This window comes from Streptomyces parvus, assembly GCF_014648875.1.
GTDB lineage: Bacteria > Actinomycetota > Actinomycetes > Streptomycetales > Streptomycetaceae > Streptomyces > Streptomyces parvus.
The window spans coordinates 1-115343 of record NZ_BMRY01000009.1; the positions used below are offsets into that span (position 1 = coordinate 1).

72 protein-coding genes and 8 pseudogenes are annotated in these 115343 nt (G+C 71.2%); 43 read left to right on the forward strand and 37 right to left on the reverse strand.

Translation table 11 applies throughout. The features are described from left to right. The 4 genes from IE140_RS25290 to IE140_RS25350 all read right to left on the reverse strand — a co-directional run. A partial coding sequence (locus tag IE140_RS25290; RefSeq protein ID WP_189460726.1) for a type I polyketide synthase occupies positions 1-1991 on the reverse strand: 1991 nt, incomplete at its 3' end. Between the two features lie 2 nt (positions 1992-1993). Next, the gene (locus IE140_RS25295) at positions 1994-6781 is read right to left on the reverse strand and encodes a type I polyketide synthase (protein WP_373296193.1); all 4788 of its coding nucleotides are present in this window, start codon (positions 6779-6781) and stop codon (positions 1994-1996) included. Further along, complete coding sequence (locus tag IE140_RS36170; protein ID WP_229826900.1) at positions 6778-23025, reverse strand: type I polyketide synthase; 16248 nt, start codon at positions 23023-23025, stop codon at positions 6778-6780. Before IE140_RS36170 ends, IE140_RS25295 begins: the two co-directional genes overlap by 4 nt. A 197-nt stretch (positions 23026-23222) precedes the next feature. Beyond that, positions 23223-24467: a cytochrome P450 gene (locus IE140_RS25350; RefSeq protein ID WP_167533591.1), complete on the reverse strand. Its 1245-nt coding sequence runs from the start codon at positions 24465-24467 to the stop codon at positions 23223-23225. 561 nt (positions 24468-25028) lie between these two features. On the opposite strand from IE140_RS25350, the gene IE140_RS25355 reads away from it, so the two are divergent. Further along, positions 25029-26225 (forward strand): cytochrome P450, encoded by a 1197-nt coding sequence (locus tag IE140_RS25355; protein WP_167533592.1) that lies wholly within the window; start codon positions 25029-25031, stop codon positions 26223-26225. 85 nt (positions 26226-26310) lie between these two features. Here the strand turns inward: IE140_RS25355 and IE140_RS25360 are convergent, their stop codons facing one another. Continuing rightward, entirely contained in the window at positions 26311-27420 is a 1110-nt protein-coding gene (locus IE140_RS25360) for a DegT/DnrJ/EryC1/StrS family aminotransferase (protein ID WP_150197941.1), read from the reverse strand. A gap of 104 nt (positions 27421-27524) precedes the next feature. Further along, positions 27525-28781, reverse strand: coding sequence for an activator-dependent family glycosyltransferase (locus IE140_RS25365; RefSeq protein ID WP_189460730.1), 1257 nt, complete (start codon positions 28779-28781; stop codon positions 27525-27527). A gap of 1231 nt (positions 28782-30012) precedes the next feature. Between IE140_RS25365 and IE140_RS25370 the strand changes: the two genes are divergently transcribed. The 6 genes from IE140_RS25370 (at position 30013) to IE140_RS25395 (ending at position 36813) form a co-directional block, all read left to right on the forward strand. After that, complete coding sequence (locus IE140_RS25370; RefSeq protein ID WP_150193610.1) at positions 30013-31800, forward strand: fatty acyl-AMP ligase; 1788 nt, start codon at positions 30013-30015, stop codon at positions 31798-31800. Between the two features lie 1253 nt (positions 31801-33053). Then, positions 33054-34151, forward strand: coding sequence for an NAD(P)/FAD-dependent oxidoreductase (locus tag IE140_RS25375; protein WP_150193611.1), 1098 nt, complete (start codon positions 33054-33056; stop codon positions 34149-34151). A gap of 134 nt (positions 34152-34285) precedes the next feature. Continuing rightward, a complete protein-coding gene (locus tag IE140_RS25380; RefSeq protein WP_150193612.1) occupies positions 34286-35119 on the forward strand; it encodes an aldo/keto reductase in 834 nt (277 codons plus the stop codon). A 347-nt stretch (positions 35120-35466) separates the two neighbouring features. After that, positions 35467-35877, forward strand: a complete 411-nt coding sequence (locus IE140_RS25385; protein WP_037766100.1) for a GlcG/HbpS family heme-binding protein — start codon at positions 35467-35469, stop codon at positions 35875-35877. Between the two features lie 307 nt (positions 35878-36184). Then, on the forward strand, positions 36185-36493 hold the full coding sequence (locus IE140_RS25390; RefSeq protein WP_007389165.1) for a putative quinol monooxygenase: 309 nt from the start codon (positions 36185-36187) through the stop codon (positions 36491-36493). 149 nt (positions 36494-36642) lie between these two features. After that, a complete protein-coding gene (locus tag IE140_RS25395) occupies positions 36643-36813 on the forward strand; it encodes a hypothetical protein (RefSeq protein WP_167533446.1) in 171 nt (56 codons plus the stop codon). A 4-nt stretch (positions 36814-36817) separates the two neighbouring features. Here the strand turns inward: IE140_RS25395 and IE140_RS25400 are convergent. Next, a pseudogene (locus IE140_RS25400) lies at positions 36818-36972 on the reverse strand (transposase); the annotation flags it as partial. A gap of 72 nt (positions 36973-37044) precedes the next feature. Then, positions 37045-37481 (reverse strand): annotated as a pseudogene (locus tag IE140_RS25405) (hypothetical protein); the annotation flags it as partial. A gap of 218 nt (positions 37482-37699) precedes the next feature. On the opposite strand from IE140_RS25405, the gene IE140_RS25410 reads away from it, so the two are divergent. Together IE140_RS25410 and IE140_RS25415 are read left to right on the forward strand one after the other, a co-directional pair. Next, positions 37700-38257 (forward strand): type 1 glutamine amidotransferase domain-containing protein, encoded by a 558-nt coding sequence (locus IE140_RS25410; RefSeq protein ID WP_150193613.1) that lies wholly within the window; start codon positions 37700-37702, stop codon positions 38255-38257. 190 nt (positions 38258-38447) lie between these two features. Continuing rightward, on the forward strand, positions 38448-39641 hold the full coding sequence (locus IE140_RS25415) for an alcohol dehydrogenase catalytic domain-containing protein (protein WP_150193614.1): 1194 nt from the start codon (positions 38448-38450) through the stop codon (positions 39639-39641). 706 nt (positions 39642-40347) lie between these two features. Here the strand turns inward: IE140_RS25415 and IE140_RS25420 are convergent. From IE140_RS25420 to IE140_RS25435, 4 genes and pseudogenes are all read right to left on the reverse strand, one after another. Next, positions 40348-41192 (reverse strand): annotated as a pseudogene (locus IE140_RS25420) (IS5 family transposase). Between the two features lie 64 nt (positions 41193-41256). Further along, a complete protein-coding gene (locus IE140_RS25425) occupies positions 41257-41676 on the reverse strand; it encodes a hypothetical protein (protein ID WP_019359427.1) in 420 nt (139 codons plus the stop codon). Positions 41677-41678: 2 nt separating this feature from the next. After that, the gene (locus IE140_RS25430) at positions 41679-42680 is read right to left on the reverse strand and encodes a DUF6192 family protein (RefSeq protein WP_117350832.1); all 1002 of its coding nucleotides are present in this window, start codon (positions 42678-42680) and stop codon (positions 41679-41681) included. A gap of 570 nt (positions 42681-43250) precedes the next feature. Continuing rightward, positions 43251-44849, reverse strand: a complete 1599-nt coding sequence (locus IE140_RS25435; RefSeq protein WP_109181291.1) for an acyl-CoA carboxylase subunit beta — start codon at positions 44847-44849, stop codon at positions 43251-43253. Between the two features lie 146 nt (positions 44850-44995). On the opposite strand from IE140_RS25435, the pseudogene IE140_RS36750 reads away from it, so the two are divergent. The 4 genes and pseudogenes from IE140_RS36750 to IE140_RS36180 form a co-directional block, all read left to right on the forward strand. Next, positions 44996-45703: pseudogene (locus tag IE140_RS36750) on the forward strand (IS701 family transposase); the annotation flags it as partial. Between the two features lie 756 nt (positions 45704-46459). After that, positions 46460-49321 (forward strand): helix-turn-helix transcriptional regulator, encoded by a 2862-nt coding sequence (locus tag IE140_RS25440; protein ID WP_167533450.1) that lies wholly within the window; start codon positions 46460-46462, stop codon positions 49319-49321. Between the two features lie 332 nt (positions 49322-49653). Continuing rightward, positions 49654-50364: pseudogene (locus tag IE140_RS36675) on the forward strand (transposase); the annotation flags it as partial. Positions 50365-50898: 534 nt separating this feature from the next. Next, entirely contained in the window at positions 50899-51663 is a 765-nt protein-coding gene (locus IE140_RS36180) for a thioesterase II family protein (RefSeq protein ID WP_093435755.1), read from the forward strand. Positions 51664-52210: 547 nt separating this feature from the next. Here IE140_RS36180 and rfbB read toward each other — a convergent pair. The 3 genes from rfbB to IE140_RS25460 form a co-directional block, all read right to left on the reverse strand. Continuing rightward, complete coding sequence (rfbB, locus tag IE140_RS25450; RefSeq protein WP_150193618.1) at positions 52211-53200, reverse strand: dTDP-glucose 4,6-dehydratase; 990 nt, start codon at positions 53198-53200, stop codon at positions 52211-52213. Positions 53201-53209: 9 nt separating this feature from the next. Then, positions 53210-54082, reverse strand: a complete 873-nt coding sequence (gene rfbA, locus IE140_RS25455; protein WP_150193619.1) for a glucose-1-phosphate thymidylyltransferase RfbA — start codon at positions 54080-54082, stop codon at positions 53210-53212. Positions 54083-54722: 640 nt separating this feature from the next. Further along, complete coding sequence (locus IE140_RS25460) at positions 54723-55283, reverse strand: TetR/AcrR family transcriptional regulator (RefSeq protein WP_093435763.1); 561 nt, start codon at positions 55281-55283, stop codon at positions 54723-54725. A 35-nt stretch (positions 55284-55318) separates the two neighbouring features. Between IE140_RS25460 and IE140_RS25465 the strand changes: the two genes are divergently transcribed. Continuing rightward, positions 55319-56224, forward strand: coding sequence for an SDR family oxidoreductase (locus IE140_RS25465; protein WP_150193620.1), 906 nt, complete (start codon positions 55319-55321; stop codon positions 56222-56224). 58 nt (positions 56225-56282) lie between these two features. On the opposite strand, the gene IE140_RS25470 is transcribed toward IE140_RS25465, so the two are convergent. From IE140_RS25470 to IE140_RS25485, 4 genes and pseudogenes are all read right to left on the reverse strand, one after another. After that, on the reverse strand, positions 56283-56471 hold the full coding sequence (locus IE140_RS25470) for a hypothetical protein (protein ID WP_373296194.1): 189 nt from the start codon (positions 56469-56471) through the stop codon (positions 56283-56285). 54 nt (positions 56472-56525) lie between these two features. Further along, a pseudogene (locus IE140_RS36540) lies at positions 56526-57330 on the reverse strand (glutaminase); the annotation flags it as partial. A gap of 89 nt (positions 57331-57419) precedes the next feature. Further along, complete coding sequence (locus IE140_RS25480; RefSeq protein ID WP_150193621.1) at positions 57420-58376, reverse strand: DUF5996 family protein; 957 nt, start codon at positions 58374-58376, stop codon at positions 57420-57422. Between the two features lie 35 nt (positions 58377-58411). Continuing rightward, positions 58412-59137 carry a flavodoxin family protein gene (locus IE140_RS25485; RefSeq protein ID WP_150193622.1) on the reverse strand — a complete coding sequence of 242 codons (726 nt, stop codon included), beginning with the start codon at positions 59135-59137 and terminating at the stop codon, positions 58412-58414. A gap of 1198 nt (positions 59138-60335) precedes the next feature. Between IE140_RS25485 and IE140_RS25490 the strand changes: the two genes are divergently transcribed. Continuing rightward, positions 60336-61175, forward strand: a complete 840-nt coding sequence (locus tag IE140_RS25490; RefSeq protein WP_150193623.1) for an alpha/beta fold hydrolase — start codon at positions 60336-60338, stop codon at positions 61173-61175. Positions 61176-61320: 145 nt separating this feature from the next. Here the strand turns inward: IE140_RS25490 and IE140_RS25495 are convergent. Then, positions 61321-62295: pseudogene (locus IE140_RS25495) on the reverse strand (pirin family protein); the annotation flags it as partial. Positions 62296-62356: 61 nt separating this feature from the next. Between IE140_RS25495 and IE140_RS25500 the strand changes: the two are divergent. The 3 genes and pseudogenes from IE140_RS25500 to IE140_RS25510 all read left to right on the forward strand — a co-directional run bounded on the left by IE140_RS25500 (position 62357) and on the right by IE140_RS25510 (position 63656). Then, positions 62357-62833 (forward strand): carboxymuconolactone decarboxylase family protein, encoded by a 477-nt coding sequence (locus IE140_RS25500; RefSeq protein WP_150193624.1) that lies wholly within the window; start codon positions 62357-62359, stop codon positions 62831-62833. Positions 62834-63114: 281 nt separating this feature from the next. Continuing rightward, a pseudogene (locus tag IE140_RS25505) lies at positions 63115-63445 on the forward strand (thiamine pyrophosphate-binding protein); the annotation flags it as partial. Between the two features lie 13 nt (positions 63446-63458). Further along, positions 63459-63656 carry a hypothetical protein gene (locus IE140_RS25510; RefSeq protein ID WP_167533448.1) on the forward strand — a complete coding sequence of 66 codons (198 nt, stop codon included), beginning with the start codon at positions 63459-63461 and terminating at the stop codon, positions 63654-63656. 75 nt (positions 63657-63731) lie between these two features. Here IE140_RS25510 and IE140_RS25515 read toward each other — a convergent pair whose 3' ends face one another. The 5 genes from IE140_RS25515 to IE140_RS25535 form a co-directional block, all read right to left on the reverse strand. Continuing rightward, on the reverse strand, positions 63732-64037 hold the full coding sequence (locus IE140_RS25515) for a GNAT family N-acetyltransferase (protein WP_150193625.1): 306 nt from the start codon (positions 64035-64037) through the stop codon (positions 63732-63734). A 148-nt stretch (positions 64038-64185) separates the two neighbouring features. Beyond that, the gene (locus tag IE140_RS25520) at positions 64186-64494 is read right to left on the reverse strand and encodes a GNAT family N-acetyltransferase (protein WP_150193626.1); all 309 of its coding nucleotides are present in this window, start codon (positions 64492-64494) and stop codon (positions 64186-64188) included. A 324-nt stretch (positions 64495-64818) separates the two neighbouring features. After that, complete coding sequence (locus IE140_RS25525) at positions 64819-66291, reverse strand: FGGY-family carbohydrate kinase (RefSeq protein WP_150193627.1); 1473 nt, start codon at positions 66289-66291, stop codon at positions 64819-64821. Positions 66292-66419: 128 nt separating this feature from the next. Next, entirely contained in the window at positions 66420-67196 is a 777-nt protein-coding gene (locus IE140_RS25530; protein WP_093435786.1) for a DeoR/GlpR family DNA-binding transcription regulator, read from the reverse strand. A gap of 5 nt (positions 67197-67201) precedes the next feature. Beyond that, positions 67202-67852: a histidine phosphatase family protein gene (locus IE140_RS25535; RefSeq protein WP_189460732.1), complete on the reverse strand. Its 651-nt coding sequence runs from the start codon at positions 67850-67852 to the stop codon at positions 67202-67204. Positions 67853-68121: 269 nt separating this feature from the next. Between IE140_RS25535 and IE140_RS25540 the strand changes: the two genes are divergently transcribed. From IE140_RS25540 to IE140_RS25575, 8 genes are all read left to right on the forward strand, one after another. After that, positions 68122-69177, forward strand: a complete 1056-nt coding sequence (locus IE140_RS25540; RefSeq protein WP_150193628.1) for a 2-hydroxyacid dehydrogenase — start codon at positions 68122-68124, stop codon at positions 69175-69177. Positions 69178-69235: 58 nt separating this feature from the next. After that, positions 69236-70717, forward strand: a complete 1482-nt coding sequence (locus IE140_RS25545; RefSeq protein ID WP_093435794.1) for an FGGY-family carbohydrate kinase — start codon at positions 69236-69238, stop codon at positions 70715-70717. 107 nt (positions 70718-70824) lie between these two features. Continuing rightward, the gene (locus IE140_RS25550; protein WP_093435797.1) at positions 70825-71904 is read left to right on the forward strand and encodes an ABC transporter substrate-binding protein; all 1080 of its coding nucleotides are present in this window, start codon (positions 70825-70827) and stop codon (positions 71902-71904) included. Positions 71905-71978: 74 nt separating this feature from the next. Beyond that, positions 71979-72875: an ATP-binding cassette domain-containing protein gene (locus IE140_RS25555; RefSeq protein WP_150193629.1), complete on the forward strand. Its 897-nt coding sequence runs from the start codon at positions 71979-71981 to the stop codon at positions 72873-72875. Further along, a complete protein-coding gene (locus tag IE140_RS25560) occupies positions 72872-74128 on the forward strand; it encodes a sugar ABC transporter permease (protein WP_150193630.1) in 1257 nt (418 codons plus the stop codon). The genes IE140_RS25555 and IE140_RS25560 overlap by 4 nt, the downstream gene beginning before the upstream one ends. Positions 74129-74186: 58 nt before the next feature. After that, positions 74187-75386, forward strand: coding sequence for a hypothetical protein (locus tag IE140_RS25565; protein ID WP_150193631.1), 1200 nt, complete (start codon positions 74187-74189; stop codon positions 75384-75386). 153 nt (positions 75387-75539) lie between these two features. Beyond that, positions 75540-76730, forward strand: coding sequence for an NAD(P)/FAD-dependent oxidoreductase (locus tag IE140_RS25570; protein ID WP_093435846.1), 1191 nt, complete (start codon positions 75540-75542; stop codon positions 76728-76730). Between the two features lie 10 nt (positions 76731-76740). After that, positions 76741-77682 (forward strand): sigma-70 family RNA polymerase sigma factor, encoded by a 942-nt coding sequence (locus tag IE140_RS25575; RefSeq protein WP_093435808.1) that lies wholly within the window; start codon positions 76741-76743, stop codon positions 77680-77682. 20 nt (positions 77683-77702) lie between these two features. Here the strand turns inward: IE140_RS25575 and IE140_RS36195 are convergent, their stop codons facing one another. Next, on the reverse strand, positions 77703-78374 hold the full coding sequence (locus IE140_RS36195; protein ID WP_229826902.1) for a hypothetical protein: 672 nt from the start codon (positions 78372-78374) through the stop codon (positions 77703-77705). 142 nt (positions 78375-78516) lie between these two features. On the opposite strand from IE140_RS36195, the gene IE140_RS25585 reads away from it, so the two are divergent. Continuing rightward, on the forward strand, positions 78517-79068 hold the full coding sequence (locus IE140_RS25585) for a GNAT family N-acetyltransferase (protein WP_093435811.1): 552 nt from the start codon (positions 78517-78519) through the stop codon (positions 79066-79068). A gap of 4 nt (positions 79069-79072) precedes the next feature. Here IE140_RS25585 and IE140_RS25590 read toward each other — a convergent pair whose 3' ends face one another. The 3 genes from IE140_RS25590 to IE140_RS25600 form a co-directional block, all read right to left on the reverse strand. Beyond that, positions 79073-79699 (reverse strand): class I SAM-dependent methyltransferase, encoded by a 627-nt coding sequence (locus IE140_RS25590; RefSeq protein WP_093435814.1) that lies wholly within the window; start codon positions 79697-79699, stop codon positions 79073-79075. A gap of 75 nt (positions 79700-79774) precedes the next feature. Next, positions 79775-80602 carry a class I SAM-dependent methyltransferase gene (locus IE140_RS25595; protein WP_150193632.1) on the reverse strand — a complete coding sequence of 276 codons (828 nt, stop codon included), beginning with the start codon at positions 80600-80602 and terminating at the stop codon, positions 79775-79777. Positions 80603-80863: 261 nt separating this feature from the next. Next, positions 80864-82270 (reverse strand): lipase family protein, encoded by a 1407-nt coding sequence (locus IE140_RS25600; protein WP_189460735.1) that lies wholly within the window; start codon positions 82268-82270, stop codon positions 80864-80866. A gap of 273 nt (positions 82271-82543) precedes the next feature. On the opposite strand from IE140_RS25600, the gene IE140_RS25605 reads away from it, so the two are divergent. From IE140_RS25605 to IE140_RS25625, 5 genes are all read left to right on the forward strand, one after another. Then, positions 82544-83197 carry a TetR/AcrR family transcriptional regulator gene (locus IE140_RS25605; RefSeq protein WP_150197715.1) on the forward strand — a complete coding sequence of 218 codons (654 nt, stop codon included), beginning with the start codon at positions 82544-82546 and terminating at the stop codon, positions 83195-83197. 138 nt (positions 83198-83335) lie between these two features. After that, positions 83336-83698 (forward strand): hypothetical protein, encoded by a 363-nt coding sequence (locus IE140_RS25610; RefSeq protein WP_093435816.1) that lies wholly within the window; start codon positions 83336-83338, stop codon positions 83696-83698. 225 nt (positions 83699-83923) lie between these two features. Then, entirely contained in the window at positions 83924-84580 is a 657-nt protein-coding gene (locus IE140_RS25615; RefSeq protein WP_088573333.1) for a DedA family protein, read from the forward strand. A gap of 75 nt (positions 84581-84655) precedes the next feature. Further along, positions 84656-85225 carry a tellurite resistance TerB family protein gene (locus IE140_RS25620; protein WP_093435819.1) on the forward strand — a complete coding sequence of 190 codons (570 nt, stop codon included), beginning with the start codon at positions 84656-84658 and terminating at the stop codon, positions 85223-85225. A gap of 437 nt (positions 85226-85662) precedes the next feature. Then, positions 85663-86151 carry a flavodoxin family protein gene (locus IE140_RS25625; protein ID WP_150197711.1) on the forward strand — a complete coding sequence of 163 codons (489 nt, stop codon included), beginning with the start codon at positions 85663-85665 and terminating at the stop codon, positions 86149-86151. Here IE140_RS25625 and IE140_RS25630 read toward each other — a convergent pair. Then, on the reverse strand, positions 86141-86632 hold the full coding sequence (locus IE140_RS25630) for an FBP domain-containing protein (RefSeq protein ID WP_093435857.1): 492 nt from the start codon (positions 86630-86632) through the stop codon (positions 86141-86143). The genes IE140_RS25625 and IE140_RS25630 overlap by 11 nt on opposite strands. Before the next feature lie 82 nt (positions 86633-86714). On the opposite strand from IE140_RS25630, the gene IE140_RS25635 reads away from it, so the two are divergent. Both IE140_RS25635 and IE140_RS25640 read left to right on the forward strand, forming a co-directional pair. Beyond that, positions 86715-87287: a TetR/AcrR family transcriptional regulator gene (locus IE140_RS25635; protein ID WP_109181264.1), complete on the forward strand. Its 573-nt coding sequence runs from the start codon at positions 86715-86717 to the stop codon at positions 87285-87287. A gap of 38 nt (positions 87288-87325) precedes the next feature. Further along, entirely contained in the window at positions 87326-88510 is a 1185-nt protein-coding gene (locus IE140_RS25640; RefSeq protein ID WP_150197712.1) for a GDSL-type esterase/lipase family protein, read from the forward strand. Between the two features lie 79 nt (positions 88511-88589). Here IE140_RS25640 and IE140_RS25645 read toward each other — a convergent pair whose 3' ends face one another. Continuing rightward, complete coding sequence (locus tag IE140_RS25645) at positions 88590-89168, reverse strand: snapalysin family zinc-dependent metalloprotease (protein ID WP_150197713.1); 579 nt, start codon at positions 89166-89168, stop codon at positions 88590-88592. A gap of 248 nt (positions 89169-89416) precedes the next feature. On the opposite strand from IE140_RS25645, the gene IE140_RS25650 reads away from it, so the two are divergent. Together IE140_RS25650 and IE140_RS25655 are read left to right on the forward strand one after the other, a co-directional pair. Continuing rightward, a complete protein-coding gene (locus IE140_RS25650) occupies positions 89417-90328 on the forward strand; it encodes an NAD-dependent protein deacetylase (protein ID WP_150197716.1) in 912 nt (303 codons plus the stop codon). A 131-nt stretch (positions 90329-90459) separates the two neighbouring features. Then, positions 90460-91290, forward strand: coding sequence for an aldo/keto reductase (locus IE140_RS25655; RefSeq protein ID WP_150197714.1), 831 nt, complete (start codon positions 90460-90462; stop codon positions 91288-91290). A 65-nt stretch (positions 91291-91355) separates the two neighbouring features. Here the strand turns inward: IE140_RS25655 and IE140_RS25660 are convergent, their stop codons facing one another. The 5 genes from IE140_RS25660 to IE140_RS25680 all read right to left on the reverse strand — a co-directional run bounded on the left by IE140_RS25660 (position 91356) and on the right by IE140_RS25680 (position 96389). Beyond that, entirely contained in the window at positions 91356-92378 is a 1023-nt protein-coding gene (locus IE140_RS25660) for an ABC transporter substrate-binding protein (protein ID WP_093435836.1), read from the reverse strand. Positions 92379-92392: 14 nt separating this feature from the next. Beyond that, positions 92393-93175: an ABC transporter ATP-binding protein gene (locus IE140_RS25665; protein ID WP_167533494.1), complete on the reverse strand. Its 783-nt coding sequence runs from the start codon at positions 93173-93175 to the stop codon at positions 92393-92395. Further along, complete coding sequence (locus tag IE140_RS25670; protein ID WP_093435840.1) at positions 93175-94284, reverse strand: FecCD family ABC transporter permease; 1110 nt, start codon at positions 94282-94284, stop codon at positions 93175-93177. Before IE140_RS25670 ends, IE140_RS25665 begins: the two co-directional genes overlap by 1 nt. A 282-nt stretch (positions 94285-94566) precedes the next feature. Beyond that, a complete protein-coding gene (locus tag IE140_RS25675; protein ID WP_150195196.1) occupies positions 94567-95652 on the reverse strand; it encodes an endonuclease/exonuclease/phosphatase family protein in 1086 nt (361 codons plus the stop codon). 35 nt (positions 95653-95687) lie between these two features. Next, positions 95688-96389 (reverse strand): M15 family metallopeptidase, encoded by a 702-nt coding sequence (locus IE140_RS25680; RefSeq protein WP_229826903.1) that lies wholly within the window; start codon positions 96387-96389, stop codon positions 95688-95690. Positions 96390-96476: 87 nt separating this feature from the next. On the opposite strand from IE140_RS25680, the gene IE140_RS25685 reads away from it, so the two are divergent. The 3 genes from IE140_RS25685 (at position 96477) to IE140_RS25695 (ending at position 98912) form a co-directional block, all read left to right on the forward strand. Continuing rightward, positions 96477-97175, forward strand: a complete 699-nt coding sequence (locus IE140_RS25685; RefSeq protein ID WP_150195191.1) for a response regulator transcription factor — start codon at positions 96477-96479, stop codon at positions 97173-97175. A gap of 265 nt (positions 97176-97440) precedes the next feature. Next, on the forward strand, positions 97441-98544 hold the full coding sequence (locus IE140_RS25690; protein ID WP_150195188.1) for a sensor histidine kinase: 1104 nt from the start codon (positions 97441-97443) through the stop codon (positions 98542-98544). A 38-nt stretch (positions 98545-98582) separates the two neighbouring features. Beyond that, positions 98583-98912, forward strand: a complete 330-nt coding sequence (locus IE140_RS25695; RefSeq protein WP_030717837.1) for an antibiotic biosynthesis monooxygenase family protein — start codon at positions 98583-98585, stop codon at positions 98910-98912. A 109-nt stretch (positions 98913-99021) separates the two neighbouring features. On the opposite strand, the gene IE140_RS25700 is transcribed toward IE140_RS25695, so the two are convergent. Continuing rightward, entirely contained in the window at positions 99022-99567 is a 546-nt protein-coding gene (locus tag IE140_RS25700; RefSeq protein WP_093445732.1) for an AAA family ATPase, read from the reverse strand. Positions 99568-99716: 149 nt separating this feature from the next. Here IE140_RS25700 and IE140_RS25705 point away from each other — a divergent pair, with 149 nt between their 5' ends. The 4 genes from IE140_RS25705 to IE140_RS25720 are packed head-to-tail and all read left to right on the forward strand — an operon-like array spanning position 99717 to position 115263. Further along, positions 99717-111890 (forward strand): non-ribosomal peptide synthetase/type I polyketide synthase, encoded by a 12174-nt coding sequence (locus IE140_RS25705; RefSeq protein ID WP_189460739.1) that lies wholly within the window; start codon positions 99717-99719, stop codon positions 111888-111890. A gap of 48 nt (positions 111891-111938) precedes the next feature. Beyond that, entirely contained in the window at positions 111939-112457 is a 519-nt protein-coding gene (locus IE140_RS25710) for a hypothetical protein (protein ID WP_150195184.1), read from the forward strand. Continuing rightward, positions 112427-113878 carry a hypothetical protein gene (locus tag IE140_RS25715; RefSeq protein WP_189460740.1) on the forward strand — a complete coding sequence of 484 codons (1452 nt, stop codon included), beginning with the start codon at positions 112427-112429 and terminating at the stop codon, positions 113876-113878. Before IE140_RS25710 ends, IE140_RS25715 begins: the two co-directional genes overlap by 31 nt. Further along, positions 113875-115263 (forward strand): VWA domain-containing protein, encoded by a 1389-nt coding sequence (locus IE140_RS25720; RefSeq protein ID WP_150195180.1) that lies wholly within the window; start codon positions 113875-113877, stop codon positions 115261-115263. Before IE140_RS25715 ends, IE140_RS25720 begins: the two co-directional genes overlap by 4 nt. The last annotated feature ends 80 nt before the right edge of the window (positions 115264-115343 follow it).

Below are 115343 nucleotides of genomic sequence, written 5' to 3' on the forward strand. Positions count from 1 at the left end.
GCAGCCAGCTCACCGACCGAGTGCCCCACCAGCATGTCCGGGACCACACCCCACGACTCCACCAGCCGGAACAGCGCCACCTCCACAGCGAACAGACCCGCCTGAGCGAACACCGTCCGCTCCAGCAACCCCGCATCCTCCCCGAACACCACCCCACGCAACGGCCGCCCCACATCCACCCGCGCACACACCGCATCAAAAGCATCCGCGAACACCCCAAACGCCTCATACAGTTCCCGGCCCATCCCGGGCCGCTGCGACCCCTGACCCGAGAACAACAGCGCCGACTTGCCCGAGCGAACCTCCCCGCTCACCACACCAGCAGCCGGCACACCCCCGGCCAGCGCACCCAACCCGGCCAGCAACTCCTCACGCCCACCACCCAGCACCACCGCACGATGCTCCAACGCCGACCGCGTCGTCGCCAGCGACCACCCCACATCCACCACCGCCAACTCCGGCCGCGCCACAACAAACCCACGCAACCGCTCAGCCTGAGCACGCAAAGAACGCTCGTCCCGCCCCGAAAGCACCCACAAACCCACAGACGACGCAGAACCCGAACCCCCAGCCCCGGGCCCGGCCGCCGACCCAGACTCGGGCTCCGCAGCCGCAACCCCCTCCACAATCACGTGCGCATTGGTACCGCTCACGCCGAACGAGGAGATTCCGACCCGGCGGGGTTCTTCGGAGTCGGGCCACGGCCGGTTCTCGGTGAGCAGTTCGACGCTGCCCGAGGTCCAGTCGACGTGCGGGCTGGGCGCGTCGATGTGGAGGGTCCTGGGGAGCACGCCGTGCCGCATCGCCTGAACCATCTTGATCACTCCGGCCACGCCGGAAGCGGCCTGGGTGTGGCCGATGTTGGACTTCAGTGAGCCCAGGTAGAGGGGCTCGGTGCGGTCCTGGCCGTAGGTGGCGAGCAACGCCTGCGCCTCGATCGGGTCGCCCAGCCTCGTGCCCGTACCGTGTGCTTCGACGGCGTCGACGTCAGCGGCGGAGAGCCGGGCAGCGGCCAGCGCGTCCAGGATGACGCGTCGTTGGGCGGGTCCGTTGGGGGCGGTGAGGCCGTTGGAGGCGCCGTCGGAGTTGACCGCGCTGCCGCGCACGACCGCCAGCACCCGGTGCCCGTTGCGGCGCGCGTCGGAGAGCCGCTCCACCAGGAGCACCCCGACGCCCTCGCTCCAGCCGGTGCCGTCGGCGGCGGCGGCGAACGCCTTGCAGCGGCCGTCACGTGCCAGACCGCGTTGCCTGCTGAATTCGACGAAGGCGGCCGGGGTGGCCATGACGGTGACTCCGCCCGCCAGGGCCATCGAGCACTCGCCGGCCTGCAGCGCGCGTACGGCCAGGTGCAGCGCCACCAGGGACGACGAGCAGGCCGTGTCCACGGTGACCGCCGGCCCCTCGAAGCCGAAGCTGTACGCCACCCGGCCGCAGAGCACGCTGGTTGCGGTACCGGTCAGCGCGTAGCCCGCCGCCTCCTCGGCGACGGGGACGCCGATGCCGTAGCCGGAGGTCCCGGCTCCGACGTACACGCCGACCGGACTGCCCTTGACCCTTCTCGGGTCGATCCCGGCTCGCTCGAACGCCTCCCAGGAGGCCTCCAGGAGCAGGCGCTGCTGCGGGTCCATCCCGGCGGCCTCGCGGGGCGAGATGCTGAAGAAGTCCGCGTCGAAGCGTCCCGCGTCGTGGACGAAGCCGCCCTGCCGGGAGTACGAGGTGCCCTCGACCCGGGAGTCCGGGTCGTACAGGGAGCCGAGGTCCCAGCCACGGTCGGCGGGGAACTCGCTGATGCCCTCTCCTCCGGCGGACACCAGGTCCCAGAGCGACTCGGGCGAGTCGATCCCGCCGGGCAGCCGGCAGGCCATCCCGACGATGGCGATCGGCTCGTGCGCGGCGACGACCAGCTCTTGGTTGCGGGTTTTGAGCCGTTCGTTCTCCTTGATCAGGGTGCGCAGGGCTTCGACGTAACGTTCGTCGGCGGACGCCGCCATGATCAGTGCTCCCCGTCGTTGGCTTCGACGAGCTTCAGCAGTGCCTCGCCGTCCAGTTCGTCCACCGCGTGCGCGGTCGGCTCTCCCACGTCGTCAGTCTTCTTTCCCGCCAGTCTCAGCAGGGGTTCGAGCAGTCCGGCCTCCCGGAGCCGGACCGTCGGTACGGTGGCCAGGGCGGCGCGAACGCGCTGTTCCTCGTCTGCCTCGCCCTCGTCGCTGTCCGGGGCGATGCCGCACTCTTCAAGAAGGTGCTCGGCGAGTTCGGCGGGCGTCGGGTAGTCGAAGACCACCGTGGCGGTCAGCGACAGGCCGCTGACCGCGGTGAGCCGGTTGCGCATCTCCACGGAGGTGAGCGAGTCGAAGCCGAGGTCCCGGAAAGCCAGGTCGGGTTTGATGTCACCGCCGTGCGGGTGCCCGAGCACCAGTGCGGTCTGTGCCCGCACCAGGTCCAGGACGGTGTCGGACCACTCGTACTGCGGCAGGGCGAGAAGGTCGGTGCGCAGGTCGCCGGGTGCTGCGGCCTCCTCCGCCCCGTGGGAGGCTGCGCCGCCCTCCAGCCGGGCCAGCAGGGAGCTGGGCCTGGAGGAGGTGAACGTCCGTGCGAACACCGGCCAGTCGATGTCGGCCACCGTGACCGTGGGGGCCGTGTCCGCGACCGCGTCGGCCATGGCGGCGAGCGCCTGGTCCGGTTCCATCATCAGAACTCCCCGGCGGGCGAGTTCGGTGTCCGCGCCCTCGGCCATGCCCTCGCCGCCCCAAGCGCCGAAAGCGACGCAGGTCGCGGGTGCCCCGCGGGCCGCCCGTCGCAGGGCCAGGTTCTCCAGCCGGGCGTTGGCGGCGGCGTACGCGCCCTGTCCGGCGCCGCCCCAGACGGCGGCGACCGACCCGAACAGCACGAAGGCATCGAGGTCGCCGCAGAGTTCGTCCAGGTTCTCGGCGCCGGCTGCCTTTCCCGCCTGGGCCGCCGCGAGGTCTTCCTCGGTGAGTTCGGACAGCCTTCCCAGGCCGCCGACGCCCGCGGCGTGCACCACGGCGTTCGGCGAGTGCTCGGCCAGCAACGCGGCGACGGCGTCCCGGTCGGCGAGGTCGCAGGAGACCACCGTGGTCTCCGCCCCCAGCTCCGTCAACTCCGTGACCAGTTCGCCGGCGCCCGGTGCGGCGGCACCTCGCCGGCCGGCCAGTACCAGTCGTGTGGCACCGCCGAGGGCGGCCCACCGGGCGATGCGGGAGCCGAGCGCACCCGTTCCGCCGGTGATCAGCAGCGTGCCCTGGGGGCGCCAGGGCGTGGTGGTGACCGGAGGCGCGGTGACCAGCCGTCGTGCGAGTGGTACGTCCCGGAGGGCGACCTGGTCCTCGGCGGTAACCCCGGAGAGGACCGCGACCAGCGAGGCGTCGCTGACCCCGGTCATGGGCAGGTCGATCAGTCCTCCCCACAGATGGGGGTGTTCCAGCGCCGCCACCCGGCCCAGCGCCCACAGGGCGTGGCCGCCCTTCCCGGGGGGCTCCTCGCCGGGTAGCCCCACGGCGCCACGGGTGGCGCACCACAGGCGGGTTTCGGTGTCGGCCAGCGTCTGGACGAGTGCGAGTCCGGTGGTTACGGCGGTGTCCTCGGCCAGTCCGAGCAGTGACAGCACTCCCGCCCAGAGGCGGCCGGAGGAGGAATTCTCCACCAGCTGCCGGAGTTCGGCCGCCGCGTCAGCCGGGTCGACCACCTGGACGAGTGGGGTTCCGCCGCTGCGGCGGATCACCTCGGCGCAGTCGGCGGCGGTCGCCTCGTGTTCGGGGTGTGCCAGCACCAGCCAGTTGCCCACGAGAACCGGGTCCACCGGGACGGAGACGGGCTGCCATTCCTCCCGGTATCGAAGGCTCTGGGAGGAGTAGAGGTCGTGCCAGCCCGCGAGTTTCGCCAGCGTGTCGTCGAGCTGTTCCCGGTCCTCGGTGTGGTCGATGCTGAGGAGTCCGGCAACGGCGTCCGCGTCGCCAACGCGCACTGCGGCCCAGAAGGCGTCATCGGCGCCCTGCCCGTCGGCCGCGCCTGCGGATGCGGGTAGCGGCCAGTACCTCTGGTGCTGGAAGGCGTAGGTGGGCAGGTCCACGACGTGACCGCCCAGGGAGCCGAGGACCTCGCCCCAGTCGAACCGCACCCCGGCGACGTGCGCTCCCGCGATCCCGGCGAACAGAGCCCCCACACCGTCGCTGCCCGAACGCTGCAACGGCACCACCGTCACCTCGGAGTGCCCAGCCAGACAGAGCCCCGCCTGCGCCGACAACACCCCGTCCGGGCCCAGCTCCAAGAACCGCGTGACCCCGGCGTCATGGGCCCGGCGGACCGCATCCGCGAAACGCACCGGCTCACGGATCTGCCCCACCCAGTAACCGGGGGTGTCGATCGCCCCCGGGGCCGTGGTGAGAACGGGAATCTGCGGGGGGTGGTACGTCAACGACTCGGCCACCGCGGTGAACTCGGCCAGCATCGGCTCCATCAAACGGGAGTGGAACGCGTGCGAGACCGCCAGCCGCTTCACCCGCACACCGTCGCCGCGCAACCGCTCCTCCAGGCCCGCAACGGCCTCCGCGTCACCCGACACCGTCACCGACACCGGCCCGTTCACCGCCGCCAGATCCACCCCGTCCGGCAGGACAAGCGCCTCCTCGGCCAGCCCCACGGCCAGCATCGCCCCACCGGCCGGCAACGCCTCCATCAACCGCCCGCGCGCCGACACCAAAGCGCACGCGTCGTCCAGAGACAGCACCCCCGCACAATGCGCCGCAGCCAGCTCACCGACCGAATGCCCCACCAGAACATCCGGGACCACCCCCCACGACTCCACCAACCGGAACAGCGCCACCTCCACAGCGAACAGACCCGCCTGAGCGAACACCGTCCGCTCCAGCAACCCCGCATCCTCCCCGAACACCACCCCACCCAACGGCCGCCCCACATCCACCCGCGCACACACCGCATCAAAAGCATCCGCGAACACCCCAAACGCCTCATACAGTTCCCGGCCCATCCCCGGCCGCTGCGACCCCTGACCCGAGAACAACAACGCCGACTTGCCCGAGCGAACCTCCCCGCTCACCACACCAGCAGCCGGCACACCCCCGGCCAGCGCACCCAACCCGGCCAGCAACTCCTCACGCCCACCACCCAGCACCACCGCACGATGCTCCAACGCCGCCCGCGTCGTCGCCAGCGACCACCCCACATCCACCACCGCCAACTCCGGCCGCGCCACAACAAACCCACGCAACCGCTCAGCCTGAGCACGCAAAGAACGCTCGTCCCGCCCCGAAAGCACCCACAAACCCACAGACGACGCAGAACCCGAACCCCCACCAACAACCCCAACCCCAACCCCAACCCCAGCCCCGGGCCCGGCCGCCGACCCGGACTCGGGCTCCTCAGCCGCAACCCCCTCCACAATCACGTGCGCATTGGTACCGCTCACACCGAACGAGGAGATTCCGACCCGGCGGGGTCGGCCGGTCTCCGGCCAGGGGCGTGCCTCGGTCAGCAGTTCCACCTCACCCGCCGACCAGTCCACCTGGGGGGTGGGCTCGTCGACGTGCAGCGTCTTCGGGAGTACGCCCCGGCGGATCGCCTCCACCATCTTGATCACTCCGGCCATCCCGGCGGCGGCCTGGGTGTGGCCGATGTTGGACTTGATGGAGCCCAGGTAGAGGGGCTCGGTGCGGTCCTGGCCGTAGGTGGCGAGCAACGCCTGCGCTTCGATCGGGTCGCCCAGCCTCGTGCCGGTGCCGTGTGCTTCGACGGCGTCGACCTCGGTGGGTGCGAGGGCCGCGCTTGCCAGGGCCTGGCGGATGACGCGTTGTTGGGCGGGTCCGTTGGGGGCGGTGAGGCCGCTGGAGGCGCCGTCGGAGTTGACCGCGCTGCCGCGCACGACCGCCAGCACCCGGTGCCCGTTGCGGCGCGCGTCGGAGAGCCGCTCCACCAGGAGCACCCCGACGCCCTCGCCCCAGCCGGTGCCGTCGGCGGCGGCGGCGAAGGACTTGCAGCGGCCGTCGGCGGCGCTGCCCTCTTCCAGGCCGAATCCCGCGAACATCATCGGCCCGGACATGACGGTGACCCCACTGGCCAGGGCGAGGTCGCACTCGCCGGCGCGCAGCGCCTGCGCGGCGAGGTGCAGCGCCACCAGGGACGAGGAGCAGGCCGTGTCCACGGTGACCGTCGGCCCCTGCAGTCCGAAGGTGTAGGCGATGCGGCCGGAGAGGACGCTGCCGGCGTTGGCGGTGCCCAGGTAGCCGTCGAGGGCTTCGGGGTCGACCACGGACGGGTAGTCGTGGTACATCACGCCGGCGAAGACGCCGGTGCGTCCGCCGCGCAGGGTGCGTACGTCGATGCCTGCCCGCTCGAACGCCTCCCAGGACGCCTCGAGGAGCTGGCGCTGCTGCGGATCGGTGGCGGCGGCTTCCCTCGGGCTGATGCCGAAGAGCCCGGCGTCGAAGTCGCCGATGTCGTGGACGAATCCGCCGCGTGGCGCGGCTGCCGTCCGTGCCGGGTCCCAGCCCCGGTCCGTGGGCAGCGGGCCCAGCGCGTCGGTGCCGGACTCGACCAGTGTCCACAGGTCTTCCGGGGAGCGGACGCCGCCGGGGAAGCGGCAGGCCATGCCGATCACCGCGATCGGTTCGCGTGGCTGGTCCTCCAGTTCGCGTACGCGGCGGTTGGCGTCCCGCAGTTGCGTCGTGGCTCGCTTCAGGTAGGCGAGGAGTTTTTCCTGCTGGTCCGGGTCCGTGTCGCTCATGGTCTGGTGTTCGTGTCCTCTCACGGCGTGTCGAACTCGGTGTCGAGGAGGTCGAAGACGTCCTCGATCGAGGCGGAGTCCAGGTTCTCTTCCGGCCTGGTCTGCTCGCCGTTGCATCGGTCGGCCAGGGCACGCAGTCGGGCCGCCACCCGGGCCCGGCCTTCCTTGTCGCCGTCCACCCGGGCCAGGTCGGTTTCCAGGCGGGCGAGTTCGGCCAGCAGTCTGTCGGCCTCCCGTACCGGTTCGGGTTTCAGTTCCCTGCGGAGGTAGCGGGCGAGTTCGGTGCAGTTCGGGTGGTCGAAGACGAGCGTGGCAGGCAGTCGCAGCCCGGTGCCGGCGGCAAGCCGGTTGCGTAGTTCGACGCCGGTCAGGGAGTCGAGGCCGAGTTCCAGGAAGCCCCGGTCGACGTCGATGTGCCCGGCGGTGGCGAAGCCGAGGGTGGTGGCCACCTGGCTGCGGACCAGGTCGAGCAGGATGCGCCGCTGGTCGGCCTCGGTCACTGCGGAGAGGGCGGCCCGCAGAGCCGCGGGGTCTGCCGGGCCGGCCTCCGTCCGCTGCTTCTGGCGGGGAACCAGTGTCCTGAACAGCGGGGGCACCTGGTCGCTCCCCCGCAAAGCCGCAGGCCGGAACGCCATCGGCACCACCAGGGGCCGGCCGGCGGCACAGGCTGCCGAGAAGGCGGCCATGCCGTCCTGTGTGGTGAGCGTGCTCATGCCGGAGCGCGTCACCCGGCGTACGTCGGCCTCGGTGAGTGTTCCGGTCAGTCCGGTGCGTTCGGCCCACGGCCCCCAGGCCAGCGACACCGCGGGCAGCCCCAGCCGGCGGCGGTGCGCGGCGAAGGCATCCAGGAACACGTTGGCAGCCGCGTAGTTGGCCTGTCCCGCTCCGCCGAGTACACCGGCCGCGGAGGAGAACAGGGCGAACGCTGTGAGGTCCGCGTCCTGGGTGAGTTCGTGCAGGTTGACCGCCCCTCGTACCTTGGGCCCGAGTACGCGCGCGAGGCTCTGATCCGTCATGTGGGTGAGTACGCCGTCGTCCAGGACGGCGGCGGTGTGCACCACCGCGGTCAGCGGGTGCCGTGCGGGGATCCGGGCCAGGGCGTCGGCCAGCGCTTCGCGGTCGGCGACGTCGCAGGCTGCCACGGTTGCCCGGGCTCCGAGATCCGCCAGTTCGGCGACCAGTTCGTCGGCGCCGGGAGCGGCCGGGCCGGTGCGGCTGATCAGCAGCAGGTGCCGCACCCCGTGGTGTCGCACCAGGTGCAGGGCGAGGGCGCTGCCGAGGGTGCCGGTGGCGCCGGTGACCAGTACGGTGCCGTCGGCTGTCTCCAGGCCGGTACGGGGCCCCGGTTCCGTCTCGTCGGCCGGTTCTTCGGGCGGAGGCATCCGGACCAGCCGGGGCGCGAGGAGCAGACCGCCGCGTACGGCGACCTCGGTCTCCTCCGCTTCCAGTGCGGCGACGACGGCCCGGTGCACCAGTGCGGGGTCGGGCTCGGTCGCCGGGTCGAGGTCGAGCAGCAGGAACCGGCCGGGGTGCTCGGCCTGTCCGGAGCGCACCAGGCCGCGTACGGGCGCGTTGACCAGGTCCATCAGGTCGTCGTCGCCGGTGGCGACCGCGCCTCGGGTGACCAGGACCAGGGGTTGTCCGGTGTGCTGTTCGTCGGCGATCCGGTCGCGGATCAGGCCGAGGGCCCGGGTGACGGCCTCTTCCACGGCGTCGGCCGTGTCGGGTCCGGTGGCGGGGGCGACGAAGGGCACGAGGACGATGTCGGCCTCGTCGGGCTTGGTGTCCCCGAACGCCCCGTCCAGCCAGGTGTCGCCGCCGAGCTGCGCGAGCCGGCCGGAGACGGCGGCGGGGAGCGGTATCTCGGTGTCCCAGTCGACGTGCAGGAGTGTGTCGGCCAGACCGTGGCGGGCAGCTGCCAGTTCGGCGCCCGCCGGCCGGGCCACCAGGGCTCCCACTCCGCCGACCGGGGTTCCGGTGTCGTCGAAGAGTTCGAGGCCGATGCCGTCGTCGGACTCGGTGAGCCTCACTCGGAGTGTCGCGGCGCCGGTGGCGGGCAGCGTCACTTCCCGCCACATGAAGGGGAGGTCTGCGGTGCGGCCGGCGTCGGCGTCGTCGCGCAGGCGGCGCAGCAGGCCGATGCCGTGCAGGGCCGCGTCGAACAGCGCCGGGTGGAGGAGGTAGCCCTTGTCGGACGCCTCCTCGGACAGCCGTATCTCGGCGAAGAGTTCGTCGCCGCGGTGCCAGGCTCCGGTGAGCGACCGGAAGGCGGGGCCGTAGTTGTAGCCGGCGTCGGCGATGCTCTCGTAGAAGCCGGTGAGTTCGACCGGTTCGGCGCCCGGTGGTGGCCAGGTGGTGAGCGAGTGCGCGGTGGACGCGGCGGCGGCGGGAGCCAGGGTGCCGGTGGCGTGCCGGACCCATGATGTGTCCTGGAGGTCGGCGTCGCGTGCGTGGACGGACACCTCTCGGCGGCCCGTCCCGTCGGGAGCGCCGGCCGTGAGCTGCACTTCCACGGTGTGGTTCTCGCCCAGCACCAGTGGGGCGCCCAGGGCGAGTTCCTCCAGTACCGGGGTCTGTACCCGGGTGCCGGCGTGCAGAGCCATCTCCACGAAGGCGGTGCCCGGCAGCAGGACGGCGCCGAGAACGGCGTGGTCGGCCAGCCAGGGGTGGGTGCGTGTGGACAGCCGCCCGGTGAACACGGTGCTCGCGCCGTCGGCGAGCGTCAGTGTGGCGGTGAGCAGCGGGTGTCCGGTGCTGCTCAGGCCTGCTGCGCCGAGGTCGCCGACGCCCGGGGACGCGGTGTCGAGCCAGTACCGTTCTCGTTGGAAGGGGTACACCGGCAGGGGAACGGTCCGCACCGGCAGCCCGGTGAGGGGTGTGGTGGGATCGGCCGTGCCTCCGTGGGTGTGGAGTTCGGCGACGGAGAGGAGGAAGCGTTCGATGCCGCCGTGGTCGCGGCGGAGCGTGCCGAGCACGGTGACGTCGCCGGGGGTGAGGTCGGGGATGTCGTCGAGGATTTCGCCGAGCGCGGGTACGAGGACGGGGTGCGGGCCGATCTCCACCAGGAACCGGGCGCCCTGTTCCACCAGCCCGCGTATGCCCCGGTCGAGGTCGACGGGTGTGGCGAGGTTCTGCTGCCAGTAGGCGGCGTCGAGCAGTTCGCCGTCGGTCCGCTCTCCGGTGACCGTGGAGTGGAACGGGATGCTGCTCGTGCTGGGGCTGAGGCCGGTGAGCAGTTCTCCCAGCTCCTGTGCCGCCGGCTCTACCTGGGCGCAGTGGGAGGAGAAGTCGATCTGGAGGCGTTTCGCGCGGACGCCGTCCTTCTTGCAGGCGGCGAGGAAGTCGTCCAGTGCCTCGTGTTCTCCGGCGACGATGCTCCACGCGGGACTGTTGATGCCGGCCAGCGAGAGCCGTGTGCCCCACGGCTCCAGCAGTGCGCGGGTCCTTGCCGACGGCAGGGCCACGGACGCCATGCCTCCCTTGCCGGACAGCGGGAGGAGGACCTTTCCGCGCAGGGCGACGACCCGGACCGCCTCGGCGCGTGTGAGCGCGCCGCAGGCGTAGGCGGCGGCGATCTCGCCGTGCGAGTGGCCCAGGACCATGTCGGGTTCGACGCCGTGGGCCCGCCAGAGCGCGACGAGCGCCGCGGTCACGCTGAACAGTGCGACCTGGGTCACATCGACCCGGTCCAGCGGCGGGGCGCCCTCGGCGCCGCGCAGCACGTCGATCAGTGACCAGTCCAGGTGATGGGCGAACTCCTCTGCGCACGCGTACAGTTCGGCGGCGAAGATTTCGGAGGTGTCCATCAGTTCGACGGCCATGCCTTCCCACTGGCCGCCCTGCCCGGGGAAGATGAAGGCGACCTTTCCGGGTCGTTCGACGCCCTGGACAAGGTGCGGTGCGGCGTCGCCGCGGGCGAGTGCCAGGAGCGCGGCCCGGCGGTCCGCGTCGTCGGCGGCGACCACGGCGGCGCGGTGTCCGAGCAGGGCACGGGTGGCGGTCAGTGAGTGGGCGAGGTCGGCGGGGTGGGCGGCGGGTGCGGAGTCCAGGTGTTCGAGGAGTCGCAGGGCCTGACCGCGCAGGGCTTCCGCGCTGCGGGCGGACAGCATCCAGGGGGCCACCACGCCATCGAGCTCGGGGGTGCCGGCGGGGTCGGGGGCGCGCTCCGGGTCCTGGGCGGTTGGCTCGGGCTGTTGCACGTACTGCTCCAGCACCAGGTGGGCGTTGGTGCCGCTGCCGCCGAAGGAGGAGACTCCGGCCCGCCGGGGGCGTCCGTCGGTGTCGGGCCAGGGGGTGGTCTGCGTCAGGAGTCTGACCGCGCCGGTCGACCAGTCGACGTGCGGGGTCGGTGCGTCGATGTGCAGGGTCTTGGGCAGGACTCCCTCGCGCAGCGCCATGACCGTCTTGATGACGCCACCGACGCCGGCCGCCGACTGGGTGTGACCGATGTTGGACTTCACCGAGCCGAGCCACAGCGGCCGGTCCTCGGCGCGGTTCTGGCCGTACGTCGCCAGAATCGACTGGGCCTCGATGGGGTCGCCGAGGGTGGTGCCCGTGCCGTGCGCCTCGACGGTGTCGATGTCGGTGGCGTCCAGTCGGGAGTTGGCGAGCGCCTGGCGGATGACCTTCTGCTGGGCACGGCCGCTGGGGGCGGTCAGTCCGTTGGAGGCGCCGTCCTGGTTGACGGCGGTGCCGCGGATGAGCGCGAGTACCGGGTGTCCCGCGCGCAGCGCGTCCGAGAGGCGCTCGAGGAGGATCACGCCGACTCCCTCGCCCCAGCCGGTGCCGTCGGCGGCCGCGGCGAAGGGCTTGCAGCGGCCGTCGGCGGCGAGGCCGCGCTGGCGGCTGAACTCGGTGAAAGAAGCGGGGGTGGCCAGGACGGCGGCGCCGCCGGCGACGGCCATGTCGCATTCGTTGTTCCGCAGCGCCTGGCAGGCGAGGTGGATGGCCACGGCGGAGGACGAGCAGGCGGTGTCGACGGTGGCGGCGGGTCCTTCGAGGCCGAAGGTGTAGGAGATGCGGCCGGACGCGGCGGCGGTTCCGGTGCCGGCGAGGAAGAAGCCCTCGGTCTCGTTGCCTGGCTGCTGGGCCCCGATGCCGTAGCCGACGAAGGAGGTGCCGACGAAGACGCCCGTCTGGCTGCCCCGCAGGGACGACGGGGCGATCGTGGCCCGTTCCATCGCCTCCCAGGTCGCTTCCAGCAGCAGCCGGTGCTGCGGGTCGGTGGCCGTTGCCTCGCGGGGGCTGATGCCGAAGAGGGAGGCGTCGAAGTGGGAGGCGTCCGTGAGGAATCCGCCCTCGTTGACGTAGGAGGTGCCGGGGTGGTCGGCGTCGGGGTGGTAGAGGTTGTCCACGTCCCAGCCGCGGTCCTGCGGGAAGGGCCCGATGGCGTCGGTGCCGTCCAGCACCAGGTGCCACAGGTCCTCGGGCGAGTTCACGCCGCCGGCGTAGCGGCAGCTCATGCCGATCACGGCCAGCGGCTCGTCCTCGGCGGCGCCGATGGTGCGGGCCGTGGTGTCCCCGGCCGGGTCCTGTTCGCCGAGCACCTCGGTGAGCAGGTGTTCGGCGAGGTCGGCGGGGGTGGGGTGGTCGAACACCAGCGTCGGCGGCAGTTTGCGGCCCGTGGCGGCCTGCAGGCGGTTGCGCACGTCGACGGCCATCAGTGAGTCGAAGCCCAGGTCCCGGAAGGCGCGGCCGGCCTCGATCGCGGCGGAGTCGGCGTAGCCGAGCGCGGCGGCGGCGTGCTCGGTCACGAGGGCGAGCAGGTGCTGGGTTCGCTGTGGTCCGGTCAACTCGACGAGCTGGGCGTGCAGTTCGTCGGTCTCGCCGGGGTGGTCGGCCGGGGTGTCGGGGGTCGTGAGTGCGGCCCGGGCCTCGGGGATGTCCATGATCAGGGGGCGGGCGCGGGCGGCGGTGTAGCCGGGTGCGAAGCGTGCCCAGTCGATGTCGGCGACGGTCAGGCAGGTGTCGTCGGCGTCCAGTGCCTGGTCGAGCGCTTCGAGGGCGAGGCGCGGATCCATCGTGTGCAGTCCGCGCCGGCCGAGTTCCGCGGTGGCCTGTTCGTCGTCGGCCATGCCGGCTCCGGCCCAGCCTCCCCAGGCGACGGCGGTGGCTGCCAGGCCCCGGGACCGGCGGTTCTGGGCGCGTGCGTCGAGTACGGCGTTGCCCGCCGCGTAGGCGGCCTGGCCCGCGCCGCCCCAGACGCCGGCGCCGGAGGAGAAGAGCACGAACGTGGTGGCGTCACCGGCCAGTTCGTCCAGGTGCCGGGCGCCTTCGGTCTTGGCGGCGGTCACCGCGGCGAGGTCGGTCTCCTCGCAGTCGGCGAGCGCGGTCGCCTGCGCCACACCGGCGGCGTGGATCACCGTGTCGGCGGGGTGCTCGGCGAGCAACGCGGCGATCTGGTTCCGGTCGGTGACGTCGCATGCGGTGATGATCGTCTCGACGCCTCGTGCGGTGAGTTCGGCGGCCAGCTCCGGGGCGCCGGGGGTGTCCGGGCCGCGGCGGCCGGTGAGGACGAGTTTGTGTGCGCCCCGGTCGGCCATGTGGTGGGCGAGGTGGCGTCCGATGCCGCCGGTGCCGCCGGTGATCAGCACGGTGGAACCGGGCTGCCAGGACCGGACCGGTGTGCTCTGCGGGGCGCGGACCATGCGGCGTACGAACACTCCGGCGGGGCGGAGCGCGAGCTGGTCCTCCGTAGCGGAGTCCGAGGAGTCCCCGGGCTGTTGTGCGAGGAGCCGCAGCAGCTTGTTCAGAACCCGGTCGTCCGGCTGCTCCGGCAGGTCGATGAGGCCGCCCCAGCAGTCGGGGCGTTCCAGTCCGGCCACCAGGCCCAGTCCCCAGGTGGCGGCCTGTGCGATGTCCCGTACCGGGTCCGTACGGCCGACGGAGACGGCGCCGCTGGTGACCAGGTGGATCGGGACCGGGGTCGGGCGGGCGGTGACGGTGCGCAGCAGGGTGAGGTTGCGTGCGGCTCCGACGCTGACGCCCGTGTGGAGAGGGTGCGGGCGGGAGTCGAGGGCGAGGAGCGAGATCACCCCGGACAGCGGCTGGTGCCCGGACGGTTCCTGGGGCGGTTCGGCGGTCACGTGGGCCGTGCCGCCGGCCTGGTCGACCAGTGCGGCGAGCCGGCCGGCCAGTTCCTGCTGTTCCTTGCCGGCGACGATGGCCCAGGTGCCGGTCAGTGCGGGCCGGCCGGGCCCGGTGAGGGGTGTGTGCTTCCACTCGACCCGGTAGCGCCAGCCGTCCACGGTGGACCGGTCGTGGGAGCGGCGCCGCCAGGCCGCGAGTGCGGGCAGTGCGGGGGCGAGGGCGTCGGTGCCCAGGGACGCGGCGACGCCTTCGGCGTCGCCGCCCTCCACCGCTGCCCAGAAGCGGTTCTCCTCGGCCGTGCCGCTCCGGGCGGGGCTGGCTGTGTCGTGCGAGGTGGGCTCCCACCAGTAGTGGTCCCGCTGGAAGGGGTAGGTGGGCAGGTCGACGGTGCTGCCGCGGGAGGCCCAGGAGGGGCCGACGCCCCGGGTGAACGCTTCGGCGAGCGAGACGGAGAACCGCTCCAGGCCGCCCTCCTCACGGCGCAGCGAGGCCAGCAGTACGGGGTCGGACGCTCCGGCGTCCTCCGCGGTCTCCTGTACGGCCCCGGCGAGCGCCGGGTGGGGGCTGCACTCGATGAAGACGCCGAACCCGTCGGCGAGCAGTGCGCGTGTGGCCGGGGCGAACTGGACGGTCTGGCGCATGTTGCGGTACCAGTACTCCGCGTCCAGCTCGGTGGTGTCGAGCAGTCCGCCGGTGACGGTGGAGTAGAAGGGGATGCGGGAGGCTCGTGGCCGTACGGGTGCCAGCACCGCGAGTGTTTCCTCGCGCAGCGGCTCGACGACGGCCGAGTGTGCCGCGCCCTTGATCCGGAGCTTGCGGCAGCGTATGCCCTCGGCCTCCAGTTCGGCGAGGAATTCGTCCAGCGGTGCCTCGTCGCCCGCGACGGAGACGGAGGTCACCCCGTTGACGGCGGCGATGCTGAGTGCGTCGCCCCAGCGTTCCAGTCGGGCCAGCGCTTGCTGTGCGGGCAGCGAGACGGAGGCCATCGCTCCCTGGCCGACCACACGGGACAGCAGACGGCTGCGGTGGGTGACGACCCGTGCGGCGTCCTCCAGGGACAGTGCGCCGGCAAGGTGGGCGGCGGCGATCTCTCCCTGCGAGTGGCCGACCACGGCCTCCGGCTCGACGCCGTGCTCGCGCCAGAGCGCGGCGAGCGCCACCATCGTCGCGAACAGCACGGGCTGGATGACCTCGGCCCGTTCCATGTTCCCGGCCCCGGGCAGGCCGCGCAGTGTGTCCTCGACCGACCAGTCGAGATGCTCCTGAAGTGCCTGCGCGCAGGTCCGCAGGGTGTTCCGGAAGGTCGCAGACTCCTGCAGCAGCCGGTCGGCCATGCCGGGCCACTGCGAGCCCTGGCCGGGAAGGACGAACGCCACCCGGCCGGTCCGGTCCGCTGTCCCGGTGACCAGTCCGGGCGTGGGGGTGCCCTCGGCGAACGCGGTCAGTTGGGCGTGGTGGTCGGGGCCGAGGAGGACGGCGCGGTGCTCGAAACGGGAGCGGGTGGTGGCCAGGGAGTGGGCCACGTCGTGGTCGGCGGGTGCGAGGTCGGCGTCGAGGCGGTCGGCGAGCTGTCGTGCCTGGGCGCGCAGGGCTGTGGGGGTGCGGGCGGAGAGCAGCCAGGGCAGTCCGGCCTCTGGACCCGTACCGGTGCCGGTGCCGGTGCTGGGCGCGTGCGGGAGGGGGGCCGGCTGCGGCTCCGGGAGGGCCTGTTCGAGGATGGTGTGGGCGTTGGTCCCGCTCATGCCGAACGACGAGACGGCGGCCCGGCGTGGACGCCCCTCGTCGGTCCACTCCACCTGCCGGGTCAGCAGCCGGACCCCGCTGCCCTCCCAGTCCACGTGCTGGGTGGGTTCGGTGATGTGCAGGGAGCGCGGCAGCACGCCGTGGCGCAGGGCCATCACCATCTTGATGATCCCGGCGACGCCGGCGGCCGACTGGGTGTGCCCGATGTTGGACTTCAGCGATCCCAGCCACAGCGGCTGTTCCTCGTCGCGCCCGCGCCCGTACGTGGCGATCAGGGCCTGGGCCTCGATGGGGTCGCCGAGTTCCGTGCCGGTTCCGTGCGCCTCGACCGCGTCCACGTCGGTGGTGTCCAGGCCCGCGTCGGCGAGCGCCGCCCGGATGACCCGCTGCTGGGCGGGGCCGTGGGGAGCGGTGAGGCCGTTGGACGCGCCGTCCTGGTTGACCGCGCTGCCGCGCACCACGGCCAGGACCGGGTGTCCGTTGCGGCGTGCGTCGGAGAGCCGCTCCACCAGGAGCATTCCGACGCCCTCGCCCCAGCCGGTGCCTTCGGCGTCGGAGGAGAAGGGGCGGCAACGGCCGCCGGGCGCGAGCGCGCCGCCCTGTGCGGCGTCGGTGAACATGCCCGGTATCGACATGATGGTGGCACCGCCGGCCAGTGCCATCGCGCACTCTCCGCGTCGCAGTGCCCCGATGGCCAGGTGGAGTGCCACCAGCGACGACGAACACGCGGTGTCCACGGTCACGGCGGGTCCTTCGAGGCCGAACGTGTAGGCCAGCCGGCCGGAGATGACGCTCGTCGCGGTGCCGGTGAGGACGTGGGGGCGGGAGCCCTCGGGCACGTCGAACCGGCCGAGGCCGTATCCGGAGGTGGCGGTGCCGACGTACACGCCGGTGGAACTGGCCCGCAGCCGGGCCGGATCGATGCCGGCCCGCTCGAAGGCCTCCCAGGAGGTTTCCAGCAGCAGCCGCTGCTGCGGGTCCATCGCCAGTGCCTCGCGCGGGGAGATGCCGAAGAACGCCGGGTCGAATCCGCCGGCGTCCTGGAGGAAGCCGCCTTCAAAGGTGTGCCGGTCCTCGGTCTCGCCGTAGATGTGGGCGAGGTCCCAGGCCCGGTCGGTGGGGAAGTCGCCGACGGCGTCGGTCTCGTCGGCGACGAGTCGCCACAGTGCCTCGGGGGTGTCGGCGCCGCCGGGGAAGCGGCAGGCCATGGCGACGATCGCGATGGGGTCACCGGCGGTCTCCGCACGGGTGGTGGCGGGCTCGGCGGGTGCGGGCGCGGCGAGGTCGCCGAGGACCTCGGTGACCAGGTGGGCGGCGAGGGCCTGGGGGGTGGGGTGGTCGAAGACGAGGGTCGCGGGGAGTCTGCGGCCGGCCGTCTGGCCGATGCGGTTGCGCAGCTCCACCGAGGTCAGCGAGTCGAAGCCGAGGTCCTTGAACGGCCGGGACGGGTCGACCGCGTCCGGCGAGGCGAAGCCGAGCACCGCGGCGACCTGGCCGCGGACCAGTTCGAGCACGGTGCGGATCCGGTCCTCCGCGGGCAGCCGGCGCAGCCGGTCGGCGAGGCCGCCCGGGGCGACGGAACGGTCGGCGACCCGCCGTGCGGGTCGGACCAGGCCGTGCAGCAGCGAGGGCAGCGTCGTCTGGGAAGCGGCGAGACGGGCGGTGTCCAGCGCGGTGGGCAGCAGTGCCGGGTCGGGCAGTGCCAGGGCGGTCTCCAGCAGGCCGAGGCCGTGCTCGGGGCTCAGCGGCGGGAATCCGGAGCGGCCGATGCGGGCCGCCTCGGACTCGGTGAGCGTGTCGGCCATGCCGCCGGCGCCGGCCCAGGGGCCCCAGGCAAGGGACAGCGCGGGCAGTCCGCGGGCGTGCCGGTGCCGGGCGAGAGCGTCCAGGTAGGCGTTGGCCGCCGCGTAGTTGCCCTGCCCGGGGCTGCCGAAGGTCCCGGACATCGAGGAGTACATGACGAACGCGGCCAGGTCGGCGTTGGCCGTTGCCTCGTGCAGGGCGGCGGCGGCGGTCTTGGGTGCGAGGACGGCCTCGAGCCGGTCCTCGGTGAGCGACTCGACCAGGCCGTCGTCGAGGATGCCGGCCGCGTGCACCACGGCGGTGAGCGGATGCTGCTCCGGGACTTCGGCGAGCAGGGCTTTCAGTGCCTCGGGATCGGTGACGTCACAGGCCGCGACGGTGACCTCGGCTCCCAGGGCGGCCAGTTCGGCGCTCAGTTCGCCGGCGCCGTCGGCTTGTGCTCCCCGTCGTCCGGCCAGCAGCAGGTGGCGCACGCCGTGTTCGGTGACCAGGTGTCGGGCGGTGAGGGCGCCGAGTGCTCCCGTGCCGCCGGTCACCAGGACCGTGCCGTGCGCGTTCCACCCGCCCGGCACCGACAGCACGACCTTGCCCACGTGCCGGGCCTGGCTCATGAAGCGGAACGCCTCCGGTGCCCGCCGCACGTCGAAGACCCGCACCGGCGGCAGCTCCAGCGTTCCTGCCGCGAACAGCCCCAGGATGTCGGTGAGGATCTCCCCGATCCGCTCCGGCCCCGCCTCCTGCAGGTCGAACGCCCGGTATGCACGCCCGGCGAACGCGTCTGCCTCCCGCACGTCCGCCTTGCCCATCTCCACGAACCGTCCCCCCGGCACCAGCAGGCGTGCCGAGGCATCGACGAACTCACCGGCCAACGCGTTGAGGACCACGTCGACTCCGCGCCCGCCGGTCCGCTCCCTGAACGTCTCCTCGAACCCGGTGTCCCGCGACGACGCGAGATGCTCCGCGTCCAGTCCTGTGGCGGTCCACTTCGCGGGCGACGCCGTCCCGTACGTCTCCGCGCCCAGGTGGCGTGCCAGCTGCACCGCCGCCATCCCGACGCCACCGGCCGCCGCGTGTACCAGCACCGACTCGCCGGCGAGCAGCCCCGCCAGGTCCACCAGTCCGTAGTACGCCGTCACGAAGGCGATCGGCACCGACGCCGCCTGCGCGAAAGTCCAGCCGTGCGGTATCCGGGCCACCAGCCGCTCGTCGGTCACCGCCAGCGGACCCATCGCACCGTCGAAGAACCCCGTCACCCGGTCCCCCACCGCGCAGCGGGACACCCCGGGGCCCACCTCCACGACCACGCCGGCGGCCTCGCCGCCCACCAGCACCTCGCCCGGGTACATCCCCAGTACGTTCAGCACGTCACGGAAGTTCACCCCCGCCGCGCGCACCGCCACCCGCACCTGGCCCGGCCGGAGTTCTCCCGCCGCGTCCGGCGCCGCGAGCAACGCCACGTTCTCCACGGCGCCGCGCTCGGGCACTCCCACCCGCCACGCCTCACCGGGGGGCGGCACGAGGCCGCGGTCCGCGGCCGTCAGCCGTGCCGCGAGCACGGTGTCCCCGCGTACGGCGGTCTGTGGGTCACCGGACATGACGGCCAGGGCTAGTGCCCGGGCGTCGTCCCCGGCCGCCGTGTCCAGATCGGCCAGGACGATCCGGCCGGGGTGTTCCGACTGCGCCGAGCGCACCAGACCCCATACGGCGGCCCCCGCCACATCGGGCAGGGTGTCGGCGGGGTCGGCCTGCACCGCGCCGCGGGTGGCGACGATCAGGGTGCTGTCCGCGTACCGGTCGTCGCCGAGCCAGGACCGCAGTTGCCGGAGCACCGCGGTGGTGCGGGCGAGCGCAGCCTGCGCGTCGGTGGAGGGGTGCGCGTCCGGGCAGGCGGACAGCACCAGATGGGTGGGGGGTCGGCCGTTGCCGGCGAGGGCGTCGAGGGTGCCCGCCCGGCCGACCAGCGCTTCGCCGCCGCCGAACTGCGCGAGCTCGCCGGGTCCGGGGCCGGCCGCCGGGAGGGGCGTCCACTCCAGCCGGTAGAGGTCGTCGGGCTGCCGTGCCTCGTCGGTGAGGACCGGTGTGGGCCGGGTGACGACGCGCTCCACGGTGACAACCGGGCTGCCGGCCGGGTCGACTGCCCGTACCCGGAGGCCGTCGCCGCCGTCCGCGGGCGAGACCCGGGCTCTCAGGAGGGTCGCCCCGGATGCCCAGAGGGTCACCCCGGACCAGGAGAAGGGCAGGCCCGTCCCGGTGCCGTCCCCCTGTACGGCGGCCGACTGGAGCGCGGCGTCGAGCAGGGCCGGGTGCAGTCCGAAGCCGGTGGCGGCGCTCTGGGGCAGGGTGAGTTCGGCGAAGACGTCCGTGCCACGCGTCCACGCGGCGGATACGCCGCGGAACAGGTCGCCGTACTCCAGTCCGGCCGTCGCGAGCCGCTCGTAGAGCGCGGCCGGGTCGGTGGGGGTGGTGTCCTGGGGTGGCCATACGCCGACGAGTTCGGGGTCCTCGGTGACGGTGTGGGGCCGGGGGGCGAGGACACCGGTGGCGTTGCGGGTCCAGGGGCGGTCCGGCCAGCCGTCGGCCGTGCCCCCGTCCTCGCGCCGGGAGTGCACGGTGAGGCTCCGTCTGCCGTCGTCGTCGGCTGCGCCCACGGCCAGTTGTACCTGCACGGCACCGTTCTCGGGCACGATCAGCGGTGCTTCCAGGACCAGCTCGTCCAGTTGTTCGGTCTGCGCCTGCTCACCGGCTCGTATCGCGAGGTCCACGAACGCCGTGCCGGGCACCACGATGCGGCCGTGCACCCGGTGCTGTGCCAGCCACGGCTGGGTGGCCGGGGAGATCCGGGAGGTGAAGAGGTATCCGTCGTCCTCCGCGAGCGCGACACCCGCGCCCAGCAGCGGGTGATCGGTGACGCCGAGGCCGGCGGACGCGACATCGCCCGTCCAGGAGATGCCGGAGGGCCAGTAGTGGTCGGCGGCGAAGGCGTACAGGGGCAGTGCGACACGCCGGCCACCGCCGCGCGCGAACACGGCGGGCCGGTCGAGATCGGCACCGCGTGTGTGGAGGCGTGCGATGCCGCGCAGCAGTGTGGTGTGCTCGTCGTGGCCGGGGCGCAGGGCGGGGGCGGCGGTCGTGTCCTCGGTGAGGTGCGGTACGAGGGCGGACAGGGCGCCGTCGGGGCCGAGTTCGAGGAACGTGCCGGCACCGGCGTCATGGGACCGGCGGACGGCGTCGGCGAAGCGGACGGGTTCGCGGATCTGCCCCACCCAGTAACCGGGGGTGGCCAGGTCACCAGGGGCGGTGGTGAGAACGGGGATCTGCGGGGCGTGGTAGGTCAGCGACTCGGCGACCGTGGTGAACTCGGCCAGCATCGGCTCCATCAGACGGGAGTGGAACGCGTGCGAGACCGCCAGCCGCTTCACCCGCACACCGTCGCCGCGCAACCGCTCCTCCAAGCCGCCGACGGCCTCCGCGTCACCCGACACCGTCACCGAGGCAGGCCCGTTCACCGCCGCGAGATCCACCCCGTCCGGCAGGACAAGCGCCTCCTCGGCCAGCTCCACGGCCAGCATCGCCCCACCGGCCGGCAACGCGTCCATCAGCCTGCCGCGCGCCGACACCAGAACACACGCGTCGTCCAGAGACAGCACCCCCGCACAATGCGCCGCAGCCAGCTCACCGACCGAGTGCCCCACCAGCATGTCCGGGACCACACCCCACGACTCCACCAGCCGGAACAGCGCCACCTCCACAGCGAACAGACCCGCCTGAGCGAACACCGTCCGCTCCAGCAACCCCGCATCCTCCCCGAACACCACCCCACGCAACGGCCGCCCCACATCCACCCGCGCACACACCGCATCAAAAGCATCCGCGAACACCGGGAACGCTTCGTACAGTTCGCGGCCCATCCCGGGCCGCTGCGACCCCTGACCCGAGAACAGCAGCGCGAGGGAGCCGGGGTGGGTCTTGTCGGTCACCACCGAGGGTGTGTCCTCGCCCTCGGCCAGTGCCCGCAGCCCGGCCAGGAGCTGTTCCTGGCTGTCTCCGAGGACCACCGCCCGGTGTTCCAGTGCCGCACGGCCCGTCGCCAGCGAGTGGCTCACATCGGCCGGGTGTGCCTGGGCGGCCACGGGCAGCAGCAGCCCGGCCTGGCGGCGCAGCGCACTGGCGGAGCGGCCGGAGACCGGCCATGCCAGCAGTCCGGTCTCATCGTCCGTCACGGTCCCGGTGGCCGGCTGGCCGGTGTCCGTGCCGGGTGCCTCCTCGATGATGATGTGGCCGTTGGTGCCGCTCACGCCGAACGAGGACACACCGGCCCGGCGCGGCCGCTGTCCCCGGGGCCAGGGGCGGCCCTCGGTCAGGAGTTCCACCGCGCCCGTGGACCAGTCGACCTGGGTGGAGGGCTCGTCCGCGTGCAGGGTCGGGGGCAGCTGTTCGTGGCGCAGGGCCTGCACCATCTTGATGACGCCGGCGACGCCCGCCGCGGCCTGTGCGTGCCCGATGTTGGACTTGACCGAGCCGAGCAGCAGGGGGCGTCCCTCCGGGCGGTCCTGGCCGTATGCGGCGAGCAGTGCCTGCGCCTCGATCGGGTCGCCGAGCCTCGTGCCGGTGCCGTGCGCCTCGACCACGTCCACGTCGGACGCGGTGAGGTGGGCGTCGGCGAGTGCCTGGAGGATGACGCGTTGCTGGGAGGGGCCGTTGGGTGCGGTGAGGCCGTTGGAGGCGCCGTCCTGGTTGACCGCGCTGCCGCGTATGACCGCGAGGACCTCGTGGCCGTTGCGCACGGCGTCGGAGAGCCGCTCGACGAGCAGGACGCCGACGCCCTCGGACCAGCCGGTGCCGTCGGCGTTTGCCGAGAAGGATTTGCAGCGGCCGTCGGCGGCCAGTCCGCGCTGTCTGGTGAACTCGGTGAAAACGCCGGGTGTGGCCATGACGGTGACGCCGCCGGCGAGTGCGAGAGTGCTCTCGCCGCTGCGCAGCGACCGGCAGGCCAGGTGCAGGGCGACCAGCGACGACGAGCACGCCGTGTCCAGGGTCACCGCGGGCCCTTCCAGGCCGAGGGTGTAGGCGACCCGGCCGGAGATCACGGCGGTCGCGCCACCGGTCAGCTGGTGTCCCACGGAGCTCGGTTCGTTCGCCAGCAGCCGTAGGTAGCCCTGGTCGTTGCCGCCGGCGAAGACCCCGGTGCGGGTGCCGCGGACCGACTGGGGGTCGATGCCGGCGTCCTCGAACGCTTCCCAGGCCGCCCGGAGCAGCAGCCGCTGCTGGGGGTCCATCGCCAGTGCCTCGCGCGGCGAGATGCCGAAGAAGCCGGCGTCGAACTCGGTCGCGTCGTGGACGAATCCGCCCTGGCGTGCGGAGCTGTGTCCCTCGGTGTCCGGGTCGCCGTCGAAGAGCCGGCCCAGGTCCCAGCCCCGGTCCTGGGGGAAGGGGGAGATCGCGTCCTGTTCCCCTGCCACCAGCCGCCACAGGTCATCGGGCGTGTGGACGTCGCCCGGGTAGCGGCAGCTCATGCCGATGATCGCGATCGGCTCCTGGTCGGCGGCCTCCCGGTCGCGCAGCTTCTGCTTCGTCCTGCGCAGATCGATCGTGACCAGCTTGAGGTAGTCCCGGAGCGTCTCGTCCTCTGCCATCTGCCAGTGCCTCCCAGGCTTCCCGCTCGGCCACGGTCCACCCGGGGCCGCCGTGCCGCGGGTGCCGTGTCCCAGCACATCCGCACATCCGCGTCCGCACGCTATGGACGCCTCGCGAAGGCGGACAACCCCTATGGGGTGAGGACGCCGCCCCTTATCTCCGGTGACCGGGCCGTGGCCCGGTCACCTGCCGGTTCTCAGCGCAGGCTGACGGGGAACTGGAGCATTCCGCGGACGATGAAGGAGCCGCGTCTGCGCACCGGTCCGGCCCGGCGGATCCCGGGGAGCCGGGCGGCGAGGGCGGCCAGCGCGGTCTCCGCTTCCATGCGGGCCAGGGCGGCGCCGAGGCAGAAGTGGATGCCCGCCGAGAAGGCCAGGTTCTCCGGTCCCGGGTCCCGGGTGATGTCGAACCTTCCGGGGTCGGGATAGGCCTCCGGGTCCCGGTTGGCGCCGCCTGCGCAGATCGCCACTTCCTCGCCCGCGGCGATCGTTTCGCCTTCCAGTTGGAGGTCGGTGTGCGCGATCCGGCGGTACTGCTGCACGGAGGGGTCGTAGCGCAGGGTTTCGCGTACGGCGGCGGGGGCCAGTGACGGGTCGGCGGCCAGCATGTCCCACTGCCCGGGGTGTTCGAGGAGTGCCAGGAGCCCGTTGCCGATGAGGTTGACGGTGGTCTCGGTACCGGCCAGCGGCAGGAACATGCACAGCGGGACCATCTCGTCCATGGTCATCCGGCCGTCCTCGACCGCCGGGAGCAGATCGCTGATCAAGTCCTCGCGCGGGTCGGCCCGCCGTTCGGCGATGATCTCCTGGAACAGCGCCGTCATCTCCGCGATGGCCGCCACCACGCCCCGCGCGGCCGGGGCGGTGGCCACGCCGTCGAGCAGGTAGGCCATGCGGCGGCTGAGCCGGAAGAACAGCTGGCGGTGGTGGGGCGGGATGCCGACCAGGTCGCCGATCACCCGCAGCGGGAGCTGCTGGGCGAAGGCCCGCATGAAGTTGACCTGGCCGCGCCCCGCGAGCATTTCGTCGATGAGTTCGTCGGTGAACCGTTCGACGTGCGGCTGCCAGTAGGCGAGCCGGCGCGGGTTCAGCGAGGGGGTGGCGAGCTTGCGCAGCCGTGTGTGGTCGGGCGGGTCCAGTCCGAGCATCGAGTTGTCGAACGGCATGAACTCGGGGGGTTTCTCGCCTTGGGGGGTACGGACGCCGAAGCGCCGGTCCCTCAGGATCTGGTTGGCGAGGCGGTGGCTGGTGGTCGTCCAGACACCGACCGCGCTGCGGTGGAGCGTGCCGCGCTCGCGGAGCTGCTCGTAGAGCGGATAGGGATCGTCCGGTACCAGCAGGATCGAGGCGTACGGGTCGCCGTCCGCGGCCGCTGTGCGCAGGGCTTCCTGTACCACGGTCGCCTGGTAGTGGGCTTTGTGCTCCGCCTCGAGCTCCGACATGCCCTCACCCCCCGCGTCGGGCAGTCCCTCTGCACCGGCCGTCACCCTATGAGAGAGCGCCCCCCTAGCCTCAACCCCTAACCGGCGCGTGCGGCGGGGGTGTGGCGGGCGGAGGGCGGCGGGCTGTCGTCGCGGGCCAAGTCCGCTCTTCCTGTGCCGCGGCGGCCGGTGGTCGCCGTCCGGCCCGGCTGCTGGGCGGCGGGTGCTGCGAGCCGTACGGGGTGCGCCCCGGGGTGCCCTGTGAGCGTCGGGCGGTTCCCGCGCGGCGGTCGGGCGGACACCGGGCGTCAGCGTCCCTTGCGCGGCGCTGTGGTGGTGTCCGGCGGGGTTGTCCTGCGGGACCGGGCGCCGGGACTCGGCCGGCAAGTTAGGGGTTCTCCGTGTCTCGGCGGCCCCCATAGCCTGTGGGGCAGACACCGGCTGTGCGAGACAGGGGGCTGTGTGACGGCTCCGGAGCCGGTGTCCGTGTACGCGTCGGCCGGGGTCTTCGGCCGGAGAGGCGGGCACGCGGATCTCCCGCCCCGCAGGCACGGCAACCACCGACGTAGAGGGATGGACGGCATGAGCGTTCTCTACGACCCGAACGATCCCGCCCTTGCCGCCGACAGGTTCGCCTACTACAAGCGGCTGCGCGAGGCGGATCCGGTGCACGAGATCGCATCGGGTTACTGGCTGCTCACCCGGTACGACGACGTGGAGGCGCTGCTGCGCTCCCCGCACTCCTCCAGCGCGTTCCCCAAGGACCCGGGCTGGGCGATGAGCCGGGGTGGGCCGACCTGTCCGGCCATGCGCAGTGTCAGCAAGTGGCTGCTGCTGCAGGACGGGGCCGAGCACCGCCGGCTGCGCAAACTGATCGCGCGGGTGTTCACGCCGCGCTACATCGACCGTCTGCGGCCGCGTATCGGGGAGATCGTCGATGATCTGCTCGACAGCATGGGTGAGGGCGAGGTCGACCTGATCCGGGACCTGGCGCTGCCGATGCCTGTCACGGTGGTCGGGGAGCTGCTGGGGATTCCCGTCGAGGACCGGGCGCGGTGCCGTGACTGGACCGACAAGGTGGGTTACATCCTGGATCCCGATGTGACGCCCCGCAGGCGTATCGCCATGAACAAGGCGGAGCCGGAGTTCCGCGCGTACCTGCTGGACCTGATGGCCTCCCGGCGCGGTGCGGACCCGGACAACGACCTGTTGTCGGTGCTGATGACGGCGGAGGGCAACGAGCAGCTCACCGAGGAGGAGGTTGTCGCCAACATCCTGCTCATCTTCAACGCGGGTCACGAGACGACGGTCAACCTGATCGGCAACGGGATGCTGGCTCTGCTGCAGCAGCCCGAGGCGCTGGAGGCGCTTCGGGCGGACCCGGGGCTGATGACGACGGCGGTGGATGAGCTGTCCCGGTTCGATCCGCCGGTGACCCTGTCCAGCCGGATCGCGACCGCGGAGATGGAGTTCGGCGGCAAGGTCATTCCGCCGGGTTCGCATGTGATCGGTTTCCTGGATGCCGCGGGCCGGGACCCGGAACGCTATCGCGACCCCGATCGGCTGGATCTGGGCCGTACCGAGCCGAAGACGCTGGCGTTCAGCGCCGGCCCGCACTTCTGCCTGGGCGCGGTGCTGGGGCGTCTGGAGGCGGCCACCGTGTTCTCGAAACTGCTGGAGCGGTATTCGAAGATCGAGCTGCTCCGCGAGGATCTGCCGGTGAACAAGCACTTCAACCTGCACGGGCTGCTGGAGCTTCCCCTGCGGCTCTCCCGCTGAGGGCCCGCATCCGCTGCGCGCCCGTACCCGGGCCGGGGTGCGGGCGCGCGGCGCTGTCCGGTTGGCACCGGCGGTATCTGCGGGATCAGAGGGTGCGCAGCGCTTCCCGCAGGGCCGCGATCACCTTGTCCTGCTGTTCCTCGCTGAGCGACGGGTACATCGGCAGGGAGAAGATCTCGTCCGCCAGTGCCTCGGTGACCGGCAGCGAGCCCTTGGCCTGCTCCAGGTGGGCGAACCCGTCCATGGTGTGCACCGGCCGGCGGTAGCTGACGGTGAGGTGGATGCCCTGGGGCTGGAGGGCCTCGATGACCGCGTCGCGGCGGGGGTGCCGTGCCACGTAGAGGTAGTAGACGTGGTCGTTGCCGGGTGTGACCGCGGGCAGGACCAGGTCGGTGTCGGCCAGCGCCTCGGTGTAGCGGGCCGCGATCCGGCGGCGGGCCTTGATGTAGCCGTCGAGCCGCCGCAGCTTGCGGCGCAGGATCTCGGCGTGCACCTCGTCGAGGCGGGCGTTGTGGGCAGGGGTCTGGATGACGTGGCGTTGCTGCTCCATACCGTAGTAGCGGAGTCTGCGCAGCGCGGTGTCGGTGTCGGCGTCGTCGGTGACCACCGCTCCTGCGTCGCCGTAGGCGCCGAGGACTTTCGTCGGGTAGAAGGAGAAGGCCGCGGCTCTGCCCGTGGTGCCGGCCGGCCGGCCGTTCTGCCGGGCGCCGTGCGACTGGGCGCAGTCCTCGAGGATCACCAGGTCGTGGCGGGCGGCGAGTTCTTCCAGGGCGGGGAGGTCGGCGCACTGACCGTAGAGGTGGACGGGCAGCAGGCAGCGGGTGCGTGGCGTGATCGCGGCCTCGACCTGGGCGATGTCCATCAGGTAGTCGTTCTCGCGGACATCGACGAGGACGGGGGTGGCTCCGGCCTGGTCGATGGCGATGACGGTGGGTGCGGCGGTGTTGGAAACCGTGATCACTTCATCGCCCGGTCCCACGCCCAGGGCGCGCAGTGCGAGAACGAGGGCGTTGGTGCCGTTGTCGACGCCGGCACAGTGCGCCGTCCCGAGGTAGGCGGCGAACTCCTCCTCGAAGCCGCTGACGGAGGGTCCGAGTATCAGCTGTCCGGAACGGAACACCTGGTCGACAGCGTCGAGGATGTCCTCACGCTCTGCCTCGTACTCGGCGAGGTAGTCCCATACGCGCGTGGTCATGGCCGTGTCTCTTCCTTCCGGGCCGGCAGGGCGGTCCGCCTCGTGGCCGGGGGTGGGCGGCGGCGAAGCCGGCCCCTGGGGGGCGCAGGGCCGCGTCCCTCCTTTCAGCCGGCGGTCCGGTGGCGGATGGTGAGATCCTCCAGGACGGGGACGATCTCGTTGGGTGAGGGCGCGGCGAGTACGTCCTTGCGGAGTGCGGCGGCTCCCTCGCGGAACGCCGGGTCCTCCAGCAGCCGCACGAGGCTGTCCCGGACCCGCTCGGGGGTGAGCTGATCGACGGGCAACGAGAGGCCCGCGCCGGACTGTTCCAGGAGGTCGCCTCGGACCAGGGTGTCCCAGAGGCCCGGCAGGATCATCTGGGGGACGCCGTAGTAGGCGGCGGTGGACTGTACGCCCGCGCCGCCGATGTGGATGACGGCTGAGCAGGTGGGCAGCAGGGCGTGCATGGGCACGAACTCCACGACGGTGGCGTTCTCCGGTGCCTGGTCCACCGACTCCCCGGGTCCCGGCCGCAGTGTGGCGATCAGGTCGATGTCCAGCCCGGTGAACGCCTGCAGGGCGCTGATGCCGAACATGTCGAATCCGAAGTAGCCGCGGACGGAGATGCCGGCGGTCACGGCGACGCGGGGTCTGGCGGGCTCGGCAGCCAGCCACGGGGCGAGCTCGGCCGGCCCGTTGTAGGGCACATACCGCACGCTGACGACGGGCAGGCCGTTGTCGATCCGGTGGCTGGGCGGGTTGGGGTCGATCGTCCACTGCCCGTTGGCAACAGTCTCGTCGTACGTGGCGCCGTGCCGGGCGAGGGACTCGGTGAGCCACTCCCGCAGCGGATCCACCCGCTGGTCCTCGGGGCGCTCGGCGAGCCGGGCCAGGAAGTCGTTGCGGGAGCGGGTGACGACGTCGGCTCCCCACAGCATGCGGGCGTGTGCGGCGCCGGTGACCCGGGCGGCGACGGCGCCGGCCCAGGAGAACTGCTCCCACACGATCAGATCGGGCTGCCACGACCGGGAGTACTCGACCAGTGCGTCGAGGAACTCGTCGTTGTTGATGGTGCGGAAATACCGGGAGGTCGTCTCGTCGAAGAACCGCAGGAGTTCGTCGTGCCCCAGGTCCGCGGAGTGTGTCACGGCCTCGGCGACCCGGGCCGGCCAGCCTTCGTCCTGGTTGGCCTCCATGACCTGCTTCCACCGGTGGTCGGACCCCAGCGGGACAGCCGTGAGCCCCGCCTCGGTGACGGCCTGCGCCATGTCCGGCTGGGTGGCGGTGCGGACCTCGTGGCCTGCTGTGCGCAGCGCCCAGGCCAGCGGCACCATGCTGAAAAAGTGCGTCTTCTCCGCATGCGCGACGAAGAGTATGCGCATTGTCGTCCTCCAGGCGGGCCCGCCGACGGAAACGGTCCGGACTCGTTTCTCATGCTCGGTTCACGCTGAGAACCTAGGGACTGCCGTGAACGGGGAACAACCCCTACCTCCCCTACAACCTGACCGGCGCCACCCCAGTGTCCGGTTTCGCCGGCGCCGTGTCCGCCCGGTCCGTGGTTTCCTGACCGCCCGTCGGCCGGACCGCCCCGAAGCTACTTTCGGGTAGGAAATGGGATGGTGTTTTCTCCATTCTGTGGAAGCCTCCGGTCCGCACCCGGCATTCCGGCGTATTCGGCCTGGCGTTCACCTCGATTCCTCCGGAGGGATACCGGCCGGTCCGTGAACGGCCGGCTGCCCGATATGTTTTGAAACCGCCCTGCCCCCGGGGTGCCGCCCGGGAAGTCCTGCCCGGCGGCGGGTTTCGTTCACGTTCTCCCGCGGGTGAGCGGCCCGGTGCCCCGCGCCCGCCGGGGGGGGCGGTCGCGTTCCCCGGTGTGCGGGCGCATCGGTCTTTTCGGCTCCGTGTAGGGGCTGCGCCATTTCAATATAGGGGTGATCAGGAATGGGACGGAGAGGTGGCCGGACGTATGCTTCTTGCGTTCTTCTGCCGCGGGGGCGCTGCCATACCGGTGTCCCGGCCTGTGTTTGATGTGAGGCCGGGTGACGGAACTCGACGCCGTTGGTCTCTTCATCATTCGTGCTCATGCCGAAGCGTGCCGGCCGCCCGGTTATCCGGGGCGGAAGCGGTACCCGATCGCCGGTGAGGGGGGATTTTGCCGTCGCGAGGTGAGGTACGGCCAGTCTTTTCACCAGCGCCCCCATCGCCCGTCACGGGCTTTTCCCGGCGACCGGCGTCGCTGACGCGGCCGGTACGTGTGCGTGCGCGGGGCCCGGTCCGGTCCCGGACTGCCCGGCGGGGGCGCCGTCCCCTCCCCTGCCGCGCCCGGTGCGCCGCCGGCGGCGGACCCTCCCCCGCCCGCCGGTCTCCCCCGCCCGCCAGGCCTCTCCCGTCGCCCGGTCGCTCCCGCCGGTGCGGGTGCGGGTGCGGGTCGTGCGGGCCGCGTCCGGGCATCCGTGCGTCACCGCGAGGGCGGCCGTGATCCTGCCTCACGTTCTTCCGTCCGGGCCCGTCGGGCCGTGCCGCCGCACGGCCGGGGCGGCAGGACGGCCTCAAGCGGCTCCGGCACGTCCGGCGGCTTTCCGGCACCAGGACAACAAGGAGACCTGACCCATGGCCACTGTTCTCGACGGCGTCCGCCCGGACGGCGGGACACCGACCCTGACCGGGCTGCTGCGCCTGCGCGGTGAGCGGCAGCCCGACGACACCGCCTACGTCTTCCTCCACAACGGCGAGGACCCCCAGGAGTCCCTCACCTACGGCGAGCTCGCCGGTGCGGTGGATGTCCGGGCCCGGTGGTTCGCCGCCCGGGGCATGAGCGGGCAGAGCGCCGTGCTCATGTATCCGCCGGGGCTGGAGTTCATCGTCACGCTCCTGGGGTGCATGGGGTCCGGGGTGGCCGCGGCGCCCGTCCAGACGCCGCGCCACCTCAAGGACGTGGAGCGCATCCGCCGCATCGCGCGGGACTCCGGAGCAACGGCCGTGCTCACCGAGACCTCGCTCAGAGGCGAGCTGGAGGACCTGTTCGGGGACCTGGAGGACCTGCTGGGCCTCACGGTCCTGGACACGGCCGGCCTCCCCGCGGCGGGGGGCGGCGTGCCGGGGCCGTCCGGGCCGGTCCCCGCCCCCGGCCCGGACGACGTGGCCCTGCTCCAGTACACCTCGGGCTCCACCGGCGACCCCAAGGGTGTCGTCGTCACCCACGCCAACTTCCTCGCCAACGTCGCCGAGACGGATGCCCTGTGGCCGTGCGCGCCCGAAGGCACCGTGGTCAGCTGGCTGCCTCTCTTCCACGACATGGGCATGCTGTTCGGGGTCGTCATGCCGCTGTGGGCCGGTATCCCCTCGTACCTGATGGCACCCGCCGCCTTCATCCGCCGGCCCGCCCGCTGGCTGGAGGCGATCGCCCGGTTCCGGGCCACCCACTCCGCGGCGCCCAGCTTCGCGTACGAGATGTGCGCGCGGGCGGCGGCGGAGGGGAAGGCCGACGGGGTCGGTGACCTCTCCTCGTGGCGGGTGGCGGCCAACGGCGCCGAACCCGTGCGCTGGCGTGCGATCAGGGACTTCACCGAGGCGTTCGCGCCGCACGGCTTCCGGCCCGAAGCCATGTGCCCGGGATACGGGCTCGCCGAGAACACCCTGAAGGTCACCGGCAGCGGCCAGGACCGCGAACCGACGGCCGTGTGGCTGTCCTCGGCGGCGCTGGGGGAAGGCCGCGTGGAGATCGTCGATGCGCGGACACCCGGCGCCGTCCCGGTCACCAGCAGCGGCCGCACCGTCGCGGGCACCGAGGTGCGGATCGTGGATCCCGGCACGTCACGCGCCTGCCCGCCGGACGTCATCGGCGAGATCTGGGTCAGCGGACCGTGCGTGGCGGCGGAGTACTGGGGGCGTCCGGAAGCGAGCGCGGAGACCTTCGGCGCACGGATGAGGGACGCCGACGGGCGCCCCGGGGACGGGCGGACCTACCTGCGCACCGGGGACCTGGGCTTCCTGCACGCCGGTGAACTGCATGTCGCCGGCCGCTTCAAGGACCTGATCATCCACCAGGGCCGCAACTACTACCCCCAGGACGTCGAACTGTCCGCGGAGAGATCCGCGGACGGCCTGCACCCCAACTGCGCTGTCGCGTTCGCCGTCGAACGCGACGGGAAAGAACGCCTGGTGGTCGTCGTCGAGGCCGACGGCCGGACGGTGCGCGCTCACGGCACGGAGAGCCTGCGTGAACGGGTCGTCCGCGCGGTCCACGACCACCACCGTCTGACGGCCGACACCGTCCTGCTCGTCCGCAGGGGCGCGATACCGAAGACCTCCAGCGGCAAAGTGCAACGCCGCGCCTGCCGCACGCTGTACGAGGAGGGCGAGCTGACCGACCTCGCGGCCCTGCCGGCGGGCCGGTGACGGGCGGGCGGCCCGCGTGCGCCGGCTGAGGCCCCCCGGGGTGCGGCCGGGACGCGGCTGCGGGACGGGGAGCGCACGTCCGGCAGCGGGGTGAGGAGCCGGGTGTCCCGCGCGGGACACCCGGCAGCAACGTGCGCGCCGCGGGCCCGCGGCGGCCGGGATGCGGACAACGGCAGCCGCAGCGGCAGCGGCAGCGGCAGCGAGCGGAAGGACCGTGGCGAGGACGCCCGCACGCGGGGATTTTCGGGGCGAGGCGTGACTCGCGACGGTGCGAGCGGCGCACAGAGAACCGCGGAACGGTGCCGCGGGGCGGTATTCCGCGGAGGGCAACGGCTTTTCCCGCCCCGGAATCGGGCCGGTGAACGGCTTCCCGTCCACCGAGGACCACAGCGGTGCGTGCGGGATGAACTGGCGGCTGTTCACGGGAACGGAAGCGGCGGTTAGAAGTTGTTTTCGATCTCGGAGCGTCTGAGGTGTGACTGAGCGCGATAGCTGGCCCTTGATCGCGCCAGCTGGCCGCAGAGCGCGCGATGGCCCGCTTGACGTCGTCCTGAGTGATCTGACGAGGCGTAGGCCGGGAGTGGGCGACTTGGCACCTGGCCGCCCCGGGCCTCGTGGGGCTCGGCATGTCACGCCCACCCTGGACCGGACCAGGCCACCGAGGCCGCACTGGTCCTGCCGGTAGCCCTGAACTCTGTCGTTTGCCCGTCCTGATGTACGACTTCGCCTGGCCGGTGACTGGCGTGCAAGGGCCTCCCCCTCGCGCACCGTACGGGCTGGCCAGAGCACGGGGAACGACACGATGAGCCTGGACTCCGATGTGCAGGATGTCCTGGCTGCGGAAGCTGCCAGGCCGATCATGATGCAAGGTCATTCCGCACCCATCGCTCCGATTGCCGTCACCACGTCCGGCGGGTCGACATCTCGGCCGAGCGGAACCCCTGCTGCCCGCTGGTCTGGACAGCGACGGAATCGCCAGCCGGCCGATGTACTGCTCAGACCCCTCCTGCCGTGCCTTGACCGGACGTCCGACCCGCGGCTCTCCGCCGGTGGGTCACGATCATTGTCCGAGGTGACCGGTTGACATATTTCGTACCGGTGTGAGGCTGGAGGAGGCAGGGTTGCGCCGCCGAGTCACGTAGAACTGGCAATGCTCATGGGGTCCAGTCACCCACCAGTTCGTGGCGGCGACAGATGAACTTAGTCCCTGGCCCGCAGGGGTATAGCTCCGGGACGCGAAGTGAGGCGATCGAATGGACCGGGTTCCAGAGGTGGCCGTGGTCGGGGCCGGCATCGTCGGACTCTGCACCGCCTACGCACTAGCTGAACGCGGAACGGCGGTGCGGGTCTACGAGAGCGGCGTTCCAGGCCACGGGCAATCCGGTGGCCAGTCCCGCATATTCCGCCACGCGCACGACGACGCCCGCCTGGTGGAATTCACCCGGGAGGCCCGCGCCGTTTGGGACGAGTGGGCCGACCGGTTGGGCGCCGAACTGGTCTCCCGGGACGGAGTGGTCGCACTGGGCAGTACCGTTCCTGGGAAACTGCGCATTCTGCAGGATGCCGGCATACCGGCCCGCACGGCGGACAGCGCCGAGCTTCACGCGCGCATGCCGCTACTCGCCGACTACCGCGGTCCCGCGATGCTCGATGAGGGCGGCGGTGCCATCCGCACCCGTGCCGCGGTCGAGCGGCTGGCCGATGCGCTGGGTGACTCGCTGGTCACCGACGAAGTCATCTCGCTGTATCCGACGGGCCGCGGCACGGTGGAGGTGGTCAGTAGCGTCGGCCGCGAAGAGTACGCGACGGCCGTGGTGTGCACGGGCGTTTGCACCGCGCGGCTGGCGCGCAACGTGGGGCTTTCGCTGCCGGTACAGCCGGCAGCCCACGTCCGTCTCACCTTCCAGGTCAGGGGAGCGCCCCCGGAACGGGTCGCCTGCCTGCAGGACAGCAGCGGCGACTTCGGCGAGGTCGGTGTCTACGCCGCCCCCTATCCGGGAAACAGCCGGTATGCGGTGGGCCTCAGCCAAACGGTCGAGGTGCGCGAGGACGGCAGCTTCGCGGACGCCGAAGCCTTGACGGCACTCAGTGACCGCGCCCGCGCGTACGTCTCCCGCGCATTGCCCGGCCTTGACCCCGAGCCCGTCGAGCGCCTCAACTGCTGGGTGACAAGCCTGCCGTGGAGTGAGGACGGCATGGCGGTCTGGGAAGCCGAGAGAATCTTCTTCGCCGCCGGGCACAACCTGTTCAAACAGGCACCTCGACTGGGACGGGCACTGGCCTGCGCGGCCATGGGCGGTGAACTCGAGGAGAACCTGCGGCCGGCGGCAGCACTTGGCCAGCCCCGCTGAAAGCCCCAGCAGTCGGCGCATTGTGCTCCGACGACGTTGGTAGCTACGTCGGTGATCGCGGTGCCATCCGATGCGCGATCGTGGTGCTGTTGGCGGTTAGCAGTTTTTGGCTACCGTTACATCCAGGAGGAGCCATGGCGGATCTGCGGACGGTCGTCCTTCCTTGCGGGGTTGCGGTCACGGTGCTCGGTCAGGGCACCTGGGGGATGGGGGAGGATGCCGGGCGCCGCGCGGCCGAGGTGTCGGCCCTGCGCGCCGGGCTGGACCTGGGGATGACCCTCGTCGACACCGCGGAGATGTACGGGGACGGCGCGGCGGAGGAAGTGGTTGCCGAGGCGGTGGCCGGACGGCGGGACGAGGTTTTCCTGGTCAGCAAGGTCCTCCCCTCCCATGCGGACGCCGGTGGAGTGGCCGAGGCATGCCGGGGGAGCCTGCGTCGTCTGCGCACGGACCGGATCGATCTGTACCTGCTGCACTGGCGTGGAGCCGTGCCGCTGGAGGAGACGATCGAGGCGTTCGAGTCCCTGGTGCGGGAGGGTGCCATCCGCTCCTGGGGGGTGAGCAACCTGGATGTGGATGATCTCGCGGACCTGCCGCCCGGAGCCGGGCCGCAGACCGACCAGGTGCTGTACAACCTCAGCCGTCGAGGGCCTGAGTACAGTCTGCTGCCTAGGTGCCGTGAACTGTCGATCCCCGTCATGGCGTACTCGCCGGTCGAGCAGGGCCGTCTGCTCGGCCACACGGCGTTGCGGGACGTGGCAGCCGCCCACGGTGCGACGCCCGCGCAGATCGCCCTGGCCTGGGTCCTGCGGCACGAGGACGTCATCGCGATCCCGAAGGCGTCCTCCCGCGCGCACGTCGAGGAGAACAGAGCGGCTCTGGAGGTGGACCTGACCGCCGAGGACCTCGCGACCCTGGACCGGGCGTTCCCGCCGCCGGGGAGCAAACGGCCGCTGGAGATGCTGTGACACCCCTGCAGCGCGCCCGACCGGGCTCCGCCAGGAGCCGGGTGGCCCGACCTCACCGATGGCGGCAGAGGGCGTCGTACTGTTCCTGCAAAACGCGGGCGTTTTCCACAACGCCCTGGACATCGCCGAGATCGTCCGCCAGGTGGGCACAGCGATCGCTGGCACACGGTGACGATCAACCGTCCCCCGAACGAAGTCTCTGCGAACGGACGGCTCCCCGAGCCCCCGAGGGCTACCAGGACGTCGACCAGCGCGACAACGGCTGGACCAAGGTCCTGCTCCACCCCGACTGCGGCTGAAGCGCTGGCCCATAACCCCGGAAACGACGTCAAGAAGGAGCTCGCACCATGACCAGCATCGAGAGCATCTCCCTTCAGGACGCTCGGCGGGTTATCGACGCGGGAGAGAAACGAGCGCAGGAGCTCGGGCAGCCGAGCAACATCGCCGTGGTCGACGCCGGCGGCAACCTCGTCGCCCATGCCCGCATGGACGACGCATGGCTCGGCAGCGTCGACATCTCCATCAACAAGGCCTTCACCGCCCGCGCCTTCGACATCAGCACCGCCGACCTCGCCGCGAACGCCGCTCCCGGGCAGCAGTTCTACGGCATCAGCGGCTCCAACCAGGGCCGCGTGATGATCTTCGCCGGCGGCCTGCCGCTCCACCGCAACGGACAGGTGGTGGGCGCCGTCGGGGTGAGCGGAGGGTCAGGGGACCAAGACCAGAGCGTCGCTCAGGCGGCTGCCGCAGGCTTGTAACCCCCGCGTATCCCGCCCGCCCGCGTCCCGCACCGCGCAGGAGAGCACAGGAGTCGTGCGAAAGCCGCGTAGGAGAGCAGAGGAGTCGTCATGACGGGCAAATGCGGGTGTGCCGCCACCTCGGCCGACGTTGATGATGATCTTCGTTTGTGGCATCCCGCTCCCCCACGACGGCCAGGTCCTGGGGCTCGGTAGGAGTGATGGGGGGCAGCGGCGAGCAAGATCAGACGGTCGCCGAGGCGGCCATAGCGGCGTTCTGATGATCGCGGCGACGCGAACCAAGGAAAAGGAAGAGGAGAGACCCAAGATGGCAACACAGGTCAGCAAAGCACTTCTGGTACGCCTCGAAGCACTGCCCGGCAGGGAGGACGACGTCCAGGACTTCTTGAACCAGGGGCTGTCGATCGTCGAGGGGGAACCCAAGACCGTCAGGTGGTTCGGAATCCAGTTCGGACCCTCGTCGTTCGGAATCTTCGACGCCTTTCCCGACGACGACGGACGCCAGGCGCATCTGTCGGGCGAGGTCGCGCAAGCGCTCGCTGAGAACACGGGTGAGCTCTTCGAGGAGCCCACGATCGAGCAGATCGATGTCCTCGTGGAGAAGCCGCCCGCCTAGAGCAGGTGCTGCCCGCGGGGCGGCGTGGTCAGCCGTAGCTGTCGCGGATAGTTGGTGGAGAGCCAGGGCTTGGTTGACGTTCTGGTGGGGCGGTGCCGGATGTGGGGAGTCCGACGAGGGCTTCAGGGTGGGGCGAAGGGCTGGGGGCCGTGCCACTGGAGGAGGACGGTGGTGGCGTCGTCGCAGAGGTGTCCGTGGTGGCTGTGCATGAGGCGGCGCAGAGTCTCGGGGAGGGGCACGCCTTCATCGAGGTGGCCGGTGAGGGAGGCAAGGAAGCGGTCGAGGCCGAATTCCTGGCGGTTCGGGAGCGGGTTCAGTGATGCCGTCGACGACGTATCGGATCGCGTCGACGATTTCGCGACGGGAGTGCTTCTCCGGCAGGCCACCGCGAGCCGTGTCGCAGGCCGCCGGCGGCAGCAGCGGTTCGACCAGAGCCCAGTGGCATCAGTGGTATCCGACGGATAGCGAGGATGACGCATGACGGCCGCCCCAGCGATGTGACGGAGGCCGTCCGATCGGCGACGGACGGTCCCCTTGCGGACAAGATCTCCGGGACCGGCTATGAAATCGAGGGTCGCTCAAAAGAGTTGAGCTGGGCGACGATGTGATTGACCAGCTTGTGGTTCGGCTGGACGGCGGCGTCCGAGGCGACGGTCCCCGTGATGAACCGGCGGAACTCGTTGAGCTTCTGCGAGACGACAGCCCGCTCATATGCCTCCAGCCCGGTCAGCGCCGAGCCGGTAGCCGACCTCGCGAGTCCAGATCAGCGGCGGCCAGCGGCCTCGTCCTTCAACGCTCCGAGACCGGATCTGACCTGGTAGGCGGACAGGTCCCTCGCGCGGACGAACTGGCCGAAGCCCAGCCCGGCCGGGCGGTCTTCGAGGAGCACGAAGCGGACGGTGTCACCGCGGCGTCTGGCCGCATCTCCCTTCCTGCCGTGGTTTGTCGTGGGCCGGGCAGGCCGGGTTCCCGGCGCGTCACCGGCCAAGCGAGACAACTTGCACCTTTTGACGTGTCTTGTGAGGGTGAGACAGTGGGAGTGGTGAGGTCGTTCCGTGGGTGACGTGCCCACCAGACATGGGGACGGGCCAGGCCAACCAGGCTGATCGAGCAGGGCAAGGACCAAGGTCCTCCTCCCCGACGGCAGCTGAGCGGAGGGCACGGACCCGAACCGGTCCTCCGCCGATCACCGGAAGGAAGAGCACCATGACCAACGAACTGCACGGCAGCAAGGTCGCCATCCTGGCCACCGACGGCGTGGAGCGCGTCGAGCTCGAAGAACCTCTCGGCGCACTGCTGGGCGCCGGAGCACAGGCCGAACTCCTCTCCCTCCACACCGGCGAAATCAACGCGCGCCAGATGGACATCAACCCGGCCGGAACCTTCACCGTGGACAAGAAGGTCGCCGACGCACGCGTGAGCGACTACGACGCGCTCCTGCTGCCCGGCGGCACCATGAACCCCGATCAACTGCGAACCGACCCCGACGCCGTCGCCTTCGTGAGGGAGTTCGTGGAGACCGGCAAACCCGTTGCCACCATCTGCCACGGACCCTGGACCCTGGCAGAGGCTGACGTGCTGCACGGTCGCCGCCTCACCTCCTGGCCCAGCATTCGTACTGACCTGCGCAACGCCGGCGCCGAGGTCGTCGACGAGGAGGTCGTGATCGACCGCCAGTTGATCTCCAGCCGCGGCCCGCAGGACCTCCCCGCCTTCTGCGCGGCGATCATCGAACACTTCGCCAACGCACCGCAACCCGCCTGATCGGCAGAAGACGCGCTTGACCGGGCGCGTGGCACGCAGCGTTAGTGCGATGGCACGCAAGAGGGTGTGGCGCTGGCCTGCATACCTCGGGTGTAGCCCTACGTTTAGGAAAGCCGACGTCGCAAAGTCGCCCAAATGACCGCCGACACTCACTCGGCCGAGTCACCGTGAATCAGCAGAGGAGATCGTCATGGCAAGCAGCAACCGCGCTGTCACCTTTCAAAACCCGAAAGACATGCGCGTCGAGTCGCTCGACTTCCCGAAGCTTCAGATGCCGAACGGGAAGAAGGCCCCGCACGGAGTCATCCTCAGGATCGTCGCCACCAACATCTGCGGGAGCGACCTGCACATCTACCGCGGGTCCTTCCCCGTGCCCCAGGGCATGGTGATGGGGCACGAGATGACCGGGGAGGTCATCGAGGTCGGCCCCGACGTCGAGTTCCTCAGTGAGGGCGACCTCGTCTCCGTCCCGTTCAACGTCGCCTGCGGCCGATGCCGCAACTGCAGGGCGCGCCGGACCGAAGTCTGCGAGACCACGAACCCCAAGGTGTCCTGCGGAGCGTACGGCTTCAACCTGGGCGACTGGACCGGCGGCCAGGCCGAGTACCTGTTCGTCCCGTACGCCGACTTCCAGCTCCTGCGCTTCCCGGACAGGGACCAGGCCATGGCGAAGATCCGTGACCTGGCGCTGCTCTCGGACATCCTGCCCACCGCGTTCCACGGTCTCATGGAGGCCGGTGCCAAGCCGGGCTCGACCGTGTACATCGCCGGCGCCGGCCCGGTCGGCCGCTGCGGCGCAGCAGCGGCGCGGCTCCTCGGGGCGTCCTGCATCATCGTGGGCGACTACCACAAGGACCGCTTGGAGCTGGTGAAGAAGAACGGCTGCGAGACGATCGACCTGAGCCAGGACGCAGCGCTCACCGACCAGATCGAGGCCATCCTGGGCGAACCCATGGTCGACTGCGCAGTTGACTACGTCGGCACTGAGGCACACGGCATCGGGCGTGAGGCCGAGGACATGGACCCGGCCTACGCCCTCAACCAGGTGCTCGACGCCACCCGCGCGGGCGGGGCCACCGGAGTCATCGGCGTCTACGGCGCCGACCCGCTCGCGAAGTCGAAGGCCGAGCAGGAGGGAACGTACCCGCTCGACTTCGGCAAGGCCTGGATCAAGTCGCCGCGGATCGCCGCCGGGCAGGCACCGATCATGCACTACAACCGCGAGCTGATGATGGCGATCCTGTGGGACCGCCTGCCCTACCTGAGTGCCATGCTCAACACGAAGGTGATCAGCCTCGACGACGCCCCCGACGCCTACGCGACCTTCGACACAGGAGTGTCCGAAAAGTTCATCATCGACCCCCACGGCCTCATTCCCGCCTGAGGCCCGCCCTCATCCGTCCCTGCGAACTCATAAGCGACGGCGTAGTGGGCAGTCCGTCACCCCCGACAACGCGACGGACTGCCCAGGTGCCCCAGGGGACGGTTGGTACACGCTGACGCCGTAGGCGCTCAGCGCATCAGCCATCGGTTGGAAGAAGGTCGTGCCGCCGCAGCGCAGTCGCCGACCGCGACAGGTGGGCGGGAGGTGTGGGCGGCGCTGTGCCTCGCGCCAGTGCAGGACTCCTGGTAGAAGACGTTGCCGGAGCGGGCGGCCGTTATCCGCCGAGCTGACTGGGGTCCATGCTTTCTTGGACAGCGCTTCATCGTCGGTCGTCGGTACGGCGGGAGACGCGATTGCGACTGCTGTATCTCAAGCGCCGCACCGACTGTGTTACTAAACGCCGACTCGTTGCGCTGGCGCCGGTTCTGCCGTACCCCGGTGGCGCAGCGGACCGCGGACGGTGGATGAGCTCGGACACGACGGGCGTGCAAGCACACTGGCCCTCCTCGACCTCATGGCTGACCGCTACCGGTGCTCCGGACCCGAAAAGAGCTTGCGGTCTCTCGGGCCAGCGGCACGTTCACCCGGCCAGCCAAGGCGCAGGCTGCGGACCGTGCTTCCTCCACCCAGATGCCCCTGGCGGTCCTTGATCAGCAGCCTTCGACCTGTACGCGTGGCCCGGCCCGGAGCCGGGCGAATAACCAGTTCAGGCGCACGTACTGGGCTTGCTGGCCCAGGCGGAGCCCGCCCCGTTGCGGGTCAGACGCTTGGTCATCAGCGTGATCGCCGCCCAGGTGATCAGTGTTTCGGAGTGCTGGACGAGCCGTTCGTAGTCCCTCGCGGCCGGCGAGCGTTCATCATCCATGCCAGCGAGCGTTCAACGACCCAGCGGCGGGGCAGCAGGACGAACCCGGAGGAGTCCTTCGGGCGGGAAACGGTCTTGATCGTGAGGTTCAGATGCTTCTTCGCCCAGGTAATGAGCTTGCCCGCGTAGGCGCGGTCGGCCCAGACGATGGTGATCTCGGGGTGCATGAGACGGAGACGGAAGAGGACTTCCTTGGCCGCGGCGGAGTCATGCAGATCGGCCGGGGTGACCATGACCAGCAGCGGCAGGCCGCGGGTGTCGACCACGAGATGCCGTTTGCGGCCATTGATCTTTTTGCCTGCATCGTAACCGCGGGAGTCCTTGCCGACGGTCGATGCCGCTTTGACTGACTGCGAGTCGATGATCGTCGCGACGGCTCTGGGGCCTTTGCCCACCTCGCGGCGGATCCGCTGGGTCAGGGCGTCACGGATCTGACCGGTGACACCGCGGGCAGCCCAGCGGGCCATGAACCCCCAAACGGTCCTCCAGGGGGGGAAGTCCGCGGGTAGGGCCCTCCACTTGCAGCCGGTGTCCACGACATATCGAATCGCGTCAACGATCTCGCGCCGGGGGTGCTTCTCCGGCCGGCCGCCGCGGGCGGTGTCGCAGGCCGGCAGCGGCAGCAGCGGTTCGATCAGGGCCCACTCGTCATCCGTCATGTCCGACGGATAGCGGCGCTGACGCACTTCCCCTCCCGTCTGTGACCTGCTGCGGGGCCGGCCGGCTTCGCCGGTCGGCCCCGTGGATCGGTCAGGCGCTGGCGATGAGGTCGAGGGTGGATTCGATGGAGTTGAGCTGGGCGACGATGTGCCGTACCCACTTGTCGTTCGGGTGGGCGGCGGCGTGCGGGGCGACCGTGCCGGTGATGAACCGCCGGAACTGGGTCAGCTTCTCGCCCACGACCTGCCGCTCGTAGGCTTCGAGCGCGGCCCGCTCCGCTCCGAGCTGGTAGCCGTCGAGACGGTTCCAGATCAGCGGAGGCCAGCCCTTGGACGCGGCCTCGTCCTTCAGCGCGGCCAGGCCGGAGCGGACCTGGTGCGGGGAGAGCGCGCTCGCACGGACCAGCTGGTGAAACTCCAGCCCGGCCGGGCGGGCCTCGAACAGAACGAAGCGGACGGTGTCCGCGTGCCGTCTGGCCGCGTCCCCTTTGCGCCGGGAGGCGCGGGGCACGACTACTCGCCCCGCAGGATCGCCGCGAGCTCGTCGTCCATGTCGACCTTGCCGGTGTCGACCGCCGTTTCGATCCAGTCCAGAGTCGCTTTCACCTTGGCTACGTTCTGGTGGACGATGGTGCGTTCGTCCTCCGACAGTTGGCGGTCGCGCAGGCCGGGGACGGTCCGGCCAGCTGCGGCGACGAACGCGTGGAAGGCGGTCACCAGGTCAAGGAACTCCACCGCCCGGTCGATGTTGCGGACTGCCGGGGCGACGGGGTTCGTGCGCTCGAAGTGGTCAAGGGCTTGCCGACTGCGCTCGGCCTGGGCAGAGTTGACCTGGAAGCGGGCGGTGTCATCGCTCATCGCCTTGAACGCGACGTCCGGCCTGCGGAGCAGGCTGGTCGCGGCGGTCGTCGCGACCTGCTCGTCGCGGGTGAATTCCTCCACCACCCGGACCTTGTCCTCCGAGGACACCTTGGCCGCGACCTGGGGACGCTTCAGGAAGTCGGTGGTCACCGCAGCCGCGACCTCGGCGTCCCGGGCCAGCGAGTGGATCGCGGTAACCTTCTCCTGCGGGGTGATGGGCGTCTCGACCTGCTGGCCGACCTGTCGATTGGCGTCGTCCTTGGTCCAGCGGGCCTTTCCCTCCGGGAGCGTCAGGATCGTCGCGAACCGCCTCTCCTCGTCCTCGATACTCGCCAGCGACCGGTGGACCGTGTAGGACGCGAGCTCGGGACGGCGTCGTTCCTTCGGCCACCGCGACGCCACCCACCTGGCCGTCTTCACCGTGGAGAACCTCAGGCCGATGTCCTCGGCCAGGCGCGTCAGCGATTCCTCGACCGTGTACTCGCTGTCCCCGGTTTCGCCGCCCCGCTGCCGCATCGGTTCGACCTCCAGGGCCCGGTCCCCGATCGTGAACTGGCCGCGGGTCTGCTGTTCAACGACGTCCCGCAGCTCGGCCACGATCTGCTCGTAGCGAGACTGGCTGACGGCGCCGATGGTCTCGTTCTCCTCGGACATGGCTTTCACCATCCAAGTGCGCTCCCAGGCGCGGCACTTCGGGCCGTGACAGGACAAGGACCGCATCTGTTTCCGAGAGTCAGACCGTAAATACGAAGATCGCAAGGAATGACCGCAATTGACCGTTCCGTGAACGAAACTGGTCCAAGGATGTGTTCGCTCAGTGGTCACTGTGCACGATCCGCGTACGGATCCTTCCGCTTCCGCCAGGCCCCCACGACGCAGCGCCGCGAGCAGAACCGGGCGTCCGAACGACGGTCGACACCCGCCACCCAGCGGGCCCCGCACTCGGGGCACTCGACCAGGCCGACCTTGTCCCGGACAGCTGCCAACCGCTTCCGCAGCCGCTGTTCCTTGCGCCACTGCCTGGAACGACAGACCGACGAGCAGAACACCGCCTCGGGCCGGGCGTCCGGCCTCAGCCGTTCACCACAAGCCCGACAGTCCCTCACTCTGGCCCTCTCGGCACCCTCAGACACCGGTCCAGGCTAGGGGGCAAATCTACCCAGAACCTTGGATCGGAAACAGCTACTTATACGGGAAGGAAGGTGGCCGGGACGGCAGGCGGCGTCACAGCGGAATGTTTCCGTGTTTGCGTTCCGGGCGCGCCTGCCGTTTGTTCCGCAGGCTCGCCAGCGCCCTGGCGACCTCGATCCGGGTGCGGGAGGGCGGGATGACCATGTCGACGTAGCCGTGCGCGGCAGCCTCGTAGGGGTTGCCGAACCTGCGCCGGTAGTCGTCGATGAGGCTGCTCTTGAGCGCCGCGCGCTCCTCGGGCGGGGCGGCGGCCAGCTCGCGGCGGTGCAGGATGGGCACGGCGCTCCTGGCGCCCATCACGGCGATCTCGGCGGTGGGCCAGGCCATCACGCGGTCGGCGCCGATCTGCCGGGAACCCATCACCGCGTACCCGCCGCCGTAGGCCTTGCGGGTGATGACGGTGACCTTGGGGACGGTGGACTCGGCGTAGGCGTAGAAGAGTTTGATGCCTCGGCGGATGATGCCCTGGTGCTCCTGCTCGACGCCGGGGAGGTAGCCGGGGACGTCCATGAAGGTGAGGACGGGAATGCTGAAGGCGTCGCAGAAGCGGATGAAGCGGGCGGCTTTCTCGGAGGCGTCGATGTCCAGCACACCGGCGAGGTGGCTGGGCTGGTTGGCGACGACGGCCACCGAGTGCCCCTCGATACGGCCGAGCGCGCAGATGATGTTGCGGGCGAAGTCCGGTTGGATCTCGAGGCAGTCGCCGTCGTCGAGGACCGCGGCGATGACGTCGGTCATGTCGTACACCTGCTGCTCGCTGTCGGGGATGACCGAGTCGAGGGCCAGGTCCTGTCCGGTGATGCCGGAATCGCAGTCGTGGTCGTAGACCGGGGGGGTGTCCAGGTTGTTGGACGGCAGGTAGCCGAGGAGGGTCTGCACCCAGGATATGGCGTCCTGCTCGTCGTCGCCGAGGTAGTGCGCGTTGCCGGAGACCCGGGCGTGGACGGCGGGACCGCCGAGTTGTTCGGCGGTCACCTTTTCGCCCGTGACGGCGGAGACGACCTCGGGGCCGGTGACGAACATGTAGGAGATGTCCTTGACCATGACGGTGAAATCGGTCATGGCCGGCGAGTAGACCGAACCGCCCGCGCAGGGGCCCATGATGAGCGAGATCTGCGGGATCACACCGGAGGAATGAACGTTGCGGACGCCCAGTTCGGTGTAGTAGGCGATTGACCTGACGCCTTCCTGGATGCGGGCGCCGCCGGAGTCGTTGATGCCGATGACGGGGCAGCCGACGCTCATGGCGAAGTCGTAGATCTTCATGACCTTGCTGCCGAAGGCCTCGCCCATGCTGCCGCCGAGGGTGGTGAAGTCGTGGGAGAAGACGCACACCTGGCGCCCGTCGACGGTGCCGTGGCCGGTCACCACCCCGTCGCCGTAGGGGCGGGGAATGCCTCCTTCGACGGTCCGGTGACGCACGAACTCGTCGAGTTCGACGAACGAGCCGGGGTCGAGCAGCAGGTCGATGCGCGCGCGGGCGGTGAGCTTGCCCTTGGTGTGCTGCCGGTCCGCGGCCTTCTTCTCGGCGAGGAGGACGGCCTCCTCGTGCCGGGCGGCCAGATCGGCGATGCGGTCGGCCGTGGACGTGGGGGACTCCTCGACCGGTGAGACAGGCTCCTGGAGCGACATACCAGCCCTACCTTCCAAACATGACGACCCCTGCCTGCGATCCTCCTGGAAGCGGGCCGCCGGCATCACCCCTAATCTAATCGCCCGCCCGTGCCCCTAGTAGCGCTGGGTCATGTGCCGTCTGTCCGGAGGACTTCGCGGCAGAGATGTCCGAGCCGTTCGCGCGGGCGGATCAGCACCGGTGGGGCGGGGTCTGTCTGCGGGGTCTGCCGCTGGACGGCGGGCGCGAGCCGGTGGAGCCGGTGGCCGCCCGCCCGGGCGAGGACGGCAACCGGCAGGCGTTGGCCCGCTTCGTCACTTCCAGCCCGTGGGACGCGGCGCATGTGCGGGCCCGGTCGGCCTGGCGCATGCAGCCGGTCGCCGGCCCACGGCTCCGGCTCATCGATGACACCGGGTTCCTCGAGGACGGGGACGCATCGGCGTGCGTGGCCCGGCAGTGCACCGGCACCACGGGCAAGGCAGCCAACTGCCGGGCCGGAGTCTCCCTGCACCTGGCTTCCAACGGCGCCTGGACTGCGGTCAACCGGCGCCTGTTCCTGCCCGGGAGCCGGGATCCCGCCTCACCGAAGGCCGATCCCGCCGCAGCGGCCCGCCGTGACAAGTGCGCCCTCCCTGCCCGGGTGGGCCATGCCGAGAAGCGGCGGCCGGCCCTCGGCATGATCGACAGGACGCGGTCCCGGGGCATCGAGGTGCCCCGGGTCATCGCCGACCGCGGCTACGGTCACACCGCCGCCTTCCGGTCCGGCCCGGAGGAACGCGGACCCGGCCACGTCAGGCCCTCGGCCCGGCCACGTCGAAGGCCGAACCTGGCCAGGCCGGCACCACCACGTCACCCCCGCCCCGGCCGCCCACCTTCTGCACCCTCCAGCGACCGAGCCGGTCCCCGAAAGAGACGGCGTCGGCCTGAGCCTCGACCGCGTCGTCCGCGAGCTGCAACTGCTCCTCGCGCCCCGGACCGGGGCCTGCCCCCGCCTGTCACCGCGGCATGCCGGAGCCCGCACCGGCATGACCAAGCCCTGCCGGCTGCCGTCAAACGGCCGTCGTCGCCCGAAGGGCGGCCGGGCGGCGCACGGTGCGCCCGCTTCGCGGAAGGGAGGGCACGGCACGGCCCTTCCCGCCGAACCACCGCATCGCCGCCGTGCGGTGCGCACGGCCGCCGGGTGCCCGCACCGGGGCGGGCACCCGGCGGGCCACTCTGCCGGAAAACAAACAAACGCCCCGAGAACATCGCCGAACATAAAAACTCAAAACGTGTAAAGGTTAAATTTCAATCCGAGTCGGCGCGGATATACGGTCGGCTGCGGCAGCACGTCTGCCAGGGGCTTCGCGGGGCTGCCGCGGCATCTTGTCGGCAACTCGCCGCAGCATCGGCCATGTTGTTAGCCGGTGCCGTTGTGGCCCGGCTGGTACTTGTGAAAGATTTACCAACACTTGCCCTTGTCGAGGGCAAGTGCGGTTCGAAACAGTTTGGAAGGGCCACCGCACACACGGCCCGGGGGAAACCCCTGTACGCGCTCGGACACGTGCGAACGGGGGCGGCACGGAAGCTGTGCCGGCCAGTGCCTGGCGACCCCCGTTCGGAACTGCTAGCGGGGAGGCAGACGCCAGTCATGCTGGTCCATCGAGACGAACAACTGGCCCATCTACACTGGGCTTTCCGTACCTGTGAGAAACACGGACACGGACAGGTGGTGCTGGTCACCGGCGCTGTGGGAAGCGGTAAGACCCAGGTTCTGGAGACCTTCGGGGAGTGGGCCGCCAACGCCGGCGGGCAGGTGCTGAGCGCCGCCGGGTCGCGGGCCGAGCAGGGGCTCCATTTCGGAGTGCTCGGACAGCTCCTGCACAGCGCGCGGGTCAGACCTGAGGAGATCGGGCAGGTCGAGGAGCTGATACGCGAGGTCGCGCTGTCGGTGCCCGCGTCGGACGCAGGGCGCGACACGGCGGCCGAGATATTAACGGAGTCCCTGACGGCGGACGGGCTCTGGGCACCGCTGCTGCGGACCGCCTTCGACACGTTCCTGGCACTGGCCGGGCGGGGGCCCCTGGTACTGGCGGTCGACGACCTCCAGCACGCGGACGCCGCCTCGCTGCACTGTCTGCTGTACGTCACCCGCAGACTGAGAAACGCACGCATCATGGTGGTGCTCTCGGAGGCGACCACGCTCCATCCGGCGCATCCGCTGTTCCACGCGGAACTGCGCAGCCTGCCGCGCTTCGCCCGCGTCAGCCTGCCGCTGCTGACCCTCGACTCCTTCTCCCGGCTGCTCGGCAGCAAGGCCGGGGTGCTCGACGTACGCGGCGACAAGGCCGGGGCACAGGACATACGCGAGGAGGCCAGGCGGATCCTGCGGGTGACCGGCGGCAATCCGCTGCTGACCCAGGCGCTGTTCCACGAACAGGCGAACCGCGAGACCGACAGCGCCCCCTCGACCGGAGCGAGAGCCGGCGGCACCTTCGACCGGGCCGTGCTCGACTGCCTCTACCGCCACGAGCCGGCCGTACGCCGGGTGGCGCAGGCCCTCGCCGTGCTGAACGGCCCGGCCTCGCAGGACCTGCTCGGCCAGCTGCTCGACGTCCTGCCCGACTCCATCGTGCCCGCCGTCCGGGCCCTGCAGGGCGCGGGGCTCATCAGCACCGGCCAGCTGCGCCATCCGCGGATCCTGCACGCGGTGCGCTGCGACATCCCGGCCGAGGAACGCCGCCGGCTGCACCAGCGGGCGGCCGAGATGCTGCACGAGAACGGCGCGGAGGCGAGCGTGGTCGCCGAGCACCTGGTCGCCTCCGCGTGGACGGACGGCGCCTGGGTGGCACCCGTCCTCAGGGACGCCGCGGCGCACGCACTGTCCTCCGGCCGCCCCGACCACGCCGCCGCGTGTCTGCGCCTGGGCATCCGGGCCGAGACCGACGAGGGCCGGCGCAACTCGCTGGCCGCGATGATGATCACCGCCCGCTGGCAGGTCAACCCCCTGGCGGTGAACGGTCAGGTGAGCCGGCTCGTGGAAGCGGCACGGACCGACGAATCGGTTCCTTCCACAGCGCTGGCCGCGGTCCCGTACCTGCTGTGGCAAGGACGGGCGGAAGAAGCGGCCGAGGCGATCAGCGGCTGCGGCGCGGACGACCACGGCCCCGCGTCGGACGAACTGCGCCTGAACCGCCTCCTGCTCGCCCTGTCCCATCCGGACCACCTCAGGACGGTACGGGAGGATCCGGGCTCCTGGATACGGGCGGCGGCAGCGCAGCACCCCGGCAGTCCGCAGCTGCAGGCCGTATCGGTGCTCGGCAACGCGCTGATGCCGGCCGACGGTGCGGACACGGTGGCCGCCGCGGAACAGCTGCTGGAGCAGCACCATCCGGACAGCGGCTCCCTGGGCCTGCTGACCGCCCCCCTCCTGGCACTGCTGTGCGCCGGCCGCTCCGACCGGGTCGCGGTCTGGGGCGGACGGCTGCTCGCCCGGCCGGGCCTCCAGCACACACCGGCCTGGCGGGGCGTCGTGCGGGCGATCCACGCGGAAGCGGCACTGCGCCTGGGAGACCTGGACGTGGCGGAACGGGGCGCGCGGTCGGCCCTGGAGGATCTGCCCGCACCGGCGTGGGGCGTCGCCGTCGGTGGCCCGCTGGGCACGCTGATCACCTGCACGACCGAGAGCGGCCGGCTGTTCGAGGCCGACCGCTGGCTGCGCCGACCGGTGCCGGCCGGCGTCTTCCGCACCCCGGTGGGCGCGCACTACCTGATCGCCCGGGGCCGGCACCACCTGGCCGTGGGACAGCACCAGGCCGCCTCCACCGATCTGCACCGGTGCGGTGAACTGGTCCGTTCCTGGGGCATCGACGTGGCCGCACTGTTTCCCTGGCGCCTGGAACTGGCCCGCGTACAGCTCGGCCTCGGCAACGGAACACACGCCGCGCAGCTGCTGCAGGAACAGCTCCAGGTCTCCCACGGACTGGACGACCGCACCCGGGGCCGGGCACTGCGGCTCCTGGCCTCCACGGCCGGCCCGGACCACCGGCGCAAGCTGCTGTCCAAAGCGGTGACCGTGCTGCAGTCGTGCCGCGACCAGCACGAGCTGGCCCACGCCCTGTCCGACACGGGCCAGACACTCCCCCGGGCCGGCGACCCCACACCTGCCCGGCTGTTCGTCCGCCGCGCCGGCCTGCCGGCCCGGACCCCGGCACTGCCCCAGCGGACGGAAGAACACAGCGCACCCGGCACGGCGTCGACGGCGGACGCACCCCCCGATCCGGCTCAGGACGGCTTCGAGGCCCTGGACCCGGACAGCCTCCTGAGCGAGGCCGAGCGCCGGGTCGCCGTACTGGCCGCCCGGGGACGCACCAACCGGCAGATCTCCAACGAGCTCTACATCACGGTGAGCACGGTGGAACAACACCTCACCCGGGTATACCGCAAGCTCGACGTCAAGAGCCGCACAGACCTCCCGAACCGGCTCCTGGCACTGGCCGAGCCGATGGCATGAACCAGCCTGCCCGCAGGCCCGGCCGGCAGACACCGGGCCGACCCACACCCACCGCCCCCGCCCTCTGTCCCGGAAGGAGAAACCCGGCGCTCTCTGTCCCGGAAGGAGAAACCCGACCCGCGGCGGGCACCGGCCACAGCCCCACGCCACACCCCTACTCACCCGCCCCCCTAGTACTACGGTCCGGCTTCGCGGTCCTGAGCCGGGCCCGGCCGGGAACGGGTAAGGCCACCGCGTGATCATCGAGGGTTGTGCGGACTCCTGAAGATCGTGCGGTGGCCGCGGGCCATGGCGTCGCCCCTGCCCGCCGGCGGCCGGTGTCCGACCCGGTCATGGCCCGGATCGCGGGCCGGTCCGGGCGAGTGGAGCCCCGGGCGGCCGCCCGCGCCCACCTGCCCGGGCTGCTGCCGGGTGCCGGGCGGAAGAACTGCCGCCGGCCGACCGGACAGGCCGGCCGTGCCCGGCCCGGGCCGGTGCAGCACCTGCTGCGCTACGCCCGTCGGAACGCGGATGCCGCCCCGCGACGACGTCCGCACCTGTGCCATCGGACATCCGGGCAGCGACGGCGGTGCTCTCGTCGGCGAGACCGGCTTCCTGCAGAAGGGCCGGGCCTCGGCGGGGTGCAGCGGCAGTACACCGGCACCGCGGGACGCATCGAGAACAGCCGGGCAGGGGTGCTCCCCGCCTACGCCACCGACCGGGGACGGGCTCTGACCGGCCGTCGGCTCTGCCTTCCCGAGCATTCCCGGTGCTGTGATCCGCAGCGCCGCCGCGCTGCCGGGATACCCGACGAGGTGCAGTTGGCGGCCAAGCCCCGCCCCGCCACCGGGGAGATGACCGCCGCCGCGCTGGAAGCGGGCATCACCGCTTCCCGGGTGACCGGCGACGAAGCCTGCGGCCAGGACCCGCACCTGCGTGCCCGTCCGGAGGGCAGCAGCACCGGCCACGTCCTGGCCGTGGCCCGCTCCACCAGGGTCCGGATCAACCAGGGACGCACCCGGTGTCCGCGCGGACACCCCCGCCGGCCGCCCCGGCGTTCCTGGCCCGCCATCGCAGCCGGCGCGGCTCCCAACCGGCCCGCCGATCCGCACCACCCCACCCGCAGTCGCGAACCGATCGCGTCGACCGCCCCGGAAATCCGCCACCTGCTCACCGTCCTCCTGATCCCACCGGCTATGTCCGTGGCCAGGCCGCCGTACCGGTCCGCCTGGCGCAGACGCCACCAGGCAACAACCCGGCGCAGCCACTGCCGACGACGGTCCACCGGCGAACCCGCTGGACAGATCACGAACCCGCACCGGAGTACAACCACAACCCGACGGCACCCCGGGCCGACCGCAACCCGGGCCGACGGCAACCGGGGCCGACGGCACCCCGGGCGGACCGCACCCCGGGCGGGAGGGGGCGGGTGGCCGTCCGCGATCGTTAGGGGTTGTCGGCGGCCGGTGGCGCTGGGATCGTCTGGGCCTGGACCTGTGTGCGGCCGCGCGCCGGCGGCGGCGCAGACGGCGAACCTCGAAGGGGACCTCTCCCACTCGGGGGCGGACACCCACCGGTGTGAAGGGACGACAAACGCGATGGCGACGAACAGCGACGCGGCCGACCTGTGGGTGCGCCGCTTCCATCCCGCACCCCAGGCACCCGTCCGGCTGCTCTGCCTCCCGCACGCGGGAGGCTCCGCGAGCTACTTCTACCCCGTCTCACAGCGTCTCGCTCCGCGCGTCGAGACCCTGGCCGTGCAGTACCCCGGCAGGCAGGACCGCAGGAACGAACCGTGCCTGGAAACGGTACGGGACCTGGCCGACCGCATCGTCGACGTCATCGCCCCCTGGCAGGACAAACCGCTGGCACTGTTCGGACACAGCCTGGGCGCCTCGGTCGCCTTCGAAGTGGCTCTGCGCATGGAAGCACAGGGCATCGTGCCCGCCGCACTCATCCCGTCCGGGCGGCGGGCACCGAGCGCACACCGGGACGAACGAGTCCACCTGCGCGACGACGACGGCCTGCTGGAAGAAATCAGGCGTCTGGACGGCACCCAGTCCCAACTCCTCGAGGACGACGAGATCAAGCGCATGGTCATGCCCTCGATCCGCGCCGACTACAAAGCCGCCGAAACCTACCGCTACGAGCCCGGCCCGCCCCTGTCAACGCCCCTCCACGCCCTGACCGGAGACACCGACCCCAAAGCCAGCACCGACGAAGTACGCACATGGGCCGACCACACCACCGGACGGTTCGACATGACCGTCTACCCCGGCGGTCACTTCTACCTCAACACCCACGCCCCGGCAGTGACCGAGGAGATCGCCGCATGGCTGGTTCCCGCCACCACCGAACGCTGAGACCGCCCCGGCAACCCCACGGGACCAGCAGCACACCGCAAGACAGACGGACAACCACCCACACGAACCCACCCCAGCCCCGGCCCCTGACGCGGAGAGCCGGGTGGACCGACAGCCTCGGCGAGAACGAGGCGGCCCCCACAGCTCACACGCACGGGCAGGAACAACAGGCACGCGGCGCACACCCCGGCAGGTGCGGCGCAGACACCGTGTCCCGCCGCGACAGGCACCTGTAGTCGGTCGGCGGGTCGGCGGGCTGGCGGGCCGCGCAGAAACCTTCACGGCAGCAATCAACCCCGCCGCGGCACCGGCTCCCGGAAACACACCGCCCCGTGACCGGCAGGACAGGAATTACCTCGCCGACGGGACAGGAATTACTTCACAGCCACCGGCCACCGCACAGGGTTCCACCCGTATTTCCGGCCGGCCGGAAATACGGAAGTGCCGCCACGGCGACGTCATGCATTCCGCCCTCTCCATCCGCCCCGGACCGGACACGTAGCGGCTGAGCACGATCATCCGGAACACAGGGCCGCCCGGCCCCGGTCTACCTGGACGGCGCCCCGGGCCCTTTCAACGGCTCCCACCAGTCGCGCCGCTTCTTGTACCACTCGACGGTCTCCGCCAGTCCCTCGTCAAAAGAGACCTGCGGGCGATAACCGAGTTCCGTGGAAATCTTCGTGATATCGACCGAGTACCGGCGATCGTGACCCTTGCGGTCCGCCACACGCTCCACCATGGACCAATCCGCACCAGTCATACGCAGCAGCCGTTCCGTGAGTTCACGGTTCGCCAGCTCGGTACCACCACCGATGTTGTACACCCCGCCCGCCTCACCTTTTTCCGCCACCAGCGCGACGGCCCGGCAGTGGTCATCCACATGCAGCCAGTCCCGTACATGGCCGCCGTCCCCGTAGAGCGGCACCCTGCTCCCGTCCAGCAACCGCGTCACAAAAAGCGGAATCACTTTCTCGGGGTTCTGGTACGGCCCGTAGTTGTTGGAACACCGGGTGACACACACCGGCAGCCCGTGTGTGCGGTGGAACGCCCGTACCAGAAGATCGGAAGACGCCTTCGACGCCGAATAGGGGGAGTTCGGCTCCAGCGGCCGGTCCTCACTCCACGACCCCTCATCGATCGAGCCGTAGACCTCGTCCGTCGAGACATGGACGAACTTCTCGACCCCGGCACGCAGCGACACCTCCAGCAAAACCTGGGTACCGAGCACATTCGTCCGGATGAAATCCTCGGACCCGTTGATCGAGCGGTCCACATGTGACTCCGCGGCGAAATGCACAACCAGGTCCCCCTTCTGCAGCACCTCCGCCGCCAGTGCGCGGTCACCGATATCACCGTGCACGAAGTCCAGCCGCGGATCATCCGCGACCGGGGCCAGGTTCGCCCGGTTCCCGGCATAGGTGAGCTTGTCCAACACCACCACCTCGGGCACCACACCACCGGTGTACGCACCGGTCAGGGACTGCCGGACGAAGTGGGACCCGATGAACCCGGCACCGCCGGTCACAACGATACGCATGCCGCCCCCTCAGCGATCCGCACTCGCGATGGCCATGAGATAGGCACCGTAGTCCGAATTACCCAGCTGCCCGCCCAACGCGTAACAAGCAGCGGAATCAATGAACCCCATACGGAAAGCGATCTCTTCCAGACAAGCGATCCGTACGCCCTGACGCTCCTCCAGGACCTGTATGTACTGCCCGGCCTGGAGCAACGAATCATGCGTACCGGTGTCGAGCCACGCGAACCCCCGGCCCAGATCGACCAGCCTGGCCCTGCCCTGCCGGAGATACTCCTTATTGACATCCGTGATCTCCAGCTCACCACGCGCGGACGGCCTGACCGACCGTGCGATGTCCACCACCCCGTTGTCATAGAGATAAAGCCCGGTGATCGCCAGATTCGACCTCGGATCGGCCGGCTTCTCCACCAGCGACACCAGCCCGCCCCGGCCATCGACCTCCCCGACACCATAACGCTCCGGATCCTTCACCGCATAACCGAACAGCACACACCCGTCAACATCCCGGCACTGCTCACTCAACAGACCCGAAAGACCAGGACCATGAAAAATATTGTCACCCAGAATCAACGCGACCGTATCATCACCGATGAACTTCTCGCCGATAACGAAAGCCTCCGCGATACCATTGGCCTGCGACTGCTCAGCATACTCAATAGAAAGACCGAGCCGGCTCCCGTCACCCAGCAGCCCCCGGAACATACCGACATGCGACGGAGTCGATATCACCAGAACATCCCTGATACCACCGAGCATCAGAACCGACAACGGATAATAAATCATCGGCTTGTTGTAAACAGGAAGTAAATGCTTGGAAACCGTATGAGTCAGCGGATAAAGACGCGTCCCGCTCCCCCCCGCCAGAACAATACCCTTCATACCGGCCAACCCCCCGCAACCAACGAAGAACCCGGGACGGACCAGGCAGACCACCACCCAGCCCAGAACACGCCGAAAACACAAAAGAATACTAACGCCCAGCACAACACCACGTCCACCACAACAACAAAAACACCAGCAACCACAAACCACACCACACAACCCCAAAAACCCACCCCACCCAGCCTTCCCCAACGCAAACACACCCCACCACCGACACCACGCCAGAGCCACGGCACACAGCACCGCCCCGGACCCGGCAGCCCCCGGACAACAACCGCAGCCCCCACCCGAGGACACGACCACCCGCCACCCCGGCCACGGCACACACGAACCGGCCGGAAAGAACAACAGCGACAACCCCGCCGGCACACCCGCCCTCCAAAGACAGCCACAACTCGGGCTCAAGCCCCGGACCGACACCGCTCCCGCCGCCCCAGCCGGGAAGGGCGCGGCGTTCGAGCGGGGCATCACCGCGCTCACCCAGAACGCCACACGGGAGGGCCGGGTCGTCGTACCCCGAGCCCACGTTGAAGAGGCACCTCACGGACCGGTCCGGCTGGGCACCTGGATCAGCAGCGTGAGCATAGGCGGTGCCCTGCAGTTCCCAGCGGTAGCGGCGCAGGCTCGCGGCCGCGCCTCACCGCGCGCTGATCGCACCCCGCAGCGTCCAGCGGATCAGGTCATCCACACCGTGGCGTGCAACGAGCCCATCGCCGGTTGCGTGGAGGCCCGTGTAGACGATGCTCCACACCATGCGCTGGATCCACGGGGCCGGGACCGTGGCGTCGACTTCACCCTCCTGCTGCCCTCGCTCGATCTCCGCGAGGAGGATCTCGTCGACCGCGCTCGCGACCGAGGTGTCCGCGTCGGAAGGCGTTCCCTCCGCCGAGGCGAACAGGAACAGCACACGGTCACCGACGTGGACCATGGCGCTGACGATCCGGTCGATCACCTCCAGCACCGATCCGGTACCGGGAGCAGCTTCGACGATCGCCGCGTGCAGGGACGACCAGGAGTCACTGGTGAGTGCGGACCGGAGATGCTCACGGTCCGGGAAGTAGCGATGGATGGTCGCCCGGCCCACTCCGGCCGCGGCGGCGATACGGCTGAGGCTCACAGCGGGATCCCGAGCCCACTCCCCGGCCGCCGCATCGAGGATGGCACGGCGTGTGCGCTGCTTCTGCGGTGACAGTTCCATTGCCGGATCATAAGACACAGTGCCATTATGAGACTATGACGTCTCACAATGATCAGACACTGCCTCTCACCGTGGTGACCGGCGCGACCGGTATACTCGGCCGGCGCGTCGTCGACGGGCTACTGCGCCGCAACGGGCCCGTCCGGGCTGTCTCCCGGCGTCCCCGGCACAGCAATCTGCCTGCCCCCGTGGACGTGGTGGCCGGTGATCTCCACGAACCCTCAACGCTCGAGAGCGCCTTCACAGCGGCTACCGCTCTGGTGCTCATCGCGGTACCGGACACCGCCGTCGACGTCGTGGCCCGCGCGCGGGCAGCGGGCATCGAGCACATCGTGGTCGTGTCGTCCGCCGCCGTGACCGCGGGCTACGACACCACCTACAACCTGCCGGTCGAGCGTGCGGTGCAGGAGTCCGGGCTCGACTGGTCGATCGTCAGACCCGGCGAGTTCGCCACCAACGCCCTGCTCATCTGGGGGCCGTCCATCCGCTCCGGCCGACGGGTGGTGGAGCCGTACCCCGAACAGGCCGGCAACCCCATTCATGAGGAAGACATTGCCGACGTCATCGTCGCCGACCTTCTCGATCCGCGCCGCCGCGGACGCGTCGACACCATCATCGGTCCCGACACACTCACCAAACGCGAGCAGGTCGCCGCCATCGCCGCGGCTGTCGGAGACCCCATCACCCTCGACGAGGTGACGCCCGAGCAGGCGCGGAACTTCTACCACGAACAAGGCGGGTTCGCCGCCGACAACGCCGACTGGCTGTACGGCCTCACCAGCTACGACGGGGTGGAAGACGCCACCGACGAGCCCCTCGAGTCCACTCCCCCGCCCGACAGCGCCTACCGCTCGCTCACCGACGTCCTCGGCCGCCCGGGCCGCTCCTACGCGCAGTGGGCCCGCGACCACGCCTCCGACTTCAGCCGGACCGCCGGCTGAATCGCCCGACCCGGTCACGACTGAGCCGTCGTACGCCACCCGGCCCAGGGCCGGAGCCTCAGTCGGGATGCGCCTCCAGGTGAGCGACGACGCGGCTCGAAATCCTGGTGAGCGCGTCCAGCTCGTCCTTCGTCAAGGCGCCGATGAACAGTTGGCGGACGTGCTCGACGTGCAGGGGCGCTGCGCCTTCGATCGCCTGATATCCGGCCGGGGGTGTTTGCCCGAACCATCCAACTGATCCGTTCACCGAGGTGGCGGCACTGCCGCGGTTTCCGCCACGGCATCGTCGAGCCCCTCTCCCCTACGGTCGGCTCCCGCCCCGGGGCAGCCCCTCCTGTGCGGCAACGGCCTCGTCCAGGCTGTTCACTACGGTCACTCGGCCGCCTTCGCCTGGATCGGGGGCGGGCATGACCGAGTCCGGGTCGACCAAGTAGACCTCGTGGCCGTCTGGCGTCAGCCGACGCATGACTTCCAGAAGCATCCGCCGGGCCACGTCGTCGATCGAATGGACCCGCGTGAGATCCAGAGCCACCTCGGTCTCCGCGTACGAGGTGTCCACGGTTTCCCGGACGATCCTCTCGGCTCCGGCGAATCCGATGCCGCCTTGTAGCTGAAGTGCGCGCAGGGTATGCGGTCCGCTGCTGTTGACCTGGCTGGTTCGCAGAGTCGCACGCGCGGTGGCGGGGACCTCCATCACATGCAGACCCATGTCCGAGGAGAACCGTTCGAACAGTGACACCCCCCCGAACGCTGTTCCCGTGGCAGTCCGGTCTCGGTGAGAACGCGGCGATGCCGATCTGTCCGGGGAGCGCGCCGATCAGACCCCCGGCAACCCCGCTCCTCGCGGGGATGCCGACCTGGGTGCCCCAGTCGCCGGCCGCGTCATACATTCCGCAGCTGAACATGACGCTCAGCACCTGGCGCACCACCGGTTCCGGCACCACCTGCTCGCCCGAGAGAGGGTTCATCCCGCGGTTCGCCAACGTCGCCGCCATCATGGCCAGATCGCGTGTGCTGACCAGCACGGAACACTGGCGGGTATAGCCGACGACGGCCCGCGCGTGCTCGACGAGAATGCGGTGGCCGCGGAGCATGGCTGCGCATGCCCTTGTGGCAGGGCGAGCCGTCACGACTGCCGGTGACAGCCGTCATCGCCGCGAATGACAGATGTCAGAGGCCAAGAGACTGCGACGGGTTACCGGGGCGACCAACGGGGCGTGGAGACTCCGTCCCACCGGAAGGGGTCGTCCTCCAACGCGGCGCGGTCCCACTCTCCGAGCACCGCGGCGGCCTCGTAGGTGGTGTGCAGAAACTCGGAGACCGCGCGATCGGGGTCGGGTGCGGAGCGGACAGCTTCGTAGGGCAGCAGGAACTGCTTGAACTCGGAGCTGAAGAAGGCGCCTTCGGGAGCGACCGGGTAGCCGGCGAATCCTTCGGGTTCGGGGTAGGCGTACGCGTAGAAGGCTCCTTCCTCGCCGCCGCCGGGCCAGAATCCGCAGCTGGAGAGCTCCCGGGAGTAGCCCTCGACCATGACCCAGTCCCCGCAGTTGGGTGCGCCGCCGGGGTGCGGAGGAGCCACCCGCCCGGAGAAGCGGGTGCAGGCGAGATCCATCGCTCCCCAGAAGAAGTGCACCGGGCTGACTTTGCCCACGAAGTGCGACCGGAACTCCCCCATGACCCGGTTCGCCTGCAGCAGCTGTCGCCAGAACAGGGTCGCCGCCTCACCGTCGTAGGAGGCGTGATCGTGGTCCTCGGCGAAGGGGATGGCCGGTTCGACCTCGTTGGGACACGGGTGGATCGGGGCCTCGATCCCGAGCTCGTCGAGCGTGTGCAGGACCTGGGCGTAGAACTCGGCCACCGCCATGGGCCTGAGTGGGAAGCCGCGCACTCCGCCGTCGCTGCTGCGGACTTCGAGCCGGTGGCCGACGAAGTCGAATTCGATCTCGAACGCCCCGGAACGGTAGGGGATGGTCGACGTCGTCAGTCCGCGGGGGCTGACGTACAGCGTCACCTGCCACCAGTGGTTGACGAGCGGGGCGTGGGCCATCCGGATCTTGCCCACGATCTGGGTCCACATGTGCAGGGTGTCGCGGGTCGCGGTCCAGTCGGCGACCCTCAGGCTCGGCCAGTTCGTGGAAGCTGGTGCGGTCATCGCGTCTCACATCCTCGTCAGTGCCTTCAATGGGGTCAGCGGTGCTCGGGGTTGGCGTTGTCGGGACGGCAGCCGGCGTCCCAGGCCGAGCGCTGGTTGCCGTAGGCCGGAATGCCACCGGCGTCGCGGATCATCGACGCGAGGTGAAGGAGGTTGTACGTCATGAACGAGATGTTCCGGTTGGCGAATTCGTTCTCCGGCCCGCCGGATCCCTCGTCGAGGTAGGAAGGGCCCGGCCCGACCTCACCCAGCCAGCCGGCGTCGGCCTGGGGCGGGACGGCGAAGCCGATGTGCTGGAGGCTGTAGAGGATGCTCATGGCGCAGTGCTTGAGGCCGTCCTCGTTGCCGGTGATCAGGCAGCCGCCGACACGTCCGTAGTAGGCGTACTGGCCCTGCTCGTTGAGCACGCCGGAGTAGCCGTAGAGCCGCTCGATGACGCGTCGGGTCACCGAGCTGTTGTCCCCGAGCCAGATCGATCCGCCGATGACCAGGATGTCGGCGGCGAGGATCCGTCGAAGGAGCGCGGGCCACTCGTCGGTGTCCCAGCCGTGTTCGGTCATGTCCGGGCGGACACCGGTGGCGATGTCGTGGTCGACGGCGCGGATCTGGTCCACGCCGACTCCGTTCGCCTCCATGATGGCCACGCTGCGGTCGATCACACCCTGGGTGTGGCTACGCTCGGGAGACCGCTTCAGGGTGCAGTTGATGTACATCGCGCTCAGCCCGCTGAAGTCGGGCTTGTCGATCACGGGAGCATTCATCGCGGTGGTCCTTCCGGGTGTTCGGTGCCGTCGGCCCTGAGAGCCGACCCTTTCGTTCCGGCGCGGCAGGTCGTCGGCAGGTGGTGCGCGAGTACGGGCCTACTCTGCTTCCAGCGCTTCTGCACAGGAGAGACAAGCCTTCCGGAAGGTGGGCGTGGAGGCGACACGACGGTATGTCGGGGCGTTTCCTTGAATCGGCCGACGTCGTGGCCGGAGGTTCCCTGGAACCGGGCCGGCAAAACCCTGAGCCGACCCCGTTCACCCTTCACACCGAATCGGGTCTCGCTTCATGACTTTCGGGAAATCTGTCTTCCATACGTAGGCAGTGAGATGGTCGTCTTCGAATCGTCCCGATCGCATACTTGGCGAAGTGGCCCGGGCGAGCGGACGCGTTGTCAGGGCCGAGGCTGCGGCCCCGGCGAGGATCCGTTCCTTGGGCCCGGCCGTTTTGACGATCACGACGAGGCGCCGGTCCTCCCGAGCGTTGATGAGCGTGCGGCCGCGCGGGATCGGCCATGCTTTCCTCGCGCGTCGGCAGTGCGCCGATCCCGGCCTCGACTTCCCTGCTCATGGGGGATCCCTCTTCGCGGTAGTCAGCGCCCCACGGTTCGGCGCGGCCTGTACATGTCGCCGTACATTAGCACCAGAACTTGACGTGTCAACTAGAGACTTGCCCGCAGCGGCCCACCTGCAGAGAAGGAATTAGCTCCATGGGGCCGAGAAAGAGTCACGCGAGGGCGGCCTGAGCGGATTCGCCTGCCTGCCCGCCGGGCTGCGGCGACGTGATTTCCGACAGTCAGCCAACCGCCTCTTCCGGCTTGCCAAACCGTGAAGTCTTCGTATTATTGGGCCCATCGGCGAGTTGCGAGTTCAACCAACCTTCACGAACATCCTCGGAAGAGAAATCCAGTCTTTCCGCATGAGCGGAGGGATTCCAGCGGAGTTCCGGGCGGGCGTTCGAGGGTGGCGACTTCGTCATCGCGCATATTCGGGTCAGCGGCTGACACTCCGGCGGGGACGCGGCCCTCGTCGACATCTTCCGGTTCGAGAACGGCCCCTTCCGGAACGGCCGCGTCATCGAGTTCAGGGATGCCGCCCAGTCGTACCTGGAGGCCGGCGTGTCACAGCAGGCCGCTCGGCACCGGGCGAGTAGGGCATTTCACCAGCACGTTCATCCGTATCAGAAGGAGAGAAGACGATGGGGTACATCACCGTCGGCAGTGAGAACAGCACTCCGGTCGAGCTCTACTACGAAGACCAGGGTGCGGGTCAGCCAGTCGTGCTGATCCACGGGTATCCGTTGAACGGCCACAGTTGGGAGCGTCAGACGCGGGACCTGCTGGACGCCGGATACCGCGTCATCACCTATGACCGTCGCGGCTTCGGCCGATCGTCGAAGGCCGGCACGGGATACGACTACGACACGTTCTCCGCCGACCTCAACGTCCTCCTGGAGAACCTCGATCTCCGCGATGTCGTTCTCGTCGGCTTTTCGATGGGCACGGGCGAGCTTGCTCGCTACGTCGCACGGTACGGGCACGAGAGGGTCGCCAAGCTGGCGTTCCTCGCCGCGCTGGAGCCCTTCCTCGTCGCCCGTGACGACAACACCGAAGGGGTGCCGCAGGAGGTGTTCGACGGAATCGCAACAGCGGCGAAGGAAGACCGGTACGCCTGGTACACCCAGTTCTTCGCCAACTTCTACAACCTCGACGAGAACCTCGGCAGCCGGATCAGCCAGGAGGCCGTGACCGCGAGCTGGAACGTCGCAACGTCGAGCGCTCCCGTGGCGGCCTACGCGGTCGTTCCCTCCTGGATCGAGGACTTCCGCGCGGACGTCAAGGCGGTCCGCGACAGCGGGAAGCCTGCTCTCATCCTGCACGGAACGGCCGACCAGATCCTGCCCATCGACGCGACAGCCCGCCGCTTCCGCCGTGAGCTGCCCGAGGCGCAGTACGTGGAGATCGAGGGCGCCCCGCACGGACTGCTCTGGACGCATGCCGACGAGGTCAACGCGGCCCTTCGCGCCTTCCTCGGCTGAGGCCTGTCCGGCCCTTTCCGTCGCCGGTCCCAGGGGCGGCCGCTTCGGGATGCGCCACGACAAGCCTTTCGCGTTGCGCGTCCCCGTTCGACGTCGGCTGCCCGCGGGGCCTCGGCTCCCGCGGACTGCGGTTCAGGAGCTGGGGGGGATTACGGCGGGGCGTGAGCGTGGCGTTGGGCAGCTTCGGGGCGGGCAGCCGGTCTCCTGCGTACCCTTCCACCGCGCCGAAGCGTTCGGACCGCTCCTCCCAGTCCTGGCGGGCCCGCACGATGTCGTCGTGGCTGCGGCCGATGAAGTTCCACCACATGACGATCTCCTCCTCGAAGGGCGGCCCACCCAGCAGAACGGCTCGGGCCCGAGCGGGAGATGTGTTGCGGAGAGTCAACGAGCCGATGCCCGGACCGAGGAATCCGAGTTGGGCGGGGCTCAACGTCGTCCCGTTCAGCTCGATGTCTCCCTCGTCCACGAGAAGGCCGTGCTCGAACGTCGCGTCGACGTCGAGGGTGAGGGACGCGCCGGCCTCGAGAATCAGCTCCGCGCCGAGCAGCGGCGTAAAGGTGTGCACCGGCGAGACCGCTTCCTGCAGGGAGCCGAGGAACACCCTGATCTCGGCGCCGTCCATGCGGATCGGCGATGGTACGTATCGCTGGAAGTCCCTTTCCGCCTCGCGGTGTTCGTCCGGCAGCGCCACCCACAGCTGCACGCCGTGCAGGACGGTCGTGCGAACGGTGGAGACCTCGGAGTGGCAGATGCCGCGGCCCCCCGTCATCAGATTGAGCTCGCCGGGGCGCACGTAGGCATGGCTGCCGAGACTGTCCCGGTGCTCCACCTCGCCGTCGAACAGCCAGGTGACCGTCTGGAGGCCGGTGTGGGGATGCGGCGGTAGATCCATCCCGCCGCGCCGGGCGACGTCGTCGGGTCCGTAGTGATCGACGAAGCACCAGGCGCCCACGAAACTGCGGGCCCGTTGGGGAAGGGTGCGGCGCACGCTCATGGACCGGGGTCCACCCAGGGGGACATCACGCGGCGTCAGGATCTCGACGCGACGGACGGCGGACTCAGCCGCTTCCGGTCCGATTGGGCGGCTCATGCTGACGGGATCGCGTTCGATGTTGCTCATGCGTTACTCTCCACACGTGTAGTTGATACTTCAACTTTATCTCGATCGCAGGGAGCTTCCAGTGACCATCACCTCGGCATCGAGCCGCGACAAGAAGATATTCATCGACAAGTTCGACCCCGAAGCCTTCCGCGCTCTCGCACGGACCGCACAGGCCGCCGGGGCGGCGGCCGCCCGTGCCGGCCTGCCGGTCACGCTGGTGGAACTGGTCAATCTCCGCGTCTCCCAGATCAACGGGTGTGCCTACTGCCTGCGCGCCCACACGCGGGCGGCGCTCGAAGCCGGGGAGAACCCGCAGCGCCTCGGGCTGCTGGCGGCCTGGCGCGAGACGGAGGTCTTCACCCCCTCGGAGCGCGCCGCACTGGCCCTGGCCGAGGCGACGACCAGCCTGAACGGATCCGCGCGGGGCGGGGCGGCCGTCGCGGCACGCGACGCTCTCACCGACGAGCAGATCTCGGCCGTACTCTGGGTCGCCATCAGCATCAACGCGTTCAACCGTGTGTCGATCATGAGTGGGCATCCGGTGAAGGAGGCCTGACACCGGCGCGGTCGGCGGAGAAGCCTCGGCCTTCTCTGCGCCCCGCCCGACGCCTCCCGGCGACGCCCGTCGCCCACGGCATACGCACGGTACACATCACCCCTCCTCCGCGCTTGTCGGCGGCCCGGTCGCCGACGGCTTCCACGACCGGGCCGATCCGGCCTCGGCCACATCCCCCTCCGGCACGACGGCGCCCGGGCCACCATGAAGTAGATGCGTCAACTATATTAGCCGCCGATCGTCACGAGACAGGTGTGCAAATCGAAGGGAGCAGTCCGGCGATACGGAATCAGACCGTGGCCCAGCAGATGGTGGACGTCCTGCGCCAGGCAGGAGCGGAGCGGATCTACGGCGTGGTGGGCGATAGCCTCAATTCGGTGGTCGACGCGGTACGCCGCACGGACGGCATCGAGTGGGTCCATGTACGGAACGAGGAGGCGGCCGCGTTCGCCGCGGCGGCGGAGGCACAGCTGACCGGCAGGCTCGCTGTGCGCCGGAAGCTGCGGCCCGGGAAACACGCACCTGATCCAGGGGCTGTACGACGCACACCGTTCGGGCGCGCCCGTCCTCGCCATCGCCTGGCACATCCCGTCCCACCAGATCGGCGCCGGCCGAAGCCCTGATCGTGGCCGGAGAGGTCGGCGGCGACACCGGGGGCCTCGTCCTCAAGGCCGCGAAGGAAGCGTTCACCGAGGCGGCCATGGTGACCGGTATCGCCGGCGCCGGGATGATGGTCGTCGCCGCGATCTGGGCGTTGGTGACGCTGCGGGGCGTGTCCGCGAACCTGGATCTCGCCGAGGAGCACGAGCGCCGGCTCCACTGATTCGGGATCAGGCGGGAGCGGGGCACGTCCGCCGGCGGAGGCGCCCCGCTCCCGCCCCCTCCGGCGTCCGGCGCGTCAGAGACCGAACCGCGCGTGCTGCGTCTCCGGCACCAGGTCGGTGTACTCCGGGTGCTTGCGGAGCCAGCCACGGATGAAGGGACAGAAGGGGAGCACCTTGAGCTCCTGCTTCCTGGCCTCGTCGAGAACCGAGCGGGCCAGCGCACCCCCGAGGCCTCGGCCGCCGAACCGCGGGTCGATCTCCGTATGGAGGAAGGCGATCTCGTCCCGGAATCGGTGATACTCGACGAATCCGGCCCGCTCACCGCCGTCGGAGATCTCGTACCGCGATTCGTCGGGGTTGTCCGTCACGTGGCTTTCCATGGTTCCCTCCTCGGGATGACTGCCGCACCGCCGCCCTCCTGAAGGGTGGCGGCTTGCCGGGGAGGCCCGCCATCCATGCAGTTGATGCATCAACTTATCTTTGCGGCGGGCGCCCCGCGCCCTCGCAGCCGACTTCCCAGCCGCTTCCTCAGTCGCTGACCCTGCTTCGGGACTGGTACAGCAGGTCCTCATAGTCGGGGTGCCGGGCGATCCAGCCCGCGAAGAAGGGGCAGGTGGCCAGCACCCGCAGGTTCGCCGTGCGAGCGTCGTCGAGGGCGGCTCGGGCCAGCGCGGACCCGACCCCCCTGCCCTCGTACGCCGGCTCGACCTCGGTGTGCACGAACGCGACGAGCTCCGCCGTACGGATGTACTGCGCGATGCCCGCCGGCTTGGACTCCCCGTCGACGTACGCCTCATAGCGGTTCGCCCCGGGCGCGTCCCTCACTTCGACCGCCATGTTTCCTCCCAGAAGCCTGCTCACGACCGGTTCGACGGATACCCGTCAACCGTGACCTCACCTTAACCAAGGAAGGTTGATCCATCAACATAAGATCGGGCCAGGCTGTCGCTCTTGCGGCATGTCCCACCTGCGTCACAGGATTCGCATGACACCCCTTCCGCCATCAGCTCATTCTGCGCCGTACCGTCCAGCGCCGGATCCAGGGCCTCATTGGAACGCTCCGACGCCGCGACCCGTATTCAGCTCGCCCGGCACGCGGCACGCCGTGGATGGCTGCAGACAGCACCCGGGCCGTGTTCGCGCCGTCGGAGCGCGGTCGCGTCAGTCGTCGGGGAGCCAGCCGCGCTCGCGCAGCGCCGCCACGAAGCGGCCGTGAGACTCCTCCAGGGCAGGGCGTTCCCGTGGCACGGGCTCGACGAGCGCCCCCGTGCGCACCATCGCGGCGGCGCTCGCCGTGAGGTTCTCGTGGAGCGTGCCGGCCGCGGCGAGCAGTGCGGCGCCGAACGCCGTCTCCGCGCGCTCGACGACCCGGACCGGACGGCCCAGAACGGTGGCCCGGATCGCCGTCCACACGGCGCTGCGGATGCCCCCGCCGGCCGCGTGCAGGGGGCCGAGCACCGGGATGCCCAGACGCTCGACCCGTTCCAGGGCCAGGCGTTCGAGGAAGGCGACTCCCTCGAGTGCGGCGCGGTGGGCGTCCGTCTCGTCGCAGGGGCGGCCCAGTGCGAAGCCGCGTGCCGCGCCGGAGACGAAGGGGAACCGTTCGCCGTCGCGGCGCAACGGGTAGCGCACGTACGACGCGGGACCCCGGGCCGACGCGGCTGCGTCCAGCGCGGGCAGGCGGGCCGGGGTGACGTCGGCCAGGCACTCCCCTCCCGTGTTCGACGCCCCGCCGGGGAGCCACCAGCCGTCGGGGTGGCGGTGGCTGTAGAACGCCCCGGTCGCATCGCGCACCAAGTGCTCGGACACCCCCTTGAGGACGTACGTCGTACCGATGACGCCCACGAACCGGCCCGGCTCGACCGCCCCGGTGGCGATCTGGCCGGCACAGCCGTCCGTCATCCCGAGGCGTACGGAGCACCCTTCGGGCAGGCCCGTGGCCTCGGCCGCCTCCGGGCCGACGACCCCGGCCTCGGTCCCGGGCGCGCCTACGGAGGGGAGCAGGGCGAGCGGGAGGCCGAGGGCGTCGAAGACCTCGTGCGCCCACTCCCCCGCACGGGCGTCGTAGCCGGACTTGAGCGCGTGGCTCCAGTCCGTGGGCACAGGGTGGCCCGTCAGCTCGCGGCCGATGACCTCGGGGGTGTGCAGGACCTGGTGCAGGGCGGAGCCGTACGTTCGCAGGCACCACACGGCCCTGCCGAGCGCGGCGGTGGGGCCCACCGAGAGCCCGAGCCCGTCCCACCGGGCGCTGCCCGCCCGTTGGGCCTCGGCGTTGACGTCGGCGGCACGCCGGTCGTCGTACATCAGCGCCGGGCCGAGCGGTTCGCCATCGGTCCCGGTGGGCACGATGGTGCCGGATGTGGCGGACACGGCCACCGCGATCACCTCGCGTCCGCCCCGGGGCAGCGCGGCCGTGGCGCGGCGCAGGGCCGACCGTACGGCGGGCCACCACGACCGGGCGTCCTGCTCGCTCGTTCCCGCGGCGGTCCGCACGGCGGGCGGGAGATCCGCCCGTGCCCCGGCGAGTGTCCGCCCCTGTCCGTCCACGCACAGCACGCGGACGGACGCGGTCGCCACATCGATACCGATCACGGCCGGAGAGGGGGGTGCGGAGCGAGGGGATTCACTGTTCATGCGGAGAGCGTCCTTCCCCGTGGGCCTCACGTGTCCACGCCGGTCCACCGGTCGGAGAGGGCCGTCCATCGCCGTGATGGCCCGTATGTGAAGTCAACATCTGTTCCATCGTGGTGGGAGGAGCGGGCTCATGATGCGACGGTCGCCACCGTGACCCGGGTCCGTTCGCGGAGTTTCCCCAGCAGTTCGGCATCCGCTCCGTCGTCCACCACGAGATGGTCCAGATCGCCGACGGGACCCACCCGGTGCAGCGCGGTCCGGGCGAGTTTGGTGTGGTCCATGAGCATCACCTTCGTCGCCGCCGACGTGAGCATGGCCCGCTTGACCAGCACCACGTCCTGCTCCTGGTGGTAGGCCGTCCTGGCGTCGAGGGCCGACGTGGAGACCGCGACGAGGTCGACGGAGAGCGCCTCCACCGCCTCGACGCAGGGCATGCCGAGGAAGGAGTCATGGGTGCGTGAGTACTCGCCGCCCAGGGCGATCAGGCGGATGCCCTCGCATCCGGCGAAGACGTCCAGCACCCGGCGGGCGTTGGTGACCACGGTGAGCGGGGCGAGGTCGACCAGCAGACCCGCCATGACGAGCACGGTGGTGGAGTCGTCGAGCATCACCGACATGCCGGGCTCCACCAGTGCGGCGGCGGCCCGCGCGACGGCCTTCTTCTCCGCCGTGTTCACGCCGAGCCGGTAGTCGAGGCTCGATTCGAACACCGTGGAGGGCAGGGCGGACGCGCCGCCGCGGAAGCGTCGCAGCACCCCTTGCCGCGCCAGGTCGTCGAGGTCCCGGTGGACGGTCATCAGGCTCACGCCCGTGAGCCGGGCGAGGGCGGCACCCGTGGCCGTGCCCTGCTCCACCACATGGTCGGCGATGAGCCGTCGGCGCTCTTCGGCGGATCTCTTGGTCATGGGGGTCAGTCTCCCGCAGGGCTCGGACCGGGCGCGGGGGCGGGTGGCGGGGCTGTGGGGACGTTGAGCGATCGCAGCGCCGTTTCCGCGCCGCGGATCTCGATCTCCGTGACAGCCCCGTTGTCCAGCCGGGGGAAGATGCGCCGGTAACGCCCGAGCGGCAGTCCGAGGAGTTCGCACAGCGCGATGCGCAGCAGGGTGTTGTGGGCGACGACGAGCACCCTGCCCCCAGGGTGGCGGTCCGCCAGCTCGCGCAGGGACGCCGTCGCCCGCGCCGCCGCACGGGCGACGGGTTCGGAGCCGGGAAAGGCACCGGATTCGGCGTCCTCGCGGAACCGACGTACGGCTTCGGGGTCCTCCTCGGCCATCTCCTCGATGGTTCGGCCCTCACCCCATCCGAAGTCCACTTCCCGCAGCCCCTCCTGGACCTCCACCGCAAGGCCCAGCCCGACCGCCGCGGGACTCGCCGTGAGGCGGGCGCGGCTGAGGGGGGAGCAGGCGACCGCGTCCACGCCGCTGCGCGTGGCCCAGGCTCCGAGGCCGGTCGCCTGGGCCACGCCCCGGGGTGTCAGGGCGACGTCGGTGACGCCGGCGTACCGGTTCTCCGCGTGCCACTCGGTCTCGCCGTGCCGTACGAGCAGGAGGCGAGTGGTCATGGAGACCGCCCTTTCCGGGTCGGGGCCGCTGGGTCGGGGCCGAGTCGAGGCGAAGCGCACCGGGTTGCCGGGTTGTCGTGGCCCGTGTCGGCCGGGTGCATTGCCGGTTCACGCAGGCGCTGTTAAATTTAACAGAAATTCCACAGCCGGGAACCGGCCCTTCACGGCTCGGATCAGGTTCGGATCAGGTTCGGATCAGACGTGAATCAAGGCTCCGACCTGCTCGGCATCCACCCCAGCGGCTCTCCTCGCAGAAGGAATCCGACGTCATGCGCATCCTCGCCGCAGGCGACCACTTCGTCCGTCCCGCGTTGATTCGCGCGGCGGTGAGTCAGGAGCTGTCCCACGCGGGCGGGGAGCTCCCGGAGTTCTCGGAGCTGACTCTCCCCTGGCCCCATGAGCCCTTCGGTCCGGTCGCGGAGGTCCGTGAGGCGAGCGGTACGGAGGACGAGCTCGTGGAGGCGCTGGACGGGGCGTCGGTCTGTGTGACGCAGATGGCCCCGTTCACCGAGCGGGTGTTCGCCGCTTCGCCCGGGTTGCGGCTCGTCGCCGTCTCGCGGGGCGGGCCGGTGAATGTGGACCTGGCCGCCGCCACGCGACACGGGGTCAGGGTCAGCTTCGCCCCCGGCCGCAACGCCCCTGCCGCCGCGGAGTTCGCCGTCGGGCTGATGCTCGCCGCGATGCGGCGCATCGCCGCCGCCGACGCGGAGTTGAAGCGGGGCGTCTGGCGGGGCGATCTCTACGCGTACGAGGAGGTCGGCGGCGAGCTCGGCGGGGCCACGGTCGGGCTCGTGGGCTACGGGGCCATCGGCCGCATCGTGGCGCGGGTGATGCGCGCCTTCGGGGCGCATGTGCTCGCGGCCGACCCGTACGCCGATCCGGAGGCGGTCGCGGCGGACGGTGTCGAACTCGTCGAGCTGGACGACCTTCTGAGCCGGAGTTCGGTGGTGAGCCTGCACGCCCGCCTGACCGAGGAGACCCATCATCTGCTCGACGCCCGCCGTCTCGGGCTGCTGCCGTCCGGGGCGGTCCTGGTCAACTCCGCCCGCGCCGGGCTGCTCGACCATGCTCCGCTGCCTCGGCTGCTGCGCAGCGGCGCTCTCGGGGCGCTCGCCCTCGATGTGTACGACATCGAGCCGATCCCCGCCGACTGGGCCCTGCGTGACGTACCGAACGTGATCACCACGCCTCATCTCGCGGGCGCGACGCGGCAGACGGCGCACCGTGCGGCGGCCATCACCGCCGCCGAGGTCGGCCGCTTCGTACGGGGGGAAAAGTTGCGGCATCTCGCGAACGGGGACGTCCTGGTGAACGGCCGTTCCTGACGGCCGCCTTCGCCACCGGCGCCCCGGAATCCATCGGCTCGCACAGGAGGTAGCGGGGTTGAGGACCATCATCGGCGTGGACATCGGTACGTCGGTCACCAAGGCGGTGGCGTTCGACGAGGGCGGCGGGGCCCTGGCCTCCGCGAGCCGGCGCTCGCACCTGGAGATGCTGCCGGGCGGCCGCGTCGAGCAGGATCTCGACGATGTCGTGTCCGGTGTCGGCGACGTCGTACGGGAGGTCGCCGCGAAGCTGGGCCGGCTGCCGGACTCCGTGGCGCTCACCGGGCAGGGGGACGGGTTGTGGCTGCGGGACTCCGGCGGCCGCACGGTGCGGCCCGCCATCTCGTGGATGGACGCGCGGGCCTCGGACCTGGTGACCCGCTGGCTGGCGGACGGCACGATCGGCACGGCGTACGCGCACACCGGCTCGGGGATGTTCCCGGGGTGCCACGGCCCGCTGCTGAACTGGCTCGATGAGTACGAGCCCCACTCGCTGGACCGGGCCGCCGTCGCGGGGTACTGCGTCGACGCGGTCGCCCAACGCCTGACCGGCCAGGTGTGCCTCGACGCCTCCGACGCGACGCTGCCGTTCCTCGACCCCCGTACCCGGCGTTACGCGCCCGAGGCGCTGGCGGCTTGCGGGGTGGCGGAGCGGGCGGGGCTGCTGCCGGCTCCCGCGGCCCCGGGCACGGTGCTCGCGCTCCACGGTCACGGTGCCCGACTCCTTGGTCTGCCCGAGGGGCTGCCGATCGTGGCGGGGCCGTACGACCTGCCGGCCTGTGCGATCGGCAGCGGGGTGCGTGATGTGGGGGACGGCGTCCTCATTCTCGGTACAACCCTCGCGAGCCAGGTGCTGACCGACCGGGTCGACCTCGATCCGCTCGCCGAGCCCGCCGGCATGTGGCTGTGCACACCGGCTCCGGACCGGTGGCTGCGGGCCATGCCGGCGATGGTGGGGACGGCGGCGCTGGAGTGGGTGCTCGCCCTCGTCGGCGCGACCACGGCCGATGTGGACGCCCTGCTCGTCGACAGCCCGCCCGGCGCCCGGGGCGTCCGCGCCTTCCCCTTCCTGTCCGAGGCGGGCGAACGGGCCCCCTTCGTCGAGCCGTCGGCGCAGGGCAGGCTCGACGGGCTCAGCCTGGCGACCGGCCGGGCGGACGCGGTCCGGGCCGTCTGCGAAGCCATCGGTTACGCGGCCCGGCACTGCCTGGACGCGGCGGGGCTGAGCGGCACCCTCGCCCTGTGCGGCGGCGGCACGCGGTCGCTGACGTGGGCCCGGCTGATCGCCGATGTCCTCGGCCGGCCCGTACGCATCCCGCTGGAGGAACAGGTCGGCGCGCTCGGTGTGGTGTCCGTCGCCAGGGCCTCGCTGGCCCCCGGGTACGAGGCGCCGCCGGGACGCCATCAGGTGGTCGATCCGCGCGAGGACGTCCGGGCGCTGTACGAGGACGGATACGAGCGCTACCGGGCGGAGTTGGCGACGGCCCGGACCGCGTGGGGGTCTCACGCGCGGCCGGCCGGACACCCCGGGCCCCTCTGAGCACCCCACCTGTTCTGTTATTTATGACATGACCATTGACACTCATAACATGCTCGCTGTTAATTTGACGCGAAGGAGGCTCTCCGCCTGAAGACCGGGAGATTCCAGTGAAGCAACGCTCTGTCAGATCGTTCGCCGCGGCTCTGTCGGTGATGACGGTGATCGTCTCCGCCGCCGCCTGTTCGACGAAAGAGCCCAGCCGCTCGGAGGGCAAGTCGTCGAAGGACGCGAAGATCGCGTTCCTGATGCCCGATATCGCCTCCACCCGCTACGAGTTGTACGACGCGCCGCTCTTCAAGGCCAAGATGAAGGATCTGTGCGGCGGTTGCGAGGTGCTTTACCAGAACGCGGGCGGCGACGCCTCGAAGCAACAGCAGCAGGCCGACTCCGCTCTCGCGCAGGGGGCCGACGTCCTCGTGATCGACCCGGTGGACTCCGCCGCCGCGGCCAGCACAGTCCGTACGGCACAGAGCCGTGGTATCCCCGTCATCGCGTACGACCGGCCGATCCCGGCGGTCAGGGCGGACTATTACGTATCCTTCGACAACGAGAAGATCGGCGCCATGATCGGCCGGTCGTTGGTGGACCATCTCAAGGCCACCTCGGCCGAGGGCGGCCTCCTCCAGGTCAACGGATCTCCGACCGACGCGGCGGCGGGCCTGATCAAGAAGGGCATACACAGCGCGGTCGACTCCAGCGGGTTCAAGCTCCTCGCCGAGTACGACACCCCTGCCTGGGAGCCGGGGAAGGCGCAGAGCTGGGTCAGCGGCCAGATCAGTAAGTTCCCGGGAAAGATCGCCGGAGTGGTGGCCGCGAACGACGGCACGGGCGGCGGTTCCATCGCCGCGTTCAAGGCGGCCGGAGTGTCCGTGCCTCCCGTGACCGGGAACGACGCCGAACTCGCCGCCGCCCAGCGGATCATCAAGGGCGATCAGTACAACACCATCTCCAAGCCCATCAAGACCGTGGCGGAAGCCGCGGCCGTCGCGGCGTTCTCCTTCGCCCAGGGAAAGAAGCCCAAGGGCGAGACCACGCTCTTCGACACCCCCTCGGAACTCTTCACCCCCACCGTGGTCACCCGCGAGAACATCGCGAAGGTTCTGGTGGGCGACGGAAAGCCGCTGAAGACCGCCGAGGTGTGCACGGCGACGTACGCGGCCGCCTGCGCCGACGTGGGCGTCACGTAGTCACGGACCCCCTTCCGCTCTCCCTCTCCGCCTGACCTTCTGCCCGTCTGCGCGCCTGCCTCGGAAGGCCGGTCATGACCGCTGAGTCCTTGTCCTCCCCTCACGAGCCGTCAGGAGGCCCGCTGCTCTCGCTGCGTGGGATCAGCAAATCCTTCGGCGCCGTCGCCGCCCTCACCGATGTCGACCTCGACGTCTTCGCAGGGCAGGTCGTCGCCCTGGTCGGCGACAACGGCGCGGGGAAGTCCACCCTGGTGAAGGTTCTCTCCGGAGTGCACCAGCCGGACGCCGGAACCGTCGGTTTCGGCCACGGGACCGTTTCCATCCCCTCCCCCGCCACGGCACAGCGGCTCGGCATCGCGACCGTGTTCCAGGACCTCGCCCTGTGCGAGAACCTGAACGTGGTCGAAAACCTCTTCCTCGGACGGGAGTTGCGAGGGCTACGCCTGGACGAGGTGACCATGGAGGTCCGCTCCCGCGCTCTTCTCGGGGAGCTGTCGGCGAAGATCCCCTCGGTACGGGTCCCGGTCGCGGCCCTGTCCGGCGGGCAGCGCCAGACGGTGGCCATCGCGCGGACCCTGTTGGGCGACCCCAAGGTGATCATCCTCGACGAGCCGACGGCCGCGCTGGGTGTGGCGCAGACGGCGGAGGTGCTCAACCTGATCGAGCGGCTGAGGGAGCGCGTCCTGGGCGTCATCATGGTCAGCCACAACATGGCCGACGTACGGGCCGTCGCCGACACCGTGGCCGTCCTGCGGCTCGGCCGGAACAACGGCGTCTTCGACGCGGCCGAGGCGACGGCGGCGGACCTGGTGGCCGCCATCACCGGGGCCACGGACAACGTGGTCAGCCGCCGCGCCGGACGGGACCGGGCCATGGGCGACCGGAGCGTCCGGGCCGGGGGCGAGCGGGCCGGGGGCGAGCGACCAGCGGACAGCGGTACGGAAACGGCGCACAAGGGGGACGCATCATGACGGAGCCGGCCGCTGTCACGAGCCCGGAACTCGCCCCCGCCGGGGCCGGCAAGCCGACGACCTGGTCCGGCCGGGCACGAAGTCGCCGACGGACGGTGTCGGACCGGCTGCGCGGCGGGGACCTCGGCCTGCTGCCCGTCCTCGCCGGTCTCGTCGTGATCTGGGTCGTCATGCAGATCCTCAACCCGGTCTTCCTTTCGAGCGCGAACCTCACGAACCTCGCCCTCGAGAGCGTGCCGGTCGGCATCATCGCCCTGGGGGTCGTCTGCGTTCTCCTCGTCGGCCAGATCGATCTGTCGGTCGGCTCGGTCAGCGGACTCAGCGCCGCCGTCCTGGCGGTCCTCTTCGTGGACCGGGGGCTGCCGGCCTGGCTCGCCGTCACCGCGTCGCTGGCCCTCGCGGCTCTGATCGGCTGGTTCTACGCCCAGGTCCACAACCGGATCGGGGTGCCGAGCTTCGTCATCACCCTCGGCGGCCTCCTCGGGTTCCTCGGTGTGCAGCTGTGGATCCTCGGGCCCAAGGGCTCGATCAATCTGCCCTTCGACTCGGGTCTCGTGGCCTTCGCCCAGCTCCAGTTCCTGCCGCCCTGGCTGGCGTACACGCTGGTCGTCGTGGGCGCGGCGGTCCTGTACGCGACCGGTGCCGCCCGTGCCGCGGAGCGCCGCCGGGCAGGCCTGGCCGCCGCGTCCCGGCGGCTGCTCGTCGGGCGGAGCCTGGCGCTGCTGGCCGGTCTCGGCGCGGCGGTCTGGTATCTCAACCGGGACCGGGGGGTGGGCTGGATGTTCGTGTTCTTCCTGGCTCTGGTGCTGGCGCTGCACTACGTCCTGTCCCGCACCTCGTTCGGCAAGTCGATGTACGCGGTCGGCGGCAACATGGAGGCGGCCCGGCGTGCGGGCGTCGACGTGAAGGCCGTCCTCACCACCGCGTTCGTGCTGTGCACGACGCTCGCCTGCATCGGCGGGATGCTCTCCGCCTCGCGGCTCGCGGCGGCCAACCAGAGCAGCGGCGGCGGTGACGTCAATCTCAACGCCATCGCCGCGGCCGTCATCGGCGGCACCAGTCTGTTCGGCGGCCGGGGCACCGCGTTCGCCGCTCTGCTCGGCGTCCTCGTGATCCAGTCCATCTCCAGCGGACTCACTCTGCTGAATCTCGACTCCGCCTACCGCTTCATGGTCACCGGCGGGGTATTGCTCCTGGCGGTGTCGCTGGACGCGGTCGCCCGGCGGTCGCGGGTCTCCCACGGCAGGGCCTGAGACACCGTTCGTATCCGGCAACGCCCGCACACCCCAGGATCACGATCTCGGAGGAACCATGCGAAGCCGAGCACGCACGCACGTCGCCACCCTGCTCCTGTCCGCCGTCCTCGCGTCGGCCGCCCTCGCGGTCGGCGGGGGCACGGCCCACGCCCGTACACCGTCACCGTCACCGTCCCCGTCCGCGTCGCCGTCCTCCTCCTTCCGCCCGCCCGCTTCCGTGGACGGCGGGGCCTGGTCGTCCGGGCATCTCCAGGGCACAGCCATCGACCGCCGCCGGGGCCACATGTACTTCTCCTTCACCAATCTGCTGGTCAAGACCGACCTGGCGGGCAGACCGATCGGTTCGGTCACCGGTCTCACCGGACACCTGGGCGATCTGGACTTCAACAGCGCGGACGGGCGGGTGTACGGCTCCTTGGAGTACAAGGCGGCCCAGGCCTTCTATGTGGCGATCTTCGACGGGTCCCAGATCACCCGGATGAACATGGACGCCCGGACCACCGATGTGCTCTCCACCGTCCATCTCCGGGAGGTCGTGCGGGACTACACCGCCGACATGAACGGCGACGGGGTCTTCGACGGGGACACCGGCAACACTCCCGACCACCGCTACGGCTGCAGCGGGATCGACGGCGTCGCCTTCGGTCCCGGTCTGAACGGCAGGGGCGGCGTACGGCTCACGGTCGCGTACGGGGTGTACTCCAACACCACCCGCACCGATAACGACCACCAGGTGCTGCTCCAGTACGACGTGCGCGACTGGCGGAAGTACGAGCGGCCGCTCGGCGAGGACGCGCTGCACACCAGCGGCCCGGCATCTCCCGACGGCAAGTTCTTCGCCTACACCGGCAACACCACCTACGGGGTCCAGAACCTGGAGTACGACGGGGACAGCGGCAACTGGCTGATGGCCGTGTACAAGGGCAAGAAGGCGGCCTTCCCCAACTACGGGCTCTATGTGCTGGACGGCTCGAAGCCCGCCCGCCGGGGTGAGGTGAAGGGGCAGCCGCGCCCCGAGTCCGGCCGTATCCTTTCCCTTCTCCCGCGCGGGCTGCACCACGAGCCGTCCGGTGTGTACGGCTACGAGTCGGGCGGTCAGTACGGTCTGGTCTCGCTGGACGACGGCCGCTACTACGTGGCCGAGGCCGGCACGGTCGATTCCGGGGGGACCACGCTGCAGACCGGCCGGGCGGTGCTGCACCGGTGGACGGGTGCGGTGCCGAACCCGTTCGCGGTGCGGGGACCCGCTCGCTGAGCTTGTCCCGGCACGTTCCGCGGCGCGGGTGACATCGGCGGGCCCGCACCACCTCTCCCTGGTGACCCGCGTCACATCCGTGTTCTGTCAGCAATCGGAGGGCTGTCCCGTTCTAGGGGTACGCGAACGAGACAGGAGCCCGTCATGACGCTCATGAAGCACCGCATCGTCGTCCTCGGCGCCGGGTACGCCGGGGCCTTCGCCGCCGGGAATCTGGCCCGCCGGCTCTCCCCCGCCGACACCGAGATCACCGTCGTCAACGCCGCGCCCGATTTCGTCGAGCGGATGCGGCTCCACCAGGTGGCGGCCGGGCAGGACATCGCGCGCCGCAAGCTCGCGGACGTGTTCGCGGGCACGGGGGTGCGGCTGCGCCTGGCCCGGGTGACCGGTCTCGACCCCGAGCGCAGGACGGTCGCCGTGACCGGCGAGGACGGGCCCGGGGAACTGTCCTACGACACTCTGCTCTACGCACTCGGCAGCTCCGCCGCCCACCACGGTGTCCCCGGCGTGGCCGAGTACGCCTTCGACGTGACGGGTCTGGGCTCGGCGCTGCGTCTGCGGGAACGCCTGGACGACCTCGGCGAGGGCGGGTCCGTCCTGGTCGTCGGCGAGGGGCTGACCGGTATCGAGACCGCGACCGAGCTGGCCGAGTCGCGGCCCGGTCTCTCGGTCGCGCTCGCCGCCCGGGGCGAGCTGGGCGCCTGGCTCTCCCCCAGGGCACGGCGTCATCTGCGGGAAGCGTTCGACCGGCTCGGCGTCACCGTGCACGAGCACACCGCGGTCGCAGCCGTAGAGCCGGCCCGGGTGATCACCGCCGACGGTACGGTCCTGCCGGCCGGGGTGACCGTGTGGTCGGCCGGGTTCGCCGTGCACCCGATCGCGGCGGCCGCCGGCCTGGAGGTCGCCGCCACCGGGCAGATCGTCGTCGACCGGTCCATGCGTTCGGTCTCGCACCCGGACGTCTACGCCGCCGGCGACTGCGCCTACGCGATCGGCGAGAACGGCCGGCCTCTGCCGATGTCCTGCGCCTCGGCGGGGCTCACCAATATGCAGGCGACCGCCGCGATCATCGCGCGTCTGACGGGCGACGAGGTTCCGGTCACCGGGCTGAAGTACTTCGGCAACCACATCAGCCTCGGCCGCCGGGACGCCATCTTCCAGATGGTGGGCGAGGACGTCCGGTCGAAGCCCTGGTACCTGGGCGGCCGGACGGCCGCGCGGCTCAAGTCGGGGATTCTCAAGGGGGCCGAATGGGGCATCGCCCACCCTACGTTCGGCCTGCCGACGCGCAGGCGGCGGCCGGCTCCGGCGTCCGACCGGGCCGCTGTGCGGGTCGCCGCCTAGGCTGTTTCGCATGGACAGCGCAGCGGTCGACACGTTCGAGGCCGGTCGGGGCAGGCTGGCCTCGCTCGCGTACCGTCTGCTCGGGTCGGCGGCCGACGCCGAGGACGCCGTGCAGGACACCTTCCTGCGCTGGCAGGCCGCGGACCGCGCGCGGATCGAGGTGCCGGAGGCGTGGCTGACCAAGGTCCTCACCCGTCTCTGTCTCGACCGGCTCCGCTCGGCGCAGGCGCGTCACGAGCGGACGGCCGGTGCGTGGCTGCCCGAACCGCTCCTGGACGGCGACCCGATGCTCGGTCCCGCCGACACGTTCGAGCAGCGGGAGTCGGTGTCCCTGGCCGTGCTGACCCTCGTCGAGCGCCTCTCGCCGAACGAGCGGGCCGTGTACGTCCTGCGGGAGGCCTTCGCGTACAGCCACGCCGAGATCGCCGCGATCCTCGACATCACGGAGGCGGCGAGCCAGCAGCACGCCCACCGGGCCCGGACCCGGCTCGCGGACGAACGCCGCCGCAGCGGCGGTGCGGCCGACCCCGCGGCGGCGCGGCGGGTGGTCGAGGAGTTCCTGGCCGCCGCCACGTCGGGGCGCACCGACCGGCTGGTGGCGCTGCTCACCGACGACGTGACGGCGGTCTCGGACGGCGCGGGACTGGCCAGGCGGCTGCTGCGGTACCGGACGCCCGAGCGGGTCGCCTCCTTCGTACGGGCCGGGTTCAAGCCCACCCCGGCGAAGCGCCGGCTGGCCGGTGGCCCCACGACGATGTATCTCGCGCGGGTCAACGGCTCCCCGGCCGTCATCGCCGTGGTCGGGGAGCGGGTCGTGGGGGCCGTGGCGTTCGACGTCGGCGACGGGAAGGTCTCCGCCCTGTACGGCATCGCCGCGGCGCAGCGTCTCACGCGTCTCGACGAGGCATGGCGGCGGCACGACCCGGGGGTGCCGGTCGTCGACGCGTGGTGAGCGGGGGCGTTGCCGGACGGTCACCAGTCGATGTGTGCGGTGATCCACGCCTCGAGCGCCTTCTCGTCGGCTGCGGGCGGCAGTTCGGGCGCGCAGCTCAGAGGGGTGAGGGACAGCTGGAGGTGGGTGAGGTAGCCGTAGGGGCCGTTGTCGGCCGCCGGGCCGAGGACCAGGGCATGGGCGGGGGTGCGCCAGACGCGGTGCGTCATCGCCGGACCGGTGACCACGGCGGCGTCGGACAGGAGGGTCCGCTCGGGGCCCGCGCCCAGATGTCCGGTCACGGCCTGGGCGGCTTGCGCGAGGGTGGCCTCGCAGTCCTGCTCGGTGCAGGGCTCGCGGCGTTCCCAGCCCGTCGTCCCGCACCAGAGATCCATCTTTCCGCGCAGCCAGGGCGCGTTGGCCATGCTGTCGTCGTGTTCGTCGAAGGGGTACAGCTCTCCGAACACGAGGAAGCTTCGGGCGTCGGTCTGTCCGAAGGGGTTCCGGTCGTCGGAGCAGAGCACGTGTCCGTGCTTCGTGCGGAAGGAGTCGCAGACCAGTTCGTGCTCCCAGTCCCATCCACGGCGTGCCAGTTCCACGTCGAGGGCTTCGAAGTCGTCGCCCACCGGTGGCCCTGTCGGCAGTGCGACGAACTCCGCGATCGCCTCGGGCGTCAGTGGTCGGCGGGCGAGAATGTGTACGCGGGTGGGCATGCGGGTCGCTCCAGTGGCGTCGTGCGGTCGGTCGGGGCCGAGAGCTGTGGGTGGCTCCATGGCCCAACCCGGCAGGCGCCGGGCCCTGTTGGGCCATGGAGCCACCCTCGTCCGCGCAGAGAGTGTGCGCTAGATTCCTGTCATGACGGGACTCGACTCGTACACCTGGCCACCCGCCCCGATCAAAACAGCACGGCTCGTGCTCCGTGAGTCCGAGGCCCGGGACCGTGCGGCGTTCGTCGAGTTGTTCGCGTCGCCGGAAGTGCGTGCCTATCTCGGTGGCCCCCATCCGCGGGACGAGCTCGAACGTGCCGTCCCCGAGGTGCCGGGGCGGCGGCCCGGCGTTTTCGTCGTGGAGCTCGATGGAGCGATGATCGGCACGGTCACCCTTGAACAGCGGGACGCCGAGCGTCCGGGCGGGCTCCGTCCGGAGGGCGGCCGCACCGAACTCGGCTACATGTTCCTGCCGGAGGCATGGGGTTCGGGGTACGCCACCGAGGCCTGCGCCGCCGCGCTCGACTGGTTCGCCGTCGCGCGCCCCGGTGAGCCGGTGGTGCTCTGCACCCAGATCGCCAACGTCCCTTCTGCGCGCCTCGCTCTGAAGCTGGGTTTCACCGAGGTGTCCCGGTTCGAGGAGTTCGGCGCGGAGCAGTGGTTCGGCGAGTGGCGCCCGGTCGCACCCCGTCACCGGTGAGGGGTCAGGCGGCCGGGCGGGTGTGCACGCTGACCGCGTAGCCACCGCCGTCGTTGTAGGGGTCGCCGCTCCAGGTCGCGTAGCGCTGCCGCAGGGTCAGTCCGGCCCGGGTGGACCACTGGTCGAACTCGGAAAGGGTCACCGGTGCTTCCTCCAGAGGCAGGTGGGCGGCGTCCAGCCCCATGCCCGTCACCAGGAGACCGCCCGGGCGCAGTACGCCGGCCAGTTGCCCGACGACCGCCGCTCCGGTGCCAGGGGCCAGCAGAGGGATGACGTTGCCGGCGGCGAGCACCAGGTCGAAGTCCGCCCCCAGGCCGAGGGTGTCCAGCCGGGCCAGGTCACCGAGGAGCCAGTCCTGTGCGGGAGCCTCGCGGCGTGCGACGGCCAGCATCGAGGAGTCGACGTCCACGCCGGTGCAGTGGTGGCCCAGTTCGGCGAGGCGGATCGAGATACGGCCGGTGCCGCAGCCCGCGTCGAGCACGCGGGCCCCGGGCTTCAGCAGCGCGGTGCAGAAAGTGGCTTCGCCGTGGACGTCATGGCCCGATGCGGCGAGCCGGGCGAATCGCCGCGCGTACTCCTCCCCCGCCTGTCCACCGGTCAGTTCCGCCCAACGGTCGCGCTGCCCTGTCATGTATCCGCATGCCTTCCGGTTCGCCCGCCCCCCAGCGGGAGCATAAACGAGCCGACCGCACGGTGCCCCGTGCGGTCATCCGGTGGTTCCTCCGGGCTTCCACCCCCACGCCGTGAGCATCCCGGCCGACAGCGCGGCGCATGCGTCGCTCTCCAGGTACCGGACCGCGGCGTCGATGCCCGCGTCGTCGATCAGGCCGGTGGAGAGCATGGCTTGCCTGCTGCGCTGCCAGGTGTCGGCCCAGAAGCGGCTGATGGCGCTGCCCGGCACCAGCGGCGGCACGTGGATCTCCGCTGCCACCTGGTCGAGCCCCGCCCCGCGCAGGAGGTGTGGGTACGCCGGGACGGAGGAGACGTCGGTGCCGATGGTGGCCCGCAGTCCCTGCCACATCGCCCGCATCGCCGTGGTGTACGGGGTGGCCGGTCCCCGCTCGCTGGTCAGGTCGACGGCGTCGCTGAGCACCAGCACACCGCCGGGCGCGAGGAGTTCGGCGAGCGTGCCGATCAGGCGGTCCCGCTCGGGCAGATGCATCAGGACGAACCGCGCGTGCACGAGCTGAAAGGAGCCGGGGGCGAAACCGGGGTCGGTGACGTCCGCCTGAAGCGTCCGGAGGCCAGGGGCGGGGCATGCGTCCAGGAACCGTACGTCGCGGTCCACGGCGAGCACGCTCGCCACCCCGGCCTCGCCCAGCAGCCGGCGGCAGACGGTGCCGGTGCCGGCTCCGATGTCGAGGCAGCTCCACCCCGGTCCGGCGCCGAGCGCTCGCAGCCGGGCCATCGTGATGTCGTCGTAGGCGAGCGCACCGAAGTCGATGCGCTCGGCCTCCCCGGCCCGGTCGGGGCGGAAGAACGCCTCGCCGTAGCGGCCCTCGCCCGGGGCACCCCCGGGAGGAGAGGAGTTCACGGCGTCACCGGTACGGCACCGGGCCGGGCGCCCTCGTTCCGTCCCGGCCTTCGGTCGCCGACGGTGGGGGTCGAGGGGTCGTCGGGCAGTTCCATGGCCGGGCCTCTCCACGCGACAGGGTGGTACGGGCGGCCCCGGACCGGGGCCGCCCGCGGTCATCCTTCACCGGCCGTCGTCCGTACGGCCGAGGCTCGCCGTGGCCGAGGCCGATCGGTGCACGGCGGGACACCCGCCGGGGTGCGCGGAGTGCCGGTGCGGGGCTCAGGGCTGGATCGGCATGGACCAGCAGTTGGAGGTGGACGGTTTGCCCGCGAGCCGGTCGGTCAGCCAGGCGATCGCCTCGCCCTGGTCCGTGAGGAGGGGCACGAGGTGGTTGGTGAGGATCTTGTCACCGAGATTCGGCAGGACGACGGCGTCGTAGGTGATGTCGCCGCCCTTGCGGCACCAGTCGACCGCCAGTCGGCGGGCCTGGGCGTGAGGGACGATGTCGTCGTTGACGCCGGTGGCCAGACGCACGGGACCGGACGGTTTGAGCGTTCCGATGCGCTGCTTGTCCAGGGCGGCCCGGGCCCGGGGCTCGGCGGCGATGATCTCTCCGATGGACTTGCCGCTGGTGGTCCATTTGCTGCTCTTGGTGAATCCGTAGCCGAAGATCGCGTCACCGACGCACATGGTGGAGGCGTCCGCCAGGGCCGCCTTCCCGGTGGTGCTGATGTTCGCCTCGACGACCGCGCGCAGGTCGGGGTCGGACTGGGCGAAACCGTTGATCGACCAGGCCAGCGCACCGGCGAGCGCACTGCCGTCGATGCCCTTCATGACCGAGGTCAGGTCGGCGGGCGGAGCGCCGGCGTAGGTCCCGGCGAGCGGTACGTCGGGGGCGTAGGAGGGCTGGAGTTCGGCGGCCGCCGCGCTGGCGCCGCCGCCCTGGCTGTAGCCGTACAGGCCGGTCCGGGAGGCAGCGGTGACCGAGGCGCCGGGCACGGAGCGGGCGGCGCGGGCCGCGTCCAGCAGGGCGTGTCCCTGGTCGAGACGGTTGACGTAGGTGTGCAGGCGGTCCGTGGCGCCCAGGCCCACGTAGTCGGTGACGACGACGGCCGCCCCGGTGGCCAGGATCCGGTAGATGGTCAGCGCCTCGTACCCCACGGAGACGGTGTCGCCGCTGAGGGTGAGCGGGTGCTGCAGGGCGAAGGAGGGCGCGCACTGGTCGCCCTGGCCCATGGTGCCCGAGGCGACGGCGACCAGGGGGCGCGGACCGGATCCCTTCCACGCTGCCGAGGGCTCGATGTAGGCACCGGTCACGGCGACGGGCTGCCCGGACGAGTCGGTGGACTTGTACATGAGGCGGGTCGCGGTGCCGGGCATCGGGCGGCCGTCGAGGCCGGGGATGTCCAACCCGAGGGGCAGGGCCTCGGTGCGGATCAACGTACCGTTGGTGGCGGGCAGTTCGGCCGGGGGCGTGTAGAACTCCGGGATGGTGACTCCCCGGGAGACCACGGGAGGGGTCTCGGCCGCGGATGCCGGGACGGCCGACAGGCCCGCGCAGGCGGTTCCGGCGGCCAGGGCGCAGGCCAGGAGGCGTAGGGCGGCGCCCTGGCCGGAGCCCAGGTCAGCGGTGGCGGTGGCGGTGGCGGTGGCGGTGGAACGGAAACGGGTTCTCGTGCGGCTCACGGTGTGTTCCTCGTTTCTCGTACGGAGGGTTGAGGGTTGTGAAGGCGGCCGGGGCGGCCGAGCCTGTGGGAGGAGGGGAGAAGGGGGTGGCGGCGCACGCCGAGTCCCCTTCGGAGCAGCCTTGTTACTTACCGGTCAGTTACGGCAGCGTAGGTCTGCGTGTCACTCAGTGACAAGACGTCTGCGTACGCCATTTTCTCCATCGGTCGCTATGCTGCCGGGACGGAACGAGGCCAGGGACGGGAACGGAAGCCGGGGGCGAAGGTGCACGAACTGCCTTCCGCAGAGGGCGGGTTCAAGGCGGTCGGACTCAAGGCGGGGGCCGTCGGCAAGCCGTCGCTGGCCCAGCGGCGCAGGGCTTCCCTCCGCCTGGAGATCGCCGGCGAGGCGGTTCGCCTGTTCACCTCGCAGGGTGTCACCGGCACCACGGGCGAGGAGATCGCCCGGGCCGTGGGCATCTCGTCCCGCACGCTGTGGCGGCACTTCCCCACCAAGGAGAGCTGCGTCCTGCCCGTGCTCTCGGCGGGGCTCCAGTTCGCCGTGGACCAGCTGGCCGCATGGCCGTCCGGGATGACGCTGGTGGACTTCGTGACGCGGGCCGGCCGGAGCGGCACCCTGCCCCCGGCGGCCCCGGCCATCCTCGATCTGATCCGTATGACATCCACGGAGCCCGCGCTCCGGGCCGTCTGGCTGCAGGCCCACGACGACGCCCTGCCGGTGCTCGCGGAACTGCTCGCCCGGAGATCCGGCGGCAGCGCGGACGACCTGCGCACGAAGGTGCACGCGGCGACGGTCAACGGCGCGCTGCGCGCGGCGGCGGAGGAGTTCGCGCATCGCTACGCGGACGATCCCGAGGCGTCGGGTGAGGAGATCACGGCATGCGTCCTGGCCGCGCTGCGGGCCGCGGCGGAGGGCCTGCCGTACTGACCCTGTGACCGCTGGGCGAAATGGGCTTCAGGTTCGCTTCAGTTCGGGCTGTTAGAGTGCAGCCTGCGGCGGTAATTCGCCGAGCGGCTTACACAGTTCGTTCTACGGGCCGAATCGACCGGGACAAGGAGCGTAGGAATGCGCTGCAGGGAGATGCTGGCCCTCTACGCCGGTATCGCCGTGCTCCTGATGATTTCCGCCTTCGCCCTCGGCTCCTCCTCCCAGTCCCTGGGGACCGTCGGCGCGGCAGCGCATTCCCCGACTCACGCCGTGTCCGTGTTCGACACCTCGGGGCCGAATGCCGCGCTGGACGGCATGGACGGTGACGTCACTCTCCAGCAGCGCCACAAGGCGGGAAGCACGACGGCTTCGTCCCCCGTTCAGGCAGGCGTTCCTTCCTCGGTACCGGATCTGCACGACTGCTCGGCCGGCGTCTCCCGGCACCATGCTTCGTCATCGGGGTCGCAAAGCCCTGCCCGGGCCCTGATCCTTCGCTGCTGAGCGAGGCCGTCCCTTCACCCGGTGATCGCCCGGAATGCGAGCGCTGATCCTCCGCTCGCAGACATGGGTCGACGCACCCTTTTCCGCCGCATCACGCATGCGCGTTCCCTATTTCGTCTTTCATATTTCTGAGCCCTTTCTCAGTCCGTGGACCGTGGAATTCCTTCGCGCTGCGGGCCGTACGGGATACCCGAAACCTATGACTCAGTCCTGGAGCAGACGTACATGTACCACTTCCCCCTCGCCTCGGAACCGACGAGCGGCATCGCAGGGTGGGCGACCAGCCTCGTCGACACCATGGGCGGCCCCGGGGCCGGGCTGGCGATCGCCCTGGAGAACCTCTTCCCTCCGCTGCCGAGCGAGATCATTCTGCCGCTGACGGGCTTTGCGGCGGGGCAGGGAGTGATCAGCCTGTTCTCCGCCCTCTTCTGGACGACGCTGGGGTCGGTGGTGGGCGCTGTCGCGCTCTACTGGATCGGGGCGCTCTTCGGCCGGGAACGCATGTACGCCCTGTGGGAGCGGCTCCCTCTGGTGAAGGTGTCCGACCTGGAGAAGACCGAGCGATGGTTCCTCAAGCACGGCAGGAAGGCCATCTTCTTCGGCCGGATGATTCCGATTTTCCGCAGCCTGATCAGCGTCCCGGCGGGCGTCGAGCGGATGCCCCTGCCGATCTTCGTTCTCTTCACCACGCTGGGCAGCTTCATATGGAACTTCGTCCTCGTGATGGCCGGATATCTGCTGGGTGACCAATGGGACCTCGTGGAGCGTTACGTCGGGGTGCTCTCCAAGGTGGTACTCGGGCTGGTCGTCGCGGGGCTCGTCGTGTGGGTCGTCCGCAGGGTGCGTGCCCGACGGGACGAGCGCCGGACGAACCACGTATGACCGTTCTACCGACATGACCCTCAAGGGGCCGCGTACGGTGCGCGGCCCATCGAACCGATGGACAAGGTGGCAGGCATGGCAATGTGGGACCGCATCAAGGACCAGGCCAAGGGGCTGCAGCAGCAGGCGCAGGGCGCGAGGGGCCCTGCCGGTCAGCAGCAGCCGGGAACAGGGAGCCCGGGCGCCTCGGGGGGCTCCGGGGGCTCGAAGGAGAAGCTGGTCGGGCTGCTCAAGTCGCAGCTCGGCTCTCTCAAGACAGAGCTGAAGAGCGGGGCCTACCGGGATGCCAGCATGGCGATGTGCGCGCTGGTCGCGGCCGCCGACGGGTCCGTCGACCCCGCCGAGCGGCACCATGTGGAGAACCTGATCCTGCAGAACGACGTCCTGCAGAACTTCCCGCCCGAGCAGCTGCGGCAGCGGTTCAACAAGCACGTCGACCAGCTGATGTTCAACTTCCAGCAGGGCAAGGCCGATGCCATGCAGGAGATCGCCAAGGCTGCGAAGAAGCCGGTGGAGGCCAAGGCGGTCGTCCAGACCGGCTTCGTGATCGCCGGCGCGGACGGGTACATCGCCCCGGCCGAGGCGCAGGTTCTGCGGGAGGCGTGCACGGCGCTCGGTGTCTCCCCGCAGGAGTTCGGCCTCTGAGCCATTCTGTGCCGTACCGACTCGGCCCTCGTGGCCGGGCGGCGGACCCGTCTGACGGGTCGTCGGAGTGATCAGGGCTCTTCTCCGACGGCCCGTCCGGTTCAAGTGGGGCGCAGGACAGCCTTGGGCGTTCCTTGATCGTCAAACGGGCTGCCGGGGCATCCCACGCCCCGGCGGGAGCGGCAACGACACGGGCTGGGTGACGGTCAACCCGGCCCCCGCCGCGTAGCGGCCGAGACCCGGCGGGACGGGCGCCTGACTCCCCCGCCGGGTCCGCCCCGTGGCCCCGCGCCCCGGCCCTGGCCGGGGCCCCCGTACTCCTCCGGGCATGTGGCTCACGTAACACCGGCGCGGTGTCAGATCCCGCGTGGCTGAGCTGTCTTCACTACGGAAACACCGTGGAAGCACCGCGGGGTCCGGAGAGAGGAACTGCTGCCATGAAGGCCGTCATCGTGTGCGTTTCCGTGTCGCACGGCAACACCCTGCGCGTCGCCGACGCCATGGCTCAGCCGCTGGGAGCGGGAATCGTCAGCCCCGAGGAGGCCGATCCGCGGGAACTGGCCGCCGCCGACCTCGTGGGGTTCGGCTCCGGCGTCTTCTACGGAGCGCTTCACCCGCGGCTCACCGACTTCGTGCGCGCCCTCCCTTCCCGACCGCGTCAGGACCGGCCGGGTGCCCACGCGTTCGTGTTCGCGAGCAGCGGTCTCCCCGAAACGCCGGTGATGCCGTTCACCCGCCGCCTCGTGCGCCTTCTCGAAGGGAAGGGGTTCGATGTGGCCGGAACGTTCGCGTGCCGGGCCCTCGACACCTGGGCGCCCTTCAAACTCGTCGGCGGGCTCAACAGGCACAGGCCCGACACCGACGACCTGGCCGCTGCCCGCGCCTTCGCCGAGCGGCTGCGGGACGCCCGGCGCATCACGCGGTGACCCTGGCGATGAACGCGGCGAGATTCGTCATGGTGCGGTCGATCTGCTCCTCCAGGGTGAGGGACTCACGCAGTCGCCCGCCCACGCCGGCGTCCTTCTTCCCGCGTACGTAGAGCGAGCAGGCGAGGTCACTGCACATGTAGGCGCCGACGGAGTTGCCCTGCTTGCCCGCCTTCCCCGGCTTGGGGGCCACCAGCAGGGAGACTCCCCCGGTGTGGACGGTCACGCACATCGAGCACATGCTGCGGCGGGTCTGCGAGGAGCCGGTGTCGGAGGAGCGCAACTGGACTCCGACATGACTCACGCCGGACGGCATCACCAGGTAGGCCCGGTCAGGGGCCTGAGGGTCGCGCCAGCCCAGGAAGTCCAGGTCGTCCCAGGGCCGGTCGGCCAGGTCACGGGGGACGGACAGGCGTTTGGCCTCGCCCTTGGTGCAGTTCACGAAGGCACTGCGGATCTCTCGCTCGGTCAGGGGTTTCATGAGATCCACGCTAAGTTGCCTAAAAGCATTAGGCAAACGTATATTCCTTTAGGTAATCATGGGGAAGCGTTCGGAGGGTGGCATGGCACGAGCGGGGCTGGCGGCGGAGCGCGTGGTGCGGGCGGGCGCCGAGCTGGCGGACGAGATCGGCTTCGAGCAGGTGACCCCTTCGGAGCTCGCCCGGAAGCTGGGCATCAAGACCGCGAGTCTGTATTCGCACGTCAAGAACGCCCACGACCTCAAGACCAGGATCGCCCTGCTGGCCCTGGAGGAACTCGCCGACCAGGCGTCGGCGGCCATCGCGGGACGGGCGGGCCGGGACGCTCTCCGCGCGTTCGCCGACACCTACCGGGACTACGCGTTCCAGCACCCGGGCCGCTTCGCCGCGGCCCGGTTCCGCCTCGACGCGGACACGGCGGCCGCGAGTGCGGGCATGCGCCACTCCCGGATGATGCGGGCGATTCTGCGCGGCTACGAATTGCCCGAGCTTCAGGAGACACACGCGGTACGGCTCCTGGGCAGCGTCTTCAACGGCTACGTGGAGCTGGAGATGGCGGGCGGTTTCAGCCACAGCGCCCCCTCCTCCGATCAGAGCTGGACGGAGATCCTCGACGCACTCGACTCCCTGCTGCGCAACTGGCCGGCCCCTTCCTGACCCGGATCCCCCTCACAACGAACGAAGAGAACACGCACATGACCACCCGGCACGACTGGACGACCACCCCCATCAGCACCGACATCCTGCGGGGCGCGCTCGACCTGGAGCAGACCGAGCGCGGGGTGCTTCCGCACCGGCTGCCCGCCCGTGCGCGGCGGCAGATCGCCGACGGACAGCTGGCCATGGCCGAGTCCCAGCCCGCCGGCGTCCGGCTGGCGTTCCGCACCCGGGCGACCTCCGTCGAACTGGACGTGGTGGCCACCAAGCGCGTCTACGTCGGAGCTCCGCCGCGCCCCGACGGGGTGTACGAACTCCTCGTGGACGGCCGCCTCGCGGGCCGGGCCGGCGCTTCCGGCGGCGACACGCTCACCATCGACATGTCCGCGGGGACGGCTCGGACCCGGCCGGGCCCCGTGGAGACGCTCCGGTTCACCGGTCTGCCGGACGGCGAGAAGGACGTCGAGATCTGGCTGCCCCACGACGAGACGACGCTCCTGGTCGCCCTGCGCACCGACGCTCCGGTGCACACTCCCCGGCCGAGCGGCCGACCGGTCTGGCTGCACCACGGCAGTTCCATCAGCCACGGTTCCAACGCCGCCACCCCGACCGGCACCTGGCCCGCCCTGGCCGCGGCCTCCGGCGGTGCCGAACTGATCAACATGGGGTTCGGCGGTGGCGCCCTCCTCGACCCCTTCACCGCCCGGGCCATGCGCGACACCCCCGCCGACCTGCTCAGCGTCAAGATCGGTATCAACATCGTCAACGCCGACCTGATGCGGCTGCGCGCGTTCGGCCCGGCCGTCCACGGCTTCCTCGACACCCTGCGCGACGGGCACCCGACCGCACCGCTGCTGGTGATCTCGCCGATCTGCTGCCCCATCCACGAGAACACCCCGGGGCCGCTCGCCCCGGACTTCACCGCGATGAGCGAGGGCCGGGTGGGGTTCACGGCCACCGGCGATCCGGCGGAGGTCGCCGCGGGGAAGCTCACACTGACCGTGATCCGGGACGAGCTGGCCCGGATCGTCAAGGAGCGCTCGGCCACCGATCCCCAGCTGCACCACCTCGACGGCCTGGACCTCTACGGCGCGGACGACCACGCCGAGTTCCCGCTGCCCGACGATCTGCACCCGGATCCCGCCACCCACCGGCGTATCGCCGAGCGTTTCGCCCGGCACGCCTTCGGCCGTGGTGGACCCTTCGCCGCGCAGGAGCGGTGACTCCCGAGCGCGCCGTCGGCCGTCGGCGGGGAGCCGGTTCGGGACGAGCCCGGCTCCCCGCCTTTCGCCGTACGCCCGGTTACGGAGCGTCCACCAGGATGCGGCCGTCGGCCGGAACGCGGGAGGCGAGGCCGCCCGCGTAGGCGGATTCCACGCGGGCCCGCTCGGCCGCGTTCGGAACCGCGTTCGTGCAGCTCGCTCCGGCACTGGAGCCTGACATCAGCTGGGAGCAGGGGCCGGGTTTGGTGTCCGGCAGGCCCAGGCTGTGGCCGAGTTCATGGGCCGCGATACGGGTCTTGTCGTGGCCCTGGGTGACCGCCTGGCTGCCCAGCTCCACCCGGGCCTGGCCGCCGGGGCGGACCGGGCCGAGCGTGGCCTGCGGCCAGCCGCTGGTGGCCACGATCTGTATCTCGGCCCGCGTGCCGGGTGCGGCCTCGACGAGCTTGACGTTGCCGACGTTTCCGTTCCAGGAGGCGACCCCTGCGGCGATCGCCGCCTCCCAGCCGCCGGCCCTGCTGTCGTCGTAGCGGAGCGTCACCACGGCTGCCGTGCTCTCCGCGGCCGGGTCCGGCGCGGGAGCGGCGTGCGCCGCCGTGGCCGAGGCCAGGGTGAGCGCCACGGCGGCACCGGCCGCCTTGAACCATCTGGAATCCAGCATTGTTCGTCCCTTCATTCATGGGGGGCTCGGCTCCTCGCGGAGCCGGGCGAGTGGGGGAAACGGCCGGTTCGCGGGGAACCGGGCGGCCTCGATGGCCGGTTGCCGTTCCTCCCGGGCCGCAGGACCTATGCCGCGAACAGAGCTTGGTCATGCCCCTGTCACGAAATGAGGCCGGAAACCGCCCCTTGCTTCGTGGTGGCGCTAGGCCGACGGCGCCGGGGCCTGTTCCGTACCCTGGGGGCATGCGCATGCGACCGACCCTGAGCTGGACCTCGGACGAGGAGCTGCCGCCGGGCACGACGGACCTGGAGCCGGTCGCCGGGGCGCTGCGCGGTGGCCGTGTCCTGATCCTGAGCGGGGCGGGCCTCTCCACGGAGTCGGGCATCCCCGACTACCGGGGCGAGGGCGGGAGCCTGAGCCGCCACACCCCCATGACCTACCAGGACTTCACGGCCGACGCCGGTGCCCGGCGGCGCTACTGGGCGCGCAGCCATCTCGGCTGGCGTACGTTCGGCCGCGCCCGGCCCAACGCCGGGCACCGGGCCGTGGCCGCCTTCGGGCGGCAGGGCCTGCTCTCAGGCGTGATCACCCAGAACGTCGACGGGCTGCACCAGGCCGCGGGCAGTAACGACGTCGTGGACCTGCACGGCCGTCTGGACCGGGTCGTCTGCCTGTCCTGCGGCACCTTCAGCCCGCGCCGCGAGCTGGCGCACCGGCTGGAGGCGGCCAACGAGGGGTTCGCGCCGGTGGCCTCCGCGCTGAACCCGGACGGCGACGCGGACCTCACGGACGAGCAGGTCGGGGACTTCCGCGTGGTGCCCTGCGCCTCCTGCGGTGGGGTCCTCAAACCGGACGTGGTGTTCTTCGGCGAGGCCGTGCCCCCGCAGCGGGTCGAGCACTGCCGCACGCTGGTCCGCGAGGCGCGCACCCTGCTGGTCCTGGGCTCCTCGCTGACCGTGATGTCGGGGCTGCGCTTCGTCCGCCAGGCCGCCGGGGCCGGTACGCCGGTGCTGATCGTCAACCGGGATGCGACCCGGGGCGACCGGCACGCCGTGACCCGTATCGCCCTTCCGCTGGGATCGGCTCTCACCGCCGCGGCGGGCCGACTCGGTGTTCACGTCCCCGCCCATGCCGCCGACACGGCGGCAGAGCCCGCCTAGCCGACGACGCACACCGCTCTCCCGACCCCAGCATCACTCTCCGTCACTCTGCGCACGCGGGACATTACCGATATAGATGCTTATGGGTAACTCCCCGCCTTCCGAGGCCGTCGACAGAGCAAGGAGCAACCGTGCCTTCAGTACCGTCCATCACCCTCAACAACGGTGTGGCGATCCCCCAGCTCGGCTTCGGGACCTTCCAGATCCCGCCGGACGAGACCTGCGAGACCACCGTCGCCGCTCTGGAGACCGGCTACCGGCACATCGACACGGCGCAGATGTACGGCAACGAGAAGGAGGTCGGCCAGGCGGTCCGGGAGTCCGGGCTCGACCGCGCCGACGTCTTCGTCACGAGCAAGCTGAACAACGGGGCGCACGCGCCCGCCGAGGCACTCCGGGCGTTCGACCGTTCCCTGGAGGAGCTGGGCTTCGACTACCTGGACCTCTTCCTCATCCACTGGCCCCTGCCGGGTGGTTCGGGCGACTTCGTGGAGACGTGGAAGGCGCTGGAGGAGATCTACCGGTCCGGGCGCGCCAAGGCGATCGGGGTCTCCAACTTCCAGGAGAACCATCTGCGCCGGCTGCTGGACAACAGCACGGTGGTGCCCGCCGTCAACCAGATCGAGGTGCACCCGTACCTCACGCAGGAGCCTCTGCGGGCCTTCGGGGCGGAGCACGACATCGCCACGGAGGCGTGGTCGCCCATCGCCCAGGGCAAGGTGCTCTCCGATCCGACGATCGCGCGGATCGCCGAGCGGGTGGGCAGGAAGCCCGCACAGGTGGTGCTGCGCTGGCATCTGCAGCGCGGGGACATCGTCTTCCCCAAGTCCGTGACGCTGAAGCGCATCCAGGACAACTTCGCGCTCTTCGACTTCGAGCTCACCGGGGGCGACATCGGCGAGATCTCCGCACTCAACCGTGACGAACGCACCGGGCCCGACCCGGACACCTTCAACGGCTGACCCGGCCCGGCGGCATGGTGCGCGTACGCGGTGATCCCCACCGCGTACGCGCACCCAGGGCCCTACTACCGTGCGAAGTTCCTCAGGTCCTCGGCGAGCGAGCTGATCGCCGCCGGATTGCGCGGGCTCTCGACGAGGTCCACGTAGTCGAGGACGACGATGCGGTCGTTCTTGATCGCCGATACACCGGCGAGGGGCTTGTAGGACTTCAGGAACTTCCGCTTCTCGTCCGCGCCGGTGTCGCCGTAGTCGTTGATGACGATGACCTCGGGATCGCGGTCGACCACCGTCTCCCAGCCGACCGTGGTCCAGCTGTCCTTGAGGTCCTTCATGATGTGGTCGCCGCCGGCCTTGGTGATGATGTCGTGCGGTCCGGCGTACGCGCCCGAGGTCAGCGGCTTGTCCTTGCCGTCGTCGTAGAGGAAGACGCGGAGGCGGTCGTCGCCCGTCGCCGCCCGGGAGCGCGCGTCGGCGACCTCCTTCCGGAACGAGGTGATGAGGGTGTTCGCCCGGTCCTCGACGTCGAAGATCTTTCCGAGGTTCCGCAGGTCGGTGTAGAGCGCTTCGAGCGGGGGCATGACGCCGCGGGCCTTGCCCTGCCCGTTCCGGCAGGACTCGCTGAGCAGGTAGGAGTCGATGCCCACGCGCTTCAGTTCGGCGGGGGTGAAGCCCTCGCCCTCGTTGAATCCGTAGTTCCAGCCGGCGAAGACCAGATCGGCCCGGGCGTCGAGGACCAACTCCTTGTTGATGCGCTCCTTGGAGAGCCACTTGGTCTTCTTGTAGCCGTCCTTCCAGGGGACGGACGTCATGTCGCCCTTGTCGTCGGGCATCACGTATCCGGCCATGTGGTCCTCGAGGCCGAGGGCGAACATGATCTCGGTGATGCCGACGTCGTTGGTCACGACCCGCTGCGGGGCCTTGTCGTAGCGCTTCTTCTCACCGCAGTTCTCCACGGTCACCGGGTAGTGGCGGTCGGCCTGTGCGGTGCTGTCCTTCCCGTCGGCTTCCGGTGTGACGTCCGCTCCGCAACCGGTGAGGGCCAGGGCGGCGGCGAGGACGAAGGCCGCGGGGCGCAGGGGGTGGGGCATGGGGCGGGGCTCCTTCAGGGGGTGGGACGGGCCGGGGGAAGGTCGAAGAGCAGTTGCAGCGCCCCGGTCGCGGGGTGCGTGACGCGGTGTGCCCGTACGCCGAAGACGTCGGCCAGCAGTTCGGTGGTCAGGACGTCGTGCGGGGGTCCGGAGGCGACGATCCGGCCGCTGTCGATGACGTGGACGGCGTCGCAGTGCAGGGCGGCGAGGTTCAGGTCGTGCAGGGCGGTCAGCACGGTCAGGCCGCTGTCGCGGACCAGGGCGAGGACTTCCAACTGATGGGCGATGTCCAGGTGGTTGGTGGGCTCGTCTAGCACGAGGACCCGGGGCTGCTGGGCGAGCGCGCGGGCGATGAGGACGCGCTGCCGCTCGCCGCCGGAGAGGGTCAGGAAGCCGCGTTCGGCCAGGTGTCCCGCCCCGACCCCTTCCAGCGCCTCGTCGCAGCGGCGGCGGTCCTCGTCGGTCGTCCGGGCCATCGGCCCCTGGTGCGGCAGACGGCCCATGGCGACGATCTCGGCGACGGTGAAGTCGAATTCGGCGACCGCGTCCTGAGGCAGGGCGGCCAGCCGTCGGGCGCCTTCCCGGGTGGTGAGGGCGTGGAGGTCCTCACCACCGATCCTGACGGCGCCGGCGGACGGCCGCAGAGCCCGGTAGACGCAGCGCAGGAGAGTGGACTTCCCGCTGCCGTTGGGGCCGACCAGGCCGACGAGCTGCCCGTCGGCCGCGCCCAGGGTGACCTGGTCCACCAGGCGTGCGCCGGCGATCTCGACGGTGAGCTCGTCGATGTCGATCCGCATCAGATGCCCCCGAAGGAGTAGGCGCGCCGGCGCATGAGGAGGATGAAGCAGGGAACACCGATGACCGCGGTGAGGACGCCCACGGGCAGTTCGGCCGGGGCGAGCACCACGCGCGAGAGGATGTCGACCCAGATCAGCAGGACGGCTCCGGCGAGGGGTGCGACGGCCAGAAGCCGCCGGTGGTCCGCGCCGACCAGCATCCGGGTGGCGTGCGGGACCATCAGGCCGACGAAGCCGATCGCCCCGCTGACCGCGACGACCGCCCCGGTGACGGCCGCGGAGACGAGGAAGAGTTCCCTGCGCAGTCTCCCGGGGTCGACGCCGAGCGCGGCGGCGGTCTCGTCGCCCATGGCGAGGGCGTTCAGGCGCCGCGCCGACCAGCCGAGGTGCGCGAGGCCGGCGAGCACCGCCCCGGCGGCGATCGGCACGGCGGCCCAGTTGGCGCCGCTCAGGCTGCCGAGCAGCCACATCATCGCGGAGCGGGCCGCTTCCCCGCGCTCGGCCGCGAACACCATGAAGGTGGTGACGGCGGAGAAGCCGTAGTACATCGCGGTTCCCGTCAGCACGAGCCGGAGCGGGGTGAGACCGCGTTCGGTGCGGGCGACCGCGTACACGAGCAGCATCGCGAGGAGCGCGGAGCCGAATGCCGCCGTGGACAGCGCCCAGATGCCCAGTGCGCCCAGGGCCCCGAAGATGAGGACGGCGTTGGCGCCGACCGCCGCGCCCGAGGAGATGCCGAGCACGAACGGGTCGGCGAGCGCGTTGCGCACCATGGCCTGGACTGCGACGCCGATGGCCGACAGACCGGCGCCCACGACCGCGGCCAGAACCGCTCGTGGCAGGCGCAGTTCCCAGACGATGGTGTAGGCCGGGACCTCTTCGGAGCCGATGGCTCCGCCGGTGATTCCTGCCCAGAGGTAGCGCGTCACTTCGGCCCAGGAGAGCCCCGACGCCCCGAGTGCCGCTCCGCAGACGAGCGAGAGGGGAAGGGCGAGGCCCAGACCGGTCAGGAGGAGCGGCAGGGGGACGCGGCGGGGCGGCGCCGGTCCGGTGCCGCCCCGCGCGGGGCGTGGCGGTTTGGCGGGTATGCGGTCGAGAGACGTGGCCACGGGCCGGTCGCTTTCGCCTCGGGCCGTGCGTCGCACAAGGAGAAGCGGCCCCGGACGGCGGCCGTCCCGCGCAGCGCCCTTTTCGCAGTCCACGGCGAATGGTCAGGAGCCTTCTGTGCCGCGGGTGATCGGGCTCACGGACCGGGGGTCCGTCTACCGTTGCGGGTCAGCGCCGGGTTTCGACCGGACTTCCCCCGTGACGAGTCCGCAGCCTAGCGCGTACGTCCGTTCCGGTTTCGGGGAGGGCCGGGACGTCCTCGGCGTTCACCGCGTCGACCTCGTTCACCAGCTGATGCGGGCCGCCACGGGCAGGTGGTCGCTGCCGGTTGCGGGCAGTACCCAGGCGCTCTCCGGTTCCACGCCGCGCACCAGGATCTGGTCGATCCGCACCACGGGGAACGTGGCCGGCCAGCTGAAGCCGAAGCCGGCCCCGGCGGTCTCCTGGGCCGATGCCATCCGCGAGGTGAGGCCCTCGTACGCGCGGTCGTCCAGGGTCCCGTTCAGATCGCCGAGAAGCACCACTCGCTCGTTCTTCTCGGCGGCGACGGCCTGTCCCAGCGACTGTGCGCCGCCGTCCCGCCGGCCCGACGAGAGCCCGGCCCTGGGGTTCACGCGTACGGACCCGAGGTGTGCCACGTACACCGCAAGCGGCCCGTGGTCCGTGGCCACCGTGGTCCGCATCCCCCGGTTGTAGGCCATCTTGGCCTCGGCGGGCTTGGCGTCCCCCAGCGGTCCGGCGTCCATCGCGACGTCGACCGGCCGGGTGTCGGACAACGGGAACCTGCTCCACAGTCCGACCGTGCCCTGCACCGTGTGGTGCGGGTAGGCCTGCGCCAGTTCCTTCTCGTACGTCCCCCGGGCCTCGGCGGCCAGCTCCTCCAGTGCCAGCACGTCCGCACCGGAGCCGGCCAGGGCGCGGGCGGTGCCGACCGGGTCGGGGTTGTCCGCACCGACGTTGTGGGAGGCCACCGTGAGGTCGCCGCCCGGGTGGGACTTGTCGGTGAGCAGTGGGCCGAAGAGGTTCAGCCAGGCCACGACCGGCAGGAGCAGCGCGATCACCGCGGTGGCGGAGCGGCGCAGCAGTGCCCCGGCCAGCAGCATCGGGACGAACAGGCCGCACCACGGCAGGAACGTCTCGACCAGGCTGCCGAGGTTCCCGATCCGGTTCGGGATGCTCGCGTGCAGCAGCAGGAGCAGGCCCAGCAGCAGCGCCGCTGTCGCGAGCACGCGGCCGCGGCGCCAGATGCTGGACGGACCGGAGGGACGGGACGGCTCGGAGGGACGGGACGGCTCGGAGGGTTCGGACAGTTCGGTTGCTCCCGATGTGGCAACCCTCTCGGCCACGTCTGCCGTGTTCCCTGTGTCCATCCGCGTCGCCGTCGTCTGTCCTCGTTCGCTGCCGGTCACTGTCGCATCCTCGGGTCCTGAGTGGGGTCGGCGTACATGCGCGGGCAGCCTCGGTCCGCAGCGTCCGTACGCAGTTCGAAGTGCCAGGGTTCGTTCCGGTAGATCCGGCACAGCCCGTACGCGGAGCCGTGCTCGGAGAGCCAGTCCGTCGCCGTGCCGGGCCCGATGTCGACCGCGTCCCCCGACACATGGGGAGAGGTCGTCGCGGTGGCCACCCAGCGGGCGGCCTCGGCTTCGGAGCCGTACTGCGCGACCGCCTTGCGGAGCAGCTCCTCCTGGTATGCGGCCGAACGCCAGCCGCTGTTGACGGTGAACGTGACTCCGTCGGGCGCGGCATCCCGTGCGGCCTGCCGAAGTGCGTCGAGCAGTTCCGCGTCGAGGTTGGCCACCGCCGGAACCTCGTCGTCGAGGACCGTCGCACCGTCGGGCACGACACCGTCGGTCTCGTCGAGCGCGCCCCGGCTCTCGCGGTGCGGGGCGTGCGAGGGCGGCCGGTCGGAGAGGGACGGGGCGGGCAGGAGGGGCGCGGAGTCCTGGCCCGGGGTGGCCGCCGAGTCCGAGGAGGGTGTCGGAGAGGTCTTCAGCAGGGGGTGGCCGAGGGCCACGACGATCGCTGCCAGTACGGCCACCAGGCCGATGACGAGGGGCTTGCGGAACCGGAGGGCCGACGTACGCGCCGACGGCGGGGGTCGAGTCATACTGCCAGTCAAGGCAGTGCGGAGTTGCCGGCGCGTATGCGCTTTTCGATACGCCGACGATATGCGGCGACTCCTACCATCGGGGACATGCGTGTGCTGATCGTCGAGGACGAGCCCTATCTGGCAGAAGCCATCCGCGACGGTCTGCGTCTCGAAGCGATCGCGGCCGACATCGCGGGCGACGGCGACACCGCGCTGGAGCTGCTGAGCGTCAACGCCTATGACATCGCCGTCCTCGACCGTGACGTCCCCGGTCCTTCCGGTGACGAGATCGCCCGGCACATCGTCGCCTCCGGCAGCGGCACTCCGATCCTCATGCTCACCGCCGCCGACCGGCTCGACGACAAGGCGTCCGGGTTCGAACTCGGTGCCGACGACTACCTCACGAAACCCTTCGAGCTCCGCGAACTCGCCCTCCGGCTCCGGGCGCTCGACCGCAGACGCGCCCACAGCAGACCTCCCGTGCGGGAGATCGCGGGGCTGCGGCTCGACCCGTTCCGCCGGGAGGTGTACCGGGACGGGCGGTACGTCGCGCTGACCCGCAAGCAGTTCGCCGTGCTCGAAGTCCTGATCGGCGCCGACGGCGGTGTCGTCAGCGCCGAGGAACTGCTCGAACGCGCCTGGGACGAGAACGCCGATCCGTTCACCAACGCCGTGCGCATCACCGTATCGGCCCTGCGCAAACGCCTCGGAGAGCCCGGGATCATCGCGACCGTGCCCGGCGTCGGCTACCGCATCGAGCCGGGTGCCGACGCCGTACGGGGAGAGGGAGAGGTCCGTGGCTAGGTCCTGTCGTCAAACTGCCGTCGTCGCCCGAAGGGCGGCCGCGCGGCGTCTGGTGCGTGCGACCGCAAGGCGCCGGAATGGTCTTGGATGGGGCCTCCCCCGCTCGAACGCATTTGAGAGCTTGGGGAAGGAGCTACCAGGGCGTTTCGGTAACGCAGCGAGCGTGCGTGCCAGGCGTCGCGCGGCAGACGGCAGTTTGACGACAGGACCTAGGGGCGAGCGGACTGCGGCAGGGGCCGAGGGGGCCGTGGTCAGGCGGCCCGGGTTGAGCGTCCGCCTCAAGCTCACCCTCAGCTACGCCGGGTTCCTCATGGTCGCGGGGATCCTCCTGCTCGGGGCGGTGTGGGTGTACCTCCTGCAGTACGTTCCCGATGACTGGGACCAGCGCATGCTGCACGAGAACCCCAACCGCCAGCTCCTCGCGTACACCTTCGCCCCGGCGGCGGGCACCGTGCTGGCGGTCCTTCTCCTCTTCGGGCTCGTGGGCGGATGGTTCCTGGCCGGCCGGATGCTCGCCCCGCTGACCCGGATCACGGAAGCCACCCGCACGGCCACGCACGGATCGCTCTCCCACCGGATCCGGCTGCCCGGCCGCAAGGACGAGTTCCGTGAACTCGCCGATGCCTTCGACGCGATGCTCGCCCGCCTGGAGGCGCACGTCGCCGAGCAGAAGCGCTTCGCGGCCAACGCCTCCCACGAGCTGCGCACGCCGCTCGCCGTCTCCCGGACGCTGCTGGAAGTGGCCCGAGCCGATCCGGACCGCGACTCCGAGGAGATCATCGACCGTCTCCACACCGTCAACAGCCGGGCGATCGACCTCACCGAGGCGCTGCTCCTCCTCAGCCGGGCGGACCGGCGTTCCTTCACCCCGGAACGCGTCGATCTGTCACTGATCGCCGAGGAGGCCGCCGAGAGTTTCCTACCTCTCGCGGAAGAGCGCGGCATCGCTCTGGAGACGCGGGGCGACATCGCCGCCACGACCGGATCGCCGACGCTGCTGCTCCAGCTGGCCACCAACCTCGTGCACAACGCCATCGTCCACAACCTGCCGGACGGGGGCACCGTCCAGGTGACGACGAGCGTCCGCGCCGGGCGCGTGGTGCTGGCGGTCGAGAACACCGGTGCCCCCCTCTCCCCCGAGCTGGTCTCGACGCTCACCGAACCGTTCCAGCGGGGCGCCGAGCGGCTGCGTACCCACCACGCGGGGGTCGGCCTCGGCCTGGCCATCGTCGAGACCATCACGCGCGCGCACGACGGGACGCTCGTCCTCGCCCCGCGCGCCGGCGGCGGACTGCGCGTCACGGTGGAACTTCCCTCGGCCTGCGGGAGTGGCGATCGGGGACCGGCGCGGACTCTTCCCTCCCCCTGAGGCGACGAGGTCCGGACCCCGTACGGCAGGATGGTGCCATGAGCGTAGTCAAGATCAATGTGCTGACCGTCCCCCAGGAACAGCGCGAGACGCTGGAGAAGCGCTTCGCGTCCCGCGCCCATGCCGTGGAGAGCTCCGACGGATTCGAGTGGTTCGAGCTGCTCCGGCCCGTCGAGGGCACGGACGACTACCTCGTCTACACGCGATGGCGTGACGAGGCCTCCTTCCAGGCGTGGATGGAGGGTCCGATGAAGGCGGCCCACCAGGGCGGCGACGCCTCCGGCGGCGAGCGCCCCAAGCCGGCGGCGAGCGGTTCCACGGTGTGGTCCTTCGAGGTCGTGCAGCAGGCCGCGCCGAAGGGCGCGTAGGCGCGCCCGCACCGGTGTACGCCCCTGCCCGGCCGGATCATGACCGGCCGGGCAGGTCGCTCCCCCGTGTGTACGGGGCAGCGAGGCCGCTGGGCCGGGACCCGGTGCGTCAGCGGTCGACGGGCGGCAGTCCGGCCAGGCCGGTGTCGAGCATGATGCGGTCGACGGTCCTGTCCAGGATGCTGTCGGGGCCGATCACGGTCTCCCGTCCGTCGGGCAGCACATCGCGGGGGCGGTACCAGTCCCGCAGCTGGTCCTCGTCGACCTCGTCGGCGATGGGTTTGGTGGCGTGCCGCGCCACGGTCTCGGCGAACGGGACGTCCAGGTAGTACCCGTGGGTCGGGCCCCGGTGGTCGGCGCGCAGCCGGGCGAGCATGTCGCCGTAGTGGTCGGCGTAGAGGATCCCTTCGACCACCACGTGGTAGCCGGCGTCCAGGGCGTAGCGGGCCGTCAGCTCGATCAGGCCGATGTTCGCCGCCCCCGGCCGGTCGCGTTCGCGCAGCACGGTGCGGCGGAGGTTGTCCTGCCCGACCACGGCCAGCCCGCGGCCGAATCTGTGGCGGAGAGCGGCGGCGACGGTCGACTTCCCCGAAGCGCTGTTGCCGCGCAGAACGATCAGCCGGGTCTCTTCCGTGCCCACCTTCACGGCGATCACGCTAGCGGCCCCGGGCCGGGCCCGGGGCCGAACTCGGCCATGTCACTCCCAGGGTGCACGCGGTCTCCTCCCGGCGGTTGATTCCCCCCGTCCCGCGCGTTTTTAAGATCATTCTTCGGAGAACCTGCGCAGAACGGACGGATCGACCGGTGGAGCACCACATGACGCTGCTGGATGTACTGCTGGACGCGGTCCGTGAAGCCCCCGGGCAGATCGTCGTGCACGTCCGCGGCGACGGAAGCGAGCTGACAGTCACCCTGCGCGAGCTTCTGGACGATTCCCTGCGGGTGGCCGGCGGTTTCCGGGAGGCGGGCGTCGCGCCCGGGACCTGTGTGCCGTTGCTCGCCGATCGCAGCGAGGACTTCCAGCCGATGTTCTGGGGCGCGGTGGCGGCCGGTCTCGTGCCCGTTCCGCTGGCCGCCGATGCCCGTCGGGTCCTGCCGGTCTGGGAGCACCTGGGGCGGCCGCCCGTCGTCGTGGACGCCTCGACGGCGCCGCTGGTCGATGAACTGCCCGAGGGCTCACGCGCCCTGGCCATCGACGCCTTGCGCGAGGGGCCGTCGCTGCGCGAACCCGCACCCGGCGGTCGCGACGACGTGGCGTTCCTGCAGTTCTCCTCGGGAAGCACGGGTGCGCCCAAGGGCGTGGAGGTGACGCACCGTGCGGTGCTGGCCAATCTGGAGCAGATACGGGCCGCCTCGGCGCTGAGCGCCGACGACGTGGTGGTCAGCTGGATGCCGTACTTCCACGACATGGGGCTCATCGGTACGCATCTCGCTCCGCTGGCCGCCCGGGCCCGGCAGGTCAAGATCGGCCCGCTGTCCTTCGCCAAGCGGCCCCGCCTGTGGTTCGAGGTGGCGGACCGGCACCGGGCGACGGTGCTGTCCGCGGCCAACTTCGCCCTGGCGCTGGCCGTACGCCGCGTTCCCGACGACGTCCTGGCCCGGCTGGACCTCTCGGCCGTGCGGCTGCTCCTGGTCGGGGCGGAGCCCATCGCACCCGCTGTGTGGCGTGCCTTCGCCGTCAAGACGCGGCCGGCGGGGCTGGATCCGGCGGCGGCCCAGCCCGTCTACGGCCTGGCCGAGGCGACGCTCGCGGTGACCTTCCCGCCGCCCGGGGAAGTGGCCGAACCGCTGGTCCTGGACCGGGCGTCGCTGAGCGATGGCGTGGCCGTGGACACCGAACCGGGCGTGGGTGCGGTCGAGTTGATGGACGTCGGGCGGCCGGTGGCCGGCTGCGCCGTGCGCATCGTCGATGACGGGGGTGATGTCCTCGGGGACCGGCGGGTCGGGCACATCCTGGTGCGCGGTCCCCAACTGGCCCGTGGCTACGACGGACTTCCCGGTATGAGCGCGGAGACGTTCACCGAGGGGTGGCTGCGTACCGGTGATCTCGGGTTCCTGCGGGACGGCCGGCTGTGCGTCACGGGCCGGCACAAGGACGTGCTGTTCCTCAACGGCCGTACCTTCCATGCCACGGACCTGGAAGAGGTCGTGGCGGCGACACCCGGGCTGCCTCCCGGCGCCCCTGCGGTGGTCGGTTCGACCGACCCGGTCACCGGTACGGAGCGTGTCGTGGTGTTCGTCCCCTGGGCGCGGCCCCCGCGCGAGGCGGCGGAGGTGCTCGCACGCGTCGCGGCCCGGGTGCGCGAGGCGCTGTTCCATGACGATGTGCGGGTGCTGGCCCTGCCGCCGGGGGCGTTCCCCCGTACGACGAGTGGCAAGCTCCAGCGTCGGCGGTTGCGGGAGCGTTTCGAGGCGGGTGCGTTCGGGGCTGACGCGTTCGCGACGGGTGGGCAGCCGACGGGTGACGGTGCTCCGTCTGCGGAACCCCGCGCGGACGTGCCCCGGGCGCGGGCCCAGGCCGTCCGGGCCGTCCGGGAGGTATGGGCGCGCGTGCTGGAGCGGCCCGCCGAGTCGATCGGTCTGCATGAGCCGTTCGGGAGCCTCGGGGGGACGTCGCTCAAGGCGATGGAGGTCCTGGTGGCGCTGGAGGACTCCTTCGGTGTGACGCTGCCGCCGGCGGTCGTCCGCGACCACGGCACGGTGGCCGCCCTCGCCGGGCACCTGCTGTCCCTGGCCCCCGGGCCACTGTCCTCCGCCACCGAAGCCGGGAAGACCGGAGGAGACGGGGAAGCCGTCGCAGCCGTCATCGGGATGGCGTGCCGGTTCCCCGGCGCCGACACCCCCGAGGCCTTCTGGGACCTGCTCATCGACGGGCACGACGCCGTCGCCCCCGTACCGTACGGGCGTTGGGACGACGACGCCCGTGACCGTCGGGCCGCTCCCCGGAAGCGTTGGGCGGCGCTCCTGGAGGACCCGGCCGCCTTCGACGCCGACTGCTTCGGTATCGGCGAGGACGAGGCCCGCGCGATCGACCCGCAGGCGCGGCTCTTCCTGGAACTCGCGCACGAGGCCCTCGAACGCGCCGGATACGCGGGGCCCCGCCGGCGCGGTCGCCGGATCGGCGTGTTCGCGGCGGTCGGCGAAAGCGGCTACCGCGAGGTACTGGACCGGGCTTCGGCCGACGGCACCCCCCTGCCGGCCTCGCTCACCGGCAATCTGCCCGCCCTCATCGCCGCGCGGGTCTCGCAGAGCCTGGACCTCGACGGGCCCGCACTGGCCGTGGACACCGCCTGCTCGTCGGGTCTGGTGGCCCTGCATCTGGCCCGGCGCAGCCTGCTGGACGGAGAGTGCGACCTCGCCGTCGTCGGCGGGGTCAACCTCCACCTGACCTCGACCCCGCACCGGCTTCTGGAAGACGCCCAGGCCCTGTCCCCCACCGGGCGCAGCCGCGCCTTCAGCGCGGATGCCGACGGCTTCGTACCCGGTGAGGGCGGCGCGGCGATCGTCCTGACCCGGCTCGACGCGGCCCGGCTCTCGGACGATCAGGTGCTCGCCGTGGTGCGGGGCACGGCCGTCAACAACGACGGCCGGTCGATGAGCCTCATGGCGCCCAATCCGCTGCGGCAGCGCGAGGTCATCACCCGGGCGTACGAGGCGGCAGGCGTCGATCCCGCATCGGTGACCTACGTGGAGGCCCACGGGACGGGCACGGCCGTGGGCGACCCGATCGAGCTGCGGTCGCTGGCCCACGCGTTTCCCGTACGGCCCGGCGGCGAGCCGCGGTTGCTCGGCTCGGTGAAGACGAACATCGGGCATCTGCTGAATGCCGCCGCGCTGCCCGCGCTGGTGAAGGTCGTGCTGGCGCTGGTCCACCGTCGGCTGCCGCCCTCGCTGCACCACGCCCCGCCCGCGCCGGGACTCGCCCCCGCGGGCTTCTCCGTGGTCGCCGAGGCCCGGGACTGGACGTCCGCCGGGTCCCTCGTCGCGGGGATCAACGCGTTCGGTTTCGGCGGCACCAACGCCCATGCCGTTCTCGAAGAGGCCCCGGCTCTGCCCCCCGAGGCTGCCTCGGTCTCGCCGTCGCCGGGTGCCACGCGTGAATCCGCCGCCGAGGGACCGCACCTGCTGACTCTCTCGGCGCGGAGTGCGGATGCGCTCCGGGGCGCGGTGGGCCGCCTCGCCAAGCACCTGGAAAGCCGTCCGGAACTGCGCGAGGGCGATGTCTGCCGGACCGCGAGCACGTCCCGGGACGAGGGGCCCCACCGGCTCGCCGTCATCGCCGACGGTGATCTACGGGCACGGCTCACCGCCCTCGTCGCCGGGACGGGCGGACCGGGGGGAGCGGACAGGCCCACGACTACCGGCGAAGCGGGCGGGCGTGCCGGGACCGGGGGATCCGGCGTGCCCGGGGCGAGCGTCGTCCGTTCCCGGCCGCGCGTGGTCTTCCTGTTTCCCGGGCAGGGTGCGCAGTCCCCCGGCCAGGACCGGGCGCTGTACCGGACGGCGTCGGTGTTCCGGGACACGTTCGACGAGGCGTCCGCTGTCCTCGGCCCTGTCTGCGGACGGCCCCTGCTGGACTGGGGCCTGGACCCGGAGGTGGATCCAGCCACGCAGGCCGTGACCGAGGTGGCCCAACCGCTGCTCGTCGCCTCCGGAGTGGCGCTCGCCCGCCAGCTGCGTTCCTGGGGGGTGGAGCCCGATGCGGTCGCCGGGCACAGCGTCGGGGAGATCACCGCCGCCTGCGTCAGCGGGGTGCTGACGCTCCCGGAGGCGGTGCGGTTCGCGGCCGAACGGGGCCGCCTCATGGGTGCGTTCACCGATCCCGGCGCCATGCTCGCCGTTCGCGGGGGTGAGGAGGCAGTCGCGGCGGCGGTGGCGCAGTCGGGCGGGAGCCTCACCGTGGCCGCGTACAACGGTCCCGGACTCCAGGTCCTGTCCGGGACCGTCGCCGACGTCGAACACGCCGCTCTCGCTCTCGAGGCTCAGGGTGTCCCCACGCGCCGCCTGCGGGTCTCGCGGGGCTTCCACTCACCGCTGATGCGGCCGGTGGCCGGCCGGCTCGCCGACGCGGCCCGTGCGCTGACCCCTCGGGCCCCGTCGGTGCCCCTCATGAGCACGGTCACCGGCGCGTGGCAGCCGGTCCTCGATCCGGAGTACCTGCGCGACCACGCCGAGCGCCCGGTGCTGTTCGGGGCGGCCGTGGAACGCCTGGCCCGGGAGGGGTACGACACCTTCGTGGAGGTCGGCCACGGGGCGACGTTGTCGGGTGCGGTCCGGTCGGCGACGGAGACGTACGCGCCCGGTGAGTCCGGCGGCGGCGTCACGGTGATGTCCGCCTTGCCGGGGTGTGCCGCCGACTGGACGAATGACGCACCGCTGCCCGATGAACGGCACGGCGGGCGCGGAGACCTTCTGGAGACCGTCGGCCGGCTGTGGTCGCTCGGCATGCCGCTGGACCGGACCGCGCTCGACGCGGGCACCCGCCGGATTCCCCTGCCCACCTACCCCTTCCAGCGGCGCCGCTACTGGGCCGGTCCGCCCGCGCCGCGTCCTCTGCTGCACCGGGTTCTCTGGGAGGACGACCCCCTGCCCGGAAAGGAGGCGAAGGCGGCAGGGTCCGTGCGTTCGGTGCTGCTGACCGGGCCCGATCCCGCGTCGGTCGGCCGGCTCGCCTCGCAGCTCTGCGCCGCGGGGGTGCGTCGGTACGAAGCGGGCGACGAGGGGCGGCCGGATGCCGTGGTCCTGGTGGCCGGGCCTGCTCCCGTCCAGGACACCGGCGATGCCCTCGACCAGGCCCACGCTGCCGCGTCGGCCGCCTTCGGCGAGGCCCTCGCACGGTTCGACGAGACCCACGCGGACCGGCTGCTGGTGGTGACCGAGGACGTGCATGCCACGGGCACCGTACGGGAAAGGCCACGGCCCGCCCATGCCGTCCTCGGCGGGCTCCTGCTGGCGCTGCCGCAGGAGACTCGGGGCGCCGCGGCCACCGCCCTCGATCTCTGCTCGCTGGACACCCCGTCCCAGCGTCTGACGGCCGTGCTGGCCGAGCTGGGGTCGGGTGGTGCCCCGGGCAGCGCGACCATCGTCGCCCGGCGCGCGGGACGACGGCTCACCCGCCATCTCGTACCCCTGCCGGAACCGGCGGACGCCCACACGGCGGGGCAGTCGGCGCTGCCGCCCGACGGCACCTTCCTCATCACCGGGGGCGGCGGCGGGATCGGCGCCGCGCTCGCCCGGGACCTCGCGGGCCGGGGCCGGCCCACCCTCGTCCTCACCGGGCGCTCCCCCCAGCTTCCGGTGGGCCTGGCGGACGAACTCCGTACGCTCGGCGCCACCGTCCACTACCACGTGGCCGATGCCTCGGTGGAGCGGGATGTCGACGCGCTCCTCTCCGGACTGCCGCGCCTCGACGCCCTCTTCCACACCGCGGGGGTCGTGCGGCCCGGCACCCTGCGGAACCGGCGTCCCGAGGAGACGGCGGACGCCCTGGCCGCCAAGGCCCGGGGCGCCCTGCTGCTCTCGCTGGCCCTGCGCCGGCACGGGCTCGACCCGGCGGTCCGTGTCGCCTTCTCCTCCGTGAGTGCCGTGCTGCCCGGGCTGGCCGGCGCACTGGGTGACTACGCCGGTGCCAACGCCTTCCTGGACGCGTTCGCCGCGTCGGAGCGACACGCGGGCAGGCCCTGGCAGTCCGTGAACCTCGCGGCATTGGCCGGTACGGGCATGGCGGCGGTCCTCGGCACCGGGACGGCGGCGGGCTCCATCACCGTACGGAACGCCGGAGAGCGGCCCGTTGCTCTCGCTCCCGCACTGACGGCGCTCCGCACGGCGTGCGGCGTCGACGCGGCTCAGCTGCTGCTCGCCGATCTGACACCGCCCTCGCCGCCCGTGGCCCCGGAGTCACCGGAACCCCCGACCTCCACAGCGGAATCCACGGGAACGGGATCGGCGGCCTCCGGCAGGACGCGCGCCGGGGGCACTGGCACCGACACCAGCACCGCCGCGCTGCTTCGGCGGCTGCTGGCCTCGGCACTGCGGCTGCCTGCCGCCGACGTTCCGGACGACGAGGCGTTTCTCGCTCTCGGCCTCGATTCGCTCGCCGCCGTCGACCTCGTCAGGCAGCTCGAACGTGAACTCGGCAGGTCCCTGTCGGCCACTCTCTTCTTCGAGTACCGGACCGTCGCCGAACTGGCCGCACACCTCGACAGCACACCCGCCGTCGTCGCTCCCGCCCTCCCCCGTACGCCGGACCCCGTCCCGGACGGGTCCCCCTTCCCACTCACCCCCGTCCAACTGGCCCTGCACACCAGCAGCCGGCTCCACCCTGAAGTCCCGGCTCACGGTTACGTCCGCCAGACCGTCCGCGGCCCCCTGGACACCCGGCTCCTGGGCCGGGCGCTCGCCGCGCTCGCCGACCGGCACACCATGCTGCGGATCCGTATCGAGAACTCCGCCGGCACCGACGACGGGACGGGTTCCGCGTCACCGGTGCAGTACGTCGCGCCGCCCTCCGACCTGTCCACCTGGTACGAGATCCGCGAGCTTCCCGGTCGTATCGAGGAGCTCGAAACGGCCCTGTGCAACCGGCCGTTCGATCTCTCAGCCGAGCCTCCCGTGCGCGCGGTCCTCGCGCGGGAGAGCGCGGAGCTGTCCCATCTGGTGCTGGTGATCCACCACGCGGCCGGAGACGGATACAGCCTCAACGTCCTCGCCGGGGAACTCTGGTCCCTCTACACCGCCTTCACCCACGGGGACACCCCGACACTGCCCGCGCTCGGCACCGACTTCGCGCGGTACGCGACCGCTGCCGCCGACGAACGGTCCTCCACGGACGGCGTGGAAGTGCTCGCCGTCGACCGGCGGTACTGGGCGGACCGGCTGGCCTCCCGCGGCGAGCCGCTGCGCCTGCCGTACGACGGTGATCCGTGGGCCCTTCCCTCGGCTCCGCTGACCACGCATCAGAGCAGTCTCGATCCGGCGCTGACCGGCGCGTTGGAGAAGCGGGCCGCGGACCACGGGGTGAGCCTGTTCCATCTGCTGCTCGCCGTGCACGTGCGCTGTCTGGCCCGGTGGAGCGGGCAGCGGGAGATCACGGTGAACGTCGCCCGCGCCCGGAGGGACGGCCGGCCGGCGGGCCTGGACCGGCTCGTGGGGCCGCTCGCCGACACTCTCCCCCTGGTGTGTTCGACGGACCCGGACGAGCCGGTCGGGGTCCTGGCCGAACGGCTGGCGGGGATCTGGCTGGAGAGCGAGCAGCACGCCGGGCTCACCGGCCTGGACCTGGCACGGCTGCTGCCGACGGACCCGGCCGGGTCCGGACCCCGGACGGTCGGTCCGGCCGGCTTCAGCTTCTCGCGCTTCCCCTCCGCCCTCGACGAGCGGTGTCCGGTGAGCGTGCGGCCGACCGCCGCCGGCACCGCCACCGCCGCGACCCGGCTGAGTCTGCTGTGCTGGCAGGACGAGGCGGTCCTCCGCTTCTCGTGGAACTTTCCCGTCCGGCTCTTCGCCCCGGAGACGGTGGCCCGCCTGGACCGTGAATTCCACGACGAGCTGGCCGCGACGGCCCTGAAGGGGACCCCGGCCCTGCCTGAGGCCCCGCCCCTCCCGGCCTCAGGAACCGGGTCCGCCACGCTCGTGCGCCGGCTGGTCGAGCGGTTCCGGGCCACCCCGGACGCGGTCGCTGTCGACACTGGCACCGCGACCCTGACGTACGGCGAACTCGACCGTGCCTCGCAGGCCCTCGCGGCCTCTCTGCTCGCCCGTGGCGTCACCCCGGGCAGCCTCGTCGGGCTCCTCACCGAACCCGGCGCCGACACCGTCGTCGCCGTCGTCGCCGCCCTGCGCGCCGGGGCGGGCTGGGTTCCGCTGGACGCGGGGCACCCGACCGCGCGCCTGGTGGACCAGCTCACGCGCTCCGGGGCTCGTGCGGTGCTCTGTCATGCCGCGACCCGCGCGGTGGGAGAAGCGCTCGGCGAGGTGACCCTGGTGCCCGTCGACGTACCGGCGTCGCCGTTCTCACGGGATCCGGATTCCGTGCGGCACGGGAACGGGGCGCCCACGCCGAGCGCCCCGATCGACGCCGACGCCGACGCCGACGGCATCGCGTACGTGATCTTCACCTCCGGGTCCACCGGCCGGCCCAAAGCCGTGCCCGTCACCCACCGGTCCATGGAGAACTACCTCGACTGGGCGATCGACACCTTCGGGTACGACGCGCACGACCGGCTCGCCCAGACCGCGTCGCCCTGCTTCGACGCCTCCGTCCGCCAGCTCCTCGCGCCGCTGCTCGTCGGCGCCACCGTGGTCACCGTCGGCTGGGACCTGTTGCGCGATCCCGACCGGCTGCTGACGCACGTCGAACGCCGCCGGATCACCGTCTGGAGCTCCGTCCCCACACTCTGGGAACAGCTTCTCAGCGCCTCCGAGGCACGCGTACGAAGCGGTGCGCCGCTGCCGGACCTGTCCGCGCTCCGGTGGGTCCACGTCGGCGGCGAGGCCCTGTCGCCCGCGCACGTGCGCCGCTGGTTCGACCTCTTCGGCGACGGTCAGCGCATCGCGAACCTGTACGGCCCCACCGAGGCCACCATCAACACGAGCTGCCACATCATCCGCGACCGGCCCGGCGACCAGGTGCGGCGACTGCCCATCGGCCGCCCGGTGTCGGGTACGGAGGTGGAGGTCGTCGGGCCCGACGGTGAGGTGCTGCGGCCCGGTGAGGCCGGCGAACTCCTCATCGCCGGAATCGGTCTGACCCCGGGATACCTCGGCGAACCGGCCCTGACCGAGGCCGCGTTCACCGTTCGGCGCGGGCGGCGCTGGTACCGCAGCGGCGACCGCGTGCGGTGTTCGGAGGACGGGACCCTTGAGTTCCTCGGGCGGCTGGACGACCAGGTGAAGATCCGGGGCAACCGGGTCGAGCCGGGCGAGATCGAGGCGGTGCTCCAGACGCACCCCGATGTCACCCATGCCGTCGTTCTCGCGGAGGACGGACGCCTCACCGCTTTCGTGACCCCCGGGCCCGGTTCGTCGCAAGCATCCGGAGCTTCCGGTTCGTCCGGAGCCTCAGGAGCATCCGGAGCCTCACGGGCGGATGCCGCGGCCTTGCGGCGGCACCTGGCGGAGTCGCTGCCCGCGTACATGATTCCGTCCCGGATCACCCGTGTCGACGCGATGCCCCTCACGGGCACGGGCAAGATCGACCGCCGTGCGCTGACGGCTCTCGGGGAAGCGCCTCCCCCTTCACCGTCCCGCACGGCAGCGGCCCGCACCGCACCCCGCACGCCGACCGAGATCCGGCTCGCCGCCGTCTGGTCCGCCCTGCTCCAGGCCGACGAGGTCTGCCGCGAGGACGACTTCTTCGTCCTGGGCGGTGACTCCCTGCTCGTTCTGGAGGTGTTCGCCCGGCTGGAGAAGCAGGGCGGCCCACTCCCCCGGCCCACCGTCATCTACCGCAACCGCACGCTCGCGGCCCTCGCCTCCGCCGTGGACGCGGCGGCGGAGGAAGTCGCGGAGGCCGCCGTCGTCGAAACGGCCGCCGGCACCGGGGCGCCCGCTCCCTTCCCGCTCACCCCCACCCAACGGGGCTTCCTGCTGGCCGAAGCCATCGCACCGGGCACGACGTCGTCCTGGCTCACCCGGTTCCGCCTGCTCGGCCGCCTCGACACCGCCCGCTTCCAGCGCGCGGTGGACACGCTCGTCGGGCGCCATCCGATGCTGCGCACGGTCTTTCCCGCCGGCGCGCGCCCGGCCGTCCAGCAGGAGCTGCCGCCCTCGCTGCGCCTGCCGGTCGACTTCGAGACCCTCACCGACCCGGGGCAGGTGGAGGAACGCGTCACCGCCGAGCGGGCGCGCCGTTTCGAACCCTGGGCCTGGCCCCTGCTGCGGCTGCGGGTGCTCACACTCGCTCCCGACGAACACGTCCTGGTGGCGCACGCCCACCACATCATCGGCGACGGCTACAGCGCCGCGCTGCTGGTACGGGAGCTGATGACCACGTACGACGCCCTGGCCCGGGGTGAGATGCCGGCTGAGGGCGCCCTGCGCAGTACCTTCCGCGACCACGCCGTCCGCCTCGCGCAGCGCGCGGAAGCCGCCATGACGCATCCCGGGGTCCCGCCCCGCGACGACCGTTGGGCCCGGCTGAGCGCCCCCTACCGGCCTCCCGTGCTCTACGCCGGTACGGACACCGGTGCCCGGCCGGAGACCGCGGCGGGCCCGCTCTTCCACGCGCACGGGTTCACGGTCGACGCGGACCGAGTGGAGGCGTTGCGCGCTCTCGCCGTGCGTACCGGATCCACCCTCTACGCCCCCGTGCTCACCGCCTACTACCGGGCGCTCGCGGCCACCACCGGCCGGGCGGATCTGGTGCTCGGTCTCGCGGTGAGCGGCCGGGACGACGTCCTGCCCGACGTACACCGGGTGTTCGGCCCGTACGCCACGGCGGTTCCGCTCCGGCCCTCGGGTCCGGCGTCGGGGCGGACGGACGGCACGGGGTTCGAGGACGATCTGCGCCGTCTCGCAGCGGAGGCCGCCGAGGCGCGGACGTACGAGGGGGCTGTGCCGTCGTTGCCCAACGGGCTGCCCCTGGCTTCCCAGTTCTTCTTCACCTATCTGGACTTCTCCGCTCTCGGCCCGGAGAGCGGAGAGACTCTGACGGTCGCCCGGGAGGACGGTGACAGCGTGTTCACGCCGCCTCCGGCCGGTACGGATGTGTTCCTGGCCGCCGTTCCGGAGGGCGGGCGGCTGCGGATCACCGTCCGCGCGGCGGCCACGGCGTTCACGCCTCGGGCGCTGGCCGCGTTCGCGGACGCGGTACAGCACGGTCTGGCGCACGCGGCGGCCTCGGACGCGCCGGTGGACGCCGCGCTCGTCGGCTATCTGCCGTCCCCGGCCGACCTCGCCCGGATGGCGGGGCTGCCGGAGGCGGCGTTGCCCCGCGAGGAGTTGCGGAGCCTGTTGTTCCCCGACGGGCGGCCGCGGCTCCTGGAGACGCTGCGTACACCGCTGGGCCGTTCGGGCTTCGTGAGCGTCCCGCTGTTCGCGGACGAACTCGCCCCCGGCGACGCCCTGCTCGGGCACACCACACGCGGGGTGGAGCTCGCCTCGTCCCTGGGGGCGCGGGCCGTGTCCCTGGCCGGGATGATCCCGTCGCTCACCGGCTACGGCTTCGACGTCCTGCGGGCCGTCGGGACGGACGGAGCGGCTCCTGCCGTCACCACCGGTCACGCGGCGACCGTCGTGTCCGTCGTCAGGACCGTGCACGCCGCTCTCGACGCGACGCACCAGCAGCTGGGCTCTCTCACCGTCGCGTTCGTGGGTCTCGGCTCGATCGGCTCCTCGTCGCTGGAGCTGCTGCTCACGCTGGCCGAGGAACCGCCCGCCCGGCTGCTGCTCTGTGACGTGCCGGGCAGCTCGCCGCGTCTGAAGGAGTTGGCCGACGGCCTGGTGGAAGGCGGCCTCGCCGCGGTCGTGGAGGTGGTCGAGTCGGATCAGGGGCTGCCCGACGCCGTGTACGGGGCCCGTCTGATCGTCGCGGCGGTCAGCGGGGGTGGCACGCTCCTGGACATCGACGCTCTCGCCCCGGGTACGACGGTGGTCGACGACTCGTTCCCGCACTGCTTCGACACGACGCGTGCCTTCGAGCGGATGGAACGGGCGAAGGATGTCCTGGTCGTCGGGGGCGGGCTGCTGAGCGCCGGGCCCGCCGAACGGGAGGTGGCCGAGGGGCTGCCGGCCGCGGCGGTGGCCGGATATCTGGCGCAGCCGATGGTGGCGGACGCGATCGCGTCCTGCCGGCTGGAGTCCTTGCTCCACGCCTCGGGCTGCGCGGTGCCGCTCGTCCACGGCCCTGTCGACGCGCCCACCGGGCTTGCCCACTGGGAGGCGGCGGAGGCTGCGGGCATCCGGGCGGCGCCCCTGCACCTCCTCACCCGCACCATCGGTCCGGGGGTGATCGACGGCGTTGTCAGTGGTCGGGATTAAGTTCGTTGATGTCCCGCCACGAGGGCGTGGACGTCCCCTTTCGCATGCATGGGAGTTGGCGCGTTGTCGGTCTGGGAGCAGTCGAGTACCGCGCGGGTGATGGCGCCCGCGCGCCCGCGGAAGCTGGCCAAGGTGCCGTTCGTCGAACTGGCCGACGGGCGGTTGCAGGGGGTCGTCTCCAGCGGGTCGGACATCGGGCGGGTATATGTGTCGTCGGTGGCGGCGCGGTCGTACGCGTTCGCGTGCAGCACCAACAACAACCGGCCCTGCGGCGGTGCGCGCGGCATGTTTTGCAAGCACATCCAGGCGCTCGTCGCCGAGGCGGTGCTGCAGTACGGCGCCGAGCGCGTCGCCCGCGGTCTCGCGGTGGATCCCCCGGACGGGGAGCCGGACGCGCAGTCCCTCACCGCCGCCATGACCGCCACGCGGCCGGTGAAGGACGACTCCTCGGCGGCCGCCCAGGTGTTCAGCCGGTTCCTGCGGCACCTCGCCTATCTCGAACTGGCCCCGGTCACGTCGCCGCTGCCCGAGATGCAGTGGTTCCCGCCGACGCGGGCGGTGGCCTGATGCGCGGGGATCTGCTGGCCGATCCGGTCGAGGGGCTCGACGAGGCGCTCGCCGCCGTGGACGCGTTCGACGGGGCGCTGGTGGCCGGTCTGCTGCGGCCGGGGGCCGCGCAGGCGGCCGCGGTCGCCGGGCTCGCCGAGGCCGTCGCCGGGACGCCGTTGGCCGCGCGGGTCGCGGAGGCGGCGGAGCGTGCGGCGGCCGGGGCCGCCGGGGAGGATCATTTCGTGGCGCTGGCCGCCGCCCGCAGTGCGCTGCTCGGTTCCGTGCACGACGCGTTGGCGCAGCGCATCGACGAGGCTGTCGGCAGGCCCGCGCCCGGGGTGGAGTCTTCTCCGGTCGTCGCCGGGGAGAAGTCCGCTCCGACCGCTGCCGGGCCGGAACACGGGGCCAACCTCCTCGCGGCGGCCCGCAGTTGGCTGTGCGATCTCGCGCGCAGCGGCTGGCGGGGTATCGACCACGAGCTGGTCTCCGGGGCGGCTCCGGTGGTCTCCGCGATGCTGCCCGATCCGGGGCTGCGCCGTCGGGCGACGCTGCTCGACGGGTTCGCCGCCGAGCTCGCCGCGTCCTGCCCGGGGGCGACCCTGGAGCGGGTTCCGGTGCGCCGCTGGGCCGATCTGTGGTCGCGTGGCCTGCTGTTGACGGTGCCGGGCTCGGCCGGGGAGCGGTCCGACGGCTCGGTGACGGGTCGGCTGCTGCCGCTCGGCGTCGATGTGCAGGAGCATGCGACGGCCGTTCAGGCCCAGGTCCATGCCGTGTTCGAGCCGGCGGACGGGGGCGCTCCCCGGCTGGTACGTGCCGGGGTGTCGGCGCCGAAGCCCGACACGGTCGTCGGAGCGGGGCTGTGGCAGTTGCTGCGTCCCCGGATGTCGTTGCTCGGTGCCGTGAGCGAGGGCCGCTCGATGGAGCTGGACGCCATGCCGGTGACCGCGGAGGGGGATCTCGTCTGGGACGACGAGCGGGCCCGTGCGGGTGAGCCGGCCGACCCCTTCGCCACGGCGCGGGTGAGGCTGTCCGCGGCGACGGCCGCCCCTGTGGCCCCCCTGGACCGGCATCCCGTGCGGATCGCCGTTCCGGTGCTGCTGGAGGGGTATGCGGCGCACAGCGAAGAGGGTGGTCTCGCGTTCGATCTCGCCGGACGGCCGCTGGCCGTGGACACCGACCGGATACCCGCCGCCGGTCCGCTGACGCCCGAGGCGGTCGCCGCCTCCCACGCCTGTGTCGGACTGCTGCGCTGGGATGCCGGGGAGTTCCTCCTCCAGCCGCTCGCGGTCGAGACCACCGTGCGGAAGAAGACCGTCGCCGTGCACGCCGGGGCGTGGGCGGGCGGCACCACCGACAAGGCCGGTGTCCGGGCGGAGAAGGCCGCCACCGACGCCGTCGCCGTGCTGCGCGAGCGCGCGGGAAGGCTGCTGCGGAAATGACCGAGGACCTCACCGGGCAGACGCCCGGCCCCGTGGCCGGCCCGTCCCCTGCCGGTCCCGACCCGTACGAGAACCGCCGTCAGGTGCTGTACTGGCGGCTCCTGGCCCGTCTCCTCGATGGTGAGGAGCAGCCCGCCCTGGAGTCGGCGAGCCTGGGGGTGGTCGAGGACATCGGCCTGCCGTCCGCCCTGCTGGATCCGGGGACGTCGCTCGACTCGGTCGTGCAGCGGCATCCGGAGCTGGCCGCCGAGTTCGACGGGCTGATGACACCCGAGGACGACGCGGACGGCTCCCGTGACCGGGCGGCGGAGGTGCGGCGTGCCGCGCTGGTGTCGAAGGTGCTGCTCAATGTCTTCGCGACCGGTTCGAGCGCGGTGACCGCGGAGCAGTTGGCGCGCTGGCAGTCCGACGCGGGCTGGCTGGAGCGTGCGCTGGGCTGTCCGCCGGGCGGGCTTCGCGGCGGCCGGGCGCCGGGCGCGGGCCTGGACGGCGGCGGTCTCGGCCCCGAGCTGGCGGCGATCGAAGCGGATCTCGTGGGGCGGATGCGGTTGCGGGAGGTGCTGGCCGATCCGGCGCTGGCCGCGCGGCTGACGCCCAGCATGTCGCTGATCGAGCAGTTGCTGCGGGACAAGGGGAATCTGTCGGGTGTGGCCCTGGCCAACGCGAAGTCCCTCATCCGCCGTTACGTCGAAGAGGTGGCCGAGGTGTTGCGTACGCAGGTGGAGAAGGCCACCGTCGGCGACTTGGACCGTTCGGTGCCGCCGAAGCGCGTCTTCCGCAATCTCGACCTGGACCGCACGATCTGGAAGAACCTGACCAACTGGAGTCCGGAGGAGGAGCGGCTGTATGTGGACCGCCTCTACTACCGGCACACGGTGCGCAGGACGACGCCGCAGCGGTTGATCGTCGTGGTGGACCAGTCCGGTTCGATGGTCGACTCGATGGTGAACTGCACCATTCTCGCCTCGATCTTCGCCGGGCTGCCGAAGGTGGACGTGCATCTCATCGCCTATGACACCCGCTCGATCGATCTGACGCCGTGGGTGCACGACCCGTTCGACGTGTTGCTGCGCACGAATCTCGGCGGAGGGAACGACGGGCCCGTCGCGATGGCGATGGCGCGCCCGAAGATAGCCGAGCCGAAGAACACCGTCATGGTGTGGATCTCGGACTTCTACGAGTTCGACCGCTCCCAGCCGCTGTTCGAAGGCATCGAGGCCGTTCACCGCTCCGGGGTGAAGTTCATCCCCGTCGGCTCGGTGACCAGCTCCGGGCGGCAGGAGGTCAATCCGTGGTTCCGGGAGCGGTTCAAGGCCCTGGGCACACCGGTGGTCTCCGGGCACATCAACAAGCTCGTGCACGAACTCAAGACGTTCCTCACCTGAGGCCCCGCGGGGTGTGACCGCCGCCTGTCATCGCGTGCCCCCCCCCCGCCGTGTCTCTCTTTTCCTCTTTCCCTTTCCCG

Bases quoted from the DNA above. Each gene is read 5' to 3' on its own strand.
- IE140_RS36170 (WP_229826900.1), bottom strand. From the start codon at position 23,025: ATGGCAGAGGACGAGACGCTCCGGGACTACCTCAAGCTGGTCACGATC.
- IE140_RS25350 (WP_167533591.1), bottom strand. From the start codon at position 24,467: ATGTCGGAGCTCGAGGCGGAGCACAAAGCCCACTACCAGGCGACCGTG.
- IE140_RS25355 (WP_167533592.1), top strand. From the start codon at position 25,029: ATGAGCGTTCTCTACGACCCGAACGATCCCGCCCTTGCCGCCGACAGG.
- IE140_RS25360 (WP_150197941.1), bottom strand. From the start codon at position 27,420: ATGACCACGCGCGTATGGGACTACCTCGCCGAGTACGAGGCAGAGCGT.
- IE140_RS25365 (WP_189460730.1), bottom strand. From the start codon at position 28,781: ATGCGCATACTCTTCGTCGCGCATGCGGAGAAGACGCACTTTTTCAGC.
- IE140_RS25370 (WP_150193610.1), top strand. From the start codon at position 30,013: ATGGCCACTGTTCTCGACGGCGTCCGCCCGGACGGCGGGACACCGACC.
- IE140_RS25375 (WP_150193611.1), top strand. From the start codon at position 33,054: ATGGACCGGGTTCCAGAGGTGGCCGTGGTCGGGGCCGGCATCGTCGGA.
- IE140_RS25380 (WP_150193612.1), top strand. From the start codon at position 34,286: ATGGCGGATCTGCGGACGGTCGTCCTTCCTTGCGGGGTTGCGGTCACG.
- IE140_RS25385 (WP_037766100.1), top strand. From the start codon at position 35,467: ATGACCAGCATCGAGAGCATCTCCCTTCAGGACGCTCGGCGGGTTATC.
- IE140_RS25390 (WP_007389165.1), top strand. From the start codon at position 36,185: ATGGCAACACAGGTCAGCAAAGCACTTCTGGTACGCCTCGAAGCACTG.
- IE140_RS25410 (WP_150193613.1), top strand. From the start codon at position 37,700: ATGACCAACGAACTGCACGGCAGCAAGGTCGCCATCCTGGCCACCGAC.
- IE140_RS25415 (WP_150193614.1), top strand. From the start codon at position 38,448: ATGGCAAGCAGCAACCGCGCTGTCACCTTTCAAAACCCGAAAGACATG.
- IE140_RS25430 (WP_117350832.1), bottom strand. From the start codon at position 42,680: ATGTCCGAGGAGAACGAGACCATCGGCGCCGTCAGCCAGTCTCGCTAC.
- IE140_RS25435 (WP_109181291.1), bottom strand. From the start codon at position 44,849: ATGTCGCTCCAGGAGCCTGTCTCACCGGTCGAGGAGTCCCCCACGTCC.
- IE140_RS25440 (WP_167533450.1), top strand. From the start codon at position 46,460: ATGCTGGTCCATCGAGACGAACAACTGGCCCATCTACACTGGGCTTTC.
- IE140_RS36180 (WP_093435755.1), top strand. From the start codon at position 50,899: ATGGCGACGAACAGCGACGCGGCCGACCTGTGGGTGCGCCGCTTCCAT.
- rfbB (WP_150193618.1), bottom strand. From the start codon at position 53,200: ATGCGTATCGTTGTGACCGGCGGTGCCGGGTTCATCGGGTCCCACTTC.
- rfbA (WP_150193619.1), bottom strand. From the start codon at position 54,082: ATGAAGGGTATTGTTCTGGCGGGGGGGAGCGGGACGCGTCTTTATCCG.
- IE140_RS25460 (WP_093435763.1), bottom strand. From the start codon at position 55,283: ATGGAACTGTCACCGCAGAAGCAGCGCACACGCCGTGCCATCCTCGAT.
- IE140_RS25465 (WP_150193620.1), top strand. From the start codon at position 55,319: ATGACGTCTCACAATGATCAGACACTGCCTCTCACCGTGGTGACCGGC.
- IE140_RS25480 (WP_150193621.1), bottom strand. From the start codon at position 58,376: ATGACCGCACCAGCTTCCACGAACTGGCCGAGCCTGAGGGTCGCCGAC.
- IE140_RS25485 (WP_150193622.1), bottom strand. From the start codon at position 59,137: ATGAATGCTCCCGTGATCGACAAGCCCGACTTCAGCGGGCTGAGCGCG.
- IE140_RS25490 (WP_150193623.1), top strand. From the start codon at position 60,336: ATGGGGTACATCACCGTCGGCAGTGAGAACAGCACTCCGGTCGAGCTC.
- IE140_RS25515 (WP_150193625.1), bottom strand. From the start codon at position 64,037: ATGGAAAGCCACGTGACGGACAACCCCGACGAATCGCGGTACGAGATC.
- IE140_RS25520 (WP_150193626.1), bottom strand. From the start codon at position 64,494: ATGGCGGTCGAAGTGAGGGACGCGCCCGGGGCGAACCGCTATGAGGCG.
- IE140_RS25525 (WP_150193627.1), bottom strand. From the start codon at position 66,291: ATGAACAGTGAATCCCCTCGCTCCGCACCCCCCTCTCCGGCCGTGATC.
- IE140_RS25530 (WP_093435786.1), bottom strand. From the start codon at position 67,196: ATGACCAAGAGATCCGCCGAAGAGCGCCGACGGCTCATCGCCGACCAT.
- IE140_RS25535 (WP_189460732.1), bottom strand. From the start codon at position 67,852: ATGACCACTCGCCTCCTGCTCGTACGGCACGGCGAGACCGAGTGGCAC.
- IE140_RS25540 (WP_150193628.1), top strand. From the start codon at position 68,122: ATGCGCATCCTCGCCGCAGGCGACCACTTCGTCCGTCCCGCGTTGATT.
- IE140_RS25555 (WP_150193629.1), top strand. From the start codon at position 71,979: ATGACCGCTGAGTCCTTGTCCTCCCCTCACGAGCCGTCAGGAGGCCCG.
- IE140_RS25560 (WP_150193630.1), top strand. From the start codon at position 72,872: ATGACGGAGCCGGCCGCTGTCACGAGCCCGGAACTCGCCCCCGCCGGG.
- IE140_RS25565 (WP_150193631.1), top strand. From the start codon at position 74,187: ATGCGAAGCCGAGCACGCACGCACGTCGCCACCCTGCTCCTGTCCGCC.
- IE140_RS25570 (WP_093435846.1), top strand. From the start codon at position 75,540: ATGAAGCACCGCATCGTCGTCCTCGGCGCCGGGTACGCCGGGGCCTTC.
- IE140_RS25575 (WP_093435808.1), top strand. From the start codon at position 76,741: ATGGACAGCGCAGCGGTCGACACGTTCGAGGCCGGTCGGGGCAGGCTG.
- IE140_RS36195 (WP_229826902.1), bottom strand. From the start codon at position 78,374: ATGCCCACCCGCGTACACATTCTCGCCCGCCGACCACTGACGCCCGAG.
- IE140_RS25585 (WP_093435811.1), top strand. From the start codon at position 78,517: ATGACGGGACTCGACTCGTACACCTGGCCACCCGCCCCGATCAAAACA.
- IE140_RS25590 (WP_093435814.1), bottom strand. From the start codon at position 79,699: ATGACAGGGCAGCGCGACCGTTGGGCGGAACTGACCGGTGGACAGGCG.
- IE140_RS25610 (WP_093435816.1), top strand. From the start codon at position 83,336: ATGCGCTGCAGGGAGATGCTGGCCCTCTACGCCGGTATCGCCGTGCTC.
- IE140_RS25615 (WP_088573333.1), top strand. From the start codon at position 83,924: ATGTACCACTTCCCCCTCGCCTCGGAACCGACGAGCGGCATCGCAGGG.
- IE140_RS25620 (WP_093435819.1), top strand. From the start codon at position 84,656: ATGGCAATGTGGGACCGCATCAAGGACCAGGCCAAGGGGCTGCAGCAG.
- IE140_RS25625 (WP_150197711.1), top strand. From the start codon at position 85,663: ATGAAGGCCGTCATCGTGTGCGTTTCCGTGTCGCACGGCAACACCCTG.
- IE140_RS25630 (WP_093435857.1), bottom strand. From the start codon at position 86,632: ATGAAACCCCTGACCGAGCGAGAGATCCGCAGTGCCTTCGTGAACTGC.
- IE140_RS25635 (WP_109181264.1), top strand. From the start codon at position 86,715: ATGGCACGAGCGGGGCTGGCGGCGGAGCGCGTGGTGCGGGCGGGCGCC.
- IE140_RS25640 (WP_150197712.1), top strand. From the start codon at position 87,326: ATGACCACCCGGCACGACTGGACGACCACCCCCATCAGCACCGACATC.
- IE140_RS25645 (WP_150197713.1), bottom strand. From the start codon at position 89,168: ATGCTGGATTCCAGATGGTTCAAGGCGGCCGGTGCCGCCGTGGCGCTC.
- IE140_RS25650 (WP_150197716.1), top strand. From the start codon at position 89,417: ATGCGACCGACCCTGAGCTGGACCTCGGACGAGGAGCTGCCGCCGGGC.
- IE140_RS25660 (WP_093435836.1), bottom strand. From the start codon at position 92,378: ATGCCCCACCCCCTGCGCCCCGCGGCCTTCGTCCTCGCCGCCGCCCTG.
- IE140_RS25665 (WP_167533494.1), bottom strand. From the start codon at position 93,175: ATGCGGATCGACATCGACGAGCTCACCGTCGAGATCGCCGGCGCACGC.
- IE140_RS25675 (WP_150195196.1), bottom strand. From the start codon at position 95,652: ATGGACACAGGGAACACGGCAGACGTGGCCGAGAGGGTTGCCACATCG.
- IE140_RS25680 (WP_229826903.1), bottom strand. From the start codon at position 96,389: ATGACTCGACCCCCGCCGTCGGCGCGTACGTCGGCCCTCCGGTTCCGC.
- IE140_RS25685 (WP_150195191.1), top strand. From the start codon at position 96,477: ATGCGTGTGCTGATCGTCGAGGACGAGCCCTATCTGGCAGAAGCCATC.
- IE140_RS25695 (WP_030717837.1), top strand. From the start codon at position 98,583: ATGAGCGTAGTCAAGATCAATGTGCTGACCGTCCCCCAGGAACAGCGC.
- IE140_RS25710 (WP_150195184.1), top strand. From the start codon at position 111,939: ATGGGAGTTGGCGCGTTGTCGGTCTGGGAGCAGTCGAGTACCGCGCGG.
- IE140_RS25720 (WP_150195180.1), top strand. From the start codon at position 113,875: ATGACCGAGGACCTCACCGGGCAGACGCCCGGCCCCGTGGCCGGCCCG.